Below are 111,105 nucleotides of genomic sequence, written 5' to 3'. Positions count from 1 at the left end.
GTGCGGTTTTCCTCGTGCGTGAGATCGGCGATGAACGCGATCACCGCCGACGACACCGCGCCCATGCCCTGAATCACGCGTCCGGCGATGATCCACGCCATGGAATGCCCGACGGCCGCGACGAAGCTGCCGATTGCGAACACCAGCAGCCCGAACGCGATGACCGGCTTGCGCCCGAGCTTGTCGGAGATCCAGCCGTAGAAGATATAGAGCATCGACTGCGTGACGCCGTAAGCGCCCAGCGCAATGCCGACGAGCAGCACGTTGTCGCCGCCGGGAATCGTTTTCGCGTAGACGGAGAAGACCGGCATGATCATGAAGAGACCGAGCATGCGCAGCGCGAAGATGGCAGCGAGCGACACGGTCGCGCGCAATTCCGGCGCGGAGAGACGTGCGGACGTGGCAGACGGATTGGACATCAGAGACGGGAAATGAATGAGGGTCGCGTCTGGCCCGGCCTTTTGCGACGTCAGGCGCGGCCGCCTTGTTCTTGCTCGAAACGGCACCATATGCAGCGGACGACTCGGCGCGCATGGCCGCTGCCCGCTGCGCCGGCAAGACCGCCGCAAGGCCCGCGGCGAGCGGCCTGGGCCCGTCCGCGGCACGGGGTGCGCGGGCGCCGCGCCCTGCAAAAGTCGTTATAGTAGCAGGTTTGGCCCCCCTCATTCCCCGCTCGTCGCCGGAACAAACTCGTGGAAGAAATTCGTATTCGTGGGGCTCGCACCCACAATCTGAAGAACGTCAGTCTCGACTTGCCGCGTCACAAGCTGATCGTGATTACGGGGTTGTCCGGGTCGGGCAAGTCGTCGCTCGCGTTCGATACGCTTTACGCCGAAGGCCAACGCCGTTACGTGGAAAGTCTCTCGGCCTACGCGCGGCAATTTCTACAGCTGATGGAAAAGCCGGACGTCGATCTGATCGAAGGTTTGTCGCCGGCTATTTCGATCGAGCAGAAAGCCACGTCGCATAATCCGCGTTCGACGGTCGGCACGGTCACCGAGATTCACGATTATCTGCGTCTTCTCTATGCGCGCGTCGGCACTCCGTATTGCCCCGATCATCTGATTCCGCTGGAAGCGCAAAGCGTCTCGCAAATGGTGGACGCCGCGCTCGCGCTGCCCGAAGAAACCAAGCTGATGATTCTCGCGCCCGTGGTCGCGGACCGCAAAGGCGAGCACGTCGAATTATTCGAGGAAATGCAGGCGCAGGGCTTCATCCGCTTTCGGATTCGCTCGGGCGGCGGCACGGCCAACGAAGGCGTCGCGAAAATCTATGAAGTCGATTCGCTGCCGAAGCTCAAGAAGAACGACAAGCACACGATCGACGTGGTGATCGACCGGTTGAAAGTGCGCCCCGACATGAAGCAGCGTCTCGCGGAATCGTTCGAGACCGCGCTGCGCCTCGCCGACGGCCGCGCGATCGCGCTCGAAATGGACACGGACCACGAGAAGCTATTTAGCTCGAAGTTTGCGTGCCCGATCTGCTCGTACTCGCTGCAGGAACTGGAGCCGCGTCTTTTCTCGTTCAACAACCCGATGGGCGCGTGCCCCGAATGCGACGGACTCGGCCAGATCACGTTCTTCGATCCGAAGCGCGTGGTCGCGCATCCGTCGCTGTCGCTGGCGGCGGGCGCGGTGAAGGGCTGGGACCGGCGCAATCAGTTCTATTTTCAGATGCTGCAGAGCCTCGCCGCATTCTACGAATTCGATATCGACGCGCCGTTCGAGGAACTGCCCGAGAAAGTGCGCAAGACGCTGCTCTTCGGCTCGGGCAAGCAGGCCATTCCGTTCTCGTACATCAACGAGCGCGGTCGCGCGTCGGTGCGCGAGCATGCGTTCGAAGGCATCATCCCGAATCTGGAGCGGCGCTACCGCGAGACGGATTCGACCGCCGTGCGCGAAGAACTGGCGAAATACCAGAACAATCAGCCGTGCCCGGCGTGCGAAGGCACGCGTCTGCGGCGCGAGGCGCGGTTTGTCAAGGTCGGCTCGGGCGATCAGGCGCGCGGCATCTACGAAGTGAGCGGCTGGCCGCTGCGCGACACGCTCGGCTACTTTCAGACGCTGCGTCTGGACGGCGCGAAGGGCGAGATCGCCGACAAGGTCATCAAGGAAATCGTCGCGCGTCTGTCGTTCCTCAATAACGTCGGGCTGGATTACCTGTCGCTGGAACGCAGCGCGGAGACGCTCTCCGGCGGCGAAGCGCAGCGCATCCGGCTCGCATCCCAGATCGGCTCGGGGCTGACAGGCGTGATGTACGTGCTGGACGAGCCGTCCATCGGCCTGCATCAGCGCGACAACGACCGTCTGATCGACACGCTCAAGCATCTGCGCGATATCGGCAATTCGGTGATCGTCGTCGAGCACGACGAAGACATGATCCGCATGGCCGATTACGTGGTCGACATGGGTCCGGGCGCGGGCGAGCACGGCGGCGTGATCGTCGCGGAGGGCACGCCGCTTCAGGTGCAGAAAGACCCGAACTCCATCACGGGACAATATTTGTCCGGCAAGCGCACGATCAGCTATCCGGAAAAGCGCAATGCGCCGGACGAGCGGCGGCTGCGCATCGTCGAGGCGCACGGCAATAACCTCAAGCACGTCACGCTCGATCTTCCGGTCGGCCTTTTGACATGCGTGACGGGCGTTTCCGGTTCGGGCAAGTCGACGCTCATCAACGACACGCTTCAGCACGCGGTCGCGCAGCACTTGTATGGCTCGTCGACGGAGCCGGCGCCGTACGAATCCATCGAAGGTCTGGAGCACTTCGACAAGGTGATCGCCGTCGATCAATCGCCGATCGGCCGCACGCCGCGCTCGAATCCGGCCACTTACACCGGCCTGTTCACGCCCATTCGCGAACTGTTCGCGAGCGTGCCGGCGGCGAAGGAGCGCGGCTACGAAGCGGGCCGCTTCTCGTTCAACGTCAAGGGCGGACGCTGCGAAGCCTGTCAGGGCGACGGCGTGCTGAAGGTGGAAATGCACTTTCTGCCGGACGTTTATGTGCCTTGCGACGTGTGCCACGGCAAGCGTTACAACCGCGAGACGCTCGATATCCAGTACAAAGGCAAGAACATCAGCGAAGTGCTCGACCTCACGGTGGAAGCCGCGCACGAGTTCTTCAAGGCGGTGCCGGTCGTCGCGCGCAAGCTGAAGACGCTGCTCGAGGTGGGCCTCGGCTACATTCGCCTCGGCCAGTCGGCGACCACGCTTTCGGGCGGCGAAGCCCAGCGCGTGAAGCTTTCGCTGGAACTGAGCAAGCGCGATACCGGTCGGACGCTATATATCCTCGACGAACCGACGACCGGCCTGCACTTCCACGACATCGCGCTCTTGCTCGAAGTGATCCACCGGTTGCGAGATCAGGGCAACACAGTCGTCATCATCGAGCATAATCTGGACGTGATCAAAACCGCCGACTGGGTGATCGACCTCGGTCCGGAAGGCGGCGCGGGCGGCGGGCAGATCATCGCGCAAGGGACGCCGGAGCAGGTCGCGAAGTCGAAGGCGAGCTTCACGGGCCGCTACCTCGCGCCGCTGCTCCAGCGTCCGAAGTCGGCCGCCTGACAACCGCCGCAGCCCGGCGGCAAGAACAACCGTGGTAGGCAGCAGCGAAAAGGGAACGCAGTCATGGGGAAGCGCAACGAAGCGGCCAACGAGGAGCGACGCGTACGGGACATGCCGGCGCGCCCCGTCAGGCTGACGAGCGACATGAGCCTGCCCAAGCTCCCCGCCGTGGAGATCGGCAGTTACATCGCGGCGTTCCTCGCCATATTCCTCGTGTTGCACCTCAAGCTCTTGGGCGCGCTGCTCGCCGGCATGCTCGTGTTCCAGCTGGTGCACATGATCGCGCCCGTCATCGAGCGGCACGTGATGAGCAAGGGCGCGCGGCTGATCGCGGTCGTGCTGATCTCGGCCATCATCATCGGCGGGCTGACCGGCCTTACCATCGCGACGATCGAGCATTTCGAGCACGACGTCCCGAGCCTCCAGCGGCTGCTGGACCAATTGGTGAGCGTCACATCGCATGCGCGGCTGCGCGTGCCGGACTGGATCGCCAACTATCTGCCGGTCGACGCCGGCCAGATGAAGGAACGCGCCGCCGAACTCATGCGCAAGCATTCGGAGCAGTTGCAGGAAGGCGGCCGCGACATGGCGCGCGGCTTCGGGCACATTTTGATCGGCATGATCATCGGCGCGATCATCGCGGTGGGCGCGCCGAAGCAGACGCATCGGCTGCCGCTTTCGACGGCGCTCGTCACGCGCGTCTCGCGTTTTGCCGACGCGTTCCGCCGCATCGTGTTCGCGCAGATCAAGATTTCGGCGATCAACGCCGCGTTCACCGCGCTCTATCTTCTCGTCGCGCTGCCGCTCTTTCACGAGCGCCTGCCGCTCTCCAAGACGCTGGTGTTGATCACGTTCATCCTCGGGCTCTTGCCAGTCATCGGCAATCTGATCTCGAACACGATCATCGTCGCGATCTCGTTTTCGGTGTCGTTCGGCACGGCGGTCGCGTCGCTCGGCTTTCTCATCGTCATTCACAAGCTCGAATACTTCCTGAACGCGCGAATCATCGGCGGGCAGATCGAGGCGCGCGCGTGGGAACTCCTGCTTGCCATGCTGGCGATGGAAGCCGCATTCGGCTTGCCGGGTGTCATCGCCGCGCCGATTTTCTATGCGTACATCAAGCGCGAGCTGATCTATCTGCGGCTCGTCTGACCACAGCCGCCCAGAAGCAAAAAAGCCCGCTCGATCCGAAGACCAGCGGGCTTTCTTGCGTTTGGCGTCTAGCAGCGTCCAGCAGCGTCTAGCGGAACACGACCGTCTTGCTTCCGTTCAGGACGATGCGATGCTCCACATGCCATTTCACCGCTCGCGCGAGCGTCACGCACTCGACGTCGCGGCCGATCGCCGTCAACTGATCCGGCGTCATGCTGTGGTCCACGCGCTCCACTTCCTGCTCGATGATCGGGCCTTCGTCCAGATCCGTCGTCACATAGTGCGCGGTTGCGCCGATCAGTTTCACGCCGCGGTCGAACGCCTGATAGTACGGCTTCGCGCCCTTGAAGCTCGGCAGGAACGAGTGGTGGATGTTGATCGCGCGGCCGGCGAGCTTGTCGCACATGTCGGGCGACAGAATCTGCATGTAGCGCGCGAGCACGACGAGATCGGTATCGTGCTGGTCGATGATCTCCATCACGCGCGCTTCCTGCGCGGCCTTCGCCTGCGCGGTGCCGCCGTTGAGCGGCAAGTGGTGGAACGGAATGTCGTAGCTCGCGGCGAGCTGATAAAAATCCTTGTGGTTCGAGACGATCGCCGGAATCTCGATCTGCAACTGCCCCGTGCGATAGCGGAACAGCAGGTCGTTCAGGCAATGGCCGATCTTCGACACCATGATGACGACGCGCGGCTTCGCCAATGCATCGTGCAATTCCCAGCGCATGCCGAACTCATCGGCGAGCGTCGCGAACGACTTGCGCAGCGCGTCGAGGCCCGGGTCGCCGCCCACTTCCTGAAAATGCACCCGCATGAAGAATTCGCCGGTGCGGCTGTCGCCGAATTGCGCCGAATCGAGAATGTTCGCGCCGAGATCGAACAGAAAGCCGGAGACGGCATGCACGATTCCCGGCCGGTCCGGGCACGACAACTTCAGGATAAAACTATGTTCGGTCGACATGAACCGGTTACTCCTTCCTCAATGCGTTGATGCTCGATGTTCAAACGGGCGGCGGCGCGTAAAGCGCCTCGATTCCCTGACAGGCGTCTTCGTCGATCCAGCGATGGCGCAGCAGGCAGTCGAGCGTCGCAAGGCTCGCATCGACGGTCATCTCGCCTTCTTCGATCCAGCGCGCGACTTCGTCGATGCTCGCCTCGCGATGCTCGGCGACTTCGCCATCCTGATTGCGCGGCGTGAAGTCCGGCGGCAAGGCGATGTCGTACACGAAGATCTGTTCGGCCTGCGTGCCTTCCGGCGCCGATTGCAGGACGTGGAACGTGCCGCCGGGCGTCGCGGTCATGGCCAGCTCTTCGGGCATGCCCGCTTCTTCCCAGCATTCTTTCGCGAGCGTCGGCATGAGCCCGTAGCCCCAGCCGATGCCGCCCGCCACCACGTTGTCCAGCATGCCGGGATCGGTCGACTTGGTGTGGCTGCGCCGCGCGATCCAGAGCCGCGGCGCGCTATCCCGATATTTTACGATGCCGTTCACATGCACCGCGTAAGTGATCGTGCCGAAGAAGCGCGAGGCCGCGCGTTCGATGAACGCGAGCGGCGCGGCGTCGAAGTGATTGCGGATCGCGTACGTCTCGTCGCGCCAGCCGGGAATATTGCCGTCGGCGTGCAGCGCGGCGATGACCGTGGCGAGCGCCGCGCTGCGCTTATCGATATCGTCGAGCGACACGTTCAGGCGCACGGCGTCGTCGCCAATCACGAATGTTTCCGGCCAGCGCGCGAGCAACGCGACATCCGTCTTGCGAATCCAGCCGACGCGTTCATCGCCGATAAAGAACGGCGCGTGCGCGGCGGCGTCGAAACGGCGGGCGGCGACGAGGCAAGGCAAAGTCATGAAAGCTCCGGCGAGACCGTGATGAAGTAAGGACGCGCGCAGGCGCGGCGCGGCACAGCGAAATCAGTCGCGCAGCGCCACGCGAATGCCGAGCGCGATGAAGGTCACGCCCGCGAGCCGATCCAGCCAGACGCCCACGCGCGGACGGCGCTTGAGCCACGCGCCGATCATCCCCGCGCCGATGCCGAAAAGCGAGAACACCGCGACGGTCTGCAACATGAACACGCCGCCCAACTCGAACATCTGGAGCATCACGCTTTGCGCGCCGTGCGGATCGACGAACTGCGGCAGGAACACGATGAAGAACAGCGTGACCTTAGGATTGAGCATGTTGCCGAGCACGCTCTGGCGGAACACGGTCGACAGCGGCTGACTCGGTCGCGCGTGCGCCGTCGCGAGACCGTGGCTGCGCAGCGCCTTGATGCCGATCCACACGAGATACGCCGCGCCCGCGAACTTCACCGCCTGAAACGCGAGCGGCGACGAGCGCAAGAGCGCCGCGACGCCCAGAGCGGCGAGCGTCGTATGAAAGATCACGCCGCATGCGAAACCCAGCGCCGCGACGACGCCCGCGAGCCGGCCTTGCGAGATGCCGCGCGCGAGCACTTGCAGATTGTCCGGCCCCGGCGCGATGGTGATTGCCACCGATGTCGCCAGAAACAGCAGCACGTGCGGCATCAATGGCCTCCGAACTCGCAGACCGTGTAGAGCGGCAAGCCGCCGTCGCGCAGCAGCTTCGAGCCGCCGAGGTCGGGCAAGTCGATGATCGCCGCCGCTTCGACGACCTGCGCGCCGAGCCGCTCCAGCAAGATCTTGCCGGCCATCATCGTGCCGCCGGTCGCCACCAGATCGTCGACGATCACCACGCGATCGCCGGGCTGGCACGCGTCCTCGTGAATCTCGACCGTCGCGCTGCCGTATTCCAGTTCGTACGACTGCGAGAGCGTCTTGTACGGCAGCTTGCCCTTCTTTCTAATCGGCACGAAACCGAGACTCAGCTCGTACGCGAGAATCGGCCCGATGATGAACCCGCGCGCATCCATGCCCGCGATGACGTTCAGGTTCGCGTCGATATAACGCTGCACGAACAGGTCGATGAGCGTGCGCAGCGCGCGGCGGTCCTGCAGGACAGGCGTGATATCGCGAAACTGGACGCCGGCTTGTGGCCAGTCTTCGACCGTGCGCACGCGCTCCTTGATGAACCGCGCGGCATCTGACGATGCAGACGAAGCGCTCGATGAAATGGTGGACATGACTTCTCCGGAAATCCGCGCTGCGAGGCCGCGCTTGCCTGATGAAGAGAACGTTAGGCTGCCCGGCGATTGCGCGAAAGCCGTTCCTCGGCCTGCGCGAGCACTTCGGGCAGGCCGCGCAACACGACGATGTCGTTCGCGCGGAGCCTGGTTTCGGGGTCCGGCTGGACGCCCCGGATGCCGTGACGGCGAATGGCGGTCACTTCGACACCGTTGCCGACGAGACCGAGATCGTCGAGCGAATGCCCGACCGCCTCCGAATGTTCGTCGATCGGTACGGATTGTAGCCGCACCTGCTCGTGGCCATCGTCGTCGTCGAGGTCGTCCGCGCCGTGAAAATAGCCGCGCAACAGGCTGTAGCGCGCATCGCGCATTTCTTCCACGCGCCGCACGACGCGGCGCATCGGCACGCCCATCAGCACGAGCGTATGCGAGGCGAGCATCAGACTGCCTTCGACGATCTCCGGAATCACTTCCGTCGCGCCCGCGGCGGTCAGCTTTTCGAGATCGGCGTCGTCCACCGTGCGCACGATCACCGGCAGCGTCGGCGCAAGTTCGTGGATGTTGTGCAGCACGCGCATGGCCGACGGCGTGTTCGCGTACGTGATCGCGACCGTCGCCGCGCGGTTCAGCCCCGCCGCGACGAGCGATTCGCGCCGCCCGGCATCGCCGAACACGACCGATTCGCCCGCCGCCGCGGCAGCCGCCACGCGATCCGGGTCGAGATCGAGCGCCACGTACGAAATGCCTTCCTGTTCCAGCATGCGCGCGAGGTTCTGCCCGGCGCGGCCATAACCGCAAATGATGACGTGGCCGCTCTGCTTGAGGCTTTGCGTCGCGATCTTCGTCATTTGCAGCGATTGCAGCATCCATTCCGTCGACGACAGCCGCAGCACGATTCGGTCCGCGTTCTGGATGATGAACGGCGCGGCGAGCATGGAGAGCAGCATCGCGGAAAGGAGCGCCTGAAGAATGGTGGCATCGACCAGATGCGAATCCAGAATGAGGTTCAGGAGCACGAAGCCGAATTCGCCCGCCTGCGCGAGCCCGAGCCCGGTGCGCATGGCGACGCCGGGCGGCGAGCCGAACAGGCGCGCGAGGCCGGTGATCATCACGGCTTTCAGCAGAATCGGCACGACGAAAAACGCGAGCACGAGAAGCGGGTGCTCCCAGATCACGCGCGGATTGAGCAGCATGCCGGTCGTCACGAAGAATACGCCGAGCAGCACGTCGCGAAACGGCTTGATGTCTTCTTCCACCTGATGCCGGTACGGCGTTTCCGCGATCAGCATGCCCGCGATGAACGCGCCGAGCGCGAGCGACAGCCCGAACTTGTCCGTGATGAACGCCGCGCCGAGCGTCACCAGCAGCAGGTTCAGCATGAACAGCTCTTGCGAGCGCCGCCGCGCGACGAGATCGAACCAGCGCGTCATGAACTTCTGGCCGAGGAACAGCAAAACCGTCAGCGCGACGACGATCTTTACCGCCGCGATGCCGAGCCACATCACCAGTTGCGACGAATTGCCGTTCGCGAACGCCGCGATGATGATGAGCAGCGGCACGACCGCGAGATCCTGGAACAGCAGCACGCCGAAGATATTGCGGCCGTGCTCCGATTCCAGTTCTAGCCGCTCCGCGAGCAGCTTGCTGACGATGGCGGTGGAAGACATGGAAAGCGCGCCGCCGAGCGCGAAGCTCGCCTGCCACGACATCGTGGTCCAGAAATGCGCGATCCACCCGACGACGAGCGCGAACACGATCGTCGCGCCAACCTGGCTCGCGCCGAGCCCGAAGACGATGCGCCGCATCGAGCGCAGCTTCGCGAGCGAGAATTCGAGACCGATGGAGAACATCAGGAACACGACGCCGAATTCGGCGAGGTGCTGCGCGCGCTCGGTATCCGGTGCGATACCGGCCGCGTGCGGACCGACGATAATGCCGACCGCCAGATAACCGAGCATCGGCGGCAAGTTGAAAAAACGAAATACGACGACGCCCGCCACCGAACACAGCAGCAACAACAGCGTCATTTCGAGCGGAGAAGTCATCCGTCCAGCGTCCTCGTCGTCAGCGCGCCGATACGTGTCCGGCGCGGCGTTTTCGGTGTCGTGGGAAGCCCCTGATGCCAGGGCTCGCGGGGGCGGATAAGCGGCGGCGCGCCGCGCACCGTAAGGCGCGGCGAAGAAACGCCTTTGCTATACTCCGCGAATGATAGCGAAAATCAATGGCGACCGGGCACTGGCGCTGGCTCGCAGCGTAATCCAGATCGAAGCGGACGCGGTTCGCGGTCTCTCGGACCTTCTCGACGACAACTTCACCAACGCAGTCGAAGCCCTGCTCGGCTGTCGCGGCCGCGTGGTTGTGTCGGGTATCGGCAAGTCGGGACACGTCGCGCGCAAGTTCGCTGCCACGCTCGCGTCCACCGGCACGCCGGCGTTTTTCGTGCATCCGGCTGAAGCCAGCCACGGCGATCTCGGCATGGTGACCGCCGATGACATTTTCATCGCTCTATCGAACTCCGGCGAGACCGAAGAACTCGTCGCCATTCTCCCGCTCATCAAGCGCCTCGGCGCGAAACTCATCGCCATTACGGGCCGTCCGGAGTCGAGCCTCGCGCAACTCGCGGACATGCACCTGAACGCGCGCGTCGAAAAAGAAGCCTGCCCGATGAACCTCGCGCCGACCGCCAGCACGACCGCCGCGTTGGCGCTCGGCGACGCGCTCGCCGTCGCGGTCCTCGACGCACGCGGTTTCGGCCCCGACGACTTCGCGCGCTCGCATCCCGGCGGCGCGCTCGGCCGGCGTTTGCTGACCTACGTGCGCGACGTGATGCGCGTGGGCGACGAGGTTCCGGTCGTGCCGCTCGACGCGACCGTTTCAGACGCCCTTTTTCAGATCACCGCCAAGCGCATGGGCATGACGGCGGTCATCAACGGCAATCGCCACGTGGAAGGCATCTTCACGGACGGCGATCTGCGCCGCATTCTCCAGCGCGACGGCGACTTCCGCTCGCTTAAGCTCGCAGACGTGATGACGCGCAATCCGCGCACCATCGGTCCGGACCATCTCGCGGTCGAAGCCGTGGAACTGATGGAGCGCCATCGCATCAATCAGATGCTGGTCGTCGATGCCGATGCGACGCTGATCGGCGCACTGAACATGCACGACCTCTTCTCCAAGAAGGTAATCTGATGGCGCAGAAGCCTTTTCCCGCCGAGCGCGCGAGCCGCATCAAGCTGATGGTGTTCGACGTCGACGGCGTTTTCACCGACGGCAGCCTGTACTTCAGCGCCGAAGGCGACACCATGAAGTCGTTCAATTCGCTCGACGGCCACGGCGTGAAGCTGCTGGAACGTATCGGCGTGCAGACGGCGATCATCACCGGGCGGCAGTCGGGAATCGTCGCGGCGCGGGCGAAGGAACTGGGCATCACGCATCTTTATCAGGGCGTCGCGGACAAGACGGTGGCGCTCGCGCAATTGCTCGACGCGACCGGCATCTCCGCCGCCGAATGCGGTTACATGGGCGACGACTGGCCCGATCTCGCCGTCATGCGCCGCTGCGGTTTCGCCGCCGCGCCGGCCAACGCGCATGCGGAAGTGAAAGAGCGCGTGCATTGGGTAACCGAAGCACGCGGCGGCCACGGCGCCGTGCGCGAAGTGTGCGATGCGATTCTGCGCGCGCAGGATGGCTATGACGCGCTGCTCGCGGCGGCGCTCGGAGACTGACGCCATGCCGCCCACCCGACGCCTCACTTCGCTGTTGCCGCTTCTCGCGATGGCGGCGCTCGCGGGCATCACGTACTGGCTGTTGCAGGCTACACTGCCTTCCGCGCCGCAAGCGCCCGAGCAGCCCAAGCGTCACACGCCCGACTACTTCGCGGATAACTTCTCCGTCTCGGAACTGGATTCCACCGGCACGACGCAGTACCGGCTGACAGCCAAATCCATGGTCCATTACGAGGACGACGAGAACAGCGACCTGACGCTGCCCGCAGTGCGCATGTTCCAGCCGCAAAAGCCTATCGTGACGGCCACGGCGCAGCGCGGCACGGTGAACGGCGACGTGTCGATCGTCAATCTCTACGACAACGCCCGCATCCTGCGCGCGGCCGGTTACGGCGATCCGCAGATGCAGGCGGATTCGCAGCATTTTCGCGTGCTGGTGAACGACGATGTCATCGAAACGGAAAAGCCGGTTAAACTTCAGCGCGGTCCGTCGGTGATGACCGCCAACGGCATGAACTACAACAACGTCACCCGGGAAATGAAGCTCTTCGGTAACGTGCGCGGCGCGATCGCGGCCACGGATATCAATGGCGGCTCCTCCAAGTGAACCCGGGATTCCATCCTGATCTTGACTGCATGAACCACAGCTTCCCTCGTCCCGATGGCGGCCCCGCGGGCGCAACGTTCGCGCATCGCACCACCGCGCGCGTGAGGTGTGTGATGCGGGCCGCGCTGGCCGCAGCCGCAGCCGCGTTCGTCGCGCTGCCGCTCGCGGGCTTCGCGCCCGCCGCGCACGCCGAAAAAGCCGACCGCGACAAGCCGCTCAACATCGAAGCGGACAACATGTCCTACGACGACCTGAACCAGAAGAACGTCTTCACCGGTCACGTCGTCGCGACCAAGGGCACCATCGTCATCAAGGCGGATCGCGTGGAAGTCACGCAGGATCCGCAGGGCTATCAGTACGCGACCGGCACGTCCACCGGCAGCAATCTCTCGTACTTCCGCCAGAAGCGCGACGGCGTCGACGAATACATCGAAGGCAACGCCGTGCGCATCGACTATGACGGCAAGAACGACTTCACCAAGCTCACGACGCGCGCCGTGGTGCGCCGCCTGCAAGGTCTGACCACGGTTCAGGACGAAGTGCGCGGCAGCGTCATCACGTACGACGGGCAGAAAGACTTCTACACGGCGAGCGCCGGCAAGGACGTGGCCGGCCCCGGCAACCCGAGCGGCCGCGTTCGCGCGATGCTCGCGCCCCGCTCCGGCGGCGCCGCGCCGCTCAACGGCTCGCCCGCGACGCTCGCGCCGTCGAACACCATTCAAGGAACGCCGCAGCAGTGAATTCGCCCGCCATGTCCCCAAGCAAGCCGGACGGCAAATCGAGTTCGCTCGTCGTCCGCAATCTGAAAAAGCGGTACGGTTCGCGCACCGTCGTGAAGGACGTCTCGCTCGACGTGAAGAGCGGCGAAGTGGTCGGTCTGCTCGGCCCGAACGGCGCGGGCAAGACCACGTCGTTTTATATGATCGTCGGCCTCGTGCCGCTCGACGCGGGCGAGATCGATCTCGACGGCAAGTCCATCAGCCTGCTGCCGATCCATCAGCGCGCGCATCTTGGGCTATCGTATCTCCCGCAGGAAGCGTCCGTGTTCCGCAAGCTCACCGTGGAGCAGAACATTCGCGCCGTGCTGGAACTGCAAACGGACGGATCGGGCAAGCGGCTGTCGAAGGACGCGATCACGCAGCGTGCCGAGGCGCTCCTCGACGAACTGCAGATTGCGCATCTGCGTGAAAATCCGGCGCTCTCGCTGTCGGGCGGCGAGCGGCGGCGCGTGGAAATCGCACGGGCGCTCGCGACGAATCCCAGTTTCATTCTGCTCGACGAACCCTTCGCGGGCGTCGATCCGATCGCCGTGCTCGAAATCCAGAAGATCGTGAAGTTCCTGAAGCAGCGCAACATCGGCGTGCTGATAACGGACCACAACGTGCGCGAGACGCTGGGCATTTGCGACCACGCTTACATCATCAGCGACGGCAGCGTGCTGGCGGCCGGCGCGCCGAGCGAGATCATCGAGAATGAGAACGTGCGACGCGTGTATCTCGGCGAGCATTTCCGCATGTAGCGCCGACGCCAGGCGCGCGGCGCATGCGGTGAATTACCGCACTGCATCGAGCGGGAACAGCAAAACTTACGTGCCGCCCTCGAGGCGGCACGCGCTTTTTTGCGCTAATTTTGGATTGGCCGCGAGGTTTCGCGCGCGTGGCAAACTCTCTACAATGAAATAAAACCTTGCCATGAAAGCCAGCCTCCAACTTCGCCTATCGCAGCATCTTGCGCTCACCCCGCAACTACAGCAGTCCATCCGGCTGCTGCAGTTGTCGACGCTCGAACTGCAGCAGGAAGTGGCAATGGCCGTCGCGCAGAACCCGCTGCTGGAAAACGACGACGACTGGATCGCGAGCCCGCTTCGCGTGGCCGCAGACGGTTCGCTGATTGCCACGGCCGGCGCGAGCAGCGCCGCCCCCGAGCCGATGATGAGCAATGGCTCCACGTCCAGCTCGTCGAGTTCCGAACGGTCGGAAAGCAGCGAGCCGCAGGGCGTCGACGAGTACAACGGCCTCGCGTCCGACGGCGGCACGGATTCGAGCAACTGGAATCTCGAAGACTACGGCCGCTCGAACAACGCCTCCGACGACGACGACCTGCCGCCGCTGCAAATCCACGAATCGACCACGACGCTGCGCGACCATCTCACCGCGCAACTGCGCATGACGCAGGCGAATCAGCGCGACCGCGCGCTGATCACGTTCCTGATCGAATCGCTGGATGAGGACGGGTATCTCACGTCGTCGCTCGAAGAAATTCAGGCAGATTTGCCGGACGAACTCGAAGTCGATGTCGACGAACTCAGCGCGGCATTGGCCTTGCTCCAGAGTTTCGACCCGCCGGGTGTCGGCGGCCGGTCGGCGTCGGAGTGTCTGAAGCTGCAATTGCTGCGGCTCGATCCGTCGCCCACGCGCACGCTTGCGCTCGAAATCGTCACGAACCATCTGGAACTGCTCGCCGCGCGCGACTTCACGCGCTTGCGCAAGCAACTGAAGGCAAGCGACGACGCGCTCCGGGACGCGCACGTGCTGATCCGGTCGCTGGAGCCGTTTCCCGGCGCCGCGTACGGCAAGAGCGAAGCGGACTACGTGGTGCCGGACATTCTGGTGCGCAAATCCGCGAGCGGATGGACCGCGGAACTGAATCCGGAGATCGTGCCGCGGCTGCGGATCAACCATCTGTACGCGAACATTTTGCGCAACAACCGTGGCGATCCGGGCAGTGGTTCATTGCGTCAACAGCTTCAGGAAGCACGCTGGCTGATCAAGAATATCCAGCAGCGTTTCGAGACGATTCTTCGCGTCGCGCAGGCGATCGTCGAGCGTCAGAAGAACTTTTTTGCGCATGGTGAAATCGCCATGCGGCCCTTGGTTTTGCGGGAGATTGCTGATACGCTGGGTTTACACGAATCGACGGTTTCCCGTGTGACTACCGGGAAGTACATGCTCACCCCATTCGGGACGCTTGAATTTAAGTACTTCTTTGGATCGCACGTTTCCACCGACACGGGCGGCGCCGCATCGTCCACGGCGATCCGGGCCCTCATCAAGCAACTGATAGGAGCGGAAGACCCCAAAACTCCTCTTTCAGACAGCCGCATCGCCGAACTGCTGGCGGAACAAGGCTTCGTGGTTGCGCGGCGCACCGTCGCCAAATACCGCGAGGCGCTGAAAATCCCCGCAGTCAATCTGCGCAAGTCTCTTTGACCCGTCTCTGTGGTTCACCGCATACCGCGGTGGACTTTTACCGGCCGCATCGCGAAAGCGCGGACGAGCCGGCCAAGCGGCCCGTTCCTTGCGCGTACAAACATCGCGCACGGCGGGACGCGTAGCCGACCGGTATCGGACGAGCCGCCGTGATTCAACGGCCCTTAGCTTGGAGAGCAACTATGAATCTGAAGATCAGTGGACACCACCTCGAATTGACGCCTGCGTTGCGCGAGTTTGTGATCACGAAGCTGGACAGAGTGCTCCGTCATTTTGATCAGGTGATGGACGGCAACGTTGTCCTCTCGGTCGACACTCATAGGGACAAGGACAAGCGCAACAAGGCGGAAATCAATCTGCACCTGAAAGGCAAGGACATTTTCATCGAGAGTTGTGACGCTGATATGTACGCAGCTATCGACCTGATGGTCGACAAGCTGGACCGCCAGGTCATTCGCCACAAGGACAAGATCCAGGGTCACGCGCACGAAGCCGCGAAGTACCGCGAAGAAGCGCACGGTCTGGAAGCGCCCTCGCCCTGAGCGGCAGGCGCGCGAGCGACGCAGCCCGCCGGCCATCGGCGGGCGCGATTCGAGGCATTCCTCGAATCGAAAAGCGCCAGAGAAACGCCCGCTTCGGACAAACGCCGCCCATTGGCGGCGTTTTTGTTGCATAGTGCATGACGGCGTGGCACAAAGCATTGATTTTCCGGGCTTTGTACTGCACATTCGATTGCGGCGACTGCAATGGCGCGCCGCACCATCGTGCTTTCCCCTGTTCTATAATGAGCCGGTTATGATCGGGGTCCGCAGTACAGGAACGCCGCAGGGAACGCCGCAGGGAACGCCGCAAGCGCATCTTCCGTATCACCATCGCCGTGAGCGCTTTCAGACAGCAGCCACGATGAGGAGCTATCAGGCCACGCATCAGCCTGCCAACATGAATCGTTTAGCCAAATTTCTTCCCATCGAGAACGTGGTTCTCGGACTGTCCGTCACCAGCAAGAAGCGTGTATTCGAGCAAGCGGGCCTGATTTTCGAGAACCAGAACGGCATCGCCCGCAGCATCGTCACCGACAACCTCTTCGCCCGCGAGCGCCTGGGTTCGACCGGGCTCGGCGAAGGCGTCGCCATTCCGCACGGCCGCATCAAGGGGCTGAAGCAACCGCTCGCCGCCTTCGTGCGCCTGGCCGAGCCGGTTGCGTTCGAATCGCCCGACGGCCAGCCGGTGTCGCTACTCATCTTCCTGCTCGTGCCCGAACAGGCCACGCAGCAGCACCTCGAAATTCTCTCGGAGATCGCGCAACTGCTCTCCGACAGCGAAGCGCGCGAGCGTCTGCACAAGGAAGAGGACCGTGAGGCGCTGTATCAGGTGCTCACGCAATGGCAACCGTAATCGCTCCTTAGACGCGGGCCACCGCTTCTGAAAGGCGTGGCGAGCGCGCCGCGCCGCTCGCGCGCTTTTGACGCTTCTCGCGCGCGCGGTGCTTCTGCGGCACAATCGGTCACACGCAGCGCCATGCGGCGAACCGAAGCTCAAGGCTTCGTCACGCGAAGGCTGCTCCCGGCTTCCAACGGAGTTCCGGCCTCATGGATACGTCCAGCATCAACGCTCAAAGTATTTTCGACGACAACGCCGCCGCTCTGAAGCTCAGCTGGCTCACCGGGCACGAAGGCTGGGAACGCGGGTTTTCGAGTGAAACGGTGGCGAACGCAACGTCGAGCGCCGACCTCGTCGGCCACCTGAACCTCATTCACCCGAACCGCATTCAGGTGCTGGGCGACGCCGAGATCAACTACTACCAGCGTCAGTCCGACGAAGACCGCTCGCGCCACATGGCCGAGCTGATCGCGCTGGAGCCGCCGTTTCTGGTCGTAGCCGGCGAAGTAGGCGCGCCCCCCGAACTCGTGCTTCGCTGCACGCGCTCGTCGACGCCGCTTTTCACCACGCGCATGTCGGCGGCGGCCGTCATCGACAGTCTGCGCGCGTATATGTCGCGCATTCTCGCGCCCCGCGCCACGCTGCACGGCGTGTTCATCGACATTCTCGGCATGGGCGTGCTGCTGACGGGCGATTCCGGCCTCGGCAAAAGCGAACTCGGCCTTGAACTCATCAGCCGCGGCCACGGACTCGTTGCCGACGACGCCGTCGATTTCGTCCGTCTCGGTCCCGATTTCGTCGAAGGACGCTGCCCGCCGCTTCTGCAAAACCTGCTGGAAGTGCGCGGCCTCGGCCTGCTCGATATCAAGACCATCTTCGGCGAGACCGCCGTGCGCCGGAAGATGAAGCTCAAGCTGATCGTGCAGCTCGTGCGCCGCCCGGACGGCGAATTCCAGCGCCTGCCGCTCGAAAGCCAGACCGTCGATGTGCTCGGCCTGCCCATCAGCAAAGTGACGATTCAGGTGGCGGCTGGCCGCAACCTTGCTGTGCTGGTCGAAGCGGCAGTGCGTAATACCATCCTGCAATTGCGCGGCATCGACACGTTGCGCGATTTCATGGACCGTCAGCGGCTTGCCATGCAGGACCCGGACAGCCAGTTTCCCGGCAAACTCATCTGAAGCCCGCGCGTCTTCACGGAATTCGCACGAAGTCCGTACGATACGCAGGTGCTAAGATGAAGCGAACGAGCACACTTCCATGCGTATCATCCTGATTACCGGCATTTCCGGCTCCGGCAAGTCCGTCGCGCTCAATGCGCTCGAAGACGGCGGCTACTACTGCGTCGACAACCTGCCTCCGCGCTTTCTGCCCGAACTCGCCGCGTATCTCGCGAGCGAGGGGCAGCAGCGTCTCGCCGTCGCGATCGACGCCCGTTCGAGCCTTTCGCTCGACGAAGTGCCGTCCATCATCGACAACCTCACGAAAGCCTACGACTTGCGCGTGCTGTTCCTCAACGCCAGCACGCAGGCGCTCATTCAACGCTTCTCGGAGACGCGCCGCCGTCATCCGCTGTCCGGTCCGCCGGGGCACGACGCGAGCGTGGGCGTGCTGAACTCGCTTGGCGAAGCCATCGAGCGGGAACGCGAACTCGTCGCGGGACTCGCGGAATACGGGCATCAGATCGACACGAGCAATCTGCGCGCGAACGTGCTGCGCGCGTGGGTCCGGCGCTTCGTCGAAACGGACGCCGCCGATCTCACGCTGATGTTCGAATCGTTCGGATTCAAGCGCGGCGTGCCGCTCGACGCCGATCTCGTCTTCGACGTGCGCACGCTGCCGAACCCGTACTACGACCGCGAGTTGCGGCCGTTCACCGGCTGCGATCAGCCGATCATCGACTATCTCTCGGCCCAGCCGATGGTCGGCGAGATGATCGACGATATCGGCGGCTTCGTCGGTAAATGGCTGCCGCGTTTTCGCGACGACAACCGCAGTTATCTCACCGTCGCAATCGGCTGCACGGGCGGGCAGCATCGCTCGGTGTATATCGCGGAGGCGCTCGCCGCGCGCTTTCGCGACGCTGCAACCGTGATCGTGCGGCATCGTGACGCGCCCATTCCCGTGGATGAGAGCGCGAGCACTACGCGAACCTGATCGCCGCGCCGGCGGTCCACCCTGGAGGGGTGCGATGTCCTCGAATCCCGCGAGTCCCGTTCTCTTCGACGTGCCGCTGTTTCCGCTGCACACCGTGCTTTTCCCCGGCGGGCTTTTGCCGCTCAAGATTTTCGAGGCACGCTATCTCGACATGGCGCGCGGCTGCCTGCGCGAGAAGACGCCGTTCGGCGTGTGTCTCCTGAAGAGCGGGCACGAGATCGCATCGCCGGGCGATCCGTCGGTGCCCGAGAACGTGGGCTGTCTGGCGGAAATCATCGAGTGCGATGTCGATACCTTCGGGCTGCTACTCGTGCAGGCGCGCGGCACCGAGCGATTCCGGCTGCTTTCGCATCGCGTGGAGGCGAGCAATCTGCTTGTCGGCACCGCCGAGCTATATGGCGACGACCGGCCGCTGCAAGGCGCGGAGACGCTCGCCAAGTTCGGCGCGTGTGCGGAAGTGCTCGAACGGATCATCGAGGCCATCAAGACGCGCGAGCCGGAGAACCTGCCGTTCATCGAGCCGTTTCTGCTGGATGATCCCACGTGGGTTTCGAACCGGCTCTCCGAGATCCTGCCGATTCCCATGCGCTCCCGCCAGAAGCTGATGGAACTGCTCGACGCGGGCGCGCGCATCGACGTCGTGCATCACTACATGCAGCATCATCAACTGCTTTAGAGCAGCGTGCCGATCAGTGCGTCGAGCAGCTTGCGCACCGGCGCGGGCACGCCGAACGAATCGATGCGCGAAAGCGGCGCCCAAACCGTGCGCGCGTCCTTTGCCTCCGGCGTCGCGCCGCGCATTTCGCCGAGGCGCGGCTCGATGTCAAGCTTGAAGTGCGTGAACGTGTGCGAGAAAGGCGTTAGACGCTGCAAGTCCGCCTCGCAGCCGTTGTCTTGCGCGACTGCGGCGAGCGCCGCCTCATCGGGCGCTTCGGGCAGGCTCCACAGGCCGCCCCAGATGCCCGTCGGCGGGCGCTTTTCCAGCAGGATCGAATCGCCGTCCTTCAGCACCAGCATCCACGTCTTGCGCGTCGGCACCGTCTTTTTCGGGCGCGCCGCCGGCAGTTCGCGCTGCCGCCCTTCCACATTCGCGACGCAATCCGCAGCGAACGGACACCGCGCGCAGTCTGGCTTGCCGCGTACGCAGAGCGTCGCGCCGAGGTCCATCAAGCCCTGCGTGTAGGCGGTGACTTCGTTCTTGTCGGCGGCCTCGGGCAAGAGCGATTCAGCCAGCGTCCACATCGCGTTTTCGACGCGCTTCTCGCCCGGAAAGCCTTCCACGCCGAAGACGCGGGCCAGCACGCGCTTCACGTTGCCATCGAGAATCGTCGCGCGCGCGCCGAACGCGAACGACGCGATCGCCGCCGCCGTTGAGCGCCCGATGCCCGGCAACTCCGCGAGTTCATCGACAGTTCGGGGAAATTCGCCGCCATGCTCGTGCTCGACGACCTGCGCGCAGCGATGCAGATTGCGCGCGCGCGAGTAGTAGCCGAGACCCGCCCACAGCGCCATCACGTCGTCGATCGGCGCATCCGCGAGCGCGGTCACGGTCGGAAAGCGTTCGAGAAAGCGCGCGTAGTACGGGATGACCGTCGTCACCTGCGTCTGCTGCAGCATGATCTCCGAGAGCCAGATGCGATAGGCGTCGCGCGTGTTTTGCCACGGCAGATCGTGACGCCCGTGAATGCGTTGCCACGCGATCAGGCGCGCGGAAAAGTCGGTGAGTGCGAGCATCGGAGTTAGCGCTGGCAGCGCGGACAAAAGTAAGTCGAACGCTGTCCCTGGACGATTTGGCGGATGGCCGTGCCGCAGACGTGGCATGGCAGACCCGCGCGATCATAGACGAAGTAGTCGAGCTGGAAGTATCCCGATTCGCCATTGCTGCCGACGAAATCGCGCAGCGTGCTGCCGCCTTTGTCGATGGCCGCGGCGAGCGTCACGCGCACCGCATCCGCGAGCAGGTCGTAGCGGACGAGCGAGATGCGGCCAGCGGCGGTCGTCGGCCGGATGCCCGCGCGAAAGAGGCTCTCCGACGCATAAATGTTCCCCACGCCCACGACGATGCCGCCCGCGAGCAGCGCCTGCTTCACCGAGACCTTGCGCCCGCGCGTCTCGCGAAACAGCAGCGCGCCCGAGAACTCTGGCGAGAACGGCTCGACGCCCAGACTCGCGAGCAGCGGATGCGCGAGCACGTCGCCGTCTTCGCGCGGATGCCAGAGAATCGCGCCGAAGCGGCGCGGATCGCGAAACCGCAGAATGAATTCGTCGAAGACCAGATCGACGTGATCGTGCTTCGCGGCGTCAGGCGGTCGCGGCACGTTGCGCAGCACGCGCAGCGTGCCGGTCATCCCGAGATGGACGATGAGCCAGCCTTCGGCGGTCTCGAACAACAAATACTTGCCGCGCCGCTCGACCTTCTCGATTTTCAGATGCCCGAGCGTCTTCGCGAGATGCTTCGGGATGGGCCAGCGCAGCGCGGGCGTGCGAACGTCGACATGCTCGACGCGCCTTCCCGCGACGTAGGGTTCGATTCCCCGGCGGGTGACTTCGACTTCCGGAAGTTCGGGCATTTTCTGGAGAGAGACTTGCTGGGGCGAGTGTGCCGGTATTTTAGCGACCGCGTTACAATCGACCGAAACATCGTCTGGATTTCCATGAACTCGTTCGTCATGAAGCTGTTTGCGAAGCGTCAGGCCGGCTTGACGCAATCGTTCGCGATGCCAATGTCCCGCGCCGCCGGCGCGGTGGCGCTGGCACTCGCCGCACTCGCGTTTGCGCCCGCGCATGCGCAGTCGCCCAACGCGACGCCCGTTCCAGGCGACGACGATTCCGCTGCGCAAACCGCCGCCGACGCGCTGACCGCGCCCGTCAGCGGCGCGGAGCAGCAAGACCTGCCGAACGTGGCTGTATCGAGCCAGATCGTGTTTCAGGTGCTGGCCGCCGAAGTCGCGTTGCAGCGCGGACAGCCCGCGCCCGCTTTCCAGACGTATCTCTCGCTCGCCCGCGACACGCACGATCCGCGCTTCGCTCAGCGCGCGACCGAGATCGCCATTGCCGCGCAAAGTCCCAACGACGCGCTCACGTCCGCGCAACTCTGGCAGCAGTTCGCGCCGCATTCGGAGCGCGCGGCGCAGTTGAGCGCATCGCTTCTGATCGTCTCCGGCAAGCCCGATGACGCGAAGCCCACGCTCGAACGCGAACTCGCGAAGGTGTCGCCCGAGCAGCGCGGCGAGGCGCTTCTCTCGCTGCAAGCGCTACTGGCGCGCGGCCCGAATCGCGTGGGCGGCCTCAACGTGCTGAAGGATCTCACCGCGAACGACCGCGATCGCCCGGAAGCGCAACTCGCGATCGCGCGTCAGCAGTTGCTCGCGGACGATCAGCCGGGCGCGAAGGCATCGCTCGAAAAAGCGCTGCAATTGCGGCCCGACTATCTGCCCGCCGCGTTGACGCTCGCGCGCATGGGGCCGCAGGAGCGCGCGGAAGGCATCGCTTCGTTCGAGCAGTATCTGGCAAAGAACCCGAAGTCGCATGATGCGCGGCTCGCGCTCGCGCAACTGTATCTGTCGTCCGACCGGCTCGACGACGCGCAGAAGCAGTTCGAAATCATGCGCAAGAACGATTCGAAGGACCTGACGCCGTTGATGGCGCTCGCGCTCATCGACATTCAGAAGAAGCAGTTCGACAAGGCGAAGGACTATCTGAACCAGTACGCGAAGGCTGCGGAAAGCACGCCGGGCGCGGACCCCGGTCAGGCGTATATCTATCTCGCGCAACTGGCGCTGGAGCAGAAGGACGAGACCGCCGCCGCGCAATGGCTCGACAAGATTCCGCGCACGAGCCAGCAATACCTGCCGGCGCAGATCACGCGGGCGCAACTGCTCGCGAAGCAGGGCAAGGTGGACGATGCTCGCGCGCTCATCAACAGTCTGCAAAGCTCGGATCCGCGCGATCTCGCCCTTCTCGCGCGCACCGATTCGGCGATTCTCTTCGAAGCGCATCGCTACAAGGAAGCCGAAGAGAATCTCGCGAAGGCGGTGGCCGCGTTTCCGGACGATCCCGACCTGGTGTACGACTACGCGATGGCCGCCGAGAAGAACGGCCACTACGACGTGATGGAAACGCAACTGCGCACGCTGATGCGCACGCAGCCGAACAACCCGCAGGCGTACAACGCGCTCGGGTATTCGCTCGTCGATCGGAATCAGCGGCTCGACGAAGCGGTGCATCTGATCGAGAAGGCGGTGTCGCTCGCGCCGAACGACGCGTTCATCATGGACAGCCTCGGCTGGGCGCGCTTCCGCCAAGGAAACGCAGCCGAAGCCGAGAAGATCCTCAAGAATGCTTATGACCTTCAGCCGAATGCCGAAATCGGCGCGCATCTGGGCGAAGTGCAGTGGAAGTCCGGCCAGCAGGACCAGGCGCGCGCCACGTGGCGGCAGGCTCAGAAGCTCGAACCGGGCAACGATACGCTCGTCAAAACGCTGAAACGACTTCAGGTGAACGATCTCTAATGGCATTCGACTTCTTCGCCGGCGCGAAGCGTCCAGGGGCGCGGCGCTGCGTGCTCGGATTCGCGGCGGCTGCCACGCTGGTTTCGTCCGGCTGTGCGCTGCAACCGCGCCTGCCGACCACGTCGGAAGGCTCGACATCGCTCGCGACGCAGACGAGCCGCATGTACCACGGGCGCTTCGCCGTGCAATACGACGATCAGAACGGCGTCGCGCGTAACGCCTACGGCAACTTCGACTGGCAGGAAACGGGCGATACGGTCACGCTTCAGTTGCGCAATCCGCTAGGGCAGACCATGGCGATCGTCACATCGTCGCCTTCGCTCGCGACGCTCGAATTGCCGAACCGCCAGCCGCTCAACGCGGACAACGTCTCCGACTTGATGCGAAACGCGCTCGGGTTCGCGCTGCCCGTCGAAGGCTTGCGCTACTGGCTGCAACCGTCGGCGGCGCCGACATCGCGCGCGGAGACGACGCTCGACCCGGAATCGAACAACGGCCGTCCCAAGGAAATCAGGCAGGACGGCTGGACGATCGACTACCTCGCCTATGCCGAGCCGCCCGCCACCGGCGTCAAGCGCGTCAACCTCACGCGCAGCGAGCCGCCGCTCGACATCAAGCTCGTCATCGACCAGTAACGCTTTATCGCCTTCCGCATGTCCTCTTCCAACCATTCGATGCGCGATTGCCTCGCGCCCGCGAAGCTGAACCTGTTCCTGCACATCACGGGCCGTCGTCCGGATGGCTATCACGAGCTTCAAACCGTCTTTCAGCTGCTCGACTGGGGCGATGTCCTGCACTTCAAGCGCCGCGACGATGGCGTCGTGACGCGCAAGACCGACGTGCCCGGCGTGGCCGAGGACGACGATCTCGTCGTGCGGGCCGCCCGATTGCTTCAGAAGCACACGGGCAGCGGCTATGGCGTCGAGATCGAGATCGACAAGCGTCTGCCGATGGGCGCGGGTCTCGGCGGAGGAAGTTCCGACGCAGCGACGACTCTTTTGGCGTTGAATCGTCTATGGGGAGTTGACCTTTCGCGTGAAACTCTGCAGAATCTCGCCCTGCAACTCGGCGCGGACGTGCCGTTTTTTGTCTTCGGGCAGAATGCATTTGCAGAGGGTGTGGGCGAGGCGCTGCAGGCGGTGAAACTGCCGAAACGCTTCTTCCTGGTAGTCACGCCCGATGTGCACGTTCCGACTGCGGCGATTTTCTCCGAAAAAAGCTTGACACGGAATACGAAAGTCGCCACAATCATGGACTTTCTTGCACAGCAAAGGTCAGACACTAACTGGCCAGACAGCTTCGGTCGGAACGACATGCAGGCTGTAGTTGCAGAAAAGTACGCGGAAGTTGCAAAGGTGCTCGAGTGGTTTTCCAATCTCGCACCGGCGCGAATGACCGGATCTGGAGCAAGCGTATTCGCCGCTTTCCCCAGCCAGGCCGAAGCGGAGTTGGCGCAAGCCAAGCTGCCGGCAAGCTGGAGCAGCGTGGTGACAAGCAGTCTGGATTCTCATCCTCTCTTCGCTTTCGCGTCATAGATTTTGTTTTGCCGGGTATGTCCTACACTTCCCGGCAAGATTCAAGGTTAAGTGTAGGGGAGTCGCCAAGTTGGTCAAGGCACCGGATTTTGATTCCGGCATGCGAGGGTTCGAGTCCTTCCTCCCCTGCCATTCTTTCTCGCGTTTTCCTCACGCCTCCAGCCGCAGACAGGTGCACGATGAGCAGTGACGGCCTGATGGTTTTTACTGGCAACGCGAATCCCGCGCTTGCTCAGGAAGTCGTCAAGATCCTAGGAATCCCTCTCGGCAAAGCAATGGTCAGCCGTTTCTCCGACGGCGAAATCATGGTCGAGATCCAGGAAAACGTGCGAGGCAAAGACGTCTTCGTTCTTCAGTCCACGTGCGCACCGACGAACGATAACCTGATGGAACTCATGATCATGGTCGATGCGCTCAAGCGCGCATCCGCAGGCCGGATCACCGCAGCCATCCCCTACTTCGGCTATGCGCGCCAGGACCGCCGTCCGCGTTCCGCGCGCGTGGCTATCTCGGCGAAGGTCGTCGCGAACATGCTGGAAATTGCCGGCGTCGATCGCGTGATCACCATGGACCTTCACGCCGACCAGATTCAAGGTTTCTTCGACATTCCCGTCGACAACATCTACGCAACGCCCGTCCTGCTCGGCGACCTGCGCAAGCAGAATCATGATCATCTGCTGATCGTGTCGCCGGACGTCGGCGGTGTCGTGCGCGCCCGCGCGCTCGCCAAGCAGATGAACACGGATCTGGCGATCATCGACAAGCGCCGTCCGAAGGCAAACGTCGCCGAGGTGATGAACATCATCGGTGAAGTCGAAGGCCGCACGTGCGTCATCATGGACGACATGGTCGATACGGCCGGCACGCTGTGCAAGGCCGCGCAAGTGTTGAAGGATCGCGGCGCGAAGCAGGTCTTCGCCTACGCCACGCATCCGGTGCTGTCGGGTGGCGCCGCGGAACGCATCACGGCGTCGCAGCTCGACGAACTCGTCGTCACGGACACCATTCCGCTGTCGGCGGAATCGCTGGCATGCCCGAAGATTCGTCCGCTGACGAGCGCAGGCCTGCTCGCGGAGACGTTCTCCCGCATCCGGCGCGGCGACTCGGTGATGTCGCTCTTCGCCGAAGGCTAAAGCATTGGCAATAGACGCGAGGCTCAGGCTTCGCGTTCTTGCATGATCGGCGCGAACGTACGAAGGTTCGCGCCGTTTGTTATGGGATCGTCCAATTCGATGATCCCGGTTTCCCTGCCTGGTCGCGGGCAGTTATAGGAGTCAGAAAATGAAAGTCGTCGCTTTCGAGCGTAGCAAGCAAGGTACGGGTGCGAGCCGCCGCCTGCGTAACTCGGGCAAGACCCCGGGTATCGTGTATGGCGGTAACGCGGACGTTCAACTGGTCGAGCTCGACCACAACGCCCTGTGGCACGCCCTGAAGAAGGAAGTGTTCCATTCGTCGATTCTCGACCTGGAAGTCGGTGGCAACTCGCAGCAAGTGCTGCTGCGCGACGTGCAATATCACCCGTTCAAGCAACTCGTGCTGCACGTGGATTTCCAGCGTGTCGATTCGACGAAGAAGCTGCACACCAAGGTGCCGCTGCACTTCATGAATCAGGAAACGAATCCGGCCGTGAAGCTGGCGGGCGCCGTGATCTCGCACGTCGTCACCGAACTGGAAGTGGAATGCCTGCCGGGCGACCTGCCGGAATTCCTCGAAATCGATCTGGCAAAGATCGAAGCCGGCCAGACGATGCACGCGAAGGACATCACGCTGCCGAAGGGCGTCGCGCTGACCGCGCACGTCGAGGCGGAAAACCCGGTGGTGGCATCGGCGACCGTGCCGGCTGCGAAGCAGTCGGATGCGGCAGGCGACGCAGCGGAAGGCGAAACGCCGGCTGCCTAAGCTCTGCAAGGTGCCTGACGGCGCTGTAGTATCCTCTCGATCCGTTCACGGAACGGTCGACGTGACCCGCCGGTGTGCAAGCCCCGGCGGGTTTTTTTTCGCATGACAACACGCGGGCTTCGGCTCGCGACGATTCGACATGATCAAGCTGATCGTTGGCCTCGGCAATCCGGGCGCCGAATACACGGCGACGCGCCATAACGCGGGCTTCTGGTTCGTCGATCAACTGGCGCGCGATGCCGGCGCGACGCTGCGCGACGAACGGCGTTTTCACGGGCACTACGGCAAGGGCCGTCTGCACGGCCATGAGATTCACCTGCTGGAACCACAGACGTTCATGAACCGCTCCGGCCAGTCGGTCGTCGCGGTCGCGCAGTTCTTCAAAATCCTGCCCGACGAGATTCTCGTCGCGCACGACGAACTCGACCTTCCGCCCGGCACCGTCAAGATGAAGCTCGGCGGCGGCAGCGGCGGCCACAACGGGCTGAAGGACATTTCGGCGCACTTTTCGTCGCAGCAGTATTGGCGCTTGCGCATCGGCATCGGGCATCCGCGCGATCTGATTCCCGAAGGCGCGCGGGCGGGCGCGAAGCCGGACGTCGCGAATTTCGTGCTGAAGCCGCCGCGCCGCGAGGAACAGGACGTCATCGACCAGTCGATCGAGCGCGCGCTCGCCGTCATGCCGTTCGTCGTCGCGGGCGAGACCGAACGCGCGATGATGAACCTGCACCGCAATTCCTGACCACGAATCTGGAGCCCAACGTGAGCCGTTTCTGGAGCGATATCGTTCATCGTCTGACGCCGTATGTGCCGGGCGAGCAGCCCGCGCTGACGCATCCGATCAAGCTGAACACGAACGAAAATCCGTATCCGCCGTCGCCGCGCGTGGTCGAGGCGATTCGCCGCGAACTCGGCGAAGACGGCGCGTCGCTGCGCAAGTATCCCGATCCGACGGCCCGCGCGCTGCGCGAGGCGGTGGCCGCGCACCACGGCGTGCGCGTCGAGCAGGTTTTCGCAGGCAACGGTTCCGATGAAGTCCTCGCGCATGCATTCCAGGCGTTGCTCAAGCGCGACCTGCCTATCCGGTTTCCCGATATCACGTACAGCTTCTATCCGGTCTACGCGCAGCTTTACGGCGTGGCGTACCAGACGATTCCGCTCGATGCCGCTTTCGCCGTCGATATCGACGCTTACCGCGCGCCGAACGGCGGCGTGCTGCTGCCGAATCCGAACGCGCCGACCGGCCGCGCGCTGCCGCTCGCGGACGTCGAAGCGTTGTTGAAGGCGAATCCGGACGTGCCGGTGATCATCGACGAGGCGTATGTCGATTTCGGCGCGCAATCCGCCGTGAGCCTGATCGACGCGTATCCGAATCTGCTCGTCGTGCAGACGACATCGAAGGCGCGCTCGCTCGCGGGCATGCGCGTGGGCTTCGCGTTCGGCGATGCGGCGCTGATCGAGGGGCTGACGCGCGTGAAGGACAGCTTCAACTCGTATCCGCTCGATCGGCTCGCGCAAGCGGCGGCGCTCGCGTCATACAAAGACCACGCGTGGTTCGAGGAAAGCTGCAGAAAGGTCGTGGCGAGTCGCGAAAGGCTGAACGCGCGCTTGCAGAGCCTGGGATTCGACGTGGTGCCTTCGGCGGCGAACTTCGTGTTCGCGAAGCATCCCGCTCACGATGCCGCCGCCCTCGCCGCCGCGCTCCGGCAACGCGAGATTTTCGTGCGGCACTTCAAGCTGCCGCGCATCGACCAGCATTTGCGCATTTCCATCGGCACGGACGCCGAATGCGACGCGCTGACGGCTGCGCTCGAAGAGCTGATCGGCGGCTGAGTGTTATCGGCCCTTCGCCGCCATCAACGCGTGGTACTTCGTCAGCAGTTGCTCCGGCGTTTCGACGTGCGCCGGATCGCGCGGAATGCACTCGACGGGGCAGACTTGCTGGCACTGCGGTTCATCGAAGTGGCCGACGCACTCCGTGCATTTGTTCGGATCGATCACGTAGATGTCCGTACCCATCGAAATGGCGTCGTTGGGGCACTCGGGCTCGCAGACGTCGCAGTTGATGCACTCGTCGGTGATGATCAGAGACATGTCGCAGCCCGCTTTGCGTTAAAAAACAAGCGATTATAACGTGCCGGCGCGTTGCTCGCCGGTGCGCGCGGCCGTGAACAGCGCGCGGACCCTCAGGTTTGGCGGACTCCTGCCGTAAACCAGCAGTGAACTCTGAGTGCCCGTCGCGCGGCCGGTTCGTTATAACTTTCATATCGATTCCAGCCTCGTTTTACCGATATTCCTCACTGTAAGAGCGACCTATGCTTGCGCTTCTCGGTCTCGTTGGATGCTTGTCGCTGCTTTTGGTCTGCGCCACGTGCCGCCGGCCCGGAGTGGCATTGTTCACCGTGATCACGTTGTCGAACCGCAAGCGCACGCTTACCGCCCTGGGCAGCACGCTGTATGTCGTGTTCTGGACGTTTTGCGTCGTCATCATCACGCTTTCGCTGCTCTATCCGAACGCGTTCATGCATCACCGCGCATAGCGGCGCGCTGGCGCTAGTCTTCGAGCCGTTCTCCGCGAGGCAGCCCGTGTCTGAACACGACGGCCAGCAGCGCTTTCGCCGCGTACAGCACGATCAATGCGCCGGCCAGATCGCCTGCGACCATCACGAAGAACCGCTCGACGATATTCTGCGTGTCCCCGCGCAGCGCAAACCAGATGTGATGCAACAGCGGATTCGCGATGGAATAGGCCAGCGCGAGAATCAACAGGCGGTTCGCGGTGAGGTTTCCCAACGACGCCTTGAGCCCGTACCACTCGCGCGCCAGCCGATACACCGCATACGGCGCGACCGTCGCGATAATGCCCCCGGCGAACGCGCGCACCGGGTCGTGCGGGAAGAAGTAGAAGAAGTCGACGAGCCAGCTCGCGATCAGCAAGCCGAGCGCGCCGTCGCCGCCCAGAAGGAGCGTACTAAGCAGCCTCACGCCCGACGGCAGATAGATCCAGTTGACGCCCCGGACGAACTCGGTGTGCGCGAAGACGCGTTCGTTGAGCCACAGAGACAGCACGAACACGGCCGCTGTGCCGATCACGGAGACGACGTGCAAGCGCAGATTGGACATGGGAGTAGAATGGCCGCCACCCGTTGTTATCGGCTCATCTTAGCTCACACGGTTGATGCGGATCGAGCCGTCACACTGGATGAAGCACAGGCATGACCCGCCCCGCCGACATCTATCTCCGATTCCTTCAGCTCGCCGAAGCGCTGCGCGGCCTGCCCGCGCTCGATCCGCTGGAGGAGCGCATCCTCGAATTCGTCGCGCGCATGAGCCAGCAGAAAGCGCGTCTTTCCGTGCGGGACATGATGGCGCAAAGCCAGTTCGGATCGCCCGCGACGCTGCACGCGCGCATCACGTCGATGCGCGAGAAGGGCTGGATCGTCCTCACCGATACCGAAGACGCGCGCCGCAAGCAGATCGAGTTGACGCCCGGCGCGCTACGTCATTTCGACAAGCTCGCCGAGGCCTTCTCCAGAGCGGCAGACAAGCACGGTTCGCCCGACTAAGCGTCGGGCCCATGCTTACGGCGCGGCGGGATCCTTTTGAGGAGCCGCGACCTTGTCGATCAGCCGCTTCTCGACGGAAGGAAACACGAACTTGCTGACGTCGCCGCCCAGTTGCGCGATTTCGCGCACGATGGTGCCCGAGATGAATTGATACTGGTCCGACGGCGTCATGAACATGGTTTCGACGTCGGGCAGAAGATAGCGGTTCATGCCGGCCATCTGAAACTCGTATTCGAAGTCCGAGACGGCGCGCAGGCCGCGCACGATCACGCGCGCATTGTTCTTGCGCACGAAGTCCTTGAGTAGCCCGGTGAAGCTGCTCACTTGCACGTTCGGATAATGCCCGAGCACGTCATGCGCGATATCGAGCCGCTCCTGCAGCGTGAAAAACGGCTTCTTCGCGCGGCTGTCGGCCACGCCCACGACCAGCGTATCGAAAATGCTCGATGCGCGCCGCACGATGTCTTCATGCCCGCGCGTTAGCGGGTCGAATGTTCCCGGGTACACGGCGACAACCATGAGCTTCTCCTCTTTTATTGACCTTGGGCCGCGCTCCGGCGACCGTCATTCCCGCGATGCCTGGTCCAGTACGCCTCGCGCCCGGATTCGGCAGGCGCATTATTCCTCATTTTGGCGGCGCAGCAAATGATACCGAACCGCGCCAGCCTTGCCCTCGCGGGCCACGGTCCAGCCGGACAGCGCGTCGATGGCGGCGGGGTCCAGCGGCTCGCCGCATTCGACGTAGATGGCGCCATCGGGCGCGGCGAGCGGCGCGGCGAGTTCGAGCGCGCGCGTGAGCAACGCCTGATCGCCGAAAGGGGGATCGAGGAAGATCACGTCGAACGAACCGGGCGCGAGGCCGGCGGCGAGTCGCAGCGCATCGGCTTCGGCCACTTCGATGTTGCGGGCGGCGAGCCGGTCCAGATTCGCGCGAAGCTGCGCGGCGGCGCGTGAGTTGCGCTCGACCATCAGCACGCGCGACGCGCCGCGCGACGCCGCCTCGAACCCGAGCGCCCCGCTGCCGGCAAAGAGATCGAGACATCGCTGGCCGTCGAGATCCTGACCGAGCCAGTTGAAGAGGGTCTCGCGCACGCGGTCGGGCGTCGGACGCAGGCCTTCGAGGTCGAGCACGGGCAGCGGCGTGCGCTTCCAGTTGCCGCCGATGATGCGGATGGTGTGCGGCTTGCCACCGCGCGAAGGCGCGCGGTGAGAGGCGGCAGAAGCGGACGAGCGTGATGCGGAAGAACGGGACATAGAGGGAAGCGTTGGAATCGGGCGCGAGCGCCGAATGCACGGCGCGCATAGTGAAAGCCAACGTTACCACAGGCGGCTGGCGCACAAGCGCGATAGACGGCGCCTGATAAAATACGCGGCTTACCTCTTCTTGCGCGGGCCATTGCGCGGCGTTCTTCCACGAGCGCGCCGGGCCGTCGATTGACGCGCGCATCATCGTCCGAGATCATGTTCAGCTTTTTCAAACGATTCAAAAAGCCGGCTGACGCGCCGCTCGACCCATCCGCAGAGAACACGCCCGACGCCGCAGAGGACGAAGAAGCGTCCGCTCCCGTGATCGAGGCGGAGTTGGACCGCGAGCCCGCCGTCGACGCCGCCATTCCTTCCGAAGCGCCGCCTGCCGAAGCCGAGCCTGAACCGCCCGCTCAGCCCGCAGAAGCCGCCGCGAACGACGAGCCGAAGCCGTACTGGCAAGGCCGCACGCAGTCTCAATGGCTGCGCGGGCCGGAAACCGACGAGGCGAGCGAAGAAGTGCTGCCGCCGCCCGAGCCCGACGCCGCCGCGAAGAAGTCGTGGCTGTCGCGCCTGCGGAACGGCCTGTCGAAGACGAGTTCGAGCCTGACGGGTATCTTCGTCGGCGCGAAGATCGACGAGGACCTGTACGAGGAACTCGAAACCGCGCTGCTGATGTCCGACGCGGGCGTCGATGCCACCGAATTCCTGCTCGAATTGCTGCGCGAGAAAGTGCGCGCCGAGCGGCTGACGGAGGCCACGCAGGTGAAGGCGGCGTTGCGCGAGCTGCTCGTCGATTTGCTGCGTCCGCTCGAAAAGTCGCTGATGCTCGGCCGCGCGCAGCCGCTCGTGATGATGATCGCGGGCGTGAACGGCGTCGGCAAGACGACGAGCATCGGCAAGCTGGCGAAGCACTTGCAGAGCTTCAACCAATCGGTGCTGCTCGCCGCCGGCGACACCTTCCGCGCCGCCGCCCGCGAACAGCTCACCGTCTGGGGCGAGCGCAACAACGTGACGGTGATCGCGCAGGAAAGCGGCGACGCGGCGGCCGTGATTTTCGACGCCGTGGGCGCGGCGCGTGCCCGCAAGATGGACGTGATGATGGCCGACACCGCCGGCCGTCTGCCGACGCAACTGCATCTGATGGAAGAGTTGCGCAAGGTGCGCCGCGTGATCGCGAAGGCCATGCCGGATGCGCCTCACGAAGTGCTGCTCGTCATCGACGCGAACACGGGGCAAAACGCGCTTGCGCAAGTGAAGGCGTTCGACGATGCGCTCGGTCTGACCGGCCTCATCGTGACGAAGCTGGACGGCACGGCAAAGGGCGGCATCCTCGCCGCCATCGCGCGGCAGCGGCCGATTCCGGTGTACTTCATCGGCGTCGGCGAGAAAGTCGAGGACTTGCAGCCGTTCAAGGCGGAAGAGTTCGCCGACGCGTTGCTGGGGTGATCTGCAAAGGAAGGGCGTCCGCGAGACGCCCTTTTTTTCATCGTGCGCGAGCAGAGGCTCAAGCTGACTTCCAAGACGCACCTTGTGTCCGGCAGCGCGAGGCGTGGTGTTGTATCAGGCGAAGCCGCCATAGCAAGGCGACGATGCCAGCGCACGGTGGCGTGGACGCCGGACCACGCCAGTTCTCTCGCGTGAACGACTGTTTCATCGACGATCGCGCCTACGTGTCTGCTTCGGGTATAGAAAGGCCAGAAACGCGACCTCTGCGCCCTTAGCGCAAGTTCACCACGCCCGTCCGAGCGACTGAAACAGCGCCGCCGTGTCCGACAACCGGTCGGCATGAGCACGGCTTCGATCCAATGTGGTCTGCAGCGCCGAGCGTTGCGTATCGAGCAGGCTGAATTGACTGACGCCGCCTGCCGCATACTGCGCCTGCGCGATGGCAAGACTTGCCTCGGCTTCGCGTTGCGCATCGCTGCGTTGGCGCAACGTTTGTGCGTCGTGATTGAGCGCCTGCAGTGCATCGGCGACTTGCTGCAGCGCCTGAAGCACGGTTTGCTGATAGCTGGCCAATGCCGCGTCATATTCCGCCTGTGCGGCGCGCTTCTTCGCGCGCAGCTCGCCACCATGAAAGAGCGGCTGCGTCAGATTGAGGCCGATATTCCAGATGTTCATTCCATTCAGGACGTCCGCTATCCGCGTGCGCTGCGAGCCGATCCCCGCCGAAATCGCAAACTGCGGATACATGTTGGCCGTTGCCACGCCGACATTCGCGCTTGCCTGGTGCAGCAGCGCTTCGGATGCGCGAATGTCGGGGCGCTCTTGCGCGAGCGTTGAAGGGAGCGTAACCGGAACAACTGACGGCAGTTGTAACGAGGCGAGCGTGATGTCGTGAAAATCGGCATCGGAAGGCGCAGTACCGAGCAATATCGCCAGTTGATGATCGGCTTGGGCAAGTTGCGTCGACAGTGGCGGCAGTGTCGCGCGCGTTTGTGCGAGCAGCGTGCGCTGACGACTAACGTCGAGCAGCGACACGCCGCCGGCCGCGAATCGTCGCTCGATGATCGACAACTGGCGCGCCTGGGTATCAGCGAGGCCTTCCGTCAAGTCCATCTCCTCCTGTAGCGACGCCCGGCGGATCGCATACGCAACGACGTTGCCGGCGAGCGAGAGCTTGGCCGCTTCGAGCTCGTAGGCTTCGTAATCGACCTGCGCCATCAGTCCTTCCAGCGTGCGCCGGTTGCCACCGAAAATATCGAGCGCATAAGACACGCTGAGCGACGCGTTGTAGACGGTGAAAGGCCCTGGACTCGGTACGGACGTAATACCAAACGAATTCAGGTCGACTTTCTGGCGCGTGGCGGACAAACCCCCGTCGATCTCGGGATACCTCGTGGCGCCGGCTTCCGCCACATAGTTCTCGCGCGCCTCCGTCAACCTGGCTTGCGCTTGCGCCAGCGTCGGGCTGTTATGCAACGCGGTGTCGACGAGACGGTTCAGCGCATCCGAGCCGAACTGCGTCCACCACATGGGCAACGCGGTGTCGGCGTGAGTGAAGGTCTGCGTCGCTCCCTCTGCGTCGGCGGTCACGGGCTGCGCGTCGCGCGTATAGGACTGTGCGGCGGGCGCGGCCGGCGACTGGAAGTCGGGGCCTGCCGCACAGCCGCAAACCGCGAAAGCCGCGGCAACGACAGTGGCGCCTGCGAAGATCTTCATTAACGGATCCTCCTAGTCGAGCGTGCGCCGGTAAAAGCGCAACGCGATGCCCAGCACGACCACCGTGAACACCATCAGAGGCCAGACCGACGGCCACAGTTCGAGCCATCCGTTGCCCTTGAGCAGGATGCCGCGCACGAGCCGGTTGAAGTACGTGAGCGGCAGTACGTCGCCGATCCATTGCGCCCAGCGTGGCATGCCGGCGAAGGGAAACATGAAGCCGGATAACAACAGACTCGGCAGAAAGTAGAAGAAAGTGAGTTGCACGGCCTGCAACTGGTTCTGCGCGAGCGACGACAGCGTGATGCCCACGGTCAGGTTCGCGGCGATGAATAGCAGTGACGCGAGGTAAATCGCCAGCACGCTGCCTTCGAAGGGCACGTCGAAAACGTAACGACACGCGGCGAGGATGATGGAGGCCTGCACCAGTCCGATCGCCACATACGGCACGATCTTGCCGGTCATCACCTCGAGCGGCAGCACCGGTGTCGCGAGGAGATTTTCCATCGTTCCGCGCTCGCGTTCGCGCGTGATGGCGAGGCCCGTCATCATCACCATCGTCATGGTCAGGATGACGCCCATCAGCCCTGGCACGACGTTATATTGCGTGATGCCTTCCGGATTGTAGAGACGCTGCACCTGTACGCTGAAAGCGGCGGGTGTTCCGTTCAGGTGCGCGAGCGGGCCGGTGAGGTCCTTGTCCACGACCGGTTGAACCAGGCTCGGCAACGCGCTTAGCGCCGTGCCCGTCGCCGTCGGGTCGGTCGCATCCGCTTCGACCAGCAACGCGGGCCGTTCGCCGCGCAGCAATTTCCTTGAGAAATCGGCGGGAACCGTCAGCACGAACTGCACGCGCCCTTCAGCGAGCGCGCGGCGTCCCTCGTATTCGGTATGTAGCGTGTCGACGATCCGGAAGTAGTCCGAGTTCTCCATTGCCGCGACGAAGCTGCGCGAAAACGGGCTCTGGTCGGAGAGAATCACCGCAGTCGGCAGGTGCTTCGGGTCGGTGTTGATCGCAAAGCCGAAAAGCGCCAGTTGCACGACCGGCAAGCCGACGATCATCGCGAACGTGATGCGGTCCCGTCGCAATTGCAACAACTCTTTCAGCACGATGCTCCACCAGCGCGTGGGCGAAAAGAAGGCATCGAGGTTCACGGTCTGATTCCATAGTTGTCGGCAGAGCGGTTCATCATGTAGATGAAGACGTCCTCGAGGCCCGTACCGATTTGCTCGATGCGTACCGGCTTGCCGTCGGTCGCCCGCCGGATAGCGGCTTCCAGTGCGGCATGATCGTGACCGCTCGCATGCAGTGCCGAGCCGAACACGACGGTCTGATCGACGCCCTCCGTCTGGCGCAACTGTTCGGATAACTCCGTGAGATGCTCGCCGGAGATCGACCAGGTCGCGAGGTTTTGCGAGTCGACCACCTCCTTCGACGTCCCGTGCGCGAGCAGCTTTCCGTACGCGATATAGGCGAGCTTGTGGCAGCGTTCCGCCTCGTCCATGTAGTGCGTGCTGACGAGCACCGAGATTCCACGCGCGGCAAGACGATGCAGTTCCTCCCAGAAATCGCGCCGTGCGGTCGGGTCGACGCCGGCTGTCGGTTCGTCGAGCAACAGCAGACGCGGCTCATGCAACATGCAAGCGGCGAGCGCCAGGCGCTGTTTCCAGCCACCCGAGAGCGCCCCGGTCAGCTGGTCAGAGCGGCTTTCCAGGCCGAGCGCATTCAAGGTCGCGTCGACTTTCTCGCGGCGGTTTTTCATGCGATACACGCGCGCGACGAAGTCGAGGTTCTCGCGGATGGTCATGTCTTCCCAGAACGAGAAGCGCTGCGTCATATAGCCGACGTTGCGCTTGATCAGGGCGCTTTGCGTCAGGATGTCGTAGCCGAGACACGTGCCGCTGCCAGAGTCCGGCGTCAACAATCCGCACATCAGCCGGATCGACGTGGTCTTGCCGCTTCCGTTCGGCCCGAGGAATCCGAAAATCTCGCCGTGCGCGACTTGCAACGAGACATCGTTGACCACATGCTTGTCGCCGAAATGCTTGTTGAGTCCGTGGACGTCGATTGCGTACTGCTGGCCCGGTTGGTTCATCGCAGCGTCACCGCGACGGGCTGGCCGGGCCGAAGCCTGTCGGCATCGCCGACGGCGGGATGCGCTTCGACCATATAGACGAGTTTCGAGCGGCGCTCGTTGCTATAGATGACCGGCGGAGTGAATTCGGCCTCGTTCGAGATGTAGGTGATCTGCGCCGCTACGTCGGCCGCGCAGCCGTCGCAATGGATCGTCAGCGCGCGGCCGGGCTGCAGGGCCCCGACAACCGTTTCCGGCACGAAGAAGCGCACCTTGACGTTCCGCGGCGGCAGCATCTGCACGACCGGGCTGCCCGCCGGCACCCACTCTCCGACGCGAAACAGCGTGTCGAACACACGGCCTTGGGCAGGCGCCGCTACCCGCTTCTGACCGAGCTTCCACTGCGCCTGAGCAACGGCGGCCTGCGCGGCCTCGACTTGCGCCGACTGTGCGGTGATCTGCTGCTGGCGTCCGGGTAGCCGGGCGACGTCGATCTGATAGGACAACTCACGGACCTGAGCGGCGCTCGCTTCGGCGTTCGCACGCGAATCGTCAAATTGCGCTTTCGAAATGCCGCCCGCACGGTATTGAGCTTCATCGCGCGTGAATTGCAGCGCGGCTTTGCGCGCGTTGGCGGCGGCTTGCGCGAGTTGCGCCTTGGTCACGTCGATTTCTACCGGGCGCTTGCCCGTCTGGATGTCGTGCAACTGGGCACGCGCCGATGCGAGTTGCTGCCTAGCCTGATTCAAAGCGGCGGTTTCGTTGCCCGATTCCAGCGCGAACATGGATACGCCCGATTCCACCGTCTGGCCCCGTGTGACCGACAGTTGCGTCAGCGTTCCCGCCTGCGACGAACTGAGATAGACGAATTCCCCTTCGACATAGCCCTGATAAGAAGGCGCATCCTGACGCGAACAGCCGGCGAGCCCGGTAAGAGCGAGCATGCATCCTGCGATGAACGCGGTACGCGTCAGGGGCCGGGCCTCGACTAGTTGCGCCGCGTTGCGCGTGCAGCGATGGCGGCGCACGCCAGCGTCGCTCTCGTGCCGGAGTGGCTGCGCGAGGATCGGACTGGCTAGCTTTCCGGCTGCCGGCGGTGCATGGTTGGGTCTCATTTCTTCCTCGCGCGTTCTGGCGTTCACTTGCACAGTGGGGCGGGCACAGTTATCCGGTATCAGCCCCGACTGCTCGCCGGCCACTCATTTCGACGTGGCTGTCGTCGTCATGGTCGGATAATGACTTCAAAGTCAGTAAACTGCAAGTGGCGCTTCGAGGAACCTAAGTCAGCGAAGTTGGCGGTGTCGCATCGACCGGCGCGCTAAGGAAACACACCCTGAATTAGCCCGGCGCGGGCGGGGATGCGACACGCCTGCTGGAGACCGAGAACAACCGGGCCAACCGGCGCGGCTATGATGACGGCGTGGCCGGAGCATGGACGCCGACGTCCAGCCCGAATCGCGCTCGCTCGACGCCCATCGAATCGCAGAAGGAAGAATGAAACGACTCGCAAGCCCCGAAACAGAAGCTGAATCGGCAGTCGTTGCCCATCCAGCCGAAGCCGCCAAGCGCCGCCGTCGCAAGGATGCGCGGCCGGGCGAAATTATCGATGTGGCGCTTATGTGCTTTCTCGAAGCCGGCTATGAGGCGACGAGGCTCGATGACGTCGCGCGGCGCGCGGGTGTCGCGAAGGGAACCGTCTACTTGTACTTCGAGACCAAGGAACACTTGTTTCGCGCGGTCGTGCAGCAGGTGACCGCAACCAACGTCCGGCAGCTGAGTGACACCATCCGGCAGTTCGACGGCGCATTCGTCGAATTCGTGCCGCTGTTCCTTTCGCGGGTAGCGACGTCTATCGGCAGCAGTCTCAGCCCGCGAATCGCCGCGCTGATCCTGAAGGAAAGCGAACGCTTCCCCGACCTTGGACGGATCTGGGTGGAAGAGGTGGTGGCACCGATGTTCGAAGCTCTGCAAGCGCTCGTCGAGCGCTCGCAGAAAAACGGCGAGGTGCGCGAGGGCGATTCTCGGGCCCACGTCTTTTCGCTGGTGGGGCCGATGTTCGCGGCGATCCTGTCACGCCAGGTGCTCGCGCCGCTAGGTTTTGAGCCGGTGGACTTGAGCACGCTGGCTCGACAGCACGCAACGACAGTGCTTGCCGGTCTTTGTCCATCATCGCCAACACGCGCGTCCGCGCACGGCCACTCCGGTCGACGGAGCAAAATGGCGGTTCCCGAGACAAAATAGGTTCGCTCTTTGCGGGCGCTCTCCAGTCTGATCTGGAGTTGCAGACCCTGCTCGGAAATATCCGGTCCGTACGCCTGAGTCTCAGCGATTGACGACGACAGACCGGCAAGCAGCGCCTCGAAGTTGCCAAACGACGGCCGCCTCCGAGACGCAACGCCTCACCGCGAAAACACCAGCGCCGCAGCAATCCACCACATGACACAGCCGACGATCACATCGAGCACGCGCCACGACACGTCCTTCTGAAACCACGGCTCTAAAAGACGCGCTCCGTAGCCGAGCGCCGTGAACCAGATGATGGACGAACACATCGCGCCGGCCGCGAACCACGCGTTGCCCGGCCACGCATGCCGCGCGCCGATGCCGCCGAGCAGCACGACCGTATCGAGATAAACGTGCGGATTCAGGAGCGAGAGCGCGACCACGGTGGACGCCGCCGCGACCGCTGTCTGCGAATCGCCGTCCGATGCGTCCAGATGCCCCGGACCGCGCCACGCCGCCACGAACGCGCGCAAGCCATAGAGGAAGAGAAAGACCGCGCCCGCCCAGCGAATCACGTCGAGCAGAAACGGCGCTCGCGCGATCAGCGCGCCCATGCCGCCGACGCCGAGCGCGATCAACATGACGTCGATGAACGCGCAGATCGACACGACGATGCCCACGTGCCGGCGCTTGAGCCCCTGCCGCAGCACGAACGCATTCTGCGCGCCGATCGCCACGATCAGGCTGGCTCCCAGTCCCGCACCCGACAAGTAACTCGACAGGGCTCCCGCAGATACCGCCGCCGTCATTCGGCGTCCGGCTGCTGCGCGGGGGCGGCGCGCATGAAGCCGTCAATCTGGTTCGCGAAATCGGCTATGCGCTCGATGGTCGGGTAAGGCGCGAGGTCGATGCCGAAGCGCCGCGCGTTGAACAACTGCGGCACGATGCACAGATCGGCGATGGTCGGCGTGTCGCCGAACGTCAGCTTGCCGACGCGCGAATCGGCCGCGAGCCGCTTTTCGAGCGATTCGAAGCCCGTTTCCACCCAATGCCGGTACCACGCGTCCTTCGCCTCGTCCGGCACCTTGACCTCATGCTTGAGGTACTTCAGCACGCGCAGGTTATCCAGCGGATGAATCTCGCAGGCAACCTGCAACGCCACCGACCGGACGAACGCGCGGTCCGACGCGCCACGCGGCAAAAGCGGCGGCTCGGGATGCGTCTCGTCGAGATATTCGATGATGGCGAGCGACTGCGTGAGCACGTCGCCGTCCACGACGAGCGTCGGCACGATGCCGTCCGGGTTCAGCGCGCGATACTCGGGCTTCAGTTGCACGCCGCCATCGCGCAGCAGATGAACGCCCTCGTACTCGTAGTCGAGACCCTTCAGATTCAGCGCGATGCGCACGCGATACGCCGCCGAGCTTCGAAAATAGCTGTAGAGCTTCATTGTCCGCACGCCGCCTCAGACCACGCGCACGGAGAAGTCGCCGATGCCGTCCACGCCGCCCTTCAGCAGATCGCCCTTCACGACCGCGCCCACGCCTTCGGGCGTGCCGGTGAAGATGAGATCGCCGGGGAACAACTCGAACAGCGTCGAGAGATAGGCGACCGTCTCGCCGACCGACCAGATCAGCTGCGAGATGTCCGAACGCTGCTTTTCCTCACCGTTGACCGTGAGCCAGATCGCGCTTTTTTCCAGATGCCCGACCTTGGACACCGGATGAATCGGGCCGAGCGGCGCGGAATGATCGAAGCCTTTCGCCGTATCCCACGGGCGGCCGAGCTTCTTCGCTTCCGCTTGCAGGTCGCGACGCGTCATGTCGAGCCCGAGCGCGTAGCCGTACACGTAGTCGAGGCCCTTGTCGGCGGGAATGTCCTTGCCCTGCTTGCCGATTGCCGCGACGAGTTCCATCTCGAAGTGCAGGTTCTTGGTCTGCGACGGGTACGGCAACTCGCCGGTCGAGCCCGGCGCGACGTACAGCACGGCGTCGGCGGGCTTGCTGAAGAAGAACGGCGGCTCGCGGTCCGGGTCGTGGCCCATTTCCCGCGCGTGCGCTTCGTAGTTGCGTCCGACGCAGTAGATGCGGCGCACGGGAAACTGCTCGTTCGAACCTGCGACCGGAACGGCGGTCGCCGGCGCCGGGGGAAACACGTAAGTCATCCCGCTCTCCTGTTTGATGTTATTCGATAGCCGGCGCATCTCACGCTCGCAGCCGGAGTCGCAAAAAGCGAGTGTAACGTGCCGGCGCGAATCGTGGCGAGCCTTGTCCGGCGCGGGCGCGCGAGCTTTCGGACGGCCTGCGGCCATCCTTCCAGCCGCCGCGCAATCTCGCCGGATGCCTGTCCCCGAACTTGCAAGCGGCGCTTAAATGCGATACTGAGTGTCATACCGCATTTCCACTCGCGACGGCGCCGCTCAGGACCATGTAAATGAGCGCCCGTTTTGCGCACGCTTCCGATGACCGACACTCCACCTCCTTCTTTTCCCTGCGCGCGCTATATCAAGGAAATCGGGCGCGGCCCGAACGGCGCGCGGGCGCTTTCGCGTGACGACACCTATTCGCTCTACGAAGCCATGCTCGATGGCCGCGTCTCCGACGTCGAACTCGGCGCCGTGCTGCTCGCGTATCGCGTGAAGGGCGAGACGGCCGCCGAACTCGCTGCGATGCTGGCGGCGGCGCATCGTTCGTTCGAGCCGCTGCACGTGCAGGAAGGCCGCGAGCACGCGCGCCCCGTGTCGATCCCGAGCTACAACGGCGCGCGCAAGCAGCCGAACCTGACGCCGCTGCTCGCGCTCCTGCTCGCGCGCGAAGGCGTGCCGGTGCTGGTGCATGGCGTGGTGGACGATCCGGGCCGCGTGACGAGCGCCGCGATCTTCGCCGAAGTGGGAATCCCGCATGCCGCGTCGCCCGACGAGATCGAGGACAGCCTCGCCTCGCGCCGCCTCGCGTTCGCGCCGGTGACCGCGCTCGCGCCGAAGCTCGCGCGGCTGCTGGACCTTCGGCGCGTGATGGGCGTGCGCAATTCGACGCACACGCTCGTCAAGATTCTGCAGCCGTTCGCGGAGCCGGGCCTGCGGCTCGTCAACTACACGCACCCCGAATATCGCGACAGCCTCACCGCGCTCTTCACCGAGCATCCGGATGCGGCGCAAGGCGGCGCGCTGCTCGCGCGCGGCACCGAAGGCGAAGCAGTCGCGGACACGCGCCGCCAGGTACAGATCGACTGGTTCCACGACGGCCACGCCGAGACGCTCGTCGCGCCCGAGCGTTCGCAGGCGGACGCGCCCGCCGTCGAACTGCCCGAATCGCTCGATGCCGCGACTACCGCTCGCTGGATCGAAGACGTGATGCGGGGCGACGTGCCGGTGCCGCCCGCCATCGCGCGTCAGGTGGAGCTGATCGCGGATGTCGTGCGCCGGCCGGTATAGGCACCGCAATCGGAAAATCCGCATTTGACACCTTCTTCAACGCTGGTTTAAAGTAGGCCAATGCGTTTCACCCAATTCTTCTCCCTCCGAATTATTTCGGGCCGCCTAGCGCGGCCCCTATCGCTACGTCTAGCGTAAGTCGCCAGACGTAGCGGCGCGCGTCGCCAGGCGCGCGTTCCCGCCAGCCGTTCCCGCAGTTCCTTCCTTACCACCTAGTAGTCGTCAGTTTTTCGTTCGCGCATCCCGCGAATCGAAAACGCGAGGGTCACATGCACGCTGCTTCGCGCACGTTCACGTTGGTCGCAGGCGTCACCGTCGCCGGTGCGCAATGCGATCGCGCGCGCGGTTCTGCTTCGCGTGCTTCATGTGCATCGCGCCGCAGCCGGCCAGCCGCCGGCGTCGGCCGCTCTCGCAGGCGCTACGCTCCTGAAAGAGATCGACGATCATGATGCCGAACCCCGCCGAGAAATACCGCCCGTTCCCGCAAGTCCGTCTGCACGGCCGACGCTGGCCGAATCGCACGATCGAGAAAGCGCCTATCTGGATGAGCACCGATCTGCGCGACGGCAACCAGTCGCTGATCGAGCCGATGAGCATCGCAGCGAAGCTCGAATTCTTCGAGATGCTGGTGGCGACGGGCTTCAAGGAAATCGAGGTGGGATTCCCGTCGGCGTCGCAGACCGATTTCGACTTCGTGCGCAAGCTGATCGACGAGAAGCGCATTCCCGACGACGTCACGATCGAAGTGCTCGTGCAATCGCGCCGCGAACTGATCGAGCGCACGTTCGAAGCCGTCGAGGGCGCGAGCAAGGTCATCGTGCATCTCTACAACGCGATCGCGCCGTCGTTCCGGCGCATCGTGTTCAATCAGTCGAAGGACGAAGTGAAGGCGCTGGCGGTCGAGGGCACGCGCCTCATCAAGGAATGCGCGGCGGCGCGGCCTGAAACGCACTGGATCTACCAGTACTCGCCCGAGACGTTCAGCATGACGGAGCTCTCATTCGCGCGCGAAGTGTGCGATGCCGTCGCGCAAGTCTGGCGTCCGACGCCCGATCACAAGATGATCGTCAATCTGCCGGCGACGGTCGAATCCGCTACGCCCAACGTGTTCGCCGATCAGGTCGAATGGATGGACCGCAACATTGGCTTTCGCGACAGCATCGTGCTCTCGGTGCATCCGCACAATGATCGCGGCACGGCGGTCGCGGCGGCGGAACTCGCGCTGCTCGCGGGCGCGGATCGCGTCGAAGGCTGTCTCTTCGGCAACGGCGAGCGCACGGGCAACGTCGATCTCGTGACGCTCGCGCTCAACCTGTACACGCAGGGCATCGATCCCGGCCTCGACTTCTCGGACATCGACGCGGTGCGGCGGGTCGTCGAACGCTGCAATCAGCTTCCGGTGCATCCGCGCCATCCGTACGCGGGCGACCTCGTGTTCACCGCGTTTTCCGGGTCGCATCAGGACGCAATCCGCAAAGGCTTCGCGCAGCGCGTGGCCGGCACGCCGTGGGAAGTGCCGTATTTGCCCATCGATCCCGCCGATCTCGGCCGCAGCTACGACGCCGTGATTCGCGTGAACAGCCAGTCGGGCAAAGGCGGCGCGACGTATCTGCTCGAACGCGGTCTGGGCTTCACGCCGCCGCGCCGCGTGCAGATCGAGTTCAGTCATGCGGTGCAGGCGGTGGCGGACGAATCGGGCGAGGAAATCAGCGGCGACGCCATCTGCGCGCTCTTCAAGCGCGAGTATTTCGACGCGGGCGGGCCGGTATCGCGCGTGGATGCGGCGGCGGTTTCCGTCTTCGGCCGACACATCGCGATGCCGCCTGCTTCAGGCGCCGCGAGCGAGGAACACTATGCGCAGGCGGTCGCCGCGACTCTGGACGTCGGCGCGAGCGTGAGCTGGTTCGAATCGACGGTGACGGCGAACGGCGAGACAGCGGTGTTCGTGGGCTGCCGCGTCGCCGATGAACCGATGCGCTTCGGCGTCGCGGTGCACGCGAATCCGGCGCTCGCGGTCGTCGATGCGGTCGTGAGCGCGGTAAATCGGTCGAACGGAATCGCGCGGAAGGTGCGCGAGGACGAGGCCGTGGCCGTGGAAGCCTGACGGCGCGGACGGCGACGCGTTATTCGAGCGCCACGCGCGTCGCCTGAAGCGCAAGCAGTTGCCACTGACCGCCGGTTTGCACGTGAACCGCCGTGTAGGCGATGGGAAAGAGCAGCGCGCCGTTCTTCGATTCCATTTCGATCAACGCGCGGCCGGACACGAGACAGGTCTCGGGTCCGGCAGAGAAAACGTCCTGCGTCTGGATCTCGATCTGGCGATAGCGGCGGCGCCCGGCGGTGATCGCGTCGATGAACTGACGCTTCGTCTCGCGCTTGCCGTTGGTGTGGACATAGCTGACGTTCTCGGCCAGCAGCGCTTCGAGCGCGGCGCCGTCGCCCTCGACCATCGCCCGAAAGCGGTCGCGCTCCAGGCCGCGGATGGCCTCAAAGGTTTTTGCCGGCATCTGTCGGTTCCCCTTGCGCCGGGGAACCGATGCGCCGGCGCCCCGTCAGAAGTTGTATTGCAGATATAGCTGGCTGAAATTTATACCAGGATTCGGCTCTTTGATACTCGCGTTCGAGAGATGCTGGAAGCGAAAACCGGCCTGATAGTTCTGCTTCTCGCCGAAGATCGCGCCCACGCCAACCATATCGGCGAACTGAAAGCCGCTGGAGAGCGTGTAGTCTTCCGTGACCCGGGCGTGCGACAGCAGCCGGACGCCGATGCCCGCCTCGACGAACGGCCGGATGTACCCCAAGCTTTTGACGAAACGCAGAACCGGTGTGACGCCGAATTCCCAGACGTTCGGATTGACCGCGTTGCTTTCTTTCGTGTGCCAGTACGCGACGTGTCCCTCGCCGAGCAGCGTGAAATGAAATCCGCCGATTTCCCACCACGTCAGGTTCGGGTCCCACACGATGCCGACGTCGGCCTTCTTGAAGTCATGGTTGGCGACGCCGCCCGCTATCTGAAGTCCGAACCGGTCGGCATGCGCTGCCGCCGATGCCAGGCCGAGCGAAACCGCGATGGCGCCGTGAGACAAAAAACTGCGCCAGAGAACCTTGTTTTTCTGCATGAGCGCCCCATGTGTGGGTGGTGTTTACGTCCCGCCGAGCGGTGGTCGGCGCATTGTATTTCGGCTGCGACATATTTGCACAATCCAGCGTATCTTGCCGCTTTGATTGAATAATCCGTTGCGCTAATGCTTCTACACGGTAATTCGTTCGATCTAACGCTTCGCTTTCGGTAAGTTCAGCCAATTGCTGAAGCCGAACGCCTATCAAACCCACAAGATTGATAGTTTTGTGGGAACTCCCACACGTCGTTTCCCTCTAACACTTAGCACTCAGTTGGACGGAGTGCTAATATCGTGACTGGCCTGCTGCCGCCGTTGCGGCCGCAGCCAATTGTTGACAAGGAGCTTATGAGCGTGACCAATGCGATGACCCTTCCGAATGTTGTAGGCTCGGCACCTGCCAAGGCATCTTCGGCAGGCGCGCTGACGTACGCGCAGTCGTCGATGCTGACCGGTCAGATCGGCAACATCGATTCCTACATACAAGCAGTGAACCGTATTCCGATGCTGTCGCCGGCAGAGGAACGTCAGTACGCCACCGAATTTCGCGAGCACGGCAACCTGAACGCCGCGCGGCAGCTCGTGCTGTCGCACCTGCGTCTCGTCGTGTCGATTGCCCGCAACTATCTGGGCTACGGCCTGCCGCACGCAGACCTGATTCAGGAAGGCAACATCGGTCTGATGAAGGCGGTGAAGCGCTTCGATCCGGAGCAAAACGTGCGCCTCGTGTCGTACGCCATGCACTGGATCAAGGCGGAGATCCACGAGTACATTCTGCGCAACTGGCGCATGGTGAAAGTCGCGACGACCAAGGCGCAGCGCAAGCTGTTCTTTAACCTGCGCAGCCACAAGACCGGCCATGCCGCGTTCACGCCGGATGAGATCAACGGCCTCGCAAGCGAGCTGAACGTCAAGCGCGAAGAGGTCGCGGAGATGGAAACGCGCCTTTCGGGCGGCGACATCGCGCTGGAAGGCCAGGTGGAAGACGGCGAAGAAGCGTTCGCGCCGATCGCCTATCTCGCCGACTCGCACAACGAGCCGACGAACGTGATCGCCGCGCGCCAGTTCGACAAGCTGCAAAGCGACGGCCTTTCGACCGCGCTGGAATCGCTCGACGAGCGTAGCCGCCGCATCATCAAGGCGCGCTGGCTCGACGTGCAGGACGACGGATCGGGCGGCAAGACGCTGCACGAACTGGCCGACGAGTTCGGCGTGTCGGCGGAGCGCATTCGCCAGATTGAGGCGAGCGCGATGAAAAAGATGCGCACCGCGCTGCACGACTACGCGTAACGCCACGGCGGAACCGAAGCCAAGCGTGTTCGAACCCCGCTGTCGAAAGACAGCGGGGTTTTTGTTTGCCGGCGCGGCGTGTAAAAAGCAAAACGGCGCCCGAAGGCGCCGTTTCTACGACTAGCCGCCTACCGCATCAGGCCGGCATCGGCGCCGCGCCGCCGCCGTTGCCCGCGAGTCGCGTCGCCATCTGCGCGGCGTATCGCTGCGCTGCCGCGCCGACGACGATGTGGAACGTGTCCGCTGACACCCACGCGACATCCAGTTGCGACAGACGCTGACGATCCACCGACGACGGATCGCGCACGACCACGCGCAGGCGCGTTTGCGCCACCGCATCGAGCGAAACGACGTTGGTCGCGCCGCCGAACACCGCGAGCCAGCGCAGCGGGTCCGGATCGAGCGGGCCCGCCGTCTGATCGGTCACGCCTGCCGTCGCAACCGCAGGCTGCGCGGGAGCCGACGAAGCCGGCGTCGCGCCGCGCGTCGACGAGTGTTCGAGTTCACCACGAATTTCATCGGCGATCAGGTCCGCCTCCGGTCCGATGATGACTTGCACGTTCGTCTTGCCGCGCTTCAACACGCCACGCGCGCCGATGGTCTTCAGTTGCGGTTCCGACACAGCTTCCGTATCCACGACAGAGAGACGCAGGCGCGTCGTGCAGGCATCGACGAGCGTCAGGTTCGACGCGCCGCCCAGCGCCGCGATGTACTTCGTGGCGCGCGTGCTGGCTGCGGCCGGCGCGACGTCGCCCGGCACATAGCCGCCGACAGGCGTGGCATCGGTTTGCGCGTCCGTCGTGGCCGGCTCGCGGCCCGGCGTCGCCATGTTGAACTTGCGGATGAAGAAGCGGAACAGGCCGTAATACACGATGCCGTACACGAGGCCGATCGGAATCGCCAGCCAGCCGCGCTGCGACAGGCCGTAGTTCAGCACGTAGTCGATCGCGCCCGCCGAGAACGTGAAGCCCAAATGAATGCCGAGCGCCGAGCAAATTGCGAGCGACAGGCCCGTCAGCACCGCGTGGATGCCGTAGAGCACCGGCGCGAGGAACATGAAGCTGTATTCGATCGGCTCGGTCACGCCCGTGAGGAACGCGGTCAGCGCCATCGAGAACAGCAGGCCGCCGACGACCGCGCGGCGCTCCTTCGGTGCTTCATGGAACATCGCAAGACACGCGGCCGGCAAACCGAACATCATGATCGGGAAGAAGCCCGTCATGAAGCCGCCCGCCGTTTGGTCGCCTGCGAAAAAGCGATGCAGGTCGCCGTGCACCACCGCGCCGCCGCCCGGCGGCGTGAACGACCCGAACACGAACCACGCGAGCGAGTTGATGATGTGGTGCAGGCCCGTCGCGAGCAGGATGCGGTTCAGCACGCCGAACACGAACGTGCCGAGCGCGCCGGCCGTCGTCAGCCAGTTGCCGGCCGCGTCGATGCCGGATTGCACCGGCTGCCACACGTAACCCAGTACGATGCCGATGAAGAGACACGCGACGCCTGTCACGATCGGCACGAACCGCTTGCCGCCGAAGAACGCCAGATATTCGGGCAGCTTGATGTCCTTGAAGCGGTTGTACATGTACCCCGCGACCATGCCCGCGATGATCCCCGACAGCACGCCCATGTTGAGCTTGTCGTTGATGTCCTTCATGACGGCCGTTTCGATCAGATAACCGATCGCGCCGGCGAGACCCGCCGTGCCGTTGTTGTCTTTCGCGAAGCCCACCGCCACGCCGATTGCGAACAAAAGCGGCAGATTCGAGAAGATGGCGTCGCCCGCGTCGGCGATCATCTTGATGTTGAAGACATCGGGCTGGCCTAGACGCAGCAGCAGGCCGGCCACCGGTAAAACGGCAATCGGCAGCATCAGGGCGCGGCCTAGGCGCTGCATCTTTGCAAACGGGTTAGCGTCCATCGGGGGTTCTCCAAAAGAATATAGGTCTTGTCGTTGCTGCTCGGGTTGTGGCTAGGAAAGAAGCATTAAGCGTTTAGTCCTGCGGCCAGATTTCGCGGCTGGCCGCTCTTACTGCCTGCGCCGATTCGAGCGCGAGCACGTCTTCCGCGCGCTGACGGCAAAGCTGGTAATCGAGATTGCGCACGCGCGCCTTGATGCCCGGCACCGCGGACGGATCCACCGACAGTTCCGTCACGCCGAGGCCCACGAGCAGCGGCACCGCGAGCGGATCGCCGCCGAGCGCGCCGCACACGCCGACCCACTTGCCGTGCTTTTCCGCGCCCTGCACCGTCGTCTTGATGAGCCGCAGCACGGCCGGATGCAGGCCGTCGGACTGCGCGGCGAGATCGGGCTGGCAGCGGTCCATCGCGAGCGTGTATTGCGTGAGATCGTTCGTGCCGATCGAGAAGAAATCCGCGTACTTCGCGAGCTGGTCGGCCAGCATCGCCGCTGACGGCACCTCGATCATCACGCCCACTTCGACCGGCTCCGTGCGTCCGGCTTCGCGCGCCAGTTCGTCGATGCGCGCACGCAGGCGCTGCAGTTCGCCGGCATCGGTGACCATCGGCAGGAGAATGCGGACCGCGCCCGCCGGCTTGACGGCGAGCAGGCCGCGCAACTGGTCGTCGAGCAGTTCGGGGCGGACTTGCGCGAGCCGGATGCCGCGCAAGCCGAGCGCCGGATTCTCTTCGGGCGGCAGCGTCAGATAGTCCACTTCCTTGTCCGCGCCGACATCCAGCGTGCGAATGATCGCGCTGCGGCCGGCCAGCGCCTCGACGATTTCCTGATAGCTTGAAGTGTGTTCCGCGACCGTCGGCGCAGCCTGGCGATGAATGAAGAGCAGCTCCGTGCGCAAGAGGCCCACGGCGTCCGCGCCGTTTTCGACTGCGGCCTTGGCGTCGTCGAGCGTGGCGATGTTCGCCGCGATCTCCACATGACGGCCGTCGCGCGTCGCTGCCGCTTGCTGCGACATCTTGCGGTTCGCCTCGCGCACGCCCGCAAGACGCTCGCGCTCGTGACGCGCCCGCTCGACATCCAGCGCGCTCGGCGCATATTCGAGGCGGCCCGCCGACGCATCCACGACCACCTGCGCGTCTTCCGAGATTCCGTGCAGCGCGTCACCGATCGCGACGAGCGCCGGTATGCCGATCTGCCGCGCGATGATCGCCGCATGCGAGGTCGCGCCGCCGCGCGACATCACGAGCGCCGTGACGCGCGTGCGGTCGATCGACGCCAGATCCGACGGCGTGAATTCGACGGCCGCGAGCACGGCTTCGTCAGGCAGCGCGCGCGCCGCCGTATTCGTGAGACCGAGCGCGCGCAGCACGCGCTTTTCGATGTCGCGCAGGTCGGCCGCGCGTTCGGCGAGCAGCGCGTCGTTCACGTTATTCAAGAGCGCGATCTGCGCGCGGATCGCCTCGCGCCACGCGAAGCCCGCGCTCTTGCCGAGGCTGATCAGATCGCGCGCGGCATCGACGAGCGTCGGGTCTTCCAGCAGCACGCGATGCACCGCGAAAATGCCCGCCTCGCCGACCGCGCCGCGCTGCGACGCAGTGCGCACGGTGACTTCGAGGTCGGCATCGACTTGCGCGATGGCTTTATCCAGCGCGCGGCTCTCCGCCGCCGACGGACCGCTCGCCTGTTCGGGCGGCACGATTTCCTGATCGTCCCAGCGCACCAGCTTGCCGACCGCGATGCCCGGCGCCGCGCACACGCCCGCGAGCGTGTTCGGCGGCAGCGGCTCGGCGGCCGTGCGAACCGCCGCGACCGGCGCGGGCGACTTCTCTCGCGCGGGCGTCTCTTCGACTTCGCCTTGCGCCGCGCGCAGCAGTTCGGTGGCGACGGCATCCACCGCTTCTTGCGCCTGCGCGCCGATGCCGACGAGTTCGATGGTCGCGCCCTCGCCCGCGCCCAGCCCGAGCAGGCCGACCACGCTTTCGACCGGCGCCTTGCGGCCTTCGAAGCGCACTTCGACCTTTGCGTCCAGGCCGCGCGCCGCCTCGCGCGCCCGCGCCGCCGGCCGCGCGTGCAAACCGCCCGCGTGGGCCAGCGTGACGGTGCGGCGCGCTTCGGTCATCACGTTGGACGACGAGCGCGCCACGTGCGCCGCCGCGCCGTCCTTCGCGCGCAGCACGAGCATGCGCGCGCCCGCCTTCAGCACGCCACGGCCGGCGCGCTGGGCGACCTCGAACGCGTCGCTATTGGCGACCGCGATCACCGAGACGAGACTCGGCGCGTGCTGCGCGACGAAATCCGCGTTGAATTCGATGAGCGGCTGGCCGGCGCGCACGGTGGTGCCTTGTTCGACCATCGGCGCGAAGCCCTCGCCGCCCAGTTCGACCGTGTCGATGCCGATATGCACGAGAATCTCCGCGCCCGCTGCCGTGCGCAGCGTGACCGCGTGATGCGTGCGCGCGAGATGCGTCACCGTGCCGTCGCACGGCGCGAGAAGCACGTTATCGAGCGGATCGATGCCGATGCCGTCGCCGAACATTCCCTCGGCGAACACGGGGTCGGGCACGTCGGCGAGCGGCACGACGGGACCGGTAAACGGAGCGAGCAGAACGATATCGCTCGGGTTATCGGTGGAATGGTTCAACACGGACTCCTCGGCACGGCGCATCGTCTTTCTCACTCAATGGGTTTCGGTGACCTTGTTCAGGTGGCGCGGCGCGTCGGGGTTGCGCCCGCGCGCGGCGGCAAGACCCGCGGCCATCACGTAGAACGAAAGGATCGCGGCGATCGGATCGAGCGCCGGGTGGTCGGTGGCGACGAGCGGCAACTCGGCGCCGGGCACGTCGTCGGGTGCTGCGAGCAGCACGCGCGCGCCACGCGCGCGCATGTCCGCGGCCAACTGGATGAGACCCGCCTGCTCCGGCCCGCGCGGCGCGAACACCAGCAGCGGATAGTCGCGGTCGATGATCTCCATTGGGCCATGACGCACTTCCGCGCTCGAGAACGCTTCGGCCTGAATGCCGGACGTTTCCTTCAGCTTGAGCGCCGCTTCCTGCGCGATGGCGAGCCCGAGGCCGCGCCCGACGACGATCATGCGGTCGACGCCCTTCAGTTCATCCACTGCGCGCGTCCAGTCGAGCTTGCCCGCCGCGCGCAGCGCATCCGGCAGCGACTTCAGCGCGTTGAGCAGTTCGGCGTCGCGCTGAACGTGCGCGATAACGATGGCCGACAGCGACAGCATCGCGATGTAGCTCTTGGTGGCGGCGACCGAAAGCTCGGGCCCGGCGAGCAGCGGCAGATAGTATTCGCAGGCGTGCTCCAGCGGCGAGCCCGCGACGTTGACTGCCGCGACGGTAAATGCGCCCGCTTCGCGCAACGCCTGCATGGTGCCGACGAGGTCCGGGCTCTTGCCCGACTGCGAAAACGCGACGGCAAGCTGGCCGGACACGCGCAGCGGCGCTTGCTGCAACGTGGCGACGGACATGGGCAGCGACGCGACCGGTACGCCGATGCGGCTCATCGTCAGGCTGGCGAAATAACTGGCGGCGTGGTCCGAGCTGCCGCGAGCGACGGTCAACGCGACGTGACGCGGCTGCTCCGCGAGCTTCACGGCGAGCGCCTCGATGCGCGAGGTATCGGCGAGTTGGGCCGCGACGACGTCCGCGGACTCCAGCGCCTCAGTGAGCATATTCGACAATCGATTCTCCTTCGACATAAGTGGCGGTCAGCGCGAAGTCCCGGTCGAGCACGACCATGTCGGCCCATGCGCCGCGCGCGATGCGGCCGCGGTCTTCGAGCCCGAGATAGTCGGCGGGATAGCGCGACAAGCGATTCGAAACGTCCGCGAGCGGAATGCCCAGCGAGACGAGATTGCGCAGCGCCTGATCCATGGTCAGCGTGCTGCCTGCGAGCGTGCCGTCCGCGAGACGCACGCCGCCCATGCACTTGGTGACGTGCTGGCTGCCGAGGCGGTATTCGCCGTCCGGCATGCCGGCGGCCGACGTGCTGTCGGTCACGACGTAGAGACGCGGAATGGCGCGCATGGCGGCGCGGATCGCGCCGGGGTGAACGTGCAGCAGGTCCGGAATCAGTTCGGCGTACTCCGCATGCGCGAGCGCCGCGCCGACCATGCCGGGATCGCGATGATGCAGCGGCGACATCGCGTTGAAGAGATGCGTGAAGCCGCGCGCGCCGTGCTTCAGGGCGTTGACGGCGTCGTCGTACGTGCCGAGCGAATGGCCGAGTTGCACGCGCACGCCGCGCGCCGCCATCTCGGAGATGATCTCGAGATGACCCGAGATCTCCGGCGCGATCGTCACGACGCGAATCGGCGCGAGGTCCAGGTACTTGAGCACTTCGTCACGCACGGCGACCGCCGCGGCGTCCGGCTGCGCGCCGAGCTTGCCCGGATTGATGTACGGTCCTTCGAGATGCACGCCCAGCACGCGCGCGCCGCTCGGCGCGCGGCGCTTCGCTTGTTCGCCGAGGCCGGCGACGACCTGCATCAATTCGTCGCGCGGCGCGGTCATCGTCGTGGCGAGCAGGCTCGTCGTGCCGTGCTGCGCGTGCTGGCGCGCGACAGTATCGGCCGCGTCGCCGCCTTCCATGATGTCGCGGCCGCCGCCGCCGTGCACGTGCAGGTCGATGAAGCCCGGCAGGATGTACGGCGCGTCGTTCGACGTCGGATCGGCTATGTGACCTTCGAGCGCCGTCACGCGACCGTTCTCGAAACGCACGGTGCCGTGAATCCAGCCGTCGTTCGTCAGTATGTTTCCTTTCAGCATGAAGTTCTCTGGAAGTACGCAATGCGTAGGAGGTTCAGGTGCAGTTCGCGCCGTGCTGCGAGCACGCTGGTCCGCGCGGATGTTTTCGGTGCGCGGCCGGCGAACGGCTTCTTTTGGTCCTCTCGTTCTCTTTCTTGCTCTCTTCTTTCGATGCCTGATGACGCCGGTCGTGCTGCACCCGCGCTCATCGATGCAGCTCCGCGACGAAGTCGTAGTAGTCGTCGCGGCAATACGTATCCGTTAGTTCTATCGCCCGCCGTTGCGCCGAATAACCGATGCGCGTGATCACGAGCAGCGCGGCGCCGGGCGCGACGTCCATTAGCCGGGCGACTTCCGCGCCCGCGTTCACCGCGCGAAAGTGCTGCAACGCGCGCACCACTGCCTGACCGCGCTCCTCGAGATACCGGTACAGCGACGCGCCGATCAGCAGCGGGTCCGGCACCAGCCAAGCAGGCAGCGTGGAATGCTCGACCGCCATCACAATGCCGTCCGCCCGCCGCAACCTTCTTAGACTCGCGACGACCGCGCCGGGCGACAAACCCAGCTGCACGGTCTCGTCGCGATTCGCGGGCCTCAGTCCGCGGCCGAGCCACACCGAATCGGGCAGAAAGCCGCGCTGCTCCATCTTGCGCGTGAAGCCGGTCAATCGGGACAACGGATCTTCCACGCGCGGCGTGATGAAATTGCCCGCTCCGCGCACCCGCCTGATCAGCCCTTGTTCGACGAGCAACGCGATGGCCTTGCGCGCCGTGATACGCGACACGCCCACGCCTTCCGACAACGTGCGCTCCGAAGGCAGCGCCTCTCCCGCCGACCACGTGCCTGCGTGAATGGCGGAAGCCAGGCGCGTGGCAAGCTGGAGATAAAGCGGCGTATCACTGCGTTCGTCCGGCGTGAGATTCTTCCAATTTCCTCTCATGAAGAACCCTCGCGCGGCCTTGAGTGGAGCCCATTATATAACCAAGATAATACCAGTCAACGCGCATCAAACCCCTTGTGACGAAAGTCAATTCACGTCTGCAATCAATAAGTTACAACTTGTTTAGACGGTGTTTTCGCAACACGACCGCTATCGGGACTTACCCGCATACCGAGCTAAATGGAACCAGTCGCCGTCCACTGCCGAATGGGTCCGGAAATTCGGGCATTTTCGTATTCGCACGAGCGTGCTTTCTTTGGCACAATGCGTCCATTAGTTCGGAATCGCAACTAATTCAAATAGAACCACATATTTTTGAGAGAGCAAAGGCACAATGGGATGTTTTGATCGGAGTCGGGCTGTCGAGGCCGTGCGGCGCTTCAACCGGTTTTACGCGCGTCACGCAGGCGCTTTTCACGAACGCCTACATAAGAGCCATTTTTCGTTGACAGAAGTGCGCATTCTTCACGAGCTTGCGCACGACCGGGCGCACACCGCCGCGGATCTATCGCGCAACCTCGGGCTGGATACGGGCTATCTCAGCCGCCTCATCACCAATTTCCAGAAGCTCGGCCTCGTCGTGCGCCGAAAGAACGAATCGGACGGCCGCGCGCATCTCCTCACCATGACGCCCGAAGCGAAAGCCAAGGTGGACGAACTCGATCTCCACGTTTCCGCCGAAACTGCGTCGCTGCTGGATTCCCTCGCGCCGGGCGAGATCGAGCAGTTGTCGCTGGCGATGGCGGACATCGAGCGACTCTTGTCGCCGGCGTCGCATAACGCCGCCACGCGCTTGCGCAGCCCCCGCTGCGGCGACTTCGGCTGGATGATCGAACGTCACGCGCACCTCGACGTTTCCGACCGCGCGAGTCTCGCCTACGAGGCCCACGCGGCAAAGGTCGTGTCCCGCTTTCTCGGCGCCATGCAGACGAACACGCCGCGTATCGCGTGCTGGGTCGCGGAACAGGAAGGCGATGCGCGCGTCGGCGCCGCGCTGCTGACCGCCGCTTCCGACGGCCAGGCGTGCATCGAATTGTTGTTCGTGGAGCCGGGCGCGCGCCGTCGGGGTCTCGGCGAACAACTCGTCGCCGCGTGTACCAACTTCGCTCAGGGCGCGGGCTACGAAAGCGTCGTATGCCGGCTCGATCAGGCGCGCGAAGATTTGTGCGGGCTTTTCATGCGCACCGGCTTCAAGGCGCAACAGGGCGTGGACGCAAGCCTCGTGTGGGAGCGCGAGTTGCGGCGCATCTACGCCGACTAGACCTCGCAAATGAAAACGGCGTCTCCAGGAGACGCCGTTTCGCACATGAATTCGCCGTCGCTTAGAACGAAGGCACGACCGAGCCCTTGAACTCGCTCTTCAGGAACTGGCGCACGTCGTCGGACTGGTACGCGGCGACCAGCTTCTTGACCCACGGCTGATCCTTGTCCTTCGTGCGCACCGCAATCAGGTTCGCGTACGGGCTATGCACGTCTTCCAGCGCGATCGCATCTTTCGTCGGCTGCAAGCCCGCAGCCAGCGCGAAGTTGGTGTTGATGGCGGCGGCGTCCACATCAGCGAGCGTGCGCGGCAATTGCGCGGCGTCGAGTTCGACAAGCTTGATCTTCTTCGGATTCTCCGCGACGTCGAGCGCCGTCGCGTTGTTGCCGTTCGCGCCCGCGCCCGCCTTCAGCTTGATGACGCCTTGCGATTGCAGAAGCAACAGCGCGCGATTCTCGTTCGACGGATCATTCGGCACCGCGACCTTCGCGCCTTGCGGCAAGTCCTTCAGCGACTTCAGCTTCTTCGAGTACACGCCGAGCGGCGAGATGTAGGTAAGGCCCGCGCTCACGATCTTGTAGCCGCGCTGCTTGATCTGGCTGTCCAGATACGGCTGATGCTGGAAGCTGTTCGCATCGAGATCGCCGGCGTCGAGCGCGGCGTTCGGCTGGACGTAATCGTTGAACTCGACCACTTTCACGTTGAGGCCCTCGCGCTTGGCGACCTTCTGCACGACTTGCCAGATTTGAGCGTCAGGGCCGCTGATCGTGCCGACCTTGATGACCTTGTCGTCGGCGTGTGCCGAGAAACTCGTGACGAACGCGGCCGACGCCACGACGGCCGCCAGGGCTTTAAGCATATTTCTGCGCTGCATGGTCTTCCTGTTTCAAAAGCAAATGACTGCGGGATAACTTGATGCCGGCTCCGGCGCGAGCGTCGGGCCGGCGTGCCGCATGTTCGCACAGCATTGGTGCGAGCGGAAATACAGTTTCCTCATGTGAATATCCGGCGCGCTGTCCGCTTAGAATCGGGCCTGGGCCCACTTTCGGACGGCGATAAACATGTATGTGATCAACCTTCGATACACCGGCGCGCTTGCCGAAATCGACGATGCGCTCGAAGAACACCGCCTGTTCCTCGAACGCTACTTCGCGGCGGGCGTATTCGTAATGGCCGGGCCGAAGGTTCCGCGCGACGGCGGCGTGATAATCGCGTCGGGGATCGAACGCGCGTGGCTCGACGAGATCATCGCGGAAGATCCGTTCGCCCGGCAGCAACTCGCGCATTACGAGATCATCGAATTCAAGGCGACGCGTCTTGCGCCGGGATGGAGCCTGCCGCAGCCGTCGAAGCCATAACGCAGAACGCAAAAGCGGCCCGCAGGCCGCTTCTCACAATCAGTCGATCAGCAACTTCAGATCGTGGACCCACGGTTCGACGCCTTGTCCGTCGCGGGCGAAAAGCCGCAGCTTGCCGTCCTTGTCGAACACGTAGCTCGCGGCGGTGTGGTCCATTGTGTAGTCGCCGGGTGTCTTGCCCGCTGCTCTCGCGTAGTACACGCGGAAGTCCTTCGCGACTTTCTGCAGCTCAGCGTCATTCGCCGGCCGCAAACCGATGTACGTCGGATTAAACGCGGCCACGTACTGGCCGAGCAGGTTCGGCGTATCGCGCGCGGGATCGACGGTGACCATCAGCACTTGCACGTCCTTCGCCTTGTCGCCGAGCTGCTGCATGGCTTGCGACAGCTCCGCGAGCGTCGTCGGGCAGACGTCCGGGCAATGCGTGTAGCCGAAGAACAGTACGACCGCCTTCCCTTTGAAGTCAGCGAGCGTGCGCGTCTTTCCGGTCGTATCCGGCAAAGAAAAGTCGCTGCCGAACTGCTTGTTGCCGGTAATGTCCAGGTTCTTGAAATCGGGCGCCTTATCGCATGCGCACAGCGCCACCATGCAGACAAACAGCGCGAACAGCCGGCAAACGATCCGCCTCATGCCCCGATCACCGTGCGAACGTAGTGATCGACGAGCAGCGCGCCGAAGAGCAGCGACAAATACACGATCGAATAGCGGAAAGTCTTGCGCGCGAGGGCGTCCGAGTAATCGCGGTATAGCTTCCACGTGTAGCCCAAGAACACCGCGCCGAGTCCAACCGCGCTCGCCAGATAAACGACGCCGCTCATGCCGGACACGAACGGCATCAACGTGACGGCGAATAGCACGATGGTGTACAGAAAAATGTTCAGCAGCGTGTACTTTTCGCCGTGCGTGACGGGCAGCATCGGCAGGCCGGCGTTCTCGTAGTCTTTGCGGCGATAAAGCGCGAGCGCCCAGAAATGCGGCGGCGTCCAGACGAAGATGATGAGCACGAGAATCCACGCGTCGCCGGGCACCGCGCCCGTGACCGCCGCCCAGCCGAGCGCGGGCGGCATGGCGCCCGACGCGCCGCCGATCACGATGTTCTGCGGCGTGTACGGCTTGAGCAGCAGCGTGTAAATGACCGCGTAGCCGACGAAAGTCGCGAGCGTGAGCCACATCGTCAGGGGGTTGGTGAAGCGGTACAGCGTCCACATGCCGATGCCGCCGAGCACCGCCGAGAAGGTCAGAATCTGCGCGCTCGTGATTTGCCCGCGCGCCGACGGACGCCATGCGGTACGGCGCATCTTCGCATCCACTTTCTGCTCGACGAGGCAATTGATGGCGAACGCCGCGCCCGCCAGCAGCCAGATGCCGATGCCGCCGCCGAGCAGCTTCGTCCACGGAACCATGCCGGGCGTCGACAGAAACATGCCGATGACGGCGCAGAAAACGGCGAGCTGCGTGACGCGCGGCTTCGTCAGCGCAATGTATTGCGAGACGCGGCTGCCGAGGGGGGAATTGAGTGTCGTGCTATCCATGGGAAGGCGCCATCACGCTGAAACGACGTCGCGTGCGGGGAGCGCGGCGCGGCCGGGACGGCTGGAAGAGATTCGAAAGTTTAGCATGACGAGCAGGAGCAGCAGGATCGCGGCCCCGCCGTTATGGGCGACGGCAATGGGCAGCGGCCATTGCAGCACAATGTTCGACATACCGGTCAGAAACTGGATGACGATGACCGCCAGCACGCCGTTCGCCGGCTTGCGCAGCGATTCGAAGCGGCGCAATTTCGTGGCGAGCCACAGCAGATACAGCACGACGACGACCGCGAACGTGCGATGCGTCCAGTGGATCGCGACGAGCGCGTCCTGCGAAATCATGTCGCCGTCGCCGGTCATGCCGAGCGCGCGCCACAGGTGAAAGCCGTGTTCGAAGTTCATCGGCGGAATCCATTGGCCGTTGCAGAGCGGAAAGTCCGTGCAGGCCAGTACAGCATAGTTCGTGCTCACCCAGCCGCCGAGCGCGATCTGCACCACGAGCAACGCGAGGCCGAAGACCGCGGCCGGCATCCAGCGCGCGGCTGCGGGATCGAGCGACGGAATCGGCGTCTGGCGCGCCGCGAGCCAGCCGAGCGCGCCGAGCAGCGCGAGTCCGAGCAGCAAATGCGTCGTGACGATGACCGGTTGCAGCTTCAACGTGACGGTCCACGCGCCGAACGCGCCTTGCAGGCAGATCAGCAGCAGGATGCCGGTGGGCCACCACGGCGACACGTGCAGCGGACGACGCTTGATACGCGCCGTCCACGCAATGATGACCTGCGCGATGATCAGCACGCCGATCGCCATCGCGAAATAGCGGTGCAGCATCTCGATCCACGCCTTGACCATGCTGACCGGACCGGTCGGCATCGCCTGATACGCGGCAGCAATCTGCGCGTGTGCGATGAACGGCGACGACGTGCCGTAGCAGCCCGGCCAGTCCGGGCAGCCGAGGCCGGAATCGGTCAGGCGCGTAAAGCCGCCGAACATGATCAGATCGAGCGTCAGAAACGTGGTCAGCCAAACGAGCTTGCGGAACTTGTTGTCATCGGCTTTTACCCAGACGAAGGACAGCGGCAGCAGCGCAATGCATAAGCCGATCATCCCCAATTGCAATACATAACTCATGTTTCACCTTCTACCCGCGTGTTAGCCGATCCGCGACCACTTGAGCAGCTTCGCCAGATCCGCGTTGATCTTCTTGGGATCGGGATTCTTCGGGAAGCGCATCATCAGATTGCCGTTCGGATCCACCAGATAGATGTGGTCCGTGATGCTGCCGCCGTCAGCGACCGGCAGCCAGTCCGCGACCGCGCGCGGATCGGCGATCAGCATGCGCGTGTCCGGCTGCGGATACGCCGTCTTGATGACATCGGCCACGGGCTTGTCATCCGTGCGCAGCCAGACGTTGACCACGCGCTCGCGCTCCGCCGATTGCAGCACGCGCACTTGCCGCATGTAGTAGAGGCGCGTGACGCATTGCTCGTCGCAAGCGCTGCCGTTGACGGTGATCATCAGCCACTTGCCTTCGAGTGACTTGAGCGGCATGGCCTGCCCTTTCTCGTCCGTGACGACGAGTTGCGCCGGAATGGGCCGTTGCGGGTCGATCAGCGCACCGTAGCTCGACGTGCCGCCCGCCGGCTTGAAAACGTAGTACATGAGATAGGAAGCGATGACCGGCGCCGCGCAGACGAGCGCGAGCAGCACGAGCATCCAGCGCCCGCTGATCCACGATCCTCTCGTGGGCGTGCGGGGCTTGTCGGCAGTCGTGGGACGTTGAGATGGCATCAAGAATTCGGTGAGGGTTGGGTCACGCGTGGCCGGCGGCTTCGTCGTCGGGGTCGTCTACGAGACGCGTGTCGTCTTTCTTCGCGGCGCGGCGGGCGGCATACAGCCCGAAGCCCACGGCGGCGGCGGCCATGCCCCACCACTGGAGCATGTAGCCGTAATTGCGCTCGACGCCTGTCGTCGGCGCGGGCCAGTCGCGCACGAGCCGGTCCTGCGTGTCGTTCGTCTGCTGGATCACGAACGGCTGAAACGCGAGCCCGGTTTCGGCGGCATAGGCCGGAATGCTGAGATTCTGGCGAATCTGCTGATGCTTAGCCGAACCTCCCGTTCCCAGTTCGAACGCCTGCGACGGATTGGCGCGGGCAATGCCTTCGACTTCTACGGCGCCCTTCGGCGTCTCGTACGGCTCGATGCCCGTGCGATCAGCCAGATTGCGCGGCAGCCATCCACGATTGACGAGCACGTAGCCGCCGCCCTCGAGTTTAAGCGGCATCACGACATAAAAGCCCGGCTGGTCGTTATACGGACGATTATCGAGATAGACGACGCGCTCCGGCATGAACTCGCCGCGCGCCTTCACGCGGTGGAATTCGACGGATTGCAGCGGAATCGGATCGACGCCCACGCGCGTGGCCGGCGCATTCGCGAACGCCGTGATGCGCGCGTTGAGCGCCTCTTTCTGATGCGCGCGGTCGCGCTGCCAGAATCCGAGGCGCACCGTCACGGCAACGACGATCAAGATGACGAGCGTGGGCCAGAAGCGGATCTTCATGACCGCAGCCGCCGCGCGCCGGCGCGCGCCGCCGCGCGGCTCGATCCGTCGAGTGAGATAATGAGATGACTCGTTTCCATACTGCTCGATGCGTTATCCGGGCAAGTTGAGCAACTTTGCCGGCTGGTTTATGCACATTATCGTCGCCATCGCTTTCATCCTCATTCTCGGCAGCCTCGGCTCGGCGCTGTACTTCATGATGACCGACCGCGGCAAGACCAAGCGGATGGTGTGGTCGCTCGCCATGCGCGTCGGGCTGTCCATTTCGCTCTTCCTGTTCATCCTGTTCGCGCACTGGATGGGCTGGATTCAGTCGACGGGCATTCCCCTCGGACGATAACCCGCCGCGAAGGTTCGCAAGAACGAGGCGTATTGTCGCGGCAACGTCGCGAAACAAAACAAAACGCCGCCCTCGAACGTCAGGGCGGCGTGCTTGCGCGGCGGGCCTAAAAGCCCGCGGAGACGCGCAGTTACAGCCAGTAGACGACGACGTACAGCCCGAGCCACACGACGTCGACGAAGTGCCAGTACCACGCGGCGCCTTCGAACGCGAAGTGATGCTCCGGCGTGAAGTGTCCGCGAATCAGCCGGACCATCACCACAGCCAGCATCGTGCCGCCCAGGAACACGTGGAAGCCGTGGAAGCCCGTGAGCAGGAAGAACGTCGAGCCGTACACGCCGGATGCGAGCGTCAGGTTCAGTTCGTTGTACGCGTGGAAGTATTCGTAGCCCTGGCAGAACAGGAAGATGACGCCGAGCAGCACGGTCGCGGCGAGCCAGCCGATCGCCTTCTTGCGATGATCTTCACGCAGCGCGTGGTGCGCCACCGTCAGCGTCGCGCCGGACGAAAGCAGCAGCGCCGTGTTGATGGTCGGCAGAGGCCACGGCACCATCGCGCGGAAATGCGGGACCAGCGCGGCGGGACCGTTGTTCGGCCACACGGCGGAGAAGTCCGGCCAGATCAGCTTGTAGTCGAGACTGCCGAGTTCGTGCAGCGCGATCGCGCGCGCGTAAAACAGCGCGCCGAAGAACGCGCCGAAGAACATGACTTCGGAGAAGATGAACCAGCTCATGCTCCAGCGGTACGACACGTCCACGCGCTTGCCGTACATGCCGCCTTCGGATTCGGAGATCGCGTCGCCGAACCAGTGCCACAGCACGAACAGCAAAAACAGCAGGCCGAGCAGCGTGCCGAACGGCGCCAAGGAATGCCCGTTAACCCACGCCGCCAGCGACGACAGCATTACCAGCAAGCCGCACGCAGCCATGATCGGATGCCGTGACGGATGCGGCACGAAATAGTACGGGCTCTCGTTTTGACCGCTCATCGTTGATTCTCCACTTCGATCCAGTTGCTTGAATTATTTTGCCGCAGCGCCGTTCGGCGCGAGCGCGCTTTGGGTTGCCCTACCGAACCACCGCGCGCACGATCACCAGCAGCACGACGATGAAAAGCGCAGCACCAATCACGCCAGCCGCGATCAGATGCAGCGGATTCAGCTGCGCGGCGTCGTTTTCCAGGTCGGCCCGCCGCCGCACGCCGAAGAACGACCAGAACACGGCCTTCACCAGCTTCACGAACCCGCCGCTCTTCTGCGTCTGTCCGTTCATGATGTTCACGTTCCCTTGGCCGCCGTTTTCGGCGCGTCGAGTTCGAAGAACGTGTACGACAGCGTGATGGTTTTCACGTCCTTCGGCAGCTTCGGATCGACGACGAACACCACCGGCATGCGCTTCGTCTCGTTCGGCGCGAGCGTCTGCTGGGTGAAACAGAAGCATTCGATCTTCTTGAAATACTCGGTGGCCTGCTTCGGCGCGTAGCTGGGAATGGCCTGCGCCTTCACCGTGCGCCCCTGCTCGTTCGTCACCTGATACATCACCGTCATCACTTCGCCGGGGTGAATGTCGAGATTCGACTGCTCCGGCCTGAACTGCAGCGGCCCGCGCGCGTTCGCATCGAATTCGATGGACACAGTGCGGCTCGCATCGACCTGCGTGTTCTTCGCCTCGCGCGCGCCGACATCGCGCTGCACGAGATTGTTGATGCCCGTGATCTGGCAGATCGCGCGGTACATCGGCACGAGCGCGAAGCCGAAGCCGAACATCATCGCCGCGACGACGAACAGCTTGAGCAGCATCGACCGGTTGAAGGAACGGTCGATATGTGACTCTTCATGCTGAGTAGACACGTTAGCCTCGCGACAACAGGTATTGCCTGACGACGATACCCAGAAAAAAGACGGCGGCGATCAACACCATGATGAGACCGAGCCGCTTGTTGCCCGCGCGGATGTCTTCGCGGGAGCGTCTTTTTTGTGGATTCGGGGCCATGCGTTTCTTGCTCGGGAGTCTGTGAGGCTTCGCGCGGAAGCCTCACAGAACGGAGAGACGACTTATTCGACGGTCGGCGGGTTCTCGAACGTATGGAACGGCGCCGGGCTCGGCACGGTCCATTCGAGTCCTTCCGCGCCATCCCACGGCTTGTCGCTGGCCTTTTCATGCTCGCCGCCGCCGCGATACGTCGGCAGCGCGACCGCGAACAGGAAGTACACCTGCGCGAGACCGAAACCGAACGCGCCGATGGTCGCGATCTGGTTGAAGTCCGTGAACTGCGCCGGGTAGTCCGCATAGCGGCGCGGCATGCCCGCGAGACCCAGGAAGTGCATCGGGAAGAACGTGATGTTGAAGAAGATCATCGACGTCCAGAAGTGAATCTTCCCGCGCATTTCGTTGTACATCCAGCCGGTCCACTTCGGCGACCAGTAATACCAGCCCGCGAACAGCGCGAAGAGCGAACCGGCCACCAGCACGTAGTGGAAGTGCGCGACCACGTAGTACGTGCCGTGCATCTGAATGTCGAGCGGGGCCATCGAAAGGATCAGGCCCGTGAAGCCGCCCATGGTGAACACGAACAGGAAGCCGATCGCGAAAAGCATCGGCGTTTCGAAGGTCAGCGCGCCGCGCCACATCGTCGCGACCCAGTTGAACACCTTCACGCCCGTCGGCACGGCGATCAGCATCGTCGCGTACATGAAGAAGAGCTGGCCCGTCACCGGCATGCCGGTGGCGAACATGTGGTGCGCCCACACCATGAACGAGAGAATCGCGATGGACGCGGTGGCGTACACCATCGAGCTATAGCCGAAGAGCGGCTTGCGCGAGAACGCCGGGATCACCTGCGACACGATCCCGAACGCCGGCAAGATCATGATGTACACCTCGGGGTGGCCGAAGAACCAGAAGATGTGCTGGTACATGACCGGATCGCCGCCGCCCGCCGCGTTGAAGAACGACGTGCCGAAGTGACGATCGAACAGCACCATCGTGATGGCGCCTGCCAGAACCGGCATCACGGCGATCAGCAGATACGCGGTGATGAGCCACGTCCACGCGAACATCGGCATCTTCATGAGCGTCATGCCCGGCGCGCGCATGTTCAGGATCGTCACGACGATGTTGATGCCGCCCATGATCGACGACGCGCCCATGATGTGGACCGCGAAAATCGCGAAGTCCATGCCGGGGCCCATCTGCGTCGAAAGCGGCGCGTACAGCGTCCAGCCCGCGGCGGTTGCGCCGCCCGGCACGAAGAACGAGCCGACGAGCAGCACGGCCGCGACCGGCAGCAGCCAGAAGCTGAAGTTGTTCATGCGCGCGAACGCCATGTCCGATGCGCCGATCTGCAGCGGCACCATCCAGTTCGCGAAGCCGACGAACGCGGGCATGATCGCGCCGAACACCATGATGAGGCCGTGCATGGTGGTCAGCTGATTGAAGAACTCGGGGCGCATGATCTGCAGGCCCGGTTCGAACAGCTCGGCGCGAATGCCGAGCGCCATCACGCCCCCGGACAGGAACATGATGAACGAGAACAGCAGATACAAGGTACCGATGTCCTTGTGGTTGGTGGCGAAAAGCCACCGGCGCCAACCATGCGGCGTTTCGTGCGCATGGTCGTCGTGCGCGTGGTCGTGACCCGCGACTACATCGTGTCCGATGCTAGACATGACAATCATCTCCTAAAGCGAATACTCGAGGCACTTGGCGTTGCCCGCGTGCTTCTCCGTTGCGTTGAGCGAAGGAGAACCGCACGCGAAGCATGTCAAGCAGCCGGACTGATTTCCACGCGGCGTGCTTCTTTCGCATCCGTGCCGCCCGTGACCGACTCGGGCTTCTTCAACACGATGCGTTCTTCCGAGACACCGGCCGCCTTCAGCGCGTCGCGAACGGCTTGCGCGCGCTTCTTGGCGAGGTCCGCGTTGAGGTCGGCGCCGCCAGATGCATCCGTGAAGCCGGAAAGCGCGATCTTCGCGTCCGGATGCGCCTTCACGTAAGCGGCGGCAGCCTGCACTGCGTTGTTTGCGTCGGCGGGCAGATCGCTCTTGCCTGTTTCGAAGTAGATGCTGGCCGGCAGCGCGCCCTGCGCAGTCTGCTCTCCGGAGGCCGCAGCCGGCGCGCTGGCTTCAGCCGCGCCGCTCGCGGCTTCGCCGCCCGCCGCTGCCGTGTGATCGCCGCCTTCGGGCATCTTGCCGTTGCGCGCGTCCGCGACCTGCTTCGGCTGCAGAACGTCGCCGGTGTGGTTGCCCCACGTGTTGCGTTCGTACGTGACGACCGATGCGATCTCCACGTCATTCAGCGCCGTCTGCCACGGCGGCATCGCGCCCTTGCCGTGCAGCACGATATTCACGTGACCGGCGATCGGACCGTTCGCCACCTTGCTGCCGTCGAGCGCCGGGAACTGGCCCGCGCCCTTGCCGGTCGGCTGGTGGCAGACCGCGCAGTTCGACGCGTAGATCTGCGCGCCGCGCGTCTTCAGCTCGTCCATCGTGTACGTCTTGTTGGGATCGTCGGCGGAAGAAGCCATTTTCTTCTTCTGCGTGTCGACCCACTTCGCGTAGTCGTCGGTGGACAGCACTTCGACGACGACCGGCATGTACGCGTGCTCCTTGCCGCACAGTTCCGTGCAGAAGCCGCGATACGTGCCCACCTTCTCCGCCTTGAACCACGTGTCGCGCACGAAGCCGGGAATCGCGTCCTGCTTCACGCCGAACGCCGGCACGTACCACGAGTGAACGACGTCGTTCGCGGTGGTGATGATGCGGATTTTCTTGTCGACCGGCACGACGAGCGGGTTGTCGACTTCCTGCAGATACGTATCGGAAATCGGCGTCTGGCCGTTGACCTGGCTGCGCGGCGTGGAGAGCGTCGAGAGGAAGCTGATGCCCTCGCCCGGGCCCTTCACGTAGTCGTAGCCCCACTTCCACTGGTAGCCCGTCACCTTCACGGTCAGATCGGCGTTGGTGGTGTCCTTCATCGCGACGACGGCCTTGGTGGCCGGCAGCGCCATCAGAATGACGATGATGAACGGCACGATCGTCCAGATGATTTCGACCGTGGTGCTTTCATGGAAGTGCGCGGGCTTGAAACCCTTGGACTTGCGATGCTTGACGACCGAATAGAACATCACCCCGAACACGCCGATGAAGATGACGGTACAGATGATGAGCATGAAGATATGGAGGCCGTAGAGCTCCTCGGCGATCTTCGTCACTGGCTGCTGGAAATTGATCTCATTCACAGCGGGACCGCCAGGACTGTCGTTGACCGCCAGGGCTACGCCGGCATTGAGCAGTGCGCCCGCCGCCAGCACGCCCGAGAGGGCTCGCTTGATTGTTTTCATAGCATCCTTACCCAAAATTTCCATTCAAACCCTCGACCCCGTTGCGCATCGCGCCTGCCACACCCGGTTCCTCCTCAAGCGAGGCGCCTCAGTGACGCCTGCAGTTCGGCAGCAAATTGTTTGCGACGATGCTGTGCAAGGTGTTGTCCGACTTTCACCGACTGGCCGCGCGAAACGATCGTGAGCGGTTCCCTCGGCGTCGCGCCCGTTTCGACCCGCACCCAGCGCGGATTGAACTCGAAGCGCGTTAATTCTTCGGCGTTCATCTGTTCGATCAACAACCGGTTCTCAAACAGCCGGATTCGTTCGTAATCGACGGCGTGTCGCGCATGAATCAGGAACGCGACCGTCACGACCGTCAACTCGACTCCGGTGAACGGCAGCACCAGCCAGGCGCCGTTCAGAAAAAGCGGCGTCGCGACGGCAAGGGAAAAGAGCGCCAGCGACACATAGAAGCCCACGAACTGACGCGGCGACACCGAGCAGTTGCGTTTCATCAGCCAGTCCTTGATGACCGGCTCGGACTCCGTCAGCGTCTGGCTGACCTGCATCGCTGCCTCCATCCATCCGCACACGCAATCACATACTTTTGCTCGGATTTTGCCCAAATTTGTGTCAGTTCAGGCGACAAACTGACGCATTATAGGCGGGTTGGGTGGCATCCACAAGCAAGGGCGCAAACGTCGCAAAGCCAGATGGCACAAGCCTCTGCGCCGAATTGACGCACCTTTTGGCGTGTCCTTCGCGCGCAAATTTATGACATAACACGCACCCTCTTTACCGCCTCGCCGATCTGCCTCCCGAACTCCTTTCCGACGCGCTAGCGATTCCTTTTCGGACCGCGTCCGATGTCTTCCAGCCGCACAATTCCATGTCCTTCCGCCGTCGTTCGCGGCACCGCTTTCCACGCGTGACCATAGATCACTTCGAACGTGAGCGGGATCGTGCCGTCGTCGCGGCGCAGCGCTTCGAGCGCCCGATGCACCGCGCCGCGCAGAGCTTCGGCGTCTGCGCGGCCGCTCGCCGCTTCACGCTCGAACGGATAAGCGCCCCAGCGCGTGACATCCGCGAGCAGCGATTCGGGCGAACGGTAGGTGATCGTCAGCACTTCCTGATCCATCACCGGAATTTCGAAACCGCTCTCGACGAGCATGTCGCCCAGATCATGCATGTCGACGAAGTCGATGGTGTGCGGCATCGGCGCGAGGCCGAGCGTGCGTTCGGCTTCGCGATAGGCCGCGGCCAGCTCGCGAAGCGTGTCCGGCCCGAAGGTGCTGAACATCAGCAGGCCGTTGACTTTGAGCACGCGCTGCCATTCCGGAAACACGAGATCCGGCCGCGAATGCCAGTGCAGCGCGAGGTTGGACCACAGCAATTCGAATGCAGCGGACGCGAACGGCAACGCCGAGAAGTCCGCCTGCGCGAGTTGCGGGCCGCGCGCGCCGAACGCTTTGGCGAGCGTCGCCGGCAACAAGCGCCGCCAGCCCGCGCCGCTTTCGGCTTCCGCGGTCTCGGCCGCGAGCGCGCGCGCGAGCATGCCGGAGGAAATATCGACGCCCAGCACCGACGCCTCCGGGAACCGCTCACGCAAGCGCGGCAGGTCCGCGCCGGCGCCGCAGGCCGCATCGAGGACGCGCGCCGGCGCAACCTTGATGTATTCGAGACGCTCGCGCATGCGGTCCGCGATCTCGCGCGGCAAAAACGCGACGTCGTCGAAAGCGGCGGCGCGACGGTCGAAGATCTCGCGCAAACGGCGCGGATCATAGGCCGGTCGGCCAGTTCTGGGAGACGTTGGGGACATGACGATCTGTTCGCGAAGAGTGCGAAGTATACTCGGTCGTCTTGAAATAGGCCCGCCGCAGCCTTCCCGCGTGCCGTTGCAACCGATCACCCGAGCCCGCCTCACGCGCTTTCAGCCATGTACGTCCTCCGCGATTTGCTGCCGTCTTCGGCGCGCGCCTTCGCCTTTGCTGCCTTCGCGAAGCGCGCGTTCGAACTCGCGCTGCCGAACCAGTGCGCGTTATGCGGCAATGTGTCGCAGCAATTGCTGTGCGCCGGCTGCGACGAGCAGTACTGGAACGAGCCCCGTTTCCGATGCGCGACCTGCGCGATACCGCTCGCCCCTTCCTATCTGCGACGCGATCGCGATGACACGCGCGCGCACTGCGCCGAGTGCCTCGAGAATCCGCCCGCGTTCAACGACACGCTCGCCATCGCCGACTATCGCGCGCCGCTCGATACACTGGCGGTCGAATTGAAGTTCCGCGTGCGTCTCGCGGCGGGCGCGGAGTTCGCGCGGCACTTGCACGCGATCTTCGAAGACAGCGGCCTGCCGAAGCCCGACGTGATCGCGCCGGTGCCGCTTTCGCGCAAGCGGCTCGTCGGGCGCGGTTACAACCAGGCGTGGGAAATCGCGCGTCCGCTCGCCAAGCGCCTATGCGTGCCGGCGGATCCGATGCTCGTCGCACGCACCGTCCACACCGCGCAGCAGTCGCGGCTGGATGCCGACACGCGCAGGCGCAATGTCGCGTCGGCGTTCGTCGTCGAGGGCGATGTTCGCGGCAAACATATCGGCGTCGTGGACGACGTGATGACATCCGGCGCCACGCTCGATGCCCTCGCCCGCACCCTCAAGCTCGCGGGCGCGCGGCGCGTGACGAACTTCGTCGCGCTGCGCACCCCGAAAGACTAACCCCGTCAGCCAGAAGCACTGCCATCCATGTTCAACGTCGTACTGGTCGAACCTGAAATCCCGCCGAATACCGGCAACGTCATCCGCCTGTGCGCGAACACGGGCGCGCGGCTGCATCTGATCGAGCCGCTCGGCTTTCCGCTCGACGACGCGAAGATGCGCCGCGCCGGTCTCGACTATCACGAGTACGCCGAAATGAACGTCCACGCGAACTGGGATGCGTTCATCGCGAAGGAAACGCCCGACGTCACGCGCATGTTCGCCTTCACGACGCGCGGCTCGACGCCGTTCTTCGATCATGCGTTCAAGCCCGGCGACTGGTTCGTGTTCGGCGCGGAGACGCGCGGCCTTTCGGCGGAATTGCTCGAACGCTTCCCGACGGAGCAGCGCGTGCGGCTGCCGATGCGTCCCGGCAATCGCAGTCTGAATCTGTCGAATACGGTGGCGATCGTGACGTTCGAAGCGTGGCGTCAGTCGGGCTTCGAGGGCGGCGCGTGAGCGTCGAGTTCGGCGCGATAGAGCGCGAGCATGTCGTCGCTGAAGCACGCGAAGACGACGTGCTCGACTGAAGGCGTGAGCGGCAACGTCTCGATGACCGTCGACACGGCGATCTTCACCGCGTCCTCGACAGGAAAGCGATAGATGCCGCAGCTAATGGCCGGAAACGCGATGGACGCGCACCGCGCATCGGCGGCGAGCTCGAGGGAACGCCGGTAGCAGTTCGCGAGCAGTTGCGCCTCGTTGCGTTTCCCGCCGCTCCAGCGCGGACCGACGGCGTGAATCACGTATTTGGCGGGAAGATCGTAGGCGCCGGTGAGCTTGGCGTCGCCGGTTTGGCAGCCGCCGAGCGTTTCGCACTCCCGCAAGAGACCCTTGCCCGCCTTGCGATGAATCGCGCCATCGACGCCGCCGCCACCGAGTAGCGATTTGTTCGCCGCGTTGACGATGGCATCGACGTGAAGCGTGGTGATGTCGGCGAGAACGGCTTCGAGCTTCGCCATGCGCGTCTCCGAGAGAAACGTCGCGCTATTCCGCCTTCGAATCGCGGCTGAGCAGCGCCTGCACCGCGTCGCGCGGCGCGACGTTCTCGAAGAGCACGCGGCATACCGCGTGGGTGATCGGCATGTCGATTCCGCGCGACTGCGCGAGCGACAACACCGCGCGGGCGCAGCGCACGCCTTCGGCCACATGACCGAGCGCCGCGAGAATTTCGTCGAGCGTGCGGCCGGACGCCAGTTGCACGCCGACCGTACGGTTGCGCGACAGGTCGCCGGTGGCGGTCAGAATCAGATCGCCCAGACCCGTGAGGCCGGTGAACGTCTCCGCGCGCCCGCCGAGCGCCACGCCGAGCCGCGACATTTCCGCGAGCCCGCGCGTGATGAGCGCGGCGCGGGCGTTCAGACCGAGGCCGAGGCCATCGGAGATGCCGGTGGCGATCGCCAGCACGTTTTTCACCGCGCCGCCCACCTCGACGCCGATGACGTCGTCGCCCGTATAGATGCGCATGGCGCCGTGATGAAACGCGGCGACGGTCTGCGCGCACAGTTGCGCCGATGCGCTCGCCACCGTCAACGCGACCGGCAGGCCGCGCCCCACTTCCCGCGCGAAGCTCGGTCCGGAAAGCGTGCCGTTGCTGCGATGCTCGGGCAGTTCCGCCGCGACGACCTCGTTCGGCAGACACTGCGTGTCCGCCTCGAAGCCTTTGCACAGCCAGACGATATGCGCGGGAACGACGCCGGCCTGTCGCATTGCGCGACACAGCGCGCGCAGACCCGCGACGGGCGTAGCGACGACGCACAGCGCATCGGGCGCGGCGGCATGCGCGAGGGCGACGTCAATATCCGCTTCGAACGACAGCGCGCGTGGCAACGCAACGCCCGCCAGATAGCGCGTGTTTTCGTGCGAAGAAGAGAGAGATTCGATGAGCGCGGCGTCGCGCGCCCAAAGCAAGGTGTCGTGCCGCGTCGCGAGGTGGCCCGCCAGTGCGGTGCCCCACGCGCCGGCGCCGAGAACGGCTACTTTCATGCTCGGCTCCGGTTCGGCAGAGTCAGTGCGGGTGACGCTCAGTGCGTCGCGCCGTTCGCCGCGCCTTCCTGCGCGCTCGCGAGTTGGGCGATGCGCTGTTCGTACAGCGCCTGGAAGTTGATTTCCGCCAGATGGATCGGCGGGAAACCTGCGCGCGTGATCGCGTCGGCGATGTTCGAGCGCAGATACGGGAACAGAATGGTCGGGCACGCGATGCCGACGAGCGGATCGATCTGCTCGGCCGGGATGTTGCGAATGTCGAAGATGCCGGCTTGCTTGGCTTCGATCAGGAACGCGACCTTGTCGGCGACCTTCGCCGTGACCGTGCCGGTGACCAGCACTTCGAACACGCTTTCCGCGAGACGGTCCGCCTTCACGTCGACTTCGACCTCAACCGACGGCATTTCCTGTTCGAGGAAAATGGCGGGCGAGTTCGGCTGCTCGAGCGACATATCCTTCAGGTAAATGCGCTGGATGTTGAAAAACGGCTGGTTGTTCTCGTCGGACATAGTGATTTCCTAGGTAAATCAATTGCCCGGCGCGTGGCCGGGCAGCGTGTGGTGATGTCAGGCCGACTCGAGCAGCGGCACGAGACCACCCTTGCGGTCGAGCGCCGAAAGATCGTCGTAACCGCCGACGTGCGTGTCGCCGATATAAACCTGCGGCACGGTGCGGCGCCCGGTGCGCTGCATCATCTCCTCGCGGCGCCCCGGTTCACGGTCGATCAGCACCTTCTCGATGGTTTCGACCCCGCGGGACTTTAAAAGACGTTCGGCCATCTGGCAATACGGGCACACTTGCGTGCTGTACATGACGACTTTTTTCACTTGACGGCTCCTTGTTTCACGACCGGCATTCCTGCCTTCTGCCAGGCATCAACCCCGCCTTGCAAGACGTGGACCTCAGCGTAGCCGGCTTCCGAGACGGCGCGGCTGGCACGCTGCGACTGTTGGCCGGTCTGGCAGACAAGCACGACCGGATTGCTCTTATTCTTCGCGATCTGGCCGATTTTTGCTTGAAGCTCCGCCGCCTCGATGTTTCGGGCGGACGGCAAATGTCCCTTCGCGAACTCCGCGGCCGGCCGCAAGTCCACGACGACGGCGTTGCGACGGTTGATGAGCGTGGTGGCTTCCGCAGCGGAGACGCCGCCGCGACCGCGTCGCGTGATGGCCGGCCAGAGCAGCAGCGCGCCGGAAACCAGCGCAATGACGATGAGTGCAATATTCGAGTAATCGGTGAAGAACTTCACGTCTAGGGCCGCCGAAAGATAGTGGAGAAGGGAGAAAGAGAAATGAGGGCAATCCGAGCATTATAAAATATCCCTTTCCCGCGATGGCCCTGGCCATCCGGCCGATGGCGGCACTCCACGCGTGAGGGCAGGATGGCGGAGTGCGATCGGGCACCCGATTTCTCAACTGACCGACCTATCAAACATGTACAAGCTAGTGCTCATCCGCCACGGCGAATCGACGTGGAACAAGGAAAACCGCTTCACCGGCTGGGTCGACGTGGATCTCACCGAACAGGGCAACCGCGAGGCGCGACAGGCAGGCGTGCTGCTGCGCGAGGCCGGCTACACGTTCGATATCGCGTACACCTCGGTGCTCAAGCGCGCCATTCGCACGCTGTGGCACGTGCAGGACGAAATGGACCTCATGTATATCCCGGTCGTCCATTCCTGGCGTCTGAACGAGCGCCACTACGGCGCGCTCGCCGGTCTCAACAAGGCCGAGACCGCGAAAAAGTACGGCGACGAACAGGTTCTCATCTGGCGCCGCAGCTACGACACGCCGCCGCCCGCGCTCGATCCGAACGACGAGCGCGCGTCCTTCAACGATCCGCGCTACGCCAAGGTTCCCCGCGAGCAACTGCCGCTGACCGAATGCCTGAAAGACACGGTCGCGCGCGTGCTGCCGGTGTGGAACGAGTCGATCGCGCCGGCCATCAAGGCAGGCAAGCAGGTGCTGATCGCCGCTCACGGCAACTCCATGCGCGCGCTCGTGAAGTATCTCGACAATATTTCCGACGCGGACATCGTCGGGCTCAACATTCCGAACGGCGTGCCGCTCGTCTATGAACTCGACGAAAACCTGAAGCCGATCAAGCACTACTACCTCGGCGACGCGGACGCCATTGCTGCGGCGCAAGCTGCCGTCGCGAAGCAGGGCAAGGCGGGCTAAAGCGCGCATCAGCGCCCAAGTTGGCGTGGGCGGGCGTCGCCTAGCGGCGCTCGTTTCGCATCCGAACGCCCCGGATGGCGCGTGCCTGACCGCGCGCCGTCGCCGCCGACAGGCGCGTGCGTCGCCCGCAGCGAGCGATAGTTGTCGCGGCGCGCGGCGCCGGGCATTTAAGTTGCGTTTAAGTCGCCTTCGAAAGCGAGCGGGTATACTGGCCCGTCACCCACGATGCAGCCCATTCGATTCCGCACGCACTCCTCTATGCGAAAGAACCTGAAAAACTTCAGCCTGATCGCCGCAGGCGTTGCCGTCGGCGCTCTCGCAACCCTGCAGATTTCCGCGTCCGCTCAGCAAGCCGCATCGTCACCGCTTCCGCTCGATCAACTGCGGCTCTTCGCCGAAGTGTTCGGGCAAATCAAGCACGAATACGTCGAGCCCGTCGACGACAAGAAGCTGCTCACCGCCGCGATCAAGGGCATGGTGTCGAGCCTCGATCCGCACTCCTCGTATCTCGACAAGACGGACTACGAAGAGCTTCAGGAACAGACCAAGGGCCGCTTCGCGGGCTTGGGCATCGAGATTTCGTCGGAAGACGGGCTCATCAAGGTCATCTCGCCGATCGAAGATACGCCCGCGTTCCGCGCCGGCATCCGTCCGGGCGACCTCATCACGCGCATCAACGACAAGCCGGTGCGCGGCATGACGCTCGACAAGGCCGTGAAGCAAATGCGCGGCGAACCGGGCACCAAGGTCACGCTCACCATCTTCCGCAAGAGCGACGACCGCACGTTCCCGCTCACCGTCACGCGCGCGCTGATCCGCGTGCAGTCGGTCAAGATGAAGGTGCCGGAGCCGGGTTATGGCTATATCCGCATCACGAGTTTCCAGGAACGCACCGTGCCGGATCTCGCGGCGAAGCTGCAAGACCTCGCGCGTCAGCAGCCGAACCTGAAGGGTCTCGTGCTCGACCTGCGCAATAACGGCGGCGGCCTGCTGCAGAGCGCGGTCGGCGTGGCGGGCGCGTTCCTGCCGGATAACGCGGTCGTCGTTTCGACGAATGGACAAATTGCGGACGCCAAGCAGACGTTCCGCGATACCTACGACAACTATCGCCTGCCTTCCTTCGATTCCGATCCGCTGAAGAACGTGCCGGACGTCTTCAAGAAGGTGCCGATGGTCGTGCTGACCAACGCGTATTCGGCTTCGGCTTCGGAGATCGTCGCGGGCGCGCTGCAGGATCATCATCGCGCGCTGATCGTCGGCAAGACGACGTTCGGCAAGGGCTCGGTGCAGACGGTTCGTCCGATGACCGCCGACACCGCGCTGCGTCTGACGACGGCGTACTACTACACGCCGAGCGGCAAGTCGATCCAGAATCAGGGCGTGCGTCCGGACGTGCCGGTCGATCAATACGCGGACGGCGATCCGGACGACGCGCTCGTGACCCGGGAAGTGGACTATTCGAACCACCTCGCGAACACGCAGGATCCGAACGAGAAGAAGGAACAGGAGCAGCGCGAGCAGGATCGTCTGGATCAACTGCGTCTGCTGGAAGAGCAGAACGACAAGAAGACGCCGGAACAGCGCCGCAAGGACCGCGACCGCAAGCCGGTGGAGTTCGGCAGCAACGACGACTTCATGCTGCAGCAAGCGCTGAACAAGCTGGAAGGCAAGCCGGTCGTCGAGTCGAAGTCGTTCAGCGAACGCAAGCTCGCGCAGAACAAGCCGGCGCGTTCGGCATCGGCGCCGGTGGTGGCTCAGCCGGCATTGCCCGCAACGCCGGGTTCGTCGCCGGCATCGGGCGCGGCGCCGGCTTCGTCGCCTACGGCCCAGCAGTCGAAGTAATCTTGGTCTAGGGCTTCGCGGCGTGAGTGCCGCGAAGCTCGCGCAGTATGTCCAAGCCGATGAACGACGATCAACTCCTCCGCTATTCCCGCCACATCCTCGTCGATGAAATCGGCATCGAAGCGCAGCAGAGTTTTCTCGATGCGCACGCGATCATCGTCGGCGCGGGCGGGCTCGGCGCGCCGGCGGCGATGTATCTGGCCGCGGCGGGCGTCGGCAAGCTGACGCTCGTCGATGCCGATACGGTCGATCTCACGAACCTCCAGCGGCAGATCGTCCATGCGACGCAATCCGTCGGTCAACCGAAAGTGGAATCCGCGCGGCAGACGCTGCACGCGCTGAACCCGGACATCGAAATTCAGGCAATCAACGCGCGCGCCGACGCCGCCTGGCTCGACGCGAACGTGCAGCACGCGAGCGTCGTGCTCGATTGCAGCGACAACTTCGCCACGCGGCACGCGATCAACGCCGCGTGCGTCGCGCACGGCGTGCCGCTCGTGTCGGGCGCGGCTTTGCGCTTCGACGGACAAATCAGCACATTCGACTTTCGCTCGCCGGCGTCGCCCTGCTACGCATGCGTGTTTCCGCCGGATCAGGCGTTCGAGGAAGTCGCGTGCTCGACAATGGGCGTCTTTTCGCCGACAGTCGGCATCATCGGCGCGATGCAGGCGGCCGAAGCCCTGCGCGTGATCGGCGGCTTCGGGGAAACGCTCGCGGGCCGGCTGATGATGCTCGACTCGCTGCGCATGGAATGGAACACGATGAAGATCGCGCGGCAGCCGGATTGCCCGGTCTGCGGCACGCGTCATCTCTAAAGCTCAGGCTTTCTGCAAACGCGCGAGCGCAGCCTGAAGCTCGGCCGGCTCGTATGCTGCGAGCACGTCCGCAACCGGCTTCTCCAGCGCCTTGAGATTCGAGCGCAGAATCTCCTGCTTCACGACGAGCAATTGGCTCGGATGCATCGAAAATTCGGTCAGGCCCAGTCCGAGCAACAGACGCGTGACGGCCGGATCGCCCGCCATTTCGCCGCACACCGAGACCGGCACGCCCGCGCGCTTCGCCTCGCGCAGAGTCAGCGCGATCAGATGCAGCACCGCGGGATGCAGCGGATCGTAAAGATGCGCGACGGAGTTGTCCGCGCGGTCGATGGCGAGCGTGTACTGGATCAAATCGTTCGTGCCGATGGACAGGAAGTCGAGCCGGCTCAGGAACAGCCGCACCGCGATAGCCGCCGCCGGAATCTCGATCATCGCGCCGATCTGCACCTTGCGGTCGTAGGCAATGCCCGCGTCGTCGAGCTGGCGCTTCGCTTCGCGGATCAAATCGAGCGTCTGATCGATTTCCTGCGCGTGCGCCAGCATCGGAATCAGAATCTTGGTCGGGCCGAACGCGGACGCGCGCAAAATGGCGCGCAACTGCGTCACGAACATTTGTGGCTCGGACAGGCTCCAGCGAATCGCGCGCAAGCCGAGCGCCGGGTTCGGCGCGGTTTCGTAGCCGTCGCCGCCGGTCATCGAATCGAGCGGCTTGTCCGCGCCCACGTCGATGGTGCGGATCGTCACCGGCTTGCCGTTCATCAGTTCGATCGCGCGCTTGTACGCCTCGAACTGCTCTTCCTCTTCCGGCAGCCGGTCCTTGTGATTCATGAACAGGAACTCGGTGCGAAAGAGGCCGACGCCCATCGCGCCGGCGTCGACGGCCACTTGCGCGTCGTCCGGCAATTCGATGTTCGCGCATAGCTCGATTTTCGTGCCGCATAGCGTCTGCGTCGGCGAAAACTTGAGACGCTGGAGCTTGCGCTGCTCCAGCAGCTTTTCGCTTTGCCGATACGAATACTCTTCGAGAACGATGGGCGCCGGATCGACGATCACGATGCCGTGATCGCCGTCCACGATGATCAGATCGTTCTGGCGAATCAGCACGCTCGCCTGCTGCACGCCGACCGACGCCGGAATGCCCAGGCTGCGCGCGACGATCGCCGTATGCGACGTGCGCCCGCCGAGATCGGTCACGAAGCCCTTGAACGCCTGAGTCTTGAACTGAAGCATGTCGGCCGGCGCGATATCGTGCGCGACCACGATCATTTCGTTATGCCCGTTGCTCGCCGCCGTGTGCACGACGAGCGACGCCGCCGTCGGCGCGCCCGCCAGCGCCTTTAGCAGCCGCTCGACGACTTGCTGAATGTCCGCTTTACGCTCGCGCAGGTACTCGTCTTCGATGTCGTCGAAGAAGCTGCCGAGAATTTCGAGTTGCTCGGTGAGCGCCCACTCGACGTTGTAGCGGCGCGTGCGAATGAGGTCGATGGTCTCCTGCACGAGCATGGCGTCGTTCAGGATCATCATGTGGACGTCGATGAACGCGCCCATTTCGGTGGGCGCGTCGGCGGCGAGGTCTTCCCGCAGTGCTTCGAGTTCCTGGGCTACGGCGGCCTGCGCCGCATGAAAACGCGCGATCTCCGCGTCGATCTGATCCGGCTCGATCAGATAATGAGCGACGTCGAGCGCGGCCGGCGCAATGAGATACGCTCGCCCGATGGCGATGCCTCGTGATACGGGAATTCCATGCAGCGTGAAGGACACGCGCACCTCCTCTAGTTGTGATGTATCCGCGTTTCTCCCAGACCCGCGGCGGGCGCTTGGCCGCACAGGCAATTATAAGTTCGAACTATTCGAAAGTCCCTGCACGGCCTGTCGCGGCGGGAACGAGCCGATTGCGCCGCGTTACCGCGCACTGAATGGAGCAGACGCAAAAAAGCCGCGTCGATGCGCGGCTTTTCGTTGCGTGCATGCAGTTTCCGATGAGGCGCTTACTGCCCTTCTCCGAACTTGTCTGCGATCAGGCCGAGTATCGCCTGCATGGCTTCGGCTTCGTCCGGACCTTCGGTTTCGATCGTCACCGTGCTGCCAATGCCCGCTGCCAGCATCATCACGCCCATGATGCTCTTCGCGTTGATGCGGCGGCCGTTGCGGCTCATCCAGATTTCGGACTGATAGTTGCCGGCGAGTTGCGTGAGCTTCGCGGATGCCCGCGCGTGGAGCCCGAGCTTGTTCACGATGGTTGTTTCTTGTTGCTGCATGATGCTCCGAAACGCGAGTGGATGAGGGAAGCGGCGTCAGTGGCTCGCGGCTTTCGCGGCGGCGAGATCGGCGCTCGCGGAACAGGCGGGGTCCGGCGAGCCGGCCACTTTGGTTGCGAGCGCGCAGGGATTGAGCGGCGTCGACGAATCCAGTTCCTGAATGCCTTTCGAGCCGCCTTGCAGAATCTTTTCCGTGAGCGTGTCGAGCGGCGTGGCGCGATAGCAGACGGCGCGCACGAGCATCGGCAGATTGACGCCCGCGAGCACGCGCACGTCGGCTTCAGCGAGGCTCGCCGCGATGTTGGCGGGCGTCGCGCCGAAGACGTCGGTGAGCACGATCGCGCCGTTGTCTTCCTTCAGGCGGTCGATTTCCGAGCGGGCGAATGCGCGGACCTCGACCGGATCGCAGTCGGCGGTCACGTCGATGACGCCGATGCGCGCGGGCAAGCCGCCGTAGATATGAGCGACGCACTCACGGAGCGCGGTGGCGAATGGTGCGTGCGCGATGATCAGAATGCCAGCCATGTCGGGATTGCTACCTCTGTAGCGACGAATACGTCAGAGATCGCTCGAAAACGCGCGAGCGGCGCGTGTTACAGGCCATATATGCATCCGGCCGGTCGGGAAATCAACCGGCGGCGCAGACGGCCTTCCCGTCTTGCCGGCTCGCAGAAGCTGTTCCAGCCCCAGTTCGCAAGCCGTCGGGAAGTCAATTGTAACAGTGCTGGCGGCGCGCGTTTTGCAGTGCGCCAAACCCATCGGTTAGCCGACTGCGCGCTCCAGCGCGTCGATGAACATGCCCGCCACGTCGAAGCCCGTCTGATCCATGATCTCGCGGAAGCACGTGGGGCTCGTCACGTTCACTTCGGTGAGATAGTCGCCGATGGCGTCGAGCCCGGCGAGCAGCAGTCCGCGCGCCTTCAGCACCGGACCGAGCGTTTCGGCGATCTCGCGGTCGCGCGCCGTCAACGGCTGGGCGCGGCCGAGCCCGCCCGCCGCGAGATTGCCGCGCACTTCGCTGCCTTGAGGAATACGCGCGAGCGAATACGGCACGGGCTCGCCGCCGATCACCAGAATGCGCTTGTCGCCCGCCGAAATTTCGGGGATGAACTTCTGCGCCATCACCATGCGCGCGCCGTTCTCGCTCAGCATCTCGATGATCGAACCGAGATTCATGCCGTCGGCCTTCACGCGGAACACGCCCATGCCGCCCATGCCGTCGAGCGGCTTGAGAATGACATCGCCGTGCTCGGCGTGAAATGCGCGCAAGCGCGCCGGGTCACGGGTGACGAGCGTCGGCGCGACGAACTGCGGCCATTCGGCAATGGCAAGCTTCTCCGAATGATCGCGAATGGCCTGCGGCTTGTTGAACACGCGTGCGCCCGAGCGCTCGGCGATTTCGAGCAGCCACGTCGCATTCACGTATTCGAGGTCGAACGGCGGATCTTTGCGCATGAGCACCGCGCCGAACTTCGCAAGCGGCAGATTCTCCGCCTCCGCCGCCGAAAACCACGGCGAGCGGCCGCTGTCCGCTTCATCGCCGACAATCTGGATGCGGCGCACGCTCGCCTCGACCGCGCTGCCCGTCCACGCGAGATGCTGCGGCTCGCATGCGTAGAGCACGTGGCCGCAGCGCGCGGCTTCCGCCATCATCGCGTAGGTCGTGTCCTTGTAGATCTTGAAGTGATCGAGCGGGTCGGCGATAAAAAGAATGTCCATGGTCTTCGCTTGGGTTCACGCGGCCTGCGAGCTTACCGCAAGCCGCGCGCTTACACCTGAATGGCTTCCGGATCGGTCTTTTCGAGTTCCACCGACGCCGCGAGCAGCCCGAGCCGCGCCACCACGCCGTACATGTAGAAGCGGTTCGGCGGCGCGGCGCCCGGCTTCGCGTGCGCGTCCGGCAGCGCCGTGTGCTCGAAGCCGAGCGGCACGAAGTGCATGCCCGGCGCGTTCAGGTTTTGATCGCGCTCGCGAGAATCGTGCACGCGATAAAAGCCGCCGACGACATACCGGTCGATCATATACACGACCGGCTCCGCCACCGCGTTCTCCACGCGCTCGAACGTATGCACGCCTTCCTGCACGATCACGTCGTGCACTTGCAGGCCGTCCTTCGCGTCGTTCATCTTCGCGCGCTCGCGCTTCGTGAGCGCGGCCACTTCGCTTGCGTCGTGCACGGTCATCACGCCCTTGCCGTAGGTGCCGGCGTCCGCCTTGATGACCACATACGGCTTCTCGCTGATGCCGTATTCGCGGTATTTCTTCGCGATCTTCTTGATGACGCCGTCGATGGCGTCAGCCAACGCCTCTTCGCCGGTGCGCGCCTCGTAGTCGACGCCTTCCACATGCGCGAAGTACGGGTTCACCATCCACGGATCGATCTCGACCATCTTCGCGAACTTCTTCGCCACGTCGTCATAGCAGGAGAAGTGCGTCGATTTGCGGCGCACGGCCCAGCCCGCATGCAGCGGCGGCAGCAGATATTGCTCGTGCAGGTTCTCGAGGACTGGCGGAATGCCCGCCGACAGGTCGTTGTTGAGCAGAATCGAGCAGGGATCGAAGTTCTTCAGCCCGAGCCTGCGCGGCGTGCGTTCGAGCGGCTCCAGCACGATCTTCTGGCCGTCGGCGAGGGGAATCGTCACCGGACCGTGAATGCTTTCATCGAGCGTGCCGAAGCGGACGTTCAGTCCCGCCTGCCGCATGATCGTGGCGAGCCGCGCGACGTTTTCCAGATAGAACGCATTGCGCGTGTGGCGCTCCGGAATCACGAGCAGATTCTTCGCGTCGGGACAGATCTTCTCGATCGACGCCATGGCCGCTTGCACGGCGAGCGGCAGCACTTCCTGCGGCAGATTGTTGAATCCGCCGGGAAAGAGGTTGGTGTCGACGGGCGCGAGCTTGAACCCTGCGTTACGCAGATCGACGGAACAGTAAAACGGCGGCGTGTGCTCTTGCCATTCGAGACGGAACCACCGTTCGATGGCAGGCGTGGCCTCGAGGATTTTCCGCTCGAGATCGAGCAGAGGGCCACTCAACGCCGTAACTAAGTGCGGGACCATTGATTTCTCGCGGACAGCTTTGCACGGGACCGGAGCGTTACGCCCGGCCGATAGAAGACCAAAGATTGTAGAGCAATTGTTTTGCCTAATTGGGGATGAGCCGCCAATTACCAAGGTCTCCTGCGCCCCGTCCGGCAAAGCAAGACGACCCTCAATGGACGAAACCCGGACGCACGGTCTTTATTCCGCTCCGAACGAAAAAAACCCGCCATGAAGGCGGGCCAAGTCGCTGCGCTCGTTCTTGTAGCCGCAGCGCGCGCGGTCGATGCGCGCACGCTTGCGGCACATTCGTCATTCGACGTGTTCGCCGTGCAGCGTAACGTCGAGACCTTCGCGTTCCTGTTCTTCCGTCACGCGCAGGCCCATGGTCATGTCGATGATCTTCAGCAGGACAAAGCTCACGACGCCCGAATAGATCAGCGTGACGAGCACGCCCTTCGCCTGCACGAGCACCGAGCCGTCGAACCCGCCGATGTCCTTCACTGCGAACACGCCCGTCAGCAGCGCGCCGATGATCCCGCCGACGCCGTGCACGCCGAACGCGTCGAGCGAGTCGTCGTAGTTGAACTTGTGCTTGAGCCACGTCGCCGACCAGAAGCAGACCACGCCCGCGACGATACCGATCACGATCGCGCCCGGCACGCCGACGAAGCCCGAAGCCGGCGTCACCGCGACCAGACCCGCCACCGCACCCGAAATGATGCCGAGCACCGACGGCTTGCCCTTCGTAATCCACTCCGCGAACATCCAGCCGAACGCGGCGAATGCGGTGGCGATTTGCGTGGTGAGCATGGCGAAGCCGGCACGGCCGTCAGCCGCGACCGCCGAACCCGCGTTGAAGCCGAACCAGCCGACCCACAGCATCGACGCGCCGATCAGCGAGAGCACGAGGTTATGCGGCGCCATCACTTCGCGGCCATAGCCGACACGCTTGCCGAGCACGAGACAGCACATCAGACCCGCGATACCCGCGTTGATGTGCACCACCGTGCCGCCCGCGAAGTCGAGCACGCCTGCCGTCGCCAGCCAGCCGGTCGGTTCCCAGACCATGTGCGCGATCGGCGAATAGACGATGAGCGACCACAGCGCCATGAACACGAGCATCGCGGAGAACTTCATGCGGTCCGCGAACGCACCGGTGATGAGCGCGGGCGTGATGATCGCGAACGTCAACTGGAACGCGAAGTAGACCGATTCCGGAATGGTCGAGGCGAGATGGCTGACGGTGAGCGTCGTCGCCTTGTCGCCCTTGATATAGGCCATGCCGTGCAGGAACACGCGCGAGAAGCCGCCGATGAACGACCCGCCCGGCGTGAACGCGATGCTGTAGCCCACGACCGTCCAGAGGATCGTCACGAGACAGCAGATCGCGAAGCTCTGCATGACCGTCGCGAGCACGTTCTTCTTGCGCACCATGCCCGCGTAGAAGAGCGCGAGACCGGGGATCGTCATGAACAGCACGAGCGCGACCGAGGTCAGCATCCACGCGGTGTCGCCGGAGCTGATCTTGGATGAATCGACCGAGAACGGCTCGGTCGGCGCGGCGGGCGCAGCTTCAGACGCGCCCGATGCGGCAGCGGCGGCTTCTGCCGACGAAGCCATCGCCGTGTTCGCGCTGGCAGGCGCGCTTGCCGTCGAAGCGGCGGATGCGCTCGCCGAGGCGGCGTCGGACGCGGGTGCCGAGGCGGCGACCGGAGCGGACGCGTCCTCTGCGAGTGCGGTGCCGACATTCGCGCCGATCAGCGCGCCCGCCACCATCAATGACATCAAAAAGTTGCGCATTCTTCTGGTTCCTCTTATCGCCGATTTTTCTTAGAGCGCGTCCGCGCCGGTCTCGCCGGTACGAATGCGAATCACCTGTTCGATTGCGGTGACGAAGATCTTGCCGTCGCCGATCTTGCCCGTGCGGGCCGCGCGTTCGACGGCTTCGATTGCCTGATCCACGATGTCGTCCGAAACGGCTGCCTCGATCTTCACCTTCGGCAGGAAGTCGACGACGTACTCCGCGCCGCGATACAGCTCGGTGTGCCCTTTCTGGCGGCCGAAGCCCTTCACTTCCGTGACGGTGATGCCCGAAACGCCGATGGCCGAAAGCGCCTCGCGCGCTTCGTCGAGCTTGAACGGCTTGATGATTGCGGTGATGAGTTTCATGTGTCCCTCGCTGTGGTTGCCTTCCTTCCGCCTGCCGTTCCGCTTAAGAACGCGTTCAGAAAAGGTCGCGCCACTTATGCAACTCGTATGCCAATCGAGTCCTGGCAAGCCTTGCAGCGATGTTGCGACAAAATGCGCCGCGCCCCTCTGCCGAACGGCTAACGCGCGCCGCGCGTGCTGGCGCGGGGGCAGGTTCATTGCTAGAGTGGTCGCGAGGTCCGCAAAAAGGGCATGGACGGCCAACGCAGCCGCGAGCCGGCGCTAAAATCGCGTCGCCTGTGAGATGTCCCCGGCGTGCGTTCGCGGAGCACGCGCGCGCACCAAGATCGAACATTCGATGTTTCGGGGCACTGACCTAACAATGAATGCACTCTATTTGTGCAGAAGGGAGAAACGATGAAGCAGCCCAACGACGTGTTCAACGACCTGCAGCAGAAGATGAGCGAGCTTTTCAAGAACTCGCCCGCGAAAGACGTCGAAAGAAACATGAAGGCGATGCTTTCTCAAGGCTTCTCGAAGCTCGATCTCGTCACGCGCGAAGAATTCGATACGCAGACGCAAGTGCTCGTGCGCACGCGCGCGCGGCTCGAAGAACTGGAAAAGCGCGTCGCGCAACTGGAGCAGCGGATGACGAGCACCGGCGCGGCGCAAGACTAAGCCCGCTGTTTATCTGGTACCCCGGCCGGCGAGCCGTGAAGTCCTAGTCTTATTGCCGGCGCGGCCGTTTTCGGCGCGCGCCGTTTCAGGTGAAATCATGTCGCTTGCCGTGGTACGCAGCCGCGCGCCCGCCCCTGGGCGCGCGCCGGAAGTTGTCGTCGAAGTCCATCTTGCCAACGGGCTGCCGTCGTTCTCCATCGTCGGCCTGCCCGATCTCGAAGTCCGCGAAAGCCGCGAGCGCGTACGTGCCGCGTTGCAGAACTGCGGCTTCGATTTTCCCGTCAGCCGTATCACCGTCAATCTCGCGCCTGCCGATCTGCCGAAAGAGTCGGGCCGCTTCGATCTGCCGATCGCGCTCGGCATTCTCGCCGCGAGCGGTCAAATTCCCGCGGAATCGCTTGCGAATCGTGAGTTCGCGGGCGAGCTGTCGCTGACCGGCGCGCTGCGCCCGATGCGCGGCGCGTTCGCGATGGTCTGCGGCGCGGCTCGGCAGTATGCGGGCAGCGCCGGTGTTCCCGAGATATACGTGCCGCTCGCGAGCGCCGCCGAGGCCGCGCTCGTGCCAGGCATCGACGTGTACGGCGCAGCTGACTTGCCTGAACTGTGCGCCCATCTCAACGGCGTGCCCGACGCTCGGCTGCGGCCCGCGCAAGCGGCAACGCTTTCGGATGCGTCGTCCGCGCCGTCGCCCGATCTCGCCGATGTTATCGGTCATCCGGGCGCGCGACGGGCGCTCGAAGTGGCGGCGGCGGGCGGGCATCATCTGCTGATGGTCGGACCGCCGGGCGCGGGCAAGTCGATGCTCGCCGCGCGTCTGCCCGGCCTTCTGCCGCCGATGTCCGACGACGAAGCGCTCACGTCCGCCGCCATTCTCTCGGCGAGCTCGCTCGGCTTTCACCCGGCGCAGTGGCAGCAGCGGCCGTTTCGCGCGCCGCATCATTCGTCGAGTTCGGTGGCGCTCGTCGGGGGGCGCAATCCGCCGCAACCGGGCGAAATCACGCTCGCGCATCTGGGCGTGCTCTTTCTCGACGAGCTTCCCGAATTCGATCGCAAGGTGCTCGAAACGCTGCGCGAGCCGCTCGAAGCCGGCCGCATCACCATTTCGCGGGCCGCGCAGCAAGCCGACTTCCCTGCCGCCTGCCAACTCGTCGCCGCGATGAACCCGTGTCCGTGCGGGTGGCGCGGCGACCCCTCTGGCCGTTGCCGATGCTCGCCGGAGATCGCCGCGCGTTACTTGCGCAAGCTGTCCGGGCCGCTCATGGACCGCATCGACATTCAGATCGAACTGCCCGCGCTCTCGCCGGCGGAATTGTCGGCGCGCAGCGCGAAGCGTGGCGAATCGAGCGCGCAAGTCGCGGCACGCGTGGCGGTCGCGCGCGAGACGCAGTTGCGCCGGCAGGGCAAGACCAATCGCGAGCTGGATGGCCGCGAAGCCGACGACGTTTGCCGCCCCGATTCCGCCGGCGAGGCGCTGCTGCGCTCGGCGGGAGAGCGGTTCGGCTGGTCGGCGCGGGCGTACTACCGCGTACTGAAAGTGGTGCGGACCATCGCGGACCTCGCCGGCGCGGACACGCCGGACGCGGCGCACGTCGCTGAGGCAGTCCAGTATCGGCGGGCGCTCGGCATCGCATGAGTCCTGCGACGGTTCGCGTCAGCGCAAAAATGCTTGTCAAGTCTTGACTTATGCACACCGACGCGATCCGCGCCCACCTTTCATCGGATTAGATGCCGCCTAGACGCCGATTCCGCAGGGCATTGATTTTATTGAACTAATTAAATTGCCGTGATCGGAGGCAAAGTAACGACAGCCGCTTGTTTAGGGCTTTTGGTGGCTACCGCACATTCTTCTCCACAAAGTTATCCACAGAACTTGTGGATAGACGAAAAAGTCCTGACAAATCCGTGGATTACGGCTCAATTCTGCGAAGCGACTTGCATTCGATCTGGGCTCGGCACGGCGCTTTTAAGCCAGTACTTGCATGATTCGAGCGTCCCCTCTAAAAAAGTTTGAAGGACGTAAAGAATTGATCCGCTTGCTCGGCGGGCGGCGCTTTGTCAGAGACGATCGCCAGTTGATACACATGCATGCCGCGTGCGACGAAACGCGCGTGAATCGTCCGGGACTCGCGCTTTTCGCCGCTCCGGCCTTCCACTTGCATCTCGCTGCCGAGCACGCGCCCGCCCGCCGCCAGCTCGATTTGCGTCGCGCGCGCTGCCGCATGGGCATTCACGTTGCGCGCGAGGCCCTGCTCAAGGTAATCGAGCGCCGCGCGTTGCAGCGCCGGATCCGCGCTCGGCAGCACGACCGTGCCGACGGCGAAAACCGCGTCGTTCGCTTCGGCGGTCTGCATGCGCATGGTCATCGGCTGGCCGGCGATCTCGATCTTGCGTTCGTCCGCGCGAGGCTTGGCGGGCAGCGTCACTTCGTAGCCGTCGTCGTTGTTCATGACGGTGCGCCAGTCATAGGCGGGCGTGCAGGCCAGCAGCGCGCCACAGGCAACCGCCGCCATCGACGCGCGCCACGCGCCGAGCGCGGCAAAATGGCGCACTGCGGCCGCCACGGGGAGAAAAGCCTGCTTCATGTCCGACTCTTCGCGTGAAAAAGCATCATTATCGCGCCGCGATGCCGGGCCTTCGGCTCCGACATGTTGCCGCCGGGCGTTTGGCGCTAAAATAACCGGCACTTTCCTATTGCGGTTGCGCCGCTCACGGCGCCGGACTCTGCAATCCGAGGTTCCCATGTCCCAAAACACGCAAGATACTTCGGGCCGCGCCAAAAGCCCGCTGCGCTATGTCGTCATGGCGCTCGTCGCGGGCGTGATCGCCTGTACCGGCTATTTCGCGTTCGGCGGCCAGCAGCGCGTGCCGGACGCCACGTTCACGCTGCTGTCGGGCCAGAAGATTTCGACATCGGCGGATCTGAAGGGCAAGGTCTATCTCGTCAACTTCTGGGCGACGAGCTGCGAGACCTGCATGAAGGAAATGCCCGAGATGATCAACACGTATAACAAGTTCAAGGGACGCGGGCTGGAGTTCGTCGCCGTCGCCATGAACTACGACGCGCCGATGTACGTCAGCAACTACGCGCAGACGCGCAACCTGCCGTTCAAGGTCGCGATGGACGACGGCAGCGCCGCCAAGCAGTTCGGCAACGTGCAACTGACGCCGACTACCTTCGTCGTCGACAAGAACGGCAAGATCCTGAAACGCTACGTCGGCGAGCCGACGTTCGCGGAACTGGATGCGCTGCTGGACAAGGCGCTCGGCTCCGCGGCATGAGCGCAGCCCGTCTCAAGATGACGCCCGCTTATGCGGGCGTTGTCGTTTCTAGCGGTCGGAATCACCCTTCGCGGCGAGCCCGTAACGCTTGATCTTCTCGTAGAGCGTCGCCTTGCCGACCTGAAGCCGGTCCGCCGCCACCGCGACTGCGCCGCCGCACTGCTCCAGCGTTTCCGCGATGACCGCGCGCTCGAACTGCTCGGTGCGCTCCTTGAGCGATTGCGTCGCCGTGTCCAGCGACGCACTCACGTCGTCCATCACGCCGAGCACCATGCGATCGGCCGCGTTGCGCAGTTCGCGCACGTTGCCGGGCCAGTCGCGCTGCATCAGTTCGGCGCGTTGCCGGTCCGTGATGAGCGGCGCGGGCCGGCCGTAGCGCACGGCGGCATCGAGCAGAAAGTGTTCGAAGAGCGGCACGATGTCCTCGCGGCGCTCGTTGAGCGGCGGCAGCGTGATGGTCACGACGTTCAGCCGATACAGCAGGTCGCGCCGGAACGTGCCGTCCGCGACGTGCTCGTTCATGTCGCCCTTGGCCGCGGCGACCACGCGCAGATTCGCCTGCACCGGCTGGTTCGACCCGAGCCGTTCCAGCACGCCGTCCTGCAACACGCGCAGCAGCTTCACTTGCAGCGAGAGCGGCATGCTCTCGATTTCGTCGAGAAAGAGCGTGCCGCCCGATGCGTGCTCCAGCTTGCCGATGCGCCGCTTCTGCGCGCCCGTGAACGCGCCCGCTTCGAAGCCGAACATTTCGGATTCGAACATCGGCTCGGGCAGCGCGCCGCAGTTCACCGCGATAAACGGCTTGTCGCGGCGCGGCGACATCTCATGCAAGCTCCGCGCGATGAGTTCCTTGCCCGCGCCCGTGTCGCCGTTGATGAGCACGGAGGCGTCCGTCGGCGCGACGTTCGCGATCAGCCGGCGCACCTGTTCGATGGCCGGGCTGCGCCCGATGATGCGCGGCGCGACGCCGCTCTGATCGGCCAACTCGCGCCGCAGCGCCTGATTTTCCAGCACCAGCGTGCGCCGTTCGAGCGCGCGCCGCACCGCTTCCACGAGACGCTCGGAGGCGAACGGCTTCTCGATGAAGTCGTACGCGCCGTCGCGCATCGCCTGCACGGCCATCGAAATATCGCCGTGTCCGGTGACGAGGATCACGGGCACGTCCGGCGCGCGTTCGCGGCATTGCGCGAGCAGTTCGAGGCCGCTCGCGCCCGGCAGCCGGATGTCGCTCACGATCACGCCGGGAAAATTCGCGTCGATGACGCGCGCCGCCGATTCCACGCTGCCGTGGCCCGCCACCTCGAAGCCCGCGAGTTGCAGGCTCTGCACGCTCGCGCGGCGCACGAGCTCGTCGTCTTCGATAAAGATCACCTGCAAACCGGTGGTCATGTCTTGCCTCGATTCAAATGGCTACGCGCGTCGCAGCGTCAACACGAATTCTGCGCCGTGCGAGTGATCGGCGTCGGCTTGCGTGCCGCCTTCCGGGCCGTCCGCGACGATGGGCGCCACGCGATTGCGCGCGACGAGCGTGCCGCCATAGTCCCGCGCGATCGCCGACGAAATCGCCAGCCCGAGTCCCAGTCCGTGTCCCGTCTCCTTCGTCGTGAAGAACGGCTCGAACAGGTGCGGCAACGCGTCGGCGGGAATGCCCGGCCCGTTGTCGCGCACCACGATCTCCACCGCGTCCGTTCGCGCATCCAGTTCGATCACGATGCGCGGGGCATCGCAGGACGCGACGGCATCCAGCGCATTGCCGATCAGATTGATGAACACCTGCTCCAGCCGCAAGTCCTCGCAGCGCACCATGATCGGCGGGCCGTCGCCTTCCAGTTCCGGCGCAATGTCCAGCACGACGTTCGAAAGACGCGGCCCGAGCATGCCGAGCACGTTGCGCAGCGCACGCGCGACATCCGTGCGCGCGTTCTTCGGCCGCGCCTTGGCGACGAAGAGCTTCAGCTGATTCGTGATCTTGCCCATGCGCTCGGTCAGCGCGGCAATCGCTTCGAGGTTTTCGCGCGCCGCCGCCTGATCGCCGCGCTCGATCAGCACGCGCGTGTTGTCCGAGAAACTGCGCAATGCGGCAAGCGGCTGATTCAGTTCGTGCGTGATGCCCGCCGCCATCTGCCCGAGCGCGGCTAGTTTGCTCGCCTGAATGAGTTCGTCATGCGCGGCGCGCAGGTCCTGCTCGGCGCGCGTGCGTTCGTTCACTTCCTTCGTGAGTTGCGCGTTGGCCTGAGACAAGTCCGCCGTGCGTTCCGCCACGCGCTGATTCAGCTCCGCATACGCCGCCTGCAACAGCTCGCGGCTGCGGATCATCTCGCGCACGCGCGCGCGCCGCATGCGCCAGTAGAACGCGAGCAGACACAGCGAGACGAAGACGAGCGCCGTCACGACGACCGCTGTCTGCGCCGCGCTTTCGACCGGATCGAGCGGCGCCATCGTGATGAGTTGCCAGTCCGGCTCGTCGATGGAACGGCGCGTCTCCAGAAAACTCGGCGCGTTGTGTCCGCCGCCGACGCGCACAATCTGCGCGCCGCCTTCCAGCGTTTCGACGACTGACAGGGGCAGCGGCGTGATCGGCTGCTGCGCGTACTGTCGCGTCTGATAGACCGACGCCTCCACGCTCTGCGGCAGCGGCCGCACCGTGTGATATTTCCACGATGGCACCGACGACAGAAAGATCACGCCATGATCGTCGGTGACGAGGAGCGGCTCGGACGCATCCGCGCCTTGCAGCCATTCGAGATTCAGCTTGACGACCGCCACGCCGATCAACTCGTGCCCGCCTTCCTGATACACCGGCTGCGAGATGTAGTAGCCCGGTTCGAGCGAAATCGTCCCGAGTCCGAAGAATCGTCCGACGCCGCCTTTCACGGCATCGACGAAATACGGCCGGAAGTGATATTCCACGCCGATGAAGCTGTCCGGCCCACGCCAGTTGCTTGCCGCGACACAGTAGCCGTCGGCGCGAATCAAGTAAGTCGCGGTGGCATGCGCGCGGCGGTTAAGGTCTTCGAGATAGCGGTTGGCGCGATCGACATTGCGCGCATCGGGCGAGACGAGCACGTCCTGCACGAACGGATGGCGCGACAGCAGATACGGCAGATATTCGTAGCGGTCGAGCGTGCTTTTCAGCGTGCTCGTGGTGCGATCGACGCGCGCGGCCGCGTTGCGCCGCAATTCGTCGATGCCCCGCTGCCGCTCGACGTGCCACGTGAGCGCGCAACACGCCGTGAGCAGCGCGGCGAGCGCAAAGAACACGAGGATGCGGCGCGTCACGTGATGAGATTCCCGCGATTGAGAATCCCTCATTGTGGCATAGGCGTTTTCGGGATAAGCCTGCCGAAACGCGCGCGGCGAAGCGTCCGGAGTCGGAGGCTTCGCCGCTCGCATGTTCGCGTCCGTCCCGAGTCGCGTCAGACCGTTTCGGCCTCTTCGGTCACGTCCACATTGCGATGCAAGGCCGCGCGCAGCTTGGCGCGGTCGAGCTCGCGCTCCCACGCGGAGACGACGACCGTCGCCACACCGTTACCGACGATGTTCGTCAGCGCGCGGCACTCGCTCATGAAGCGGTCGACGCCGAGAATCAGCACCATGCCCGACAGCGGAATGGTCGGCACCACCGCAAGCGTCGCGGCCAGCGTGATGAAGCCCGCGCCGGTCACGCCGCTCGCGCCCTTCGAAGTCAGCATCGTCACCGCGAGCAGCGTCAACTGCTGGCCCCACGACAGGTCGGTGTTGGTCGCCTGCGCAATGAAGAGCACCGCCATCGTCATGTAGATGTTGGTGCCGTCGAGATTGAATGAATAGCCGGTCGGCACGACAAGACCCACGACCGAGCGCGAGCAGCCGAGCTTTTCGAGCTTGAGCATCAGTTGCGGCAGCGCGGCTTCGGACGAACTCGTGCCGAGCACGATCAGCATTTCTTCCTTGATGTACGCGACGAAGCGCAGCACCGAGAAGCCGACCATGCGCGCGATGATGCCGAGCACCACGACGACGAACACGACGGACGTCAGATAGAACGTGCCGATGAGCTTCAGCATGGGCAAGAGCGAGCCGATGCCGTATTTGCCGATGGTGAAGGCCATCGCGCCGAACGCCCCGATGGGCGCGAGCTTCGTGATGATGCCGACCATGCCGAAAAGCACGCTCGACAGGCTTTCGATAAAGCTCGTCACCGGCCTGCCGCGCTCGCCGAGATGCGCGAGCACCGCGCCGAACAACAGCGCGATCAAGAGAATCTGCAGGATTTCGCCCTGCGCGAACGCGGACGAGAGCGTGTCCGGGATGATGTGCAGGAAGAAATCGACCGCGCTCTGACCGTGCGCCGCCTTCGCTGCGTACGTGTCGATGGCTTTGTGATCGAGCGTCGCGGGATCGACATTGAAGCCGACGCCTGGCCGCAGCAGGTGCGTGGCGACGAGGCCGAGAATCAGCGCGAACGTCGATACGACTTCGAAGTACAGCAGCGCCTTGCCGCCGACGCGCCCGACTTTCTTCATGTCCTCCATGCCGGCGATGCCGGTCACGACGGTGCAGAAAATGATCGGCCCGATGACCATCTTGATGAGCTTGATGAAGCCGTCGCCGAGCGGCTTCATGTCGGTGGCGAGCGAGGGATAGAAATGCCCGAGCGCGATACCGATGGCGATGGCCACGAGCACCTGCACGTACAGGACTTTGTAGAAAGGTTTCTTCACGATGGTTCCAGGCAATATCAGCAGTTGGCAATGAAAAGCGCCAGCGGCGAGCCGCGAAGTGCGGGCAAAGCGGCGACGCGTGGCGGGAAACCGCGCGTGCCGGATCGCGTCGCGTTAGCGAGAGCCGCTACGTCGACGGATCAGGGTCGGTTGAGTGCGAAAGGGGGCATCGGCTTGTCTCCTTGGGTTTTATGGGCGGCTTCGCGGGCCTTGGGCCTTTTTATGCAAGGGTGATGCCAGTGTGCGGATCGCTCCAAGCCGTTGAAACCAAAGGCGCCGCGCCGAACGCGGGCTATCGCGGCTCCGGGTTTCCGGAAAAGCGCTGCGTCGGCGTCCGATGATCTGGACGCCGCCCCGTTTCCCTGCCGATTCGTAAGCGCGAAAAAAAACCCACGTCACCGTGGGTTTTTTGCCAGCAGCAAACCGCAGCGCAGTTAAACCACCCCCGCCCCGTGCGCCTGCAAATCCGCGTGATAACTCGACCGCACCATCGCGCCGACGGCCGCGTGCGTGAAGCCCATCTTGTACGCTTCTTCCTCGTACATCTTGAACGTATCGGGATGCACATACGCGCGCACCGGCAGATGGTGCTCCGACGGCTGCAAATACTGGCCGATAGTCAGCATATCGACGTCGTGCGCGCGCAGATCGCGCATCACCTGAAGAATCTCTTCTTCCGTTTCGCCCAGGCCGACCATCAGGCCCGACTTCGTCGCCACTTCCGGATGCAGCGCCTTGAAGTCCTTCAACAGCTTCAGCGAATGGTGATAATCCGAACCCGGACGCGCTTCCTTATAAAGACGCGGCACCGTTTCGAGATTGTGGTTCATAACGTCGGGCGGGGCCGCGGTCAGAATATTGATCGCGCGATCCAGTCGCCCGCGAAAATCCGGCGTCAGAATTTCGATGCGCGTTTCCGGCGAATGCTCGCGCACCTGCCGGATGCACTCCACGAAGTGGGCCGCGCCGCCGTCGCGCAGATCGTCGCGGTCGACGCTCGTGATGACCACATACTTCAGCTTCAACGCGCCGATGGTGCGCGCAAGGTTCAGCGGCTCCTCGGGATCGAGCGGATCGGGACGGCCGTGGCCGACATCGCAGAACGGACAGCGGCGCGTGCACTTGTCGCCCATGATCATGAACGTGGCCGTGCCCTTGCCGAAGCATTCGCCGATATTCGGGCAGCTCGCTTCCTCGCAGACGGTGTGCAGGTTGTGCTCGCGCAGAATCTGTTTGATCTCGTTGAAGCGCGAATTGCCGGTCGCCGTGCGCACGCGAATCCACTCGGGCTTCTTCAGCTTCTCGATCGGCACCACCTTGATCGGAATGCGCGATGTCTTCGCCTGCGCCTTTTGCTTCGCGGTGGCGTCGTAGGGCGCGGGGATCGTCGGGGAAGCGGGAGCGGTGTCGCCTGCCAGGTTTGCGGTTGCGTCAGTCATTCGGTTGATCCGGTAGATGCAGCGGGACGGCTCGCGCCGTCTTGCGGTTGAGCGGCGGCGCTCGGCGTGCCGTCGATCTGATGCGCCAGTCTTTCGGCGAGCGTGAGTGCGACATCGCGCCAGCCGGCCACGACGCCGAGCGTCGCCATGTCGACCGTTTCGAGTCCCGCGTAGCCGCACGGGTTGATCGCGAGGAACGGCCGAAGGTCCATCTTCACGTTCAGGCTGACGCCGTGATAGCTGCAGCCGTTGCGGATCTTGAGCCCGAGCGCGGCGATCTTCGCGCCCTCATGCAGTTCGTGCAAACGAACGTTCGCGCCGCGTTGCGCCTGAAGCGCGGACGGCGCGGCGACGTAAATGCCCGGCGCGCCCGCCTTGCGGTCGGTCGCCAGATTATACGTTGCAAGCGTTTCGATCACGGCCTCTTCGATACGCCGCACCATCTCGCGCACCATGAGCTTGCGACGGCGCAAGTCGATGAGCAGATACGCGACGATCTGCCCCGGCCCGTGATAGGTAATTTGCCCGCCGCGATCCACCTTGACGAGCGGAATGCCGCTGTCGGTGGAAAGCAGATGCGCGGGATCGCCCGCGAGACCGAGCGTGAAAACCTGCGGATGCTCGACGAGCCAAATTTCGTCGGGCGTGTCGGGCGTGCGGGCGTCGGTGAACGCGCGCATCGCGTCGAAACTCTCGCCGTACGGTTCGAGGCCGCGCCAGCGCAACATGACGTCGCCAGCAAGGTCGATGGCAGGCTCGGAGATAAGCTCGGTAGAAAATGCAAGCGGCGTGGCGGACATGATCCCGGTAGTTTACCGAAATCGCTTCATGCCCGCCGGCCGTGAAGACGAAGATGGGCCGATGCGCACGCTCAGACGGTGCGCCAGCCGGCGCGAAAACGCAGCGCGAGCCGCTCGATGCGCGCGGACAGCCAACGAATTGCGCGCTCGTCGCGGCGCGGCACGATGGTGAACACGACGCGCGCCGGCTTGTCGCCTTCCGCCGAAAGCCATAGGCGTTCGCGCTCGCGCAGGTTCAGTCGGTCGCCGGGCGCGAGCCAGTAGTCTTCGATGTCGTTGCTGCGTGTCGCCCAGACCGGGCTGCCGTGCACGGTGAGCCGCGTGCCGCGCGCAATGCGCATCGGCACGGTTTCGCCGGGATTGATTTCGAACGTGACGCTTGTTGATATTTCTCGCATGATCGACTCCGCCAACGGAACGTTTCGATGACTACAATCGTAGGCGTAGCAAGGCATCGGACAAAACGATCAATTTTCACCGCTATGTGAGCCGCATTGACAAACGCATCCGCGAACATCCACATGGACCTGCGCCAGCTTCCCGCGCTGAACGCGCTGCGGGCCTTCGAAGCCGCCGCCCGTCACGAGAGCTTTTCGCGCGCCGCCGACGAGCTTTTCGTCACGCACGGCGCGGTCAGTCATCAGATACGCGCGCTGGAGGCCGAACTCGGCGTGGCGCTTTTCGCCCGCGACGGCAAGCGCGTGCGCCTCACCGATCGCGGCCGCCAGTACGCAGCCGACGTGCGCGCGGCGCTCGTCGCGCTCGCGGAATCGACGCGGCGCATGCGCTCGGGCGACCGGGACCGGCGGCTCGTCGTGTCCATGCTGTCGTCGTTTTCGGCGCGCTGGCTCACGTCGCGTGTGGGCGGTTTCATCGAAAAGCACCCGGAATTCGACCTGGAACTGCTGTCGACGAACGCGCTCACCGACTTCAGCCGCGACGACGTGGACGTGGCCATCCGCTTCGGCTATGGCAAATATGCGGGCGTGCACGCGGAGCCGTTGCTCGACGAAGTGTTTTTTCCAGCGTGCTCGCCGCGCTTCAATGGCGGCGCGTTGCCGCGCGTGCCGGCCGATCTCGCGAACATGCCGCTTCTGCGCTCCGGCGACGAGCTCTGGCGTCCGTGGTTCGACGCTGCCGGCCTGCCGGACATGCCGGAGCCCAAACGCGGCGTCTTGTTCGAGGATTCGTCGAATTTGCTGCAAGCGGCCATCGACGGCCAGGGGATCGCGCTCGTGCGGCGCTCGCTCGCGATGCAGGAAATCATCGACGGGCGGCTCGTGAGGCTTTTCAACGTGGATGGTCCAAGTCCTTGGACCTATTACTTCGTGTGTCCGCCGGAGTTGCTGGCGACTGCGCGCGTGCAGGCGTTTCGGGAGTGGATCTTCTCCGAAGCGGAGAAGTTCAGGCAGCTTTACGAGCGCACGCCCGCCGTGTGCGATGCGCCCGCACCCGCATGCAATCTCAGAGCACTACCTTGACCATCGGGTGCCCGGTGAGCGCGCGATAGATGTCGTCCAGATGCGCGCGGTTCTGCGCGCGCACCGTGCACGTCAGGCCCGTGTAGTTGCCGCCGGACGACGGCCGCGCTTCGACGCGCGTGACGTCGAACGCGTTGTCGAACTCTCGGATCACGGTGACGATGGTGTCCTGAAACTCGGGATGCGACTTGCCCATCACCTTGATCGGGAAATCGCAGGGGAAATTGAACAGCTCGTCGGTGCTGCTGGCCTGCGTCGGATCGGCCGACTGCGGCTTCGAATCGAATGAATCGAACATGGGTTTCTCCTTAACCGGCGCGTCCCGCCTGCTGCGCGAACTCGCGCGACTTCGCCCGCTGGTAGGCGTCATACAGCGCAGCATAGACCGGGCCGGGACGGCCGTTGCCGACAGCCTGGCCGTCGAGCGCGGTGATCGGCATGACTTCTTTCGTCGCCGAACTGATCATGATTTCGTCGGCGGCGCGCAGTTCGGCCTCGGTGATGTCGCGTTCCTCGAACCGGATGCCCGCCTCGGCCGCGAGTTCTTCGACGAGTCCGTAACGGATGCCTTCGAGAATGCGCGGGCCGCGCGGCACGCCCAGCAGCGCGCCGTCCTTCACTACCCACACATTTGAGGACGATCCTTCGGTAAGCAAGCCGTCGCGCAACTGGATGGTTTCGAGCGCGTCGCTTTCCGCCGCGTGCTGCGCCATCAGCACGTTGCCGAGCAGCGAGACCGATTTGATGTCGCAATGCAGCCAGCGCTTGTCCTCGGCCGTCACCGCGACCGCGCCTTGCGCGCGGCTCGCGGCGCTCGGCAGCACGAGCGGGCTCAACATCACGAAAACGGTCGGCGTGATGCCGGCCGGGAACGCGTGCCCGCGCTTCTTCGCGACGCCGCGCGTCACCTGGATGTAGACGAGGGCATCGCCCGGACCGGCGTTCGCGTCGATTGCGCGGGCGATGAGCGCGCGCCAGCCCGCGTCGTCGAACGGATTCTCGATGCGGATCTTGCCGAGGCTGCGGTTCAGCCGCGCGAGATGCTGCGCGAGCCGAAACGGCAGGCGCACGCCGCCGTTCTGCGCGTAGAGCGGCACGACTTCATAGATGCCGTCGCCGAAGATGAAGCCGCGATCCAGCACCGGAATGCGTGCCTCGGAAAGCGGTCCCCACTCGCCGTTCAGATAGACCGTCGGGTTGAAGTCGTCGGCTTGGCTTTGGCTCATTCGAACCGCTCCGTTGGAACAGAAAACGCGATTACTTCTTCTTTTGCCACATCAGCAGCGCGGAATCCCACAGGCGGCCGAACAGACCGGCTTGCGGCACGTCCTGCAACGCGACGAGCGGGAACTGCGCGACGTCCTTGCCGTCCGCCACCATGCGCACGGTGCCGATCTGCTGGCCCTTCTTGATCGGCGCGATCAGCAAGTCGTTGCGCGTGATCGTCGGCTTGACCTTGTCGCCCAGGCCCTTCGGCACGGTGATGTATTGATCCGTCTCGACGCCCGCCTGCACGTTGTCCGCCGCGCCCTTGTAGACGCGCGGCGATTCGATCACCTGATTCGCCTTGTAGAGGCGCAGCGCGTCATACGCGGTGTAGCCGTAGTTCAGCATCTTGAGGCTGTCCTGCACGCGCGCCGATTCCTTCGGCTCGCCCATCATCACGGCGACGAGACGCCGGCTCGCGTCCGGCATGCCCGGCAGCGAACGCTTGGCCGTGGCGATCAGGCAATAGCCCGCCGCTTTCGTGTGACCGGTCTTGAGACCGTCGACGCTCGGATCGAGCCACAGCAGGCGGTTGCGGTTCGGCTGCTTGATCTTGTTGTACGTGAATTCCTTCTCCGAGAAGATGCTGTAGTACTCGGGGAAATCGCGGATCAGACGCGTCGACAGCACGGCGAGGTCGCCTGCCGTCGTGTAGTGCTGCGGATCGGGCATGCCGTTCACGTCGGCATAGTGCGTGTGCTTCATGCCGATGCGCTGCGCCGCGCCGTTCATCAGATTGACGAAGTTGGCCTCGCTGCCGCCGACGAGTTCCGCGAGCGCGATCGCCGCGTCATTGCCCGACTGGATGATCATGCCGTACACGAGGTCATGCACCGTGACCGGCTTGTTCGCCTCGATGAACATGCGCGACTCGTCCGTCCTTACGCGGCGCACGGCCTCGGTCGGCATGACGGTCTGGTCCATGTTGATCTTCTTCGACTTGAGCGCGTCGAAGACGAGATACGCGGTCATGAGCTTGGTGAGCGACGCCGGCTCGACGCGTTCATCCGGATTGCCGGATGCGAGCACCTGATTGCTGGTGGCATCGACGAGCACCCACGAATGCGCGGTCACCGCGGGCGGCGGCACCTGCGCGAACGCGCTCGCGGCAGCGAGGACGGCCGGCAGCACGACGGCCGCCTTGAATGCGCGGCGGTGAATGGCGGTAGTGGAAACGAAAGCGGAGACGGGCGAAACAGAAAAGCCGGAAGGGAAAAAGCGCATAGGATCGGTCGGCAGAAAGAGCATCGGCGCTCCGCCCGGGGTGATCCGAAAGGCGGCGAAGCGCGGGTTGAACAGGCAGACCGTTCATGCCGGTCGCGCTCTTCGCCTGCTGGCGGAAACGGGCACGCGGGGTGCCGCGGCGAAGAGCGCACATTCGACAGACGGCCGCGCCATCGGTTCTCAAACGTTTGTTTTCGAACGTCGCGTAGGCCGGCAATGAGCCGGCGCTCTGGCGTCGGGCTTTTCGCCGCAGCGTCGGGTCACAGGGTGCCAACACAACGTTGGAAAGCAGCGTTGGAAAGCAGCGTTGTGACACGGAGTCGCGGCGAAAAAAATTCTGCGCCATTATACGCGCGGCCAAGAGCGCGATTACGGCGAATCTGCGTGAATCCAGCGCGAATCCGCGCTTTTTCAGGCGATGCCTTAAGCGAAATGTCGATTCGCGATGACCGCGTGAACCGACGCGCGGCGAAAGCCTTCGGAAGCCTAACGCCAGGCGTCGACGATGACGCGCTTGAGAATATGCAGCTTGCGATGGAAGAAATGCTCGCCGCCCGGAATGACGACGACCGGCAGTTCTTGCGGCCGCGCCCAGTCGTAGACGGAGGCGATGGGCACCGTATCGTCCACCTCACCGTGAATCACGAGCGTGTTCTCGGGAACCGGCGCGACTTCCCAGCGGCTCGCCGCCGTGCCGACGAAAACCATGCGCTCGATTGCCTGCCCGCTTTCCTGCATGCGCTTGGCGACATGCGACAGCACGAAGGTGCCGAAGGAAAAGCCCGCGAGCACCATCGGCACGTCGCGCTGGCCGGGTTGCGCGCGCATGTGATCGATGACCGCGAGCAGGTCTTCGCGCTCGCCGATGCCGTTGTCGTGCTCGCCTTCGGTCTGCCCGACGCCGCGAAAATTGGAGCGGTACGTCGTATAGCCGAGCTGCACGAAGGTGCGCGCGAGCGTCTGCGCGACCTTGTTGTCCATCGTCCCGCCGAAGAGCGGATGCGGATGCGCGACGAGCGCGATGCCGCGCGGCGCGGACTCCGTGCGATCGAGCGCGACTTCGATCTTGCCCGCCGGGCCGTCGATGAGGAATTTTTCTGTTTGCGCGTTCATGAAGGCGGGCGTCAGGCGGGTTGATCGATCAGAAGACGCTCGACGACCTTGCCGTTGGCGAGATGCGAATCGACGATTTCGTCGATGTCGGTCTCATCGACATACGTGTACCACGTGCCTTCCGGATACACGACGACGACCGGCCCTTGTTCGCAGCGGTCGAGACACCCGGCCTTGTTGATGCGCACTTTGCCCTCGCCTGCGAGGCCGAGCTTCTTCACGCGCTTTTTCGCATGCTCCTGCATGGCTTGCGCGTTGCAGTTCGCGCAACTGGGACGCGAGGCGTCGGCATCGCGCTGATTCAGGCAGAAGAACACGTGGTACTTGTAGAAGGAGTCCATGAGCGTCCGGCGATGGGGGTGTCGGTCGATTATAGCGAGCGATTTCGGGGGATGTGTCGGCGGAAGTTGGCGCTTTAGCGCCTTACTCCCGCCCCATGCAAGGCGGTCGGCGGGAACTGTCGCCCTAGCGATCCCCGCCCGCGCCATCTCCCCCACCCCGCCTCCCCATCCACGCCCTTTCCGCCGCTGACGCGAGCCACCCCAACGCCGCATACGGCCACACCCACGCGAGCCAGTGCAGCAGCCCGTTGAAATGCAGATACCGCCCCTGCCGCCAATCCGCGAGCACGATATCGAAGTACGGATTCACCGGCAGCAGATTCACGAGCGCGAGCCCCACGACGAGCGCCGCGCCCGCCAGCGCCGCCCGCAGCGCGCGCGGCAGCGACACGGCCAGCACGCCCGCCACCGCGCCGATCCCGATGCCTTCGAGCGCCCCGTCCGTCGCCCAGTCGAAGGTCAGCCCGGCGCGCGATTGCAGGAACGACGCCCCCGCCTTCGCAAAGAGCGTCGCGACGATCAGCCCGAGCATGAGCCGGATGCGCGGCGCGCGCTCGCGGGTAAGCAGCGTGACGAGCACGAGCGCCGCGAACAGATTCGACGACGTGATCATCGCTTCCCACGATTCGTCGGACAACAGCGCGCCGAGCCGGTCCGGCCACGTCTCCACGTCCCACGCCGCGGGCGTCCACGCGAGAATCGCGTCCTGCATCGCAGGATCGAGCTGATCCCACAGCACGCGCGGCAAGTCGCCGCCGCCGAACAGATACGGCGCAGGAAACATCGACGCGAATGGCCACAGCGCCGACAGTCCGATCACGTAGGCCGCGTGCCGCTCGAACCAGGTAAAGCGAATCCGCCGCAGCAAGCCGCGGTCGAGCAGCGCGCTGGTCGCGGGCGCGGCGAGCACGCCGCCGATCAGCGCGCCGAGCGCATTCGCGGCGAGATCGAGGTTGGACGCGACGCGCGTCGGAAGATACGTCTGGATCGATTCCATCGCGCCCGACAAGAGCGCGCCGCCCGCGAACGCCGCGCACACCGCGAGCGAGCCGCGCCAACGCGGATACAGCGCGAGCACGATCAGCGCGCCGAGCGGCATATAACCGAGCACGTTGGTGACGACATCGAAAGCCGTCAGATAACGCGGCAGCGGATCGGTCAGAAACGCGAACGGCCCGAGACCGAGCGAGCGCCAACCGGAAAACGGATACAGCGAGCCGTACACGACGAGCACCGCGTACGCGACGAGCGCCTGCCGCGAGAACGCCGACGGGCGGCGCTGCCATTGCTTGATCGTCATGAGCCGCCCAGGCGCGTCCGTTCGAGCGGATTGGCGATGAAACGCGCCGTCATCGCGATGCGGTGAGCGGCTGCGCGCCGAGCCACGCGCCGAGTTGCGCGATCAGATCGTCCGATGCGGCCGCCAGCGCCCGCGCGCCGCCCGATGCATCGGCGCTCGGCGCGGGCGCGCTCGCCGTGAACATGCGCTGCGCGATGACGCGGCCCTGCCGCGTGAGCGTCGCCCGCACCGATACGACGCCATGACTGCGTTCCGGCGCATCGAAGACCTGTTCGAAGCCGGTCAGCTCGATCTCCAGCAACGGCGCGCGCACCGTGTCGGCGCCCGTGAGCACCGGGCCGCGCTGCGAGAGCGTATCGCGCAATCGCTGCGTGAGAAGTTGCGCGGGCGGCATCGTCCAGTGGCTCGCCGCATAGCTGCCGGTGCGCTGCGCATCGACGTAACTCAGGCGATAGACGAACGCGTCGGTTTCCAGATCACGCGACGCGCGCACCGCGAGCACCTTGACCGGCGGCATTTGCACTTCAGTCGTGGGACTCGCAGGGCTGGCGGCGGGCCGCGCGCCGAGGTCATAGCGCGCGTCCGGCGTCGCAGGCGGGTTCGTCGCGCAGCCTGCCAGCATCGCGATGCAGGCGAGCGCAAGCGCCAACGGTCGTTTCAACTCAGCAAGTGACATAGGAATCCTTCGTTGTCCTGTTCTATGGCCTCGTTCAGCGCGATGGATTCGCGGGCCACACGAAGCCCGGCTCCCCCGGCCCCGGCGGCATCGACGGCGCGCCGAACAGCACGCTGCGCGGACTCGCGCTGAACGTATCGGCGGCCCGGTCGACCGAACGCGCGGCGGCGCCGAGATCCTCGGTGAACGAATAGAGGCGCGGCAATGCCTCGAAGCTCACGCGCGCCGTCACGTCGCGTAGCGATTCATTCATGTCCGCGAGAGCGGCTGCGGCCTGTTGCGCGGCGTCGCCCGCTTTGTTCAGGTTGGTCACGAACGGTCCGTTCTCGCGGTTCAGGTTCTGCATCAGCGCGTTCGTCGAAGCGAGCGTCCGATCCAGCTGATTCAGCGTCTGCGGCAGATGCGCGGTTGCGGGCGCGACCTGGCTCGCGAGCGAAGCGATGCCGTCCGCCGCGCCCTTCAGGCTTTTCGTGGTGTCGAGAAGCTGATCGCGCACGTCGTCGGAGAGAAACTTGTCCGCGTCTTCCGAAAGACGCTCGAACTTGCGCAGAATCACATCGCCGCGTTCCTGCAACTGCTCGAAAAGCCCCGGACGCATCGGCACTTCCGCGACGTGCTGCGGCGACGACGCGAGCGCGGTCGTGTCCTTGCCGCTGTCGTCGAGCTGCACGAACGCGATGCCCGTCACGCCCTGAAAGCCTAGCGTCGCGAAGGTGGAGTGCGTCATCGGCGCGTTGCGGTCGACGAGAATGCGAATGCGGATCTGCCCCGGATGCGCCCGGTCGAAGCGGATCGACTCGACCTTGCCGACGCCGAGCCCGCGGTAACGCACGGCGGCATCGGTGAAGAGGCCCGTCACGTTGGTCCGCGCAATCAGGTCGTACGGCACGCGCACGGTGCGGTCCACGTTGAAGAAGAACGCCGCGAACGCAATGGCCAGCACGAGCACGATGGTGAACAGCCCGGTCCAGAACGCATGTGATTTGTTTTCCATCGGCAGGTTCCTTGTCGCTTTTGCGCCGGACTACTTCACGGTGATGGTGGCGTCGTCGAGCGCGGCGGCGGGCAGCTTCGCGCGGCGTTCGGGCGGCAGCGCCTGAAGCGCGCGCCGTCCGCGCCGCCCAAGAAAATACTCGCGGATGAACGGATGATCCACCGCGACCGCTTCTTCCACCGGCGCCGCGACGAGCACGCGCCGGTCCGCGAGCACGGCGACGCGCGTGGAGAGCGCGACCATCGTATCGAGATCGTGCGTGACCATGACGACGGTGAGACCGAGCGCGCGATGCAGCGTCGCGATCAGATCGACGAACTCGTCCGATGCCTTCGGGTCGAGACCGGCCGTGGGCTCGTCGAGAAAGAGCAGTTCGGGTTCGAGCGCGATGGCCCGCGCAATGCCCACGCGCTTGACCATGCCGCCCGAGAGCGCGGCCGGCATCTTGGTCGCGTGCTTGCACGAAAGCCCGACCATTTCGAGCTTCAGCATCACGAATTCGCGGATGAGGTCTTCGGGAATCTTGCCGAGTTCGCGAAACGGCTGCGCGATGTTGTCGTACACCGACAGCGACGAAAACAGCGCGCCTTGCTGAAACATCATGCCCGAGCGCGTGCGCAGCATCTTCGCGGTCTCGGGGTCCATGCGCGCCCATTCCTCGCCGAGCACGCGAATCACGCCCGAGGTCGGCGATTCGAGCCCGAGAATCTGCCGCACGAGCGTGGTCTTGCCGGAACCGGAGCCGCCCAGCAGCGCGACGATTTCGCCACGGCGCACCTCGAAGTTCAGATGCTCGTGAATCACCGTGCTGCCGTAGCGTTTGGTGACGTCGCGCACTTCGATGACCGGCTCCGCGATCGCGGGCGGCGGCTGATGGCGCACGGCGGTGGCGAGCGTCGTCGACATGGCGTCAGAGCCCCACGTTCTGAAAGAGAATGGCGAACACCGCGTCCGCGAGAATCACGACGGTGATCGACGTGACCACGGACGTCGTCGTGCCTTCGCCGAGACTCTGTGAATTCGGCTTGATGCGAAAGCCGAAGTGGCACGCGGCGAGCGCGATCAGCATGCCGAACACGACGCCCTTGCCCAGCCCGATCCACAGATTCGCAATCGGCACCACGGACGGCAGCGAGCGGATGAAGAACGAAATGTCGATGGACAGCACGAGCTTCGCCGCGAGCGCGCCGCCCGTCAGCGCGATGATGTTGGTCCACATGACGAGCAGCGGCATGGCGACGCCGAGCGCGAGCACGCGCGGCAGCACGAGGCGCAGGCCGTGCGGAATACCCATGACCTGCATCGCGTCGAGTTCCTCGGTGACGCGCATCACGCCGATCTGCGCGGTGATCGCGGAGCCCGAACGCCCGGCGACGAGAATCGCGGACAGCACCGGGCCGAGCTCGCGGATCACCGACAGCCCGAGAATGTTCACGATGTACTGGTTCGCGCCGAACATGCGCAGCTGCTGCGCGGACAGGTAACTGAGCACGATGCCGATCAGAAACGCGACGAGCGCCGTGATCGCGAGCGCTTGCGCGCCGGCGCTATAAATGTTCGCGGAGATCTCCGTCCACGGAGTCCGTTGTGGGCGACGGATCAAACCGAGCAGATCGAGCACGAAGCCACCGAACATCGCGAGGCCGCCGTGCAGGTGATCGAAGAACGCGAAAATCAGGTGTCCGAGCCGCGTGACAGGATCGGTGCGATCGACGGCCTCCGGCTCCTCGCGCTCGGCGTCGAGCAGCGCGACGCGCTCGAAGATTTCGCGCTGCGTGTCGGAGAGCGCCACGGTGGCGGGCATCTTGCGGCCCCAGATGCGCCAGAGCGCCTGCCCGCCGACGTGATCGAGCCGCTCGATCGATAGCAAATCCCACTGCCCGATGGCCTCGCGTCCGATCGCGCGCAGCCGCCGCGTGACGCCGGTTTTCGAGCGGTCACGCGCGAGCGCGAGCGCCGTCCACTGGCCCGAAAGACGGACCACCTTGCCTTGCTGACCGGCTTCCACTCGCAGGCGGGGCGGCGTGTCGAAGTTCAAGGATCGAAGGGGCGTTGGAACGCGGTTTGAGGGAGAGGGACATTGTAACGAAGGTTCGTTGCGCGGCGGCGCGATCCGCCACGCTAAGGCGCCGAGCCCGCCCGCTACAATATCCCGATGACCCCGACTCCCGCCTTCGCCCCCGACGCGCCCTGGCGCATCGACCGTAACCGGCTCGCCACGCTCGCCGAGCGTGCCGCGCGCGACTGGACCATCGAGATCGTCGACGAGACCGGCTCCACCAACGCCGATCTCGTCGAGCGCATGCGCGCGCTCGCCCGCGACGTCGCGCAACGCACGCCGCCCGCGCCGGTGGCGCGCATCGCGTATGCGCAGACCGCCGGGCGCGGGCGTCGCGGCCGCGCGTGGCTCGCCGAGCCGGGCAATGCGCTGCTGATGTCGGTGGGCTACGTGCTGCGGCGGCCCATCGAAGGGCTGTCGGGCTTGAGTCTCGCCATCGGCACCGCCGTGCTGGACGCGCTCGCGCGCCTGCCGCTCACGCCGTCCGCGCGCCCCGCGCTGAAGTGGCCGAACGACGTGCTGCTCGACGACGGCAAGCTCGCCGGCATCCTGATCGAGACGGCGTGGAATGCGCCGGGCGCGACGGCCGTGGTGATCGGCATCGGCGTGAATCTGCACGGCGCGGAGCAGCTCGCCGCGCAAGTGGACGACGCGAACCGCCAGTCGCCGTCGACCGCCGCGATTCCCGGCGCCGCGCCCGCCGCGCTCGCCCGCGCGTGGCCGGACGCGAATCTCACGGACACGCTCGCCGCGCTGCTGAATGCGCTGGACACGGCGCTGCCCCGCTTCGAAGCGGACGGCTTCCGGCCGTTCCGCCAGCGCTGGACCGACGCGCACGCGTACGCGGGCCGCGAAGTCGTGCTGATCGATCAGGGACAGGAAGTCACGCGCGGCGTCGCCACCGGCGTCGACGACAGCGGCCACTTGCTGATCGACGCGCCCGAAGGACCGCGCGCCGTCGCGACGGGCGAACTGTCGCTGCGGCTCGCAAAGGAGCGTCCGTGAGCGACGCGCCGATGCTGCTGATCGACGCGGGCAACAGCCGCATCAAGTGGTCGCTCGTCGACGAAAACGGCGCGGCTATCGCGGGCGGCGCGCTGGAGCACGAACGTGAATCCACGCCGCGCGATGCCGCCGAGCCGGCGCTCGCCGCATGGTCGGCGCTGCCTCGACCCGACAGCGCGTGGATCTCGAACGTGGCCGGCGCGGCGGCGCAGGCGCGCATCGACCGCATGATCGACGCGCGCTGGCCGGCGCTGCCGCGCACCGTCGTGCGCGCGAAGGCCGCGCAATGCGGCGTGACAAACCGCTACGTCGAACCGGACAAGCTCGGCAGCGACCGCTGGGCGGGCCTGATCGGCGCGCGCGCCGCGTTTCCCGGCGAGAACGTGCTGATCGCCACCTTCGGCACCGCGACGACGCTCGAAGCGTTGCGCGCCGATGGCGTCTTCACCGGCGGATTGATCGCGCCGGGCTGGTCGCTAATGATGCAATCGCTCGGCAGCCACACCGCGCAACTGCCGACACTCGATGCCGCCGCCGCGCGCCGCGCGCTCGGCGACCCGGAAGCGGCCCCGCGCAGCCTCTTCGCCACCGATACGGCCGCCGCGCTGTCGGCGGGCTGCCTGCTCGCGCAAGCGAGTCTGATCGAACGCGCATGGCGCGATCTCCGCGCGGACTGGCAGGCGGACGTGCGGCTCGTGCTCGGCGGCGGCGCGGCCAGCGAGATTGCGGGCGCGCTCGCGGTGCCGCACACTCGCCACGATTCCCTCGTGCTCGCCGGCCTCGCGCTCATCGCGCGGGAATCGGCCACGCACCGAACTGACTGATTACGAACCGACTGACGGAGCCCCTGGCATGCTGCGCTGGCTCATTGCCTTTCTCATTCTGGCCAACGTGCTGGTGTTCGCGCTCGTGCACGGCATGTTCGGATCGTCGCTGCCCGCCGCGGGCGCGCGCGAGCCGCATCATCTGTTGCAACAGGTGCGGCCCGAAACGCTGACGACGCGGCCGCTGCGTCCCGAGGAAGCAGCCGATCAGCCGCAGGTCGGCGGTCCCGCGCCCGCCGCGAGCGTGGAGACGAAGCCGCTCGGCCAGTAACGCGGCCGTTCAGGACTGCGCGCGGACTTTCTTCAAGAGCGCGGTGGTCGAGCGGTCATGCTCGAACGCAATCGCGAGCGCCTTGCCGCCCCAGCCGCGCACGAGCGCCGATTCGGCGAGCTTGTCCATGTCGTAGTCGCCGCCTTTGACGAGCACGTCCGGGCGCAGCGCGTCGATCAGTTGCAGCGGCGTCGATTCCTCGAACTTCACGACCCAATCCACGCTTTCGAGCGCCGCGAGCAGCGCCATGCGGTCGTCCTCGCGATTGATCGGGCGATCGTCGCCCTTGCCGAGCGTGCGCACGGAGGCATCGCTGTTCACGCCGACGATCAGCGTCGCGCCGAGCGCCTTCGCGTCGGCAAGATAGGTCACGTGTCCGCGATGCAGGATGTCGAACACGCCGTTGGTGAACACGACCGGCCCCGCGAGCGTCGGGCGGAGCGCGGCGAGCGCGTCGCGCGTGGTGATCTTGCGTTCGAAAGTGGCGGGCATGGCGTTGCTCAACGGGTAGTTCGGAAAGCGCGCATTGTGCCACGGCGTCTCGCCGGCGAAGCAAGCGGCCTGGAAAGCAAAACGGCCCGCCGATGTGAGCCGGCAGGCCGTTTGTTCATGCGAGCGACACGCTGTTACACCTGTCAGGCGGGCTGTCCGCTGGAGCCGCCGGACGCGGCTTGCAGACGCTGCACCACTTCCTTGCGATAGCGGTTCAGTTCCTGCGCGGTGACGAACGACCGCTCGAAGAGAATCGAGAGGTTGTGCAGAATGCGCTCGACGACCTTCTTCTCCCAGCTATCGTCGAAGCGGATCTGGTCGTCCAGCCAGCGTTCGAGCCATTCGGGATCGGGCAGACGCGACTGCACGGTATCGCGCGGAAACAGCGCCTGATTGACGTGCAGGTTCGTCGGATGCAGCGGCTTCTCGGTGCGACGGGCCGAGGCCATCAGCACGCCGATCTTCGCAAACGCGGCGCGTGCCGAATCGCCTGCATTGGCGAGCGCCTTTTTCATGTAGCGCAGATACGCGCCGCCGTGCCGCGCCTCGTCGCGCGAAATGGTTTCGTAGATATGCTTGATGACCGGCTCGGTGTGCCATTCGGCCGCGCGGCGATACCAGTGATTCAGGCGGATTTCGCCGCAGAAGTGCAGCATCAGCGTTTCGAGCGGCGGCGCCGGATCGAATTCGAAGCGCACGGCGTGCAGTTCTTCTTCCGTCGGCACCAGTTCGGGCCTGAAGCGGCGCAGATATTCCATCAACACCAGCGAATGCTTCTGCTCTTCGAAAAACCACACGCTCATGAACGCGGAAAAGTCGCTGTCATGGTGGTTGTCACGCAAAAACATTTCGGTTGCGGGAAGAGCGGACCATTCGGTGATCGCGTTCATCTTGATGGTCCGGGCCTGCTCGTCGGTGAGCAGGGACGCATCGAACTTGTCCCAGGGGATGTCCTTCTCCATATCCCAACGGACGGATTCCAGCGATTTATAAAGTTCCGGATAAAGCATGGTGTTCATAGTCCACCCCTGAAGCCACTTATGCGACGTTATATCTGTATGACGGTCGGCCAAACGTGCGCGATAACCGCTGCGCACGAGCAACCAAGCTTTCAATTTTACGCGGGATTCCGGCGGCCACAGGCGAAAAACGACAAGGAAGCACCCGATGCAGCGCTGTCGCAACGCGCCAGCCGCCTTCGACAAGCGCGTTCTTGCGCGCGTGCCGCCTTGCGTGCGTCGTGTTCAACCTTGGGTGAGAAGCGAACCCTGTGCCCAGGTTCCGTCGAGGCTTTCGTCGTGCCGCCTGCTCAGCGGTTTGCAGCAAAGACGCATACGTGCGCCTGACCAGCGCGGCGAAGCGACTAGCGCCGGCGCGCGCGGACGCACGTTTGGTCGATGCCGCGACGTCCGCAGGCCCGCTCGGGCTCGCGCGAGCAAGCCTTTCCGATCATAGCACGGCGCTTTCGCGCCAAGCCGCCACGAACTCTTCGATCGGCGTCAAACCTGCGAGATGCTCCACGCCATCGTTCAGCTTGCGGCGCAGCGCCGGACTGCTGCCGCCGACCCAGATGCGGATGTGCGGCGGCAACATGCTGCGCAGCTCGGTCAGTCCGTTCGCGATGACCTGAGCCGGAAGCACCGCCGTGAACGACAGCCCGACGACATCGACCTCGTGCGCCACCGCCGCGCTGACGATGTCGTGCAGCGGCGTCTGCAACCCCAACTGCACGCATTCGCACTCGCAGAGGCTGAACATGGCTTCGGCCATCAGAATGCCGAGACCGTGGCCTTCGCCGGAGAGCGTCGTCAACAGCACGCGCGGCCGGCCGCCGCGGCCACGCAGCGCCTCGGACAGCGGGCGCATCAGCGTGCGCAGCGTGAACTGGATCGACTCGCTGAACAAATGCTCGTGGTAGACCTGGAGCGTGCCCGCCGCCCACGCGTTTCCCACCCGGGCGGCAAGCGGCGCGGCGACGTCAACCACGAAACGCTCCAGACCGTCGCGCGTCGCGCGTCGCAGAAGTCCGAAGCGGAAGTCCTCGTAGGCGCCATTGCGCAGTAGCGCGATGAAGTGGTCCAGTTCGGCGTCCGGCGCGTCCTGCCCGACGCCCGAGGACTCGGCGAGTTGCTGCAACGCCTCGATCGGCTGCGCGAGGACCTTGCTCGGCCGATGCCCCGCGTCCAGCAGGCGTTTGACGAGCCGCAGCTTCGTCACCTGTTCCTGCGGATACAGCCGCTCGCCGCCGGGCGAGCGCATGGGCTGCGGAAAGCCGTAGCGCCGTTCCCAGACGCGCAGCGTGTCCTTCGTCAGACCAATCTCCTGAGCGATGGCGCCGATGCCGACGCCGCTCAGGCCCGATCCCACCGAACGCACGAGCGGAGCGTCCGACGGTGATTCAGCCTGTCCTGCAGCACCCGCGTCTCGCTCGGGCTGTAGAGTTTCTTCCGATGAGTTTGTCATGGACAAAACGGTAATTGAACACACGGACGGTCCGTTGCACGTTGCATGCCTGCGTCGGCAGGTGGACAAAACCGCTCTCGCTCCATAGTGAATGATAGACAAAATATGTCAATCAGTAGCGACGTCACGACGCCACACGAGTCGGCGCGCATCCAAAAAAAACGCCTGGCGAGCGCGGGCCGCCAGGCGTTGTCTATCAGCCGATGCCGCTTGCGCGACATCCGCGCGATGCCTACTCCGGTTTCTTTCTCGGCGGCGTCTTACGCGCGGCCGCTTTTTTCGCCGCTGCGGCGGCGGCTGACGTGTCGTCGCCCGGTTGGCTGCTGGGAGCCGGCGCGGTCGAACTTTCTTCGGCCGACGCCGACGGCTGACCCGCCGGCGCGCCCGCCATGCCGGGCTGAATCATCGCCAGTTGCGCGAGCTGGTTGAACTGCGATTGCAGCGCGTTCCACCATCCGCTCGGATCGAAGCCCGGCGGCAGCGGCGCGTCGGACTTCGCGCCCGCGTCCGGGTTGTCGCTCTCCGTGGGCGCCGCGCGCTCGCCCGGCGCGGCCTTGGGCGCGTCGCTCGATGCGGCGCCGCCCATCGGCCAGCGGCCCGCCGCCTTCGATGTCTCCGCCGCCGCGTTCTGCGCGCTCTCGACGGACGTCTGAGCGAACGCGCCGAAAGCGCGCAGCGTGGCGAGCGTCGCGCGCTGCACTTCCAGCGCCTGAATCGCCGATTGCAGCATGTTGAG

At 64.5% G+C, this 111,105-nt stretch carries 115 protein-coding genes and 1 tRNA gene (2 of these 116 only partly in view); 43 read left to right on the top strand and 73 right to left on the bottom strand.

Features of this window, described 5'->3' with window-relative positions:
• Positions 1-419: the 5' end (the start) of an MFS transporter gene (locus NCR34_RS02195; protein ID WP_206467455.1), read on the bottom strand. 784 nt of this gene lie to the left of the window's left edge; only the first 419 of its 1,203 coding nucleotides appear in the window; it begins with the start codon at positions 417-419; its stop codon lies off the left edge, out of view.
• Positions 420-692: 273 nt separating this feature from the next.
• Here NCR34_RS02195 and uvrA point away from each other — a divergent pair, with 273 nt between their 5' ends.
• Both uvrA and NCR34_RS02185 read left to right on the top strand, forming a co-directional pair.
• A complete protein-coding gene (uvrA, locus tag NCR34_RS02190; protein WP_250498983.1) occupies positions 693-3,566 on the top strand; it encodes an excinuclease ABC subunit UvrA in 2,874 nt (957 codons plus the stop codon).
• A 63-nt stretch (positions 3,567-3,629) separates the two neighbouring features.
• Positions 3,630-4,718 carry an AI-2E family transporter gene (locus NCR34_RS02185; protein ID WP_250498982.1) on the top strand — a complete coding sequence of 363 codons (1,089 nt, stop codon included), beginning with the start codon at positions 3,630-3,632 and terminating at the stop codon, positions 4,716-4,718.
• An 88-nt stretch (positions 4,719-4,806) separates the two neighbouring features.
• Here the strand turns inward: NCR34_RS02185 and purU are convergent, their stop codons facing one another.
• From purU to NCR34_RS02160, 5 genes are all read right to left on the bottom strand, one after another.
• On the bottom strand, positions 4,807-5,676 hold the full coding sequence (purU, locus tag NCR34_RS02180) for a formyltetrahydrofolate deformylase (RefSeq protein WP_250498981.1): 870 nt from the start codon (positions 5,674-5,676) through the stop codon (positions 4,807-4,809).
• Positions 5,677-5,716: 40 nt separating this feature from the next.
• Positions 5,717-6,562 (bottom strand): NUDIX hydrolase, encoded by an 846-nt coding sequence (locus tag NCR34_RS02175; RefSeq protein ID WP_250498980.1) that lies wholly within the window; start codon positions 6,560-6,562, stop codon positions 5,717-5,719.
• Between the two features lie 63 nt (positions 6,563-6,625).
• Entirely contained in the window at positions 6,626-7,240 is a 615-nt protein-coding gene (locus NCR34_RS02170) for a LysE family translocator (RefSeq protein WP_250498979.1), read from the bottom strand.
• A complete protein-coding gene (locus tag NCR34_RS02165) occupies positions 7,240-7,815 on the bottom strand; it encodes an adenine phosphoribosyltransferase (RefSeq protein WP_284506440.1) in 576 nt (191 codons plus the stop codon). Before NCR34_RS02165 ends, NCR34_RS02170 begins: the two co-directional genes overlap by 1 nt.
• 53 nt (positions 7,816-7,868) lie before the next feature.
• Positions 7,869-9,863, bottom strand: a complete 1,995-nt coding sequence (locus tag NCR34_RS02160) for a monovalent cation:proton antiporter family protein (RefSeq protein ID WP_250498978.1) — start codon at positions 9,861-9,863, stop codon at positions 7,869-7,871.
• Positions 9,864-10,023: 160 nt separating this feature from the next.
• On the opposite strand from NCR34_RS02160, the gene kdsD reads away from it, so the two are divergent.
• The 11 genes from kdsD (at position 10,024) to NCR34_RS02105 (ending at position 19,569) form a co-directional block, all read left to right on the top strand.
• On the top strand, positions 10,024-11,007 hold the full coding sequence (kdsD, locus tag NCR34_RS02155; protein WP_175939340.1) for an arabinose 5-phosphate isomerase KdsD: 984 nt from the start codon (positions 10,024-10,026) through the stop codon (positions 11,005-11,007).
• The gene (locus NCR34_RS02150; protein ID WP_250498977.1) at positions 11,007-11,543 is read left to right on the top strand and encodes a KdsC family phosphatase; all 537 of its coding nucleotides are present in this window, start codon (positions 11,007-11,009) and stop codon (positions 11,541-11,543) included. Before kdsD ends, NCR34_RS02150 begins: the two co-directional genes overlap by 1 nt.
• Positions 11,544-11,547: 4 nt before the next feature.
• Positions 11,548-12,150 (top strand): LPS export ABC transporter periplasmic protein LptC, encoded by a 603-nt coding sequence (gene lptC, locus NCR34_RS02145; RefSeq protein ID WP_250498976.1) that lies wholly within the window; start codon positions 11,548-11,550, stop codon positions 12,148-12,150.
• Between the two features lie 29 nt (positions 12,151-12,179).
• Entirely contained in the window at positions 12,180-12,890 is a 711-nt protein-coding gene (gene lptA / locus NCR34_RS02140) for a lipopolysaccharide transport periplasmic protein LptA (RefSeq protein ID WP_250498975.1), read from the top strand.
• 11 nt (positions 12,891-12,901) lie between these two features.
• Positions 12,902-13,669 carry an LPS export ABC transporter ATP-binding protein gene (gene lptB, locus NCR34_RS02135; RefSeq protein WP_248321078.1) on the top strand — a complete coding sequence of 256 codons (768 nt, stop codon included), beginning with the start codon at positions 12,902-12,904 and terminating at the stop codon, positions 13,667-13,669.
• Positions 13,670-13,841: 172 nt separating this feature from the next.
• Complete coding sequence (locus NCR34_RS02130; protein WP_250498974.1) at positions 13,842-15,359, top strand: RNA polymerase factor sigma-54; 1,518 nt, start codon at positions 13,842-13,844, stop codon at positions 15,357-15,359.
• Positions 15,360-15,541: 182 nt separating this feature from the next.
• On the top strand, positions 15,542-15,901 hold the full coding sequence (hpf, locus tag NCR34_RS02125; protein ID WP_159835157.1) for a ribosome hibernation-promoting factor, HPF/YfiA family: 360 nt from the start codon (positions 15,542-15,544) through the stop codon (positions 15,899-15,901).
• Positions 15,902-16,298: 397 nt separating this feature from the next.
• Complete coding sequence (ptsN, locus tag NCR34_RS02120) at positions 16,299-16,754, top strand: PTS IIA-like nitrogen regulatory protein PtsN (protein ID WP_175939328.1); 456 nt, start codon at positions 16,299-16,301, stop codon at positions 16,752-16,754.
• Positions 16,755-16,948: 194 nt separating this feature from the next.
• On the top strand, positions 16,949-17,917 hold the full coding sequence (gene hprK, locus NCR34_RS02115; RefSeq protein WP_008351692.1) for an HPr(Ser) kinase/phosphatase: 969 nt from the start codon (positions 16,949-16,951) through the stop codon (positions 17,915-17,917).
• Positions 17,918-17,996: 79 nt separating this feature from the next.
• The gene (gene rapZ / locus NCR34_RS02110; RefSeq protein WP_206467446.1) at positions 17,997-18,893 is read left to right on the top strand and encodes an RNase adapter RapZ; all 897 of its coding nucleotides are present in this window, start codon (positions 17,997-17,999) and stop codon (positions 18,891-18,893) included.
• A 34-nt stretch (positions 18,894-18,927) separates the two neighbouring features.
• The gene (locus tag NCR34_RS02105; RefSeq protein WP_250498973.1) at positions 18,928-19,569 is read left to right on the top strand and encodes an LON peptidase substrate-binding domain-containing protein; all 642 of its coding nucleotides are present in this window, start codon (positions 18,928-18,930) and stop codon (positions 19,567-19,569) included.
• Here NCR34_RS02105 and mutY read toward each other — a convergent pair.
• Both mutY and mutM read right to left on the bottom strand, forming a co-directional pair.
• Positions 19,566-20,627: an A/G-specific adenine glycosylase gene (gene mutY / locus NCR34_RS02100; protein WP_250498972.1), complete on the bottom strand. Its 1,062-nt coding sequence runs from the start codon at positions 20,625-20,627 to the stop codon at positions 19,566-19,568. The genes NCR34_RS02105 and mutY overlap by 4 nt on opposite strands.
• A 5-nt stretch (positions 20,628-20,632) precedes the next feature.
• On the bottom strand, positions 20,633-21,463 hold the full coding sequence (gene mutM, locus NCR34_RS02095) for a bifunctional DNA-formamidopyrimidine glycosylase/DNA-(apurinic or apyrimidinic site) lyase (protein ID WP_175939319.1): 831 nt from the start codon (positions 21,461-21,463) through the stop codon (positions 20,633-20,635).
• A gap of 84 nt (positions 21,464-21,547) precedes the next feature.
• Here mutM and NCR34_RS02090 point away from each other — a divergent pair, with 84 nt between their 5' ends.
• From NCR34_RS02090 to hisC, 8 genes are all read left to right on the top strand, one after another.
• Positions 21,548-23,404, top strand: a complete 1,857-nt coding sequence (locus NCR34_RS02090; RefSeq protein WP_250498971.1) for a tetratricopeptide repeat protein — start codon at positions 21,548-21,550, stop codon at positions 23,402-23,404.
• On the top strand, positions 23,404-24,039 hold the full coding sequence (gene lolB, locus NCR34_RS02085; RefSeq protein WP_250498970.1) for a lipoprotein insertase outer membrane protein LolB: 636 nt from the start codon (positions 23,404-23,406) through the stop codon (positions 24,037-24,039). Before NCR34_RS02090 ends, lolB begins: the two co-directional genes overlap by 1 nt.
• Positions 24,040-24,057: 18 nt before the next feature.
• Positions 24,058-24,939 (top strand): 4-(cytidine 5'-diphospho)-2-C-methyl-D-erythritol kinase, encoded by an 882-nt coding sequence (gene ispE, locus NCR34_RS02080; RefSeq protein WP_250498969.1) that lies wholly within the window; start codon positions 24,058-24,060, stop codon positions 24,937-24,939.
• 55 nt (positions 24,940-24,994) lie between these two features.
• Positions 24,995-25,071 (top strand) — tRNA-Gln (locus tag NCR34_RS02075).
• A gap of 47 nt (positions 25,072-25,118) precedes the next feature.
• Positions 25,119-26,072, top strand: coding sequence for a ribose-phosphate pyrophosphokinase (locus NCR34_RS02070; RefSeq protein WP_175939311.1), 954 nt, complete (start codon positions 25,119-25,121; stop codon positions 26,070-26,072).
• Positions 26,073-26,220: 148 nt separating this feature from the next.
• Positions 26,221-26,838 (top strand): 50S ribosomal protein L25/general stress protein Ctc, encoded by a 618-nt coding sequence (locus NCR34_RS02065; RefSeq protein WP_206467439.1) that lies wholly within the window; start codon positions 26,221-26,223, stop codon positions 26,836-26,838.
• A gap of 139 nt (positions 26,839-26,977) precedes the next feature.
• Positions 26,978-27,580 carry an aminoacyl-tRNA hydrolase gene (gene pth, locus NCR34_RS02060; protein WP_250498968.1) on the top strand — a complete coding sequence of 201 codons (603 nt, stop codon included), beginning with the start codon at positions 26,978-26,980 and terminating at the stop codon, positions 27,578-27,580.
• A gap of 20 nt (positions 27,581-27,600) precedes the next feature.
• Positions 27,601-28,671: a histidinol-phosphate transaminase gene (hisC, locus tag NCR34_RS02055; protein ID WP_250498967.1), complete on the top strand. Its 1,071-nt coding sequence runs from the start codon at positions 27,601-27,603 to the stop codon at positions 28,669-28,671.
• A gap of 3 nt (positions 28,672-28,674) precedes the next feature.
• Here the strand turns inward: hisC and NCR34_RS02050 are convergent, their stop codons facing one another.
• Positions 28,675-28,932, bottom strand: a complete 258-nt coding sequence (locus tag NCR34_RS02050) for a YfhL family 4Fe-4S dicluster ferredoxin (protein WP_159835144.1) — start codon at positions 28,930-28,932, stop codon at positions 28,675-28,677.
• A gap of 299 nt (positions 28,933-29,231) precedes the next feature.
• On the opposite strand from NCR34_RS02050, the gene NCR34_RS02045 reads away from it, so the two are divergent.
• Positions 29,232-29,378, top strand: a complete 147-nt coding sequence (locus NCR34_RS02045) for a hypothetical protein (protein WP_248321066.1) — start codon at positions 29,232-29,234, stop codon at positions 29,376-29,378.
• 13 nt (positions 29,379-29,391) lie between these two features.
• Here the strand turns inward: NCR34_RS02045 and NCR34_RS02040 are convergent, their stop codons facing one another.
• The gene (locus tag NCR34_RS02040) at positions 29,392-29,961 is read right to left on the bottom strand and encodes a hypothetical protein (protein WP_250498966.1); all 570 of its coding nucleotides are present in this window, start codon (positions 29,959-29,961) and stop codon (positions 29,392-29,394) included.
• 92 nt (positions 29,962-30,053) lie between these two features.
• Here NCR34_RS02040 and NCR34_RS02035 point away from each other — a divergent pair, with 92 nt between their 5' ends.
• Positions 30,054-30,404 (top strand): winged helix-turn-helix domain-containing protein, encoded by a 351-nt coding sequence (locus tag NCR34_RS02035; protein WP_250498965.1) that lies wholly within the window; start codon positions 30,054-30,056, stop codon positions 30,402-30,404.
• Between the two features lie 15 nt (positions 30,405-30,419).
• Here NCR34_RS02035 and coaD read toward each other — a convergent pair whose 3' ends face one another.
• Positions 30,420-30,923 (bottom strand): pantetheine-phosphate adenylyltransferase, encoded by a 504-nt coding sequence (coaD, locus tag NCR34_RS02030; RefSeq protein ID WP_175939299.1) that lies wholly within the window; start codon positions 30,921-30,923, stop codon positions 30,420-30,422.
• Between the two features lie 99 nt (positions 30,924-31,022).
• Positions 31,023-31,658 (bottom strand): 16S rRNA (guanine(966)-N(2))-methyltransferase RsmD, encoded by a 636-nt coding sequence (rsmD, locus tag NCR34_RS02025; RefSeq protein WP_250498964.1) that lies wholly within the window; start codon positions 31,656-31,658, stop codon positions 31,023-31,025.
• 207 nt (positions 31,659-31,865) lie between these two features.
• Between rsmD and ftsY the strand changes: the two genes are divergently transcribed.
• Positions 31,866-33,098: a signal recognition particle-docking protein FtsY gene (ftsY, locus tag NCR34_RS02020; RefSeq protein WP_250498963.1), complete on the top strand. Its 1,233-nt coding sequence runs from the start codon at positions 31,866-31,868 to the stop codon at positions 33,096-33,098.
• 282 nt (positions 33,099-33,380) lie between these two features.
• Here the strand turns inward: ftsY and NCR34_RS02015 are convergent, their stop codons facing one another.
• The 4 genes from NCR34_RS02015 to NCR34_RS02000 are packed head-to-tail and all read right to left on the bottom strand — an operon-like array spanning position 33,381 to position 37,833.
• On the bottom strand, positions 33,381-34,814 hold the full coding sequence (locus tag NCR34_RS02015; RefSeq protein ID WP_250498962.1) for an efflux transporter outer membrane subunit: 1,434 nt from the start codon (positions 34,812-34,814) through the stop codon (positions 33,381-33,383).
• A 12-nt stretch (positions 34,815-34,826) separates the two neighbouring features.
• On the bottom strand, positions 34,827-35,969 hold the full coding sequence (locus tag NCR34_RS02010; protein ID WP_250498961.1) for an ABC transporter permease: 1,143 nt from the start codon (positions 35,967-35,969) through the stop codon (positions 34,827-34,829).
• Positions 35,966-36,910 carry an ABC transporter ATP-binding protein gene (locus NCR34_RS02005; protein ID WP_250498960.1) on the bottom strand — a complete coding sequence of 315 codons (945 nt, stop codon included), beginning with the start codon at positions 36,908-36,910 and terminating at the stop codon, positions 35,966-35,968. The genes NCR34_RS02010 and NCR34_RS02005 overlap by 4 nt, the downstream gene beginning before the upstream one ends.
• Positions 36,907-37,833, bottom strand: a complete 927-nt coding sequence (locus NCR34_RS02000; RefSeq protein WP_250498959.1) for an HlyD family secretion protein — start codon at positions 37,831-37,833, stop codon at positions 36,907-36,909. The genes NCR34_RS02005 and NCR34_RS02000 overlap by 4 nt, the downstream gene beginning before the upstream one ends.
• 487 nt (positions 37,834-38,320) lie before the next feature.
• Here NCR34_RS02000 and NCR34_RS01995 point away from each other — a divergent pair, with 487 nt between their 5' ends.
• Positions 38,321-39,130: a TetR/AcrR family transcriptional regulator gene (locus NCR34_RS01995; RefSeq protein WP_250498958.1), complete on the top strand. Its 810-nt coding sequence runs from the start codon at positions 38,321-38,323 to the stop codon at positions 39,128-39,130.
• A 158-nt stretch (positions 39,131-39,288) separates the two neighbouring features.
• Here NCR34_RS01995 and NCR34_RS01990 read toward each other — a convergent pair whose 3' ends face one another.
• Genes NCR34_RS01990 through NCR34_RS01980 form a run of 3 tightly spaced genes read right to left on the bottom strand, consistent with a single transcriptional unit; the run spans position 39,289 to position 41,276 of the window.
• Complete coding sequence (locus NCR34_RS01990; protein ID WP_248321049.1) at positions 39,289-39,921, bottom strand: LysE/ArgO family amino acid transporter; 633 nt, start codon at positions 39,919-39,921, stop codon at positions 39,289-39,291.
• On the bottom strand, positions 39,918-40,562 hold the full coding sequence (maiA, locus tag NCR34_RS01985) for a maleylacetoacetate isomerase (protein WP_250498957.1): 645 nt from the start codon (positions 40,560-40,562) through the stop codon (positions 39,918-39,920). Before maiA ends, NCR34_RS01990 begins: the two co-directional genes overlap by 4 nt.
• Before the next feature lie 15 nt (positions 40,563-40,577).
• Positions 40,578-41,276: a fumarylacetoacetate hydrolase family protein gene (locus NCR34_RS01980; RefSeq protein ID WP_175939290.1), complete on the bottom strand. Its 699-nt coding sequence runs from the start codon at positions 41,274-41,276 to the stop codon at positions 40,578-40,580.
• Positions 41,277-41,573: 297 nt separating this feature from the next.
• On the opposite strand from NCR34_RS01980, the gene ybiB reads away from it, so the two are divergent.
• A complete protein-coding gene (gene ybiB / locus NCR34_RS01975; protein WP_175939288.1) occupies positions 41,574-42,545 on the top strand; it encodes a DNA-binding protein YbiB in 972 nt (323 codons plus the stop codon).
• A gap of 445 nt (positions 42,546-42,990) precedes the next feature.
• Positions 42,991-44,649 (top strand): 2-isopropylmalate synthase, encoded by a 1,659-nt coding sequence (gene leuA, locus NCR34_RS01970; protein ID WP_250498956.1) that lies wholly within the window; start codon positions 42,991-42,993, stop codon positions 44,647-44,649.
• Between the two features lie 19 nt (positions 44,650-44,668).
• Here leuA and NCR34_RS01965 read toward each other — a convergent pair whose 3' ends face one another.
• Positions 44,669-45,052, bottom strand: coding sequence for a nuclear transport factor 2 family protein (locus NCR34_RS01965; protein WP_175939282.1), 384 nt, complete (start codon positions 45,050-45,052; stop codon positions 44,669-44,671).
• Between the two features lie 45 nt (positions 45,053-45,097).
• Complete coding sequence (locus tag NCR34_RS01960) at positions 45,098-45,664, bottom strand: acyloxyacyl hydrolase (protein ID WP_250498955.1); 567 nt, start codon at positions 45,662-45,664, stop codon at positions 45,098-45,100.
• A gap of 354 nt (positions 45,665-46,018) precedes the next feature.
• Between NCR34_RS01960 and rpoH the strand changes: the two genes are divergently transcribed.
• The gene (rpoH, locus tag NCR34_RS01955; protein WP_175940582.1) at positions 46,019-46,954 is read left to right on the top strand and encodes an RNA polymerase sigma factor RpoH; all 936 of its coding nucleotides are present in this window, start codon (positions 46,019-46,021) and stop codon (positions 46,952-46,954) included.
• A gap of 136 nt (positions 46,955-47,090) precedes the next feature.
• Here rpoH and nagE read toward each other — a convergent pair whose 3' ends face one another.
• The 5 genes from nagE to NCR34_RS01930 form a co-directional block, all read right to left on the bottom strand.
• Positions 47,091-48,872, bottom strand: coding sequence for an N-acetylglucosamine-specific PTS transporter subunit IIBC (nagE, locus tag NCR34_RS01950; protein ID WP_250498954.1), 1,782 nt, complete (start codon positions 48,870-48,872; stop codon positions 47,091-47,093).
• Between the two features lie 73 nt (positions 48,873-48,945).
• Positions 48,946-51,534: a phosphoenolpyruvate--protein phosphotransferase gene (gene ptsP, locus NCR34_RS01945; protein WP_250499006.1), complete on the bottom strand. Its 2,589-nt coding sequence runs from the start codon at positions 51,532-51,534 to the stop codon at positions 48,946-48,948.
• Positions 51,535-51,546: 12 nt separating this feature from the next.
• Positions 51,547-52,554, bottom strand: coding sequence for an SIS domain-containing protein (locus NCR34_RS01940; RefSeq protein ID WP_244848812.1), 1,008 nt, complete (start codon positions 52,552-52,554; stop codon positions 51,547-51,549).
• Positions 52,544-53,650: an N-acetylglucosamine-6-phosphate deacetylase gene (gene nagA / locus NCR34_RS01935; RefSeq protein WP_250498953.1), complete on the bottom strand. Its 1,107-nt coding sequence runs from the start codon at positions 53,648-53,650 to the stop codon at positions 52,544-52,546. The genes NCR34_RS01940 and nagA overlap by 11 nt, the downstream gene beginning before the upstream one ends.
• A gap of 184 nt (positions 53,651-53,834) precedes the next feature.
• Entirely contained in the window at positions 53,835-54,569 is a 735-nt protein-coding gene (locus tag NCR34_RS01930; protein ID WP_250498952.1) for a GntR family transcriptional regulator, read from the bottom strand.
• A 454-nt stretch (positions 54,570-55,023) separates the two neighbouring features.
• Here NCR34_RS01930 and NCR34_RS01925 point away from each other — a divergent pair, with 454 nt between their 5' ends.
• A complete protein-coding gene (locus NCR34_RS01925) occupies positions 55,024-55,830 on the top strand; it encodes a bifunctional helix-turn-helix transcriptional regulator/GNAT family N-acetyltransferase (RefSeq protein WP_250499005.1) in 807 nt (268 codons plus the stop codon).
• Between the two features lie 61 nt (positions 55,831-55,891).
• Here the strand turns inward: NCR34_RS01925 and NCR34_RS01920 are convergent, their stop codons facing one another.
• Entirely contained in the window at positions 55,892-56,704 is an 813-nt protein-coding gene (locus NCR34_RS01920; protein ID WP_248321038.1) for a MetQ/NlpA family ABC transporter substrate-binding protein, read from the bottom strand.
• Between the two features lie 187 nt (positions 56,705-56,891).
• Here NCR34_RS01920 and NCR34_RS01915 point away from each other — a divergent pair, with 187 nt between their 5' ends.
• The gene (locus tag NCR34_RS01915; RefSeq protein WP_250498951.1) at positions 56,892-57,188 is read left to right on the top strand and encodes a YciI family protein; all 297 of its coding nucleotides are present in this window, start codon (positions 56,892-56,894) and stop codon (positions 57,186-57,188) included.
• 39 nt (positions 57,189-57,227) lie between these two features.
• On the opposite strand, the gene NCR34_RS01910 is transcribed toward NCR34_RS01915, so the two are convergent.
• The 5 genes from NCR34_RS01910 to NCR34_RS01890 are packed head-to-tail and all read right to left on the bottom strand — an operon-like array spanning position 57,228 to position 61,277.
• Positions 57,228-57,818 (bottom strand): SCO family protein, encoded by a 591-nt coding sequence (locus tag NCR34_RS01910; RefSeq protein WP_250498950.1) that lies wholly within the window; start codon positions 57,816-57,818, stop codon positions 57,228-57,230.
• Positions 57,815-58,720 (bottom strand): heme o synthase, encoded by a 906-nt coding sequence (gene cyoE / locus NCR34_RS01905; protein ID WP_250498949.1) that lies wholly within the window; start codon positions 58,718-58,720, stop codon positions 57,815-57,817. Before cyoE ends, NCR34_RS01910 begins: the two co-directional genes overlap by 4 nt.
• Before the next feature lie 12 nt (positions 58,721-58,732).
• Positions 58,733-59,845 (bottom strand): COX15/CtaA family protein, encoded by a 1,113-nt coding sequence (locus tag NCR34_RS01900; RefSeq protein WP_250498948.1) that lies wholly within the window; start codon positions 59,843-59,845, stop codon positions 58,733-58,735.
• Positions 59,846-59,866: 21 nt separating this feature from the next.
• A complete protein-coding gene (locus NCR34_RS01895; RefSeq protein ID WP_250498947.1) occupies positions 59,867-60,505 on the bottom strand; it encodes an SCO family protein in 639 nt (212 codons plus the stop codon).
• A 22-nt stretch (positions 60,506-60,527) separates the two neighbouring features.
• Complete coding sequence (locus tag NCR34_RS01890) at positions 60,528-61,277, bottom strand: SURF1 family protein (protein WP_250498946.1); 750 nt, start codon at positions 61,275-61,277, stop codon at positions 60,528-60,530.
• A gap of 130 nt (positions 61,278-61,407) precedes the next feature.
• Between NCR34_RS01890 and NCR34_RS01885 the strand changes: the two genes are divergently transcribed.
• The gene (locus NCR34_RS01885; RefSeq protein WP_035961831.1) at positions 61,408-61,617 is read left to right on the top strand and encodes a twin transmembrane helix small protein; all 210 of its coding nucleotides are present in this window, start codon (positions 61,408-61,410) and stop codon (positions 61,615-61,617) included.
• Between the two features lie 130 nt (positions 61,618-61,747).
• Here NCR34_RS01885 and NCR34_RS01880 read toward each other — a convergent pair whose 3' ends face one another.
• The 8 genes from NCR34_RS01880 to NCR34_RS01845 form a co-directional block, all read right to left on the bottom strand.
• Complete coding sequence (locus NCR34_RS01880) at positions 61,748-62,605, bottom strand: cytochrome c oxidase subunit 3 (protein ID WP_175939252.1); 858 nt, start codon at positions 62,603-62,605, stop codon at positions 61,748-61,750.
• A gap of 79 nt (positions 62,606-62,684) precedes the next feature.
• Complete coding sequence (locus tag NCR34_RS01875) at positions 62,685-62,888, bottom strand: DUF2970 domain-containing protein (RefSeq protein ID WP_250498945.1); 204 nt, start codon at positions 62,886-62,888, stop codon at positions 62,685-62,687.
• A gap of 5 nt (positions 62,889-62,893) precedes the next feature.
• Positions 62,894-63,415 (bottom strand): cytochrome c oxidase assembly protein, encoded by a 522-nt coding sequence (locus NCR34_RS01870; RefSeq protein WP_502800035.1) that lies wholly within the window; start codon positions 63,413-63,415, stop codon positions 62,894-62,896.
• 52 nt (positions 63,416-63,467) lie between these two features.
• Positions 63,468-63,608, bottom strand: coding sequence for a cytochrome oxidase small assembly protein (locus tag NCR34_RS01865; protein WP_244847767.1), 141 nt, complete (start codon positions 63,606-63,608; stop codon positions 63,468-63,470).
• Between the two features lie 62 nt (positions 63,609-63,670).
• Complete coding sequence (ctaD, locus tag NCR34_RS01860) at positions 63,671-65,284, bottom strand: cytochrome c oxidase subunit I (RefSeq protein WP_250498943.1); 1,614 nt, start codon at positions 65,282-65,284, stop codon at positions 63,671-63,673.
• 95 nt (positions 65,285-65,379) lie between these two features.
• Positions 65,380-66,981: a cytochrome c oxidase subunit II gene (gene coxB / locus NCR34_RS01855; protein ID WP_250498942.1), complete on the bottom strand. Its 1,602-nt coding sequence runs from the start codon at positions 66,979-66,981 to the stop codon at positions 65,380-65,382.
• A gap of 50 nt (positions 66,982-67,031) precedes the next feature.
• On the bottom strand, positions 67,032-67,508 hold the full coding sequence (locus tag NCR34_RS01850; protein ID WP_248321022.1) for a DUF2244 domain-containing protein: 477 nt from the start codon (positions 67,506-67,508) through the stop codon (positions 67,032-67,034).
• Between the two features lie 269 nt (positions 67,509-67,777).
• On the bottom strand, positions 67,778-68,758 hold the full coding sequence (locus NCR34_RS01845; protein WP_250498941.1) for a methyltransferase domain-containing protein: 981 nt from the start codon (positions 68,756-68,758) through the stop codon (positions 67,778-67,780).
• Positions 68,759-68,875: 117 nt separating this feature from the next.
• On the opposite strand from NCR34_RS01845, the gene NCR34_RS01840 reads away from it, so the two are divergent.
• On the top strand, positions 68,876-69,649 hold the full coding sequence (locus NCR34_RS01840) for a ComF family protein (protein WP_250498940.1): 774 nt from the start codon (positions 68,876-68,878) through the stop codon (positions 69,647-69,649).
• A gap of 27 nt (positions 69,650-69,676) precedes the next feature.
• Entirely contained in the window at positions 69,677-70,147 is a 471-nt protein-coding gene (trmL, locus tag NCR34_RS01835) for a tRNA (uridine(34)/cytosine(34)/5-carboxymethylaminomethyluridine(34)-2'-O)-methyltransferase TrmL (protein WP_250498939.1), read from the top strand.
• On the opposite strand, the gene NCR34_RS01830 is transcribed toward trmL, so the two are convergent.
• Genes NCR34_RS01830 through NCR34_RS01810 form a run of 5 tightly spaced genes read right to left on the bottom strand, consistent with a single transcriptional unit; the run spans position 70,120 to position 72,923 of the window.
• Complete coding sequence (locus NCR34_RS01830) at positions 70,120-70,650, bottom strand: O-acetyl-ADP-ribose deacetylase (RefSeq protein ID WP_250498938.1); 531 nt, start codon at positions 70,648-70,650, stop codon at positions 70,120-70,122. The two genes, trmL and NCR34_RS01830, sit on opposite strands and share 28 nt — an antisense overlap.
• A gap of 25 nt (positions 70,651-70,675) precedes the next feature.
• The gene (locus tag NCR34_RS01825; protein ID WP_250498937.1) at positions 70,676-71,674 is read right to left on the bottom strand and encodes an NAD(P)H-dependent glycerol-3-phosphate dehydrogenase; all 999 of its coding nucleotides are present in this window, start codon (positions 71,672-71,674) and stop codon (positions 70,676-70,678) included.
• 38 nt (positions 71,675-71,712) lie between these two features.
• On the bottom strand, positions 71,713-72,183 hold the full coding sequence (secB, locus tag NCR34_RS01820; protein ID WP_175939231.1) for a protein-export chaperone SecB: 471 nt from the start codon (positions 72,181-72,183) through the stop codon (positions 71,713-71,715).
• 57 nt (positions 72,184-72,240) lie between these two features.
• A complete protein-coding gene (gene grxC / locus NCR34_RS01815; protein ID WP_175939229.1) occupies positions 72,241-72,501 on the bottom strand; it encodes a glutaredoxin 3 in 261 nt (86 codons plus the stop codon).
• Positions 72,498-72,923, bottom strand: coding sequence for a rhodanese-like domain-containing protein (locus tag NCR34_RS01810; RefSeq protein WP_175939227.1), 426 nt, complete (start codon positions 72,921-72,923; stop codon positions 72,498-72,500). The genes grxC and NCR34_RS01810 overlap by 4 nt, the downstream gene beginning before the upstream one ends.
• A gap of 184 nt (positions 72,924-73,107) precedes the next feature.
• Between NCR34_RS01810 and gpmA the strand changes: the two genes are divergently transcribed.
• The 3 genes from gpmA (at position 73,108) to NCR34_RS01795 (ending at position 76,511) form a co-directional block, all read left to right on the top strand.
• Positions 73,108-73,854 carry a 2,3-diphosphoglycerate-dependent phosphoglycerate mutase gene (gene gpmA / locus NCR34_RS01805; RefSeq protein ID WP_175939225.1) on the top strand — a complete coding sequence of 249 codons (747 nt, stop codon included), beginning with the start codon at positions 73,108-73,110 and terminating at the stop codon, positions 73,852-73,854.
• A gap of 258 nt (positions 73,855-74,112) precedes the next feature.
• The gene (locus tag NCR34_RS01800) at positions 74,113-75,696 is read left to right on the top strand and encodes a S41 family peptidase (protein WP_206467418.1); all 1,584 of its coding nucleotides are present in this window, start codon (positions 74,113-74,115) and stop codon (positions 75,694-75,696) included.
• A 59-nt stretch (positions 75,697-75,755) separates the two neighbouring features.
• The gene (locus NCR34_RS01795) at positions 75,756-76,511 is read left to right on the top strand and encodes a HesA/MoeB/ThiF family protein (RefSeq protein ID WP_250499004.1); all 756 of its coding nucleotides are present in this window, start codon (positions 75,756-75,758) and stop codon (positions 76,509-76,511) included.
• Positions 76,512-76,514: 3 nt separating this feature from the next.
• Here NCR34_RS01795 and ptsP (NCR34_RS01790) read toward each other — a convergent pair whose 3' ends face one another.
• The 7 genes from ptsP (NCR34_RS01790) to NCR34_RS01755 all read right to left on the bottom strand — a co-directional run bounded on the left by ptsP (NCR34_RS01790) (position 76,515) and on the right by NCR34_RS01755 (position 83,982).
• Positions 76,515-78,275 (bottom strand): phosphoenolpyruvate--protein phosphotransferase, encoded by a 1,761-nt coding sequence (gene ptsP, locus NCR34_RS01790; protein WP_250498936.1) that lies wholly within the window; start codon positions 78,273-78,275, stop codon positions 76,515-76,517.
• A gap of 227 nt (positions 78,276-78,502) precedes the next feature.
• Positions 78,503-78,772 carry an HPr family phosphocarrier protein gene (locus tag NCR34_RS01785; RefSeq protein ID WP_159835102.1) on the bottom strand — a complete coding sequence of 90 codons (270 nt, stop codon included), beginning with the start codon at positions 78,770-78,772 and terminating at the stop codon, positions 78,503-78,505.
• 36 nt (positions 78,773-78,808) lie between these two features.
• Positions 78,809-79,297 carry a PTS sugar transporter subunit IIA gene (locus NCR34_RS01780; RefSeq protein ID WP_248321004.1) on the bottom strand — a complete coding sequence of 163 codons (489 nt, stop codon included), beginning with the start codon at positions 79,295-79,297 and terminating at the stop codon, positions 78,809-78,811.
• A 237-nt stretch (positions 79,298-79,534) separates the two neighbouring features.
• Positions 79,535-80,491: a glutathione synthase gene (gshB, locus tag NCR34_RS01775; RefSeq protein ID WP_250498935.1), complete on the bottom strand. Its 957-nt coding sequence runs from the start codon at positions 80,489-80,491 to the stop codon at positions 79,535-79,537.
• A 50-nt stretch (positions 80,492-80,541) separates the two neighbouring features.
• Entirely contained in the window at positions 80,542-81,831 is a 1,290-nt protein-coding gene (gene gshA / locus NCR34_RS01770; RefSeq protein ID WP_250498934.1) for a glutamate--cysteine ligase, read from the bottom strand.
• 291 nt (positions 81,832-82,122) lie between these two features.
• A complete protein-coding gene (locus NCR34_RS01765; protein ID WP_284506437.1) occupies positions 82,123-83,613 on the bottom strand; it encodes an ammonium transporter in 1,491 nt (496 codons plus the stop codon).
• A gap of 30 nt (positions 83,614-83,643) precedes the next feature.
• The gene (locus NCR34_RS01755) at positions 83,644-83,982 is read right to left on the bottom strand and encodes a P-II family nitrogen regulator (RefSeq protein ID WP_014190273.1); all 339 of its coding nucleotides are present in this window, start codon (positions 83,980-83,982) and stop codon (positions 83,644-83,646) included.
• 396 nt (positions 83,983-84,378) lie between these two features.
• Between NCR34_RS01755 and NCR34_RS01750 the strand changes: the two genes are divergently transcribed.
• Both NCR34_RS01750 and NCR34_RS01745 read left to right on the top strand, forming a co-directional pair.
• The gene (locus NCR34_RS01750; protein WP_175939211.1) at positions 84,379-84,639 is read left to right on the top strand and encodes an accessory factor UbiK family protein; all 261 of its coding nucleotides are present in this window, start codon (positions 84,379-84,381) and stop codon (positions 84,637-84,639) included.
• A gap of 97 nt (positions 84,640-84,736) precedes the next feature.
• On the top strand, positions 84,737-86,272 hold the full coding sequence (locus tag NCR34_RS01745) for a YifB family Mg chelatase-like AAA ATPase (protein ID WP_250498933.1): 1,536 nt from the start codon (positions 84,737-84,739) through the stop codon (positions 86,270-86,272).
• Between the two features lie 364 nt (positions 86,273-86,636).
• On the opposite strand, the gene NCR34_RS01740 is transcribed toward NCR34_RS01745, so the two are convergent.
• On the bottom strand, positions 86,637-87,221 hold the full coding sequence (locus NCR34_RS01740; RefSeq protein ID WP_250498932.1) for an urease accessory UreD/UreH family protein: 585 nt from the start codon (positions 87,219-87,221) through the stop codon (positions 86,637-86,639).
• A 157-nt stretch (positions 87,222-87,378) separates the two neighbouring features.
• Here NCR34_RS01740 and NCR34_RS01735 point away from each other — a divergent pair, with 157 nt between their 5' ends.
• Positions 87,379-87,918 (top strand): TlpA disulfide reductase family protein, encoded by a 540-nt coding sequence (locus NCR34_RS01735; RefSeq protein WP_250498931.1) that lies wholly within the window; start codon positions 87,379-87,381, stop codon positions 87,916-87,918.
• A 48-nt stretch (positions 87,919-87,966) separates the two neighbouring features.
• Here NCR34_RS01735 and NCR34_RS01730 read toward each other — a convergent pair whose 3' ends face one another.
• From NCR34_RS01730 to NCR34_RS01705, 6 genes are all read right to left on the bottom strand, one after another.
• A complete protein-coding gene (locus NCR34_RS01730; RefSeq protein ID WP_250498930.1) occupies positions 87,967-89,307 on the bottom strand; it encodes a sigma-54-dependent transcriptional regulator in 1,341 nt (446 codons plus the stop codon).
• 21 nt (positions 89,308-89,328) lie between these two features.
• Positions 89,329-91,311: a sensor histidine kinase gene (locus NCR34_RS01725; protein ID WP_502800031.1), complete on the bottom strand. Its 1,983-nt coding sequence runs from the start codon at positions 91,309-91,311 to the stop codon at positions 89,329-89,331.
• 23 nt (positions 91,312-91,334) lie between these two features.
• On the bottom strand, positions 91,335-92,621 hold the full coding sequence (locus NCR34_RS01720) for a dicarboxylate/amino acid:cation symporter (RefSeq protein WP_250498928.1): 1,287 nt from the start codon (positions 92,619-92,621) through the stop codon (positions 91,335-91,337).
• A gap of 434 nt (positions 92,622-93,055) precedes the next feature.
• Complete coding sequence (gene lipA / locus NCR34_RS01715) at positions 93,056-94,060, bottom strand: lipoyl synthase (RefSeq protein WP_250498927.1); 1,005 nt, start codon at positions 94,058-94,060, stop codon at positions 93,056-93,058.
• A complete protein-coding gene (gene lipB / locus NCR34_RS01710) occupies positions 94,057-94,860 on the bottom strand; it encodes a lipoyl(octanoyl) transferase LipB (RefSeq protein WP_502800030.1) in 804 nt (267 codons plus the stop codon). Before lipB ends, lipA begins: the two co-directional genes overlap by 4 nt.
• A 71-nt stretch (positions 94,861-94,931) precedes the next feature.
• Positions 94,932-95,258, bottom strand: a complete 327-nt coding sequence (locus NCR34_RS01705) for a DUF2917 domain-containing protein (protein ID WP_244847743.1) — start codon at positions 95,256-95,258, stop codon at positions 94,932-94,934.
• 123 nt (positions 95,259-95,381) lie between these two features.
• On the opposite strand from NCR34_RS01705, the gene NCR34_RS01700 reads away from it, so the two are divergent.
• Entirely contained in the window at positions 95,382-96,341 is a 960-nt protein-coding gene (locus NCR34_RS01700) for a transcriptional regulator GcvA (protein ID WP_250499001.1), read from the top strand.
• Here the strand turns inward: NCR34_RS01700 and NCR34_RS01695 are convergent.
• The 10 genes from NCR34_RS01695 to NCR34_RS01650 form a co-directional block, all read right to left on the bottom strand.
• On the bottom strand, positions 96,325-96,639 hold the full coding sequence (locus tag NCR34_RS01695) for a DUF493 family protein (protein ID WP_250498926.1): 315 nt from the start codon (positions 96,637-96,639) through the stop codon (positions 96,325-96,327). The genes NCR34_RS01700 and NCR34_RS01695 overlap by 17 nt on opposite strands.
• A 10-nt stretch (positions 96,640-96,649) precedes the next feature.
• On the bottom strand, positions 96,650-97,567 hold the full coding sequence (locus tag NCR34_RS01690) for a D-amino acid aminotransferase (protein WP_250498925.1): 918 nt from the start codon (positions 97,565-97,567) through the stop codon (positions 96,650-96,652).
• Positions 97,568-97,598: 31 nt separating this feature from the next.
• Positions 97,599-98,831 (bottom strand): D-alanyl-D-alanine carboxypeptidase family protein, encoded by a 1,233-nt coding sequence (locus NCR34_RS01685; protein WP_250499000.1) that lies wholly within the window; start codon positions 98,829-98,831, stop codon positions 97,599-97,601.
• 486 nt (positions 98,832-99,317) lie between these two features.
• Positions 99,318-99,944, bottom strand: coding sequence for an alpha/beta hydrolase (locus NCR34_RS01680; RefSeq protein ID WP_250498924.1), 627 nt, complete (start codon positions 99,942-99,944; stop codon positions 99,318-99,320).
• 11 nt (positions 99,945-99,955) lie between these two features.
• Positions 99,956-100,285: a (2Fe-2S) ferredoxin domain-containing protein gene (locus tag NCR34_RS01675; protein ID WP_250498923.1), complete on the bottom strand. Its 330-nt coding sequence runs from the start codon at positions 100,283-100,285 to the stop codon at positions 99,956-99,958.
• A gap of 124 nt (positions 100,286-100,409) precedes the next feature.
• Positions 100,410-101,585: a VanZ family protein gene (locus tag NCR34_RS01670; protein WP_250498922.1), complete on the bottom strand. Its 1,176-nt coding sequence runs from the start codon at positions 101,583-101,585 to the stop codon at positions 100,410-100,412.
• 49 nt (positions 101,586-101,634) lie between these two features.
• The gene (locus NCR34_RS01665; RefSeq protein ID WP_250498921.1) at positions 101,635-102,261 is read right to left on the bottom strand and encodes an ABC-type transport auxiliary lipoprotein family protein; all 627 of its coding nucleotides are present in this window, start codon (positions 102,259-102,261) and stop codon (positions 101,635-101,637) included.
• A 34-nt stretch (positions 102,262-102,295) separates the two neighbouring features.
• Positions 102,296-103,255, bottom strand: coding sequence for an MlaD family protein (locus NCR34_RS01660; RefSeq protein WP_250498920.1), 960 nt, complete (start codon positions 103,253-103,255; stop codon positions 102,296-102,298).
• A gap of 30 nt (positions 103,256-103,285) precedes the next feature.
• The gene (locus NCR34_RS01655) at positions 103,286-104,161 is read right to left on the bottom strand and encodes an ABC transporter ATP-binding protein (RefSeq protein WP_250498919.1); all 876 of its coding nucleotides are present in this window, start codon (positions 104,159-104,161) and stop codon (positions 103,286-103,288) included.
• Positions 104,162-104,165: 4 nt separating this feature from the next.
• Positions 104,166-105,293 (bottom strand): MlaE family ABC transporter permease, encoded by a 1,128-nt coding sequence (locus tag NCR34_RS01650; protein WP_250498918.1) that lies wholly within the window; start codon positions 105,291-105,293, stop codon positions 104,166-104,168.
• 117 nt (positions 105,294-105,410) lie between these two features.
• On the opposite strand from NCR34_RS01650, the gene NCR34_RS01645 reads away from it, so the two are divergent.
• Genes NCR34_RS01645 through NCR34_RS01635 form a run of 3 tightly spaced genes read left to right on the top strand, consistent with a single transcriptional unit; the run spans position 105,411 to position 107,414 of the window.
• Positions 105,411-106,319, top strand: a complete 909-nt coding sequence (locus NCR34_RS01645; RefSeq protein ID WP_250498917.1) for a biotin--[acetyl-CoA-carboxylase] ligase — start codon at positions 105,411-105,413, stop codon at positions 106,317-106,319.
• 11 nt (positions 106,320-106,330) lie between these two features.
• Entirely contained in the window at positions 106,331-107,143 is an 813-nt protein-coding gene (locus tag NCR34_RS01640) for a type III pantothenate kinase (RefSeq protein WP_248322235.1), read from the top strand.
• 28 nt (positions 107,144-107,171) lie between these two features.
• A complete protein-coding gene (locus tag NCR34_RS01635) occupies positions 107,172-107,414 on the top strand; it encodes a hypothetical protein (protein WP_248320966.1) in 243 nt (80 codons plus the stop codon).
• A gap of 9 nt (positions 107,415-107,423) precedes the next feature.
• Here the strand turns inward: NCR34_RS01635 and rfaE2 are convergent, their stop codons facing one another.
• The 4 genes from rfaE2 to NCR34_RS01615 form a co-directional block, all read right to left on the bottom strand.
• On the bottom strand, positions 107,424-107,906 hold the full coding sequence (gene rfaE2 / locus NCR34_RS01630; protein WP_175939096.1) for a D-glycero-beta-D-manno-heptose 1-phosphate adenylyltransferase: 483 nt from the start codon (positions 107,904-107,906) through the stop codon (positions 107,424-107,426).
• A 143-nt stretch (positions 107,907-108,049) separates the two neighbouring features.
• A complete protein-coding gene (locus tag NCR34_RS01625; RefSeq protein ID WP_175939095.1) occupies positions 108,050-108,925 on the bottom strand; it encodes a ferritin family protein in 876 nt (291 codons plus the stop codon).
• A 430-nt stretch (positions 108,926-109,355) separates the two neighbouring features.
• Positions 109,356-110,282 (bottom strand): MerR family transcriptional regulator, encoded by a 927-nt coding sequence (locus tag NCR34_RS01620; RefSeq protein WP_248320965.1) that lies wholly within the window; start codon positions 110,280-110,282, stop codon positions 109,356-109,358.
• A gap of 319 nt (positions 110,283-110,601) precedes the next feature.
• Positions 110,602-111,105: the 3' portion of a PhaM family polyhydroxyalkanoate granule multifunctional regulatory protein gene (locus tag NCR34_RS01615; protein ID WP_250498916.1), read on the bottom strand. 264 nt of this gene lie beyond the right edge of the window; the window shows 504 of its 768 coding nt (coding positions 265-768); its start codon lies beyond the right edge, outside the window; the stop codon is at positions 110,602-110,604.

The organism is Caballeronia sp. GAWG1-5s-s, assembly GCF_023631445.1.
Classification (GTDB): Bacteria; Pseudomonadota; Gammaproteobacteria; order Burkholderiales; family Burkholderiaceae; genus Caballeronia.
Note: the sequence above shows the minus strand (reverse complement) of the source record. Positions and strands in the feature narration are given on the sequence as shown.

Bases quoted from the DNA above. Each gene is read 5' to 3' on its own strand.
- NCR34_RS01965 (WP_175939282.1), bottom strand. From the start codon at position 45,052: ATGCCGGCAAAAACCTTTGAGGCCATCCGCGGCCTGGAGCGCGACCGC.
- NCR34_RS01735 (WP_250498931.1), top strand. From the start codon at position 87,379: ATGTCCCAAAACACGCAAGATACTTCGGGCCGCGCCAAAAGCCCGCTG.
- NCR34_RS01700 (WP_250499001.1), top strand. From the start codon at position 95,382: ATGGACCTGCGCCAGCTTCCCGCGCTGAACGCGCTGCGGGCCTTCGAA.
- ptsN (WP_175939328.1), top strand. From the start codon at position 16,299: ATGAATCGTTTAGCCAAATTTCTTCCCATCGAGAACGTGGTTCTCGGA.
- ftsY (WP_250498963.1), top strand. From the start codon at position 31,866: ATGTTCAGCTTTTTCAAACGATTCAAAAAGCCGGCTGACGCGCCGCTC.
- lipB (WP_502800030.1), bottom strand. From the start codon at position 94,860: ATGTCCGCCACGCCGCTTGCATTTTCTACCGAGCTTATCTCCGAGCCT.
- hpf (WP_159835157.1), top strand. From the start codon at position 15,542: ATGAATCTGAAGATCAGTGGACACCACCTCGAATTGACGCCTGCGTTG.
- NCR34_RS01850 (WP_248321022.1), bottom strand. From the start codon at position 67,508: ATGCAGGTCAGCCAGACGCTGACGGAGTCCGAGCCGGTCATCAAGGAC.
- NCR34_RS02015 (WP_250498962.1), bottom strand. From the start codon at position 34,814: ATGAAGATCTTCGCAGGCGCCACTGTCGTTGCCGCGGCTTTCGCGGTT.
- lolB (WP_250498970.1), top strand. From the start codon at position 23,404: ATGGCATTCGACTTCTTCGCCGGCGCGAAGCGTCCAGGGGCGCGGCGC.
- NCR34_RS01865 (WP_244847767.1), bottom strand. From the start codon at position 63,608: ATGGCCCCGAATCCACAAAAAAGACGCTCCCGCGAAGACATCCGCGCG.
- mutY (WP_250498972.1), bottom strand. From the start codon at position 20,627: ATGCTCGCACTCACCGACTTTTCCGCGCGCCTGATCGCGTGGCAACGC.
- kdsD (WP_175939340.1), top strand. From the start codon at position 10,024: ATGATAGCGAAAATCAATGGCGACCGGGCACTGGCGCTGGCTCGCAGC.
- NCR34_RS02160 (WP_250498978.1), bottom strand. From the start codon at position 9,863: ATGACTTCTCCGCTCGAAATGACGCTGTTGTTGCTGCTGTGTTCGGTG.
- NCR34_RS01750 (WP_175939211.1), top strand. From the start codon at position 84,379: ATGAAGCAGCCCAACGACGTGTTCAACGACCTGCAGCAGAAGATGAGC.
- NCR34_RS01890 (WP_250498946.1), bottom strand. From the start codon at position 61,277: ATGAAGATCCGCTTCTGGCCCACGCTCGTCATCTTGATCGTCGTTGCC.
- NCR34_RS02170 (WP_250498979.1), bottom strand. From the start codon at position 7,240: ATGCCGCACGTGCTGCTGTTTCTGGCGACATCGGTGGCAATCACCATC.
- leuA (WP_250498956.1), top strand. From the start codon at position 42,991: ATGATGCCGAACCCCGCCGAGAAATACCGCCCGTTCCCGCAAGTCCGT.
- coaD (WP_175939299.1), bottom strand. From the start codon at position 30,923: ATGGTTGTCGCCGTGTACCCGGGAACATTCGACCCGCTAACGCGCGGG.
- NCR34_RS01745 (WP_250498933.1), top strand. From the start codon at position 84,737: ATGTCGCTTGCCGTGGTACGCAGCCGCGCGCCCGCCCCTGGGCGCGCG.
- NCR34_RS01900 (WP_250498948.1), bottom strand. From the start codon at position 59,845: ATGAGTTATGTATTGCAATTGGGGATGATCGGCTTATGCATTGCGCTG.
- NCR34_RS01800 (WP_206467418.1), top strand. From the start codon at position 74,113: ATGCGAAAGAACCTGAAAAACTTCAGCCTGATCGCCGCAGGCGTTGCC.
- NCR34_RS01670 (WP_250498922.1), bottom strand. From the start codon at position 101,585: ATGACGATCAAGCAATGGCAGCGCCGCCCGTCGGCGTTCTCGCGGCAG.
- rapZ (WP_206467446.1), top strand. From the start codon at position 17,997: ATGCGTATCATCCTGATTACCGGCATTTCCGGCTCCGGCAAGTCCGTC.
- NCR34_RS01680 (WP_250498924.1), bottom strand. From the start codon at position 99,944: ATGAACGCGCAAACAGAAAAATTCCTCATCGACGGCCCGGCGGGCAAG.
- NCR34_RS01995 (WP_250498958.1), top strand. From the start codon at position 38,321: ATGGACGCCGACGTCCAGCCCGAATCGCGCTCGCTCGACGCCCATCGA.
- NCR34_RS01655 (WP_250498919.1), bottom strand. From the start codon at position 104,161: ATGTCGACGACGCTCGCCACCGCCGTGCGCCATCAGCCGCCGCCCGCG.
- NCR34_RS01825 (WP_250498937.1), bottom strand. From the start codon at position 71,674: ATGAAAGTAGCCGTTCTCGGCGCCGGCGCGTGGGGCACCGCACTGGCG.
- gshB (WP_250498935.1), bottom strand. From the start codon at position 80,491: ATGGACATTCTTTTTATCGCCGACCCGCTCGATCACTTCAAGATCTAC.
- ispE (WP_250498969.1), top strand. From the start codon at position 24,058: ATGTCCTCTTCCAACCATTCGATGCGCGATTGCCTCGCGCCCGCGAAG.
- NCR34_RS01895 (WP_250498947.1), bottom strand. From the start codon at position 60,505: ATGCCATCTCAACGTCCCACGACTGCCGACAAGCCCCGCACGCCCACG.
- NCR34_RS01705 (WP_244847743.1), bottom strand. From the start codon at position 95,258: ATGCGAGAAATATCAACAAGCGTCACGTTCGAAATCAATCCCGGCGAA.
- NCR34_RS01635 (WP_248320966.1), top strand. From the start codon at position 107,172: ATGCTGCGCTGGCTCATTGCCTTTCTCATTCTGGCCAACGTGCTGGTG.
- lptB (WP_248321078.1), top strand. From the start codon at position 12,902: ATGTCCCCAAGCAAGCCGGACGGCAAATCGAGTTCGCTCGTCGTCCGC.
- NCR34_RS01980 (WP_175939290.1), bottom strand. From the start codon at position 41,276: ATGACTTACGTGTTTCCCCCGGCGCCGGCGACCGCCGTTCCGGTCGCA.
- nagA (WP_250498953.1), bottom strand. From the start codon at position 53,650: ATGCTGAAAGGAAACATACTGACGAACGACGGCTGGATTCACGGCACC.
- NCR34_RS01645 (WP_250498917.1), top strand. From the start codon at position 105,411: ATGACCCCGACTCCCGCCTTCGCCCCCGACGCGCCCTGGCGCATCGAC.
- NCR34_RS01765 (WP_284506437.1), bottom strand. From the start codon at position 83,613: ATGCGCAACTTTTTGATGTCATTGATGGTGGCGGGCGCGCTGATCGGC.
- NCR34_RS01725 (WP_502800031.1), bottom strand. From the start codon at position 91,311: ATGCGAGCGGCGAAGCCTCCGACTCCGGACGCTTCGCCGCGCGCGTTT.
- NCR34_RS02185 (WP_250498982.1), top strand. From the start codon at position 3,630: ATGGGGAAGCGCAACGAAGCGGCCAACGAGGAGCGACGCGTACGGGAC.
- NCR34_RS01915 (WP_250498951.1), top strand. From the start codon at position 56,892: ATGTATGTGATCAACCTTCGATACACCGGCGCGCTTGCCGAAATCGAC.
- NCR34_RS01840 (WP_250498940.1), top strand. From the start codon at position 68,876: ATGTACGTCCTCCGCGATTTGCTGCCGTCTTCGGCGCGCGCCTTCGCC.
- rsmD (WP_250498964.1), bottom strand. From the start codon at position 31,658: ATGTCCCGTTCTTCCGCATCACGCTCGTCCGCTTCTGCCGCCTCTCAC.
- lipA (WP_250498927.1), bottom strand. From the start codon at position 94,060: ATGACTGACGCAACCGCAAACCTGGCAGGCGACACCGCTCCCGCTTCC.
- NCR34_RS01665 (WP_250498921.1), bottom strand. From the start codon at position 102,261: ATGTCACTTGCTGAGTTGAAACGACCGTTGGCGCTTGCGCTCGCCTGC.
- NCR34_RS02130 (WP_250498974.1), top strand. From the start codon at position 13,842: ATGAAAGCCAGCCTCCAACTTCGCCTATCGCAGCATCTTGCGCTCACC.
- NCR34_RS01640 (WP_248322235.1), top strand. From the start codon at position 106,331: ATGCTGCTGATCGACGCGGGCAACAGCCGCATCAAGTGGTCGCTCGTC.
- pth (WP_250498968.1), top strand. From the start codon at position 26,978: ATGATCAAGCTGATCGTTGGCCTCGGCAATCCGGGCGCCGAATACACG.
- maiA (WP_250498957.1), bottom strand. From the start codon at position 40,562: ATGAAGCTCTACAGCTATTTTCGAAGCTCGGCGGCGTATCGCGTGCGC.
- cyoE (WP_250498949.1), bottom strand. From the start codon at position 58,720: ATGGATAGCACGACACTCAATTCCCCCCTCGGCAGCCGCGTCTCGCAA.
- trmL (WP_250498939.1), top strand. From the start codon at position 69,677: ATGTTCAACGTCGTACTGGTCGAACCTGAAATCCCGCCGAATACCGGC.
- NCR34_RS01690 (WP_250498925.1), bottom strand. From the start codon at position 97,567: ATGAGCCAAAGCCAAGCCGACGACTTCAACCCGACGGTCTATCTGAAC.
- lptA (WP_250498975.1), top strand. From the start codon at position 12,180: ATGAACCACAGCTTCCCTCGTCCCGATGGCGGCCCCGCGGGCGCAACG.
- NCR34_RS02070 (WP_175939311.1), top strand. From the start codon at position 25,119: ATGAGCAGTGACGGCCTGATGGTTTTTACTGGCAACGCGAATCCCGCG.
- NCR34_RS01695 (WP_250498926.1), bottom strand. From the start codon at position 96,639: ATGTTCGATTCATTCGATTCGAAGCCGCAGTCGGCCGATCCGACGCAG.
- rfaE2 (WP_175939096.1), bottom strand. From the start codon at position 107,906: ATGCCCGCCACTTTCGAACGCAAGATCACCACGCGCGACGCGCTCGCC.
- ctaD (WP_250498943.1), bottom strand. From the start codon at position 65,284: ATGTCTAGCATCGGACACGATGTAGTCGCGGGTCACGACCACGCGCAC.
- NCR34_RS01930 (WP_250498952.1), bottom strand. From the start codon at position 54,569: ATGAGAGGAAATTGGAAGAATCTCACGCCGGACGAACGCAGTGATACG.
- NCR34_RS01795 (WP_250499004.1), top strand. From the start codon at position 75,756: ATGAACGACGATCAACTCCTCCGCTATTCCCGCCACATCCTCGTCGAT.
- NCR34_RS02040 (WP_250498966.1), bottom strand. From the start codon at position 29,961: ATGTCCAATCTGCGCTTGCACGTCGTCTCCGTGATCGGCACAGCGGCC.
- NCR34_RS01880 (WP_175939252.1), bottom strand. From the start codon at position 62,605: ATGAGCGGTCAAAACGAGAGCCCGTACTATTTCGTGCCGCATCCGTCA.
- gshA (WP_250498934.1), bottom strand. From the start codon at position 81,831: ATGGTCCCGCACTTAGTTACGGCGTTGAGTGGCCCTCTGCTCGATCTC.
- nagE (WP_250498954.1), bottom strand. From the start codon at position 48,872: ATGGACGCTAACCCGTTTGCAAAGATGCAGCGCCTAGGCCGCGCCCTG.
- NCR34_RS01740 (WP_250498932.1), bottom strand. From the start codon at position 87,221: ATGAAGCAGGCTTTTCTCCCCGTGGCGGCCGCAGTGCGCCATTTTGCC.
- NCR34_RS02000 (WP_250498959.1), bottom strand. From the start codon at position 37,833: ATGCTCGCTCTTACCGGGCTCGCCGGCTGTTCGCGTCAGGATGCGCCT.
- NCR34_RS01910 (WP_250498950.1), bottom strand. From the start codon at position 57,818: ATGAGGCGGATCGTTTGCCGGCTGTTCGCGCTGTTTGTCTGCATGGTG.
- NCR34_RS02165 (WP_284506440.1), bottom strand. From the start codon at position 7,815: ATGTCCACCATTTCATCGAGCGCTTCGTCTGCATCGTCAGATGCCGCG.
- ptsP (WP_250499006.1), bottom strand. From the start codon at position 51,534: ATGCGCCGTGCCGAGGAGTCCGTGTTGAACCATTCCACCGATAACCCG.
- NCR34_RS02150 (WP_250498977.1), top strand. From the start codon at position 11,007: ATGGCGCAGAAGCCTTTTCCCGCCGAGCGCGCGAGCCGCATCAAGCTG.
- NCR34_RS01625 (WP_175939095.1), bottom strand. From the start codon at position 108,925: ATGAACACCATGCTTTATCCGGAACTTTATAAATCGCTGGAATCCGTC.
- ybiB (WP_175939288.1), top strand. From the start codon at position 41,574: ATGACCGACACTCCACCTCCTTCTTTTCCCTGCGCGCGCTATATCAAG.
- NCR34_RS01685 (WP_250499000.1), bottom strand. From the start codon at position 98,831: ATGCGCTTTTTCCCTTCCGGCTTTTCTGTTTCGCCCGTCTCCGCTTTC.
- NCR34_RS02105 (WP_250498973.1), top strand. From the start codon at position 18,928: ATGTCCTCGAATCCCGCGAGTCCCGTTCTCTTCGACGTGCCGCTGTTT.
- lptC (WP_250498976.1), top strand. From the start codon at position 11,548: ATGCCGCCCACCCGACGCCTCACTTCGCTGTTGCCGCTTCTCGCGATG.
- NCR34_RS01990 (WP_248321049.1), bottom strand. From the start codon at position 39,921: ATGACGGCGGCGGTATCTGCGGGAGCCCTGTCGAGTTACTTGTCGGGT.
- NCR34_RS01870 (WP_502800035.1), bottom strand. From the start codon at position 63,415: ATGCTGCTCAAGCTGTTCGTCGTCGCGGCGATGATGTTCGGCTTCGGC.
- NCR34_RS02005 (WP_250498960.1), bottom strand. From the start codon at position 36,910: ATGAACCAACCGGGCCAGCAGTACGCAATCGACGTCCACGGACTCAAC.
- NCR34_RS01960 (WP_250498955.1), bottom strand. From the start codon at position 45,664: ATGCAGAAAAACAAGGTTCTCTGGCGCAGTTTTTTGTCTCACGGCGCC.
- NCR34_RS01730 (WP_250498930.1), bottom strand. From the start codon at position 89,307: ATGACCACCGGTTTGCAGGTGATCTTTATCGAAGACGACGAGCTCGTG.
- coxB (WP_250498942.1), bottom strand. From the start codon at position 66,981: ATGGAAATTTTGGGTAAGGATGCTATGAAAACAATCAAGCGAGCCCTC.
- hprK (WP_008351692.1), top strand. From the start codon at position 16,949: ATGGATACGTCCAGCATCAACGCTCAAAGTATTTTCGACGACAACGCC.
- NCR34_RS02050 (WP_159835144.1), bottom strand. From the start codon at position 28,932: ATGTCTCTGATCATCACCGACGAGTGCATCAACTGCGACGTCTGCGAG.
- NCR34_RS01785 (WP_159835102.1), bottom strand. From the start codon at position 78,772: ATGCAGCAACAAGAAACAACCATCGTGAACAAGCTCGGGCTCCACGCG.
- NCR34_RS01675 (WP_250498923.1), bottom strand. From the start codon at position 100,285: ATGGACTCCTTCTACAAGTACCACGTGTTCTTCTGCCTGAATCAGCGC.
- NCR34_RS01755 (WP_014190273.1), bottom strand. From the start codon at position 83,982: ATGAAACTCATCACCGCAATCATCAAGCCGTTCAAGCTCGACGAAGCG.
- NCR34_RS02035 (WP_250498965.1), top strand. From the start codon at position 30,054: ATGACCCGCCCCGCCGACATCTATCTCCGATTCCTTCAGCTCGCCGAA.
- NCR34_RS02175 (WP_250498980.1), bottom strand. From the start codon at position 6,562: ATGACTTTGCCTTGCCTCGTCGCCGCCCGCCGTTTCGACGCCGCCGCG.
- NCR34_RS01830 (WP_250498938.1), bottom strand. From the start codon at position 70,650: ATGGCGAAGCTCGAAGCCGTTCTCGCCGACATCACCACGCTTCACGTC.
- NCR34_RS01940 (WP_244848812.1), bottom strand. From the start codon at position 52,554: ATGCTCACTGAGGCGCTGGAGTCCGCGGACGTCGTCGCGGCCCAACTC.
- NCR34_RS01875 (WP_250498945.1), bottom strand. From the start codon at position 62,888: ATGAACGGACAGACGCAGAAGAGCGGCGGGTTCGTGAAGCTGGTGAAG.
- NCR34_RS01780 (WP_248321004.1), bottom strand. From the start codon at position 79,297: ATGGCTGGCATTCTGATCATCGCGCACGCACCATTCGCCACCGCGCTC.
- NCR34_RS01920 (WP_248321038.1), bottom strand. From the start codon at position 56,704: ATGCAGCGCAGAAATATGCTTAAAGCCCTGGCGGCCGTCGTGGCGTCG.
- secB (WP_175939231.1), bottom strand. From the start codon at position 72,183: ATGTCCGACGAGAACAACCAGCCGTTTTTCAACATCCAGCGCATTTAC.
- NCR34_RS01885 (WP_035961831.1), top strand. From the start codon at position 61,408: ATGCACATTATCGTCGCCATCGCTTTCATCCTCATTCTCGGCAGCCTC.
- mutM (WP_175939319.1), bottom strand. From the start codon at position 21,463: ATGCCCGAACTTCCGGAAGTCGAAGTCACCCGCCGGGGAATCGAACCC.
- purU (WP_250498981.1), bottom strand. From the start codon at position 5,676: ATGTCGACCGAACATAGTTTTATCCTGAAGTTGTCGTGCCCGGACCGG.
- NCR34_RS01845 (WP_250498941.1), bottom strand. From the start codon at position 68,758: ATGTCCCCAACGTCTCCCAGAACTGGCCGACCGGCCTATGATCCGCGC.
- NCR34_RS01660 (WP_250498920.1), bottom strand. From the start codon at position 103,255: ATGGAAAACAAATCACATGCGTTCTGGACCGGGCTGTTCACCATCGTG.
- NCR34_RS02090 (WP_250498971.1), top strand. From the start codon at position 21,548: ATGAACTCGTTCGTCATGAAGCTGTTTGCGAAGCGTCAGGCCGGCTTG.
- NCR34_RS02065 (WP_206467439.1), top strand. From the start codon at position 26,221: ATGAAAGTCGTCGCTTTCGAGCGTAGCAAGCAAGGTACGGGTGCGAGC.
- gpmA (WP_175939225.1), top strand. From the start codon at position 73,108: ATGTACAAGCTAGTGCTCATCCGCCACGGCGAATCGACGTGGAACAAG.